Raw genomic sequence first — 115,343 nt, forward strand, 5'->3', positions numbered from 1 at the left:
TGAGCATCAGTTTTTGCAATGGCAATGCCAAAGAAGCAGATGACTTGTGGAATCTATGTATCAAAGAGGGACATAAACCAATATTGTGCAAAGGGAAAAGCGTCTTTTCTTTCAGAAAGGAAAACCTTCCAATCAATATGGATCAAAATGCCATCCAAAGCTACAGGAAAATACTCATGGAGGATCAGGTCAAAAATTTGGATAAAATATCCAAAGACTTGAGACTTGGATATCCTGCCGGAAAGAAAGTGAATATTGGCAATTATCATAGTATCACAAATAATTTCCCCGAGAATTATGGAGTCGGCATACATGGGCTTTCTGACAATGAAACACCAGCACGACATGCCCAAGCCAAGCAACTCAAAGCATACTTGCTGTTTTTTGACCAGATTTTGGCTACTTACTTTAAACATCTGGTCAATGTAAAGGAGCAACTTTCCATATCAAATGATTTTTCCAACAGTTACTTTATCCAAGCTGTAACCGATATCAAAGGAATCCATGAGCTGGTAGAAGATTATGATAGTTTTGATTGGCAGGAGTTGGTATCAAAGTTTGATGATCAAAACCTCAGAAACTCAAAAATCAAGGATCATTTGATTGCCAGATTTTCTGAAAATTTCGGGAATTATGCTTTTTTGATGAAAAGCATTTATGGTAAGGCATCAGAAGAGATTGTACATAACAACAAACGCTCATTTCTCGGAAATTACGACCTGATGAGCAGTACCAGGGCTACCGCTTTCAATTATTACAAACAATCCATCGGAAATATTTGGAACTGCACCAATGTTTCAGGCTTGGAAAACAGGATAGCCGGCCTGTTGGGGATCAAGTTGTCTGATTCCAAAGCGTACAAAAGAGAAACCATTTCGGAGAAATTTGTAGAACTCTACAAAGTAAACGATGACCAATATAGGTGGAGGATCAGGGATGCGAGCAATCAGATCATCCTTACGGCTACCGAAAACTACGATACTTACCACGCCGCGGAAAAAGAAATGTATCAGAGTATCTACAAGATAATCAACTCCAATAGACAGGAAATCAAGTTGATCAAAAATCCAAACATCAAAAGAAAGACCGTCAATGTCATCGAGATCGTAAAATCGGATTCAGGAAAATTTTCCTTCAATATCATCAATCCAAACATCAAACCTTTCAGTAACCCTAAGAGAATCATCGCTAGACAATTTAAATATTACGATACCATTGGTGAGGTTAGGGATGCGGTTTTGGACAGCATAGAATTCTTTATCGAGGAATTTTGTGATGAAGGAATTCACCTGTTAGAACATATCCTGATGCTTCCCCATGGACAAGAGCAGAAAGATGAAAGCTACTATTTACCCATCTGTGCCGACGACTGCGGGCAGGGATGCAATGCTGATCCATATACATTCCGGATCAGCATAGTACTTCCCGGCTATACCCAAAGGTTTTCGGATATCAATTTCCGGAATTTTGCAGAAGATCTGATTCGCAAAGAGATCCCAGCCCACATATTGGCAAAAATCTGCTGGGTGGGGCACAGAAAAAACACCGTCAAAAAGAAAGACAATGATTTGCTTCAATTTGAAGAAAAACTCAGGAATTTCCTGATAGACAAAGCCGCGGGAAAACAAGATTCCATTCCTGAATTGATAAATGCAATCCAAAACCTGAATAATATCTATCCAAAAGGACAATTGCATGATTGTGATACCCAAGATGTCAATGGAAAAATTATTCTAGGAAGAACAAATATTTAAAATTTTAACTACCAGGTCATGAAACTTCTCAACATTACTTCAGACTATAAATCTTTTGCAGATAACCAGCTATTGACTGCTGCCCAACTCAATCTGCTCATTCATTATCTGGATAATCAGGATAGGTTATCAAGACTTGCTTTGACCGGTGCCGGAATCATCTGTGGGTTGGAATTAACCCAAACCAAATCCACTTTGACTATTGGTCAAGGAACAGCCTTGACCACAGATGGAGATCTCATCAAGCTAAAAAACAAAAATGCAAGCCCAAATAACTCGCCTATTTCTATTTCTGCAAAGACTTTTTCTTCCTATATCCCCTTCAGCAACCATAAGGTTATGTACCCACATTTTCTCCAATCTGAGGAAGAATATATCCCGATTCTGGAATTGCTGAATACCGAGGAAGCCAAAAATTTCACAGAAGCAAAGTCACTTGAAGGTATCCAAATAAACGATTTTGTCGTGGTTTTGTATTTGGAAAACTATACCAAACCTTACGATGTCTGCAATGGATCAGACTGTGACAGCCAAGGGATTCCCGAGATTTCCAACCTTCGCTATTTTTTGATCCGTCGTGAATATGTGGAGAAAGTCATCGTTCCCAAGGACAGTATTTACAGACAGTTTCAAAAAATCAAACAGCTAGACACCGAAGACTTGAAAGTTGACAGGGTTCTTGCAGCTTCCCTTATAGCTGGAAACTCGGTTGATCTTGAAAAATACAATACCACTGTTTCGGACTTTAGAAACGAGTTCAATTTAAACTGCAGGCTTCTTTTTGGTATTTTGGAGAAAGACTTAAACTTTACCTTGCCCACAGCTCTCAGAAATCAAAATGTTTTTGTGCCAAAACACCAGCCCAATGCACAGTACAATTATGATTTCCTTCTTGATTTGGTGGCTACATTCAATGAAATCAGGAAATCAACTTCCCAAATTGATGCAATCTGTAACCATGATCTCCATGCATTTCCCAAACACATCATGTTAGGAACAATCAATGATCCTACATTTAGACATGGATTTTACAAATCATCCGCTTTGGCAAACGACAGTCAAGTTCGTGCAAAAATAACATCCCTATTGAGGAGGTTTGAAACCATTCTCAATGCTTACACAACCAATTATGGAATAGAGGTACAAATCAGACCTTCAGTGGTTTGCGGTAGCTTGGGAAAAAAAGCCATTCCCAGTTATTATGGAAACAATAAAGCTGTATTTACAAATTGGAAATTTGGGTTGGATTATTTGGGACAATCGAAGTTGAATACAGAGGATAGTCTCAGGAGGGATTTGAGCTGCAAGGATTTCTTTCGGATAGAAGGAGTCTATGACAAAAATTGGGCTACTGCATTGGATACTGTATTGAAGAAAAGAAAAGCTTATGGACTCAATTTTGATGTAATTTGTCTGGGGACAGAGATGTCATTGGAGGAAATAAAATTGGAAAATTACCCTGCATTTTTCAATGACCTTCAAACGCATCTTACTGCTTGGAAAGCACAGCAATCTTGTCTGTTTGAGACAGCCATCACATTTTTGAGTGGGTTTAGTACAAAGGAAAATGGCGGCCACAACCATATCAAGGACTATTTTGTGAAGGATTTTGGCATTTTGGATGTCTATGCAGCACCTTCTGCCAAAACAGTCTTTGGGATCATGGAAAGTGCTTCGAAACCTGCCGAAGAAGTGAAAACAGAACGGATAGCAACAGAAACAAAGGTATCTGAGCCAATCTATTATAACTATAGCACAAGGAAAATTGACCAAATAGAAGAAGTCCAATACTATAAAGAGCCCATCAAACACTACCCGATCACCAATGGGGCAGAGGATATCGGACTTGCATTTCTTGATTTCAATACTATAGAAGCCAAATACTCTTACAATGATTACTTGGCATATTTCGATAAAGGCATTATCAAAGCCATTCCGGATTTGGTCAATTGGGAAAGTACTGATAAAAAAATGAGGGTCACCTACCCTACCCAATTGATTGCCGCAATCAGGGCTTTGCTAAATCAAGTCCCATCGGACTTAGATAATATCAATGATGCACAGCTAAAATCTTACGATTCAGCATTGAATAACCTATGTCAACTGGTCAACACAGCTTTCAATTTCATCAATGATACGATCAATGATCCCAAAAATAAATACGAAAAACAAGATTTCGAAGACCATTATTTGGCAATCTTGAACAGGCTAAAGGATAATTGCTGTGCTGGGGATTTCCTGCGGGTAATCTTTCAGGAAACCCTGATCAGAAAAGCCAATATTCTCAAAGAGACAATGTTTGGGAATTTTGTCAATAGACATCCTGGAATGGTGCATATGGCTGGCGTTCCAAATGGAGGGACTTTTTTGATCGTTTACAATGGAAGAAACAATAAAGTGATAGCAGATTTTGCATTACCGTATATGTGTTGTTCCAAAAATGCACCTATAGCATTTATGATAACCCCTCCTGTAGAAGAAGAGGAAGAAGTTGTATTTGATATTGCTCCCGAAATTTGTAAAAATGCCAGGGAGGAATTAAATGTCCCATTTGAAATCAGTCCAGAGGGCGTAAAGGTAGCATTGACCAGAAAAATCGAGGGGTTGGCGATCAAGAGAAATATCCTCCATATCGATCCAAGTTTCTCGGAATTTGACACATTGATCCAATTCCAGGCCAATGGGGTTTTGTTGGAAAAATCCACTACTATCCGACAGAAGCATGCCTTGAGTCTTTCCCACGAATTTGATAGTGAAAACGGAGTACATCAGGTAAATTCCAATATAAAAACACGAGAATTCCAATGGTATATAGACGGAAAGGAATTTGAAGGAGAAAGTTCGGATTTGTTGACCATCAAAAATTCCTTCAAAAATGAAATAATCGTTTCCCTTTCTGTAAAAACTCCATGTGGTGAAGATAAGGCCCAAATCTCCATTAACCCGAATGTTGAAGAAGAACCCGTAAGTTTCAGCATAGAGCCTACACATTGCAAGGATGAAAAAGTAGCGGATTCGGTTCCCTTTGAACTCAGTCCAAAAGAAGCCAGTATCAAACTGGCCAAATCATACCCAGGATTAAGTATCAAAGACCATCAACTTGTTATTTCTTCTGCTTTTGGCATATATGATGAGCCAATTGAATTTATCATCAATGGTGAAATCTCAGGACAGAAGATCATAATCCGAAAAAATGAAGTTTTGGAACTGAATCACAAGTATGATCAAGAGAATTCCCTTCATATCATTACCTCAAACATTTCCTCCAAGGAGTTTGAGTGGTATCTGAACGAACGAAAAATCACCTCAAAAACCTCCGATGAATTGCTGCTTTCAGATATCAAGGAAGGTAGCAATATGGTGGTTTTATCTCTCCAAACCCCATGTGGAAAAATCACCGGAGAAATTGAATTTGAACACAAAGGCAGGGAAGAAAGTGACTGTGCTTCAAAATCCTTGGAGAGTCTCAAGGAATCGAAAGCCAAAATTGCAAAATTGTTAAGTAGGAGTAAAATCGCTGATGAAATCCAAAATGACCTTGGTTTTTTCCAGCAAGTGGTAAATGCATTTGAGGAAGATCCTGATAGTTTTATTTCCGGACAGAAGCTTGGTGAGCTGGATATGGTCAGATATACTTTTGAAGGACTCTTCTCCAAAATACTGGGGTCTGAAAACCAAGAGGATATCAACTTGCTCATTGAGGTTTACCGAATTTGCCTGGAGATGCTATACGCAATGATAATCTGTATAGACGGGAGGGTTTTCGAAGAACTTCCTTGGATTCTTTCATCCTTGTTCGGAACTATAGAGAGACATATAAGAGACCCTAGATTTATTAAAAACTTACAGGGATTTGAGGGACTATTGGATGAATTGATCGCATACAGGATAAAAAATGGGGCGAATGAAAAAGAGGATATCATCATCATTCATTTCATGAATATAATGAGCATCCTTAAACAACAAAGATGAAAGAACAATTGGTCATAGTAGAGAAATTAGCCATTGACATGCACATCAAATCTGCGAAATCTTCAAAACAGATATTGAAGGACTCAGAGCGTTTTGTACATGAATATGTCTTGCCTATGCTGGAAAAAATCCTGTTGGCTTACAAGTTTAAGGAGACCGTGAGACTGGATTATTCAGAATTGGAAATCAATTTGGATAGGTTTAAAATAGACAAAACCAATAGTCAATTCTACCAATCAGAATTGGAATCCATCTTGAAGAAAAAGCTGGACCAACTTATCCTACCCCAGACCAAACCCAATGGAAACAGAAAAGCAAGAGAAAAGACTTTTGGGGAAATTCTGGTGTATTTTCTTTCAAATGGATTGATGCCATGGTTTACTCCCAAAGGATATGTATTGGAAAAAGAATTCAGAAAATTCATTTCAAAACCAAATGGCAACAAAGACCTTGTTCTATTACTTGCAAATATAAAGAAGCTAATCTCAAAGGATTCCATTGCTTTCAAAAGGCTCATCTATCAATTTGATGATGAGCTGTTAATGGACTTATTGACTTTTGACGGAGGTTTCCCAGGGGAAAGCAGCGATCAAAAAGCAGTGATGAATATGCTCAGAGCTGCCAATCCTAAAATCAGAAGCCTGATTTTTTCGCTATTGTTTTACAAAATCTGGTTTGAAAAGGTTAAAAAGACAACGATCATCTTACCATTTTTTGAACATTTCATTTCCTTGGACCAAAAGGAAAGACAAAAACTTTTTCATACGCTGAAATTTCTGGCTAGAGATTCCCCAGTTCAAAATTCATTTGGATATCAGAACACATTGGAAATATCCGATTTGGAACTCTTCCATATCATCATGCATCATCCAACTGGAAAAATTGTTCCAAAGGAGGTCAATGATAGGTTAACTGAAAGGAAAATCCAAAAAAAATTGGATGCCGAAAATAGAAAAGATGAAAAAAGAGAAACACCTGAAGTTCTATTTGTAAACAATGGAGGACTGGTATTAATCCATACTTTTCTGTTGGATTTTTTCAGGAAAATAAATGCAATAGACCAAACAAATAAAATCCAGAAAGGAAACTATGACTTGGCTGTACATGCTCTAAGCTATATTTCCTCAGGTAAAACAGGGGGAATGGAAAGCGATTTTTTGCTCGAAAAATACCTGTGTGGAATCCCCATAAACTATCCTGTAGACAGGCACTTTCAGCTTGATGAAACGATCATCAATGAATCCGATGCCATGCTGGATGCAGCCATTTCGCATTGGAAAAAACTGAAATCAACTTCAGCAAATGGACTTCGGGAGATGTTCTTTTGGAGAGAAGGCAAGCTGGAAACCAAAAATTCAAGATTGACTGTCAACCGATTGGCACAGGATATTCTACTTGATTCTATTCCCTGGAATATTTCTATCATCAAGTTCCCATGGATGAAGAGTGTCCTGTTCGTAAACTGGTAATCCATATTATATGATCTAACAAGCATGTCTGAAGTTGCTACACATATCGAAAAGCCAAAAAGCAAATCTGGATCAAACCAGAATAAGACTTCCGAAACGAAGGCTATTGATAGTGAAGTGCCTGTTTGGGCTGAGAATAATTTCAGCTTTGATCAATCGCCGATCACAGACAAAGATCAAAATCCGTTTTTTAGGAACGAGTTTCTGACCACTAGTCAAAACACAAATGCCAAATCAGCCGAAAGTCCAACTAAAGCCTCAACAGATACGCCAGAACTAGATCTCCCTGAAGCTTCCGTCCCTTCCATAGAACTTTTTAGTGGAGAAGAACCACTTCAATCAGAGGTAGGTGAAGTTTCGAATGAGATGGAAAGCAACTATCCAAGTTCTCCACAAGAAGATCCTGCATTTATTTCCATGCGAAGTGCCAGTGAACAGGTAGCTGAAAACCAAACTCAGCATGAAGATCCGGAGATAGAATCTCAAAGGGCACAAAGTGCAGCTCCAATTGCAAGCAATGAAAGCTTGGGGGCAGCGCAATCCAGTCAGGTGGAAGCCATGGCCGCCCAAGAACCGGAGGAATTTGATGCCGTGGGATTCAAATCTGCACTGATGGCGCAGATTGAACAGATGCAGTTACCTGCAAATGCAGAGCAAGCCACGAAGTTTGACAAGCACAACAACCTCTCTGAAATACAACAGAATGCCACTTCCCAAGTAAACCAAGAACAAGAACAATCTGCCGGTCCTATAGCAGCAGCAAGTGAAGCGGAACCAGATGTAGAAGCCGTCGTGGAGCGTGAGATAGAAGAAATCCCAGAACCTAACATCGGTGAAGTCCCTGCAAGTATCTCTGCTGACAGGGCAATGCCTAATCCTAGACCTGATAGCCAGGTGAGTAGCCCGCTACAGGAAAATGTCCAGGAAGTTGAGCAACAAATGGAGAGCAACAACATTAGCAATGAGCAATTAGCCAATGCCAATGAACCGAGCTTTACACAGGCACTCAGTTCCACGGAAACAGCCAGAGAACATGCGAATGCCGCTCCTGACCAGTTTAGAATCGGTGAGCAATCCACGCTGAACGCCAATGCCAATGAAGCCGAAAACCTCAGCCAGAGCCAATTGGAGGAAATGCATGGGGATAGAAACGCTTCTTTCGACCAACTTGCACTTACCCAAGAACAAACAGGCTCGAACGATTCAGCAGAAAGGAGCAGGATTGCCGCTGACATCGATGCTATTTATGAACGAACCAAGACAAAAGTAGACGAGATCCTCGGTGCGTTGGAAGAAAAAGTAACACAGATGTTTACAGCTGCGGCGACTAAGGCTAAGCAACTTTTTGAGCAATATGTGGATAGGAAAATGAGGGCATATAAAGCAGAGAGGTATAGTGGAGCTGATGGGGCATTGAGATGGGGCTATGACAAACTTGCGGGGATGCCAGATGAAATCAATGACTTTTTCACTGAAGGCAGACAAGTTTATATAGAATATATCGAGAAAGCACTTGACCCGATCGCCGAGACAGTTGCCAATGAACTAAACCTTGCAAAAACAACCATTCAGGAAGGTCGAAATGAAGTGGCACAATATGTAGCCGAGTTGCCGGAAAACCTCCAGAGCATCGGGACCGAAGCAGCAGAAGCTATCCAAACCCAGTTTGATAGTTTGGATGACAGTGTCAATGAAAAACAAAGTGCCTTGGTAGACAGCCTTGCAGCCCAATACATGGAAAGCTTGCAGGAGGTAGATGCCCGAATTGAAGAAATGCAAGCAGAAAACCGGGGCTTGATAGATATGGCATTGGATGCAGTTGGAGAAGTCATTGGCGTCATCATCGCACTCAAGGATATGTTCTTAAACTTGCTGAGTGCCATTGCAGATGTGGTCAATACCATCATCGAAGATCCGATAGGATTCCTGAAAAACCTATTCAGCGGAATCGCATTGGGCTTGGAGAATTTTGGTAAAAATATCCTTACCCATCTCCAAGCTGGATTGATAGGTTGGCTCACTGGTGCTTTGGGAAATGTCGGCATACAACTCCCAGAAGATATATTCTCTCTGAAAGGGATTTTCTCTCTCGTCAGCCAAATCCTTGGTTTCACTTGGGAAAGGGTCAGGGCCATTGGGGTCAAAGTAATCGGGGAACCGGTGATGAAAGCCTTTGAAACAGGTTTTGAAATTATCATGATTCTGAAAAATGAAGGACTGGCAGGACTCTGGGAATACATTAAGGAGCAGTTTAATGACCTCAAGGAACTGGTCATCGAAGGTATCAAAACCATGATTCGGGACACCATCATCAATGCAGGCATCAAATGGCTTATGGGATTGCTTTCCCCTGTTGGGGCATTTATCAAAGCTGCTATGGCAATCATAGATGTGGTCACATTCTTTGTCCAGAAAGCTGCACAGATTATCGAATTGGTCAGTGCGTTTGTAGAAAGTGTCAGGGCCGTGGCATCGGGAAGTATCACAGCAGTTGCCAATGCGATTGAAGGGGCTTTGGCAAGAGCTGTTCCTTTGGTGATAGGATTCTTGGCAAACCTTCTGGGAATCGGAGGCTTGGCAGATAAGGTAATCGCCATCATGACCAAAATCCAAGAACGGGTAGCCAAAGCGATCACCAAACTCTGGATGAAGATCAAGGAGTTGGGTAAAAAGTTCTTGGCAAAAATTGGTATTGGTGGGGAAAAAGAATCCAAAAATGATCCTGAGAAGCAGAAGAAAATAGATGCAGGGCTAATTTATTTGAAAGAAGAGGAAAAAAGACAAGATAAAGATGGCAATGCAAAACTTACATTGGAACAAGCCCAAGATGTAGCAAAAAACACCAAAAAGCAGCATCCGGTATTTAAATCAATTACTCCAAGACAAGAAGGAGACAATTGGAAATATGATTGGAAGGGAAGTGGAGGGACAGCAACAGGTACAAAAGTAGAAGGTGCCAAAGAAGAAACGAAAGTATCATATCCAAGTCCACAAAAATCTGTAGCTGATCCACTCACTAGTAATAGAAAAAAAGGTTCAAAGCCAAAGGTGATTCCAGGGTGGAAACATGCCCAAGTTTTAAATAAAACAGGAAATCAATTTTGGAGAAGAGGGCACATGGTCAGTGAAGAGTTTGGAGGTGTTGGAGAAGAAAAAAATATTTCAATCATCCCTCAAACAACAAACTCGTTAATGTCATCGGGTCCTGAAGATTTTGCCAAAAAGAAAACCGAAGAAGGAAAAACATTAAGATATGAAACTACCTGGAAAAATCATCCTGATGATGTAAGTCCCTTAAAACATGACATTACAAACTTTGGGCAGGAAATATCTGTAAATATCACAATAAAAGAAAATAATAAAACTGAGAATTTTCCATTTCCAAATCTCTCAAAACCTTCCAAAAGTGTTAAAAATGTTAAAATAAATTTAAACGATTCCGGAGAACCGATATTTGTCACTCAATTTAATATGACTCATTCTTTTGCCAGAGAAGTTCTGGCAGAAAAAGGAAAGAATGGGAATTTCAAAAGTTTCAAGAATCTTAAAAGTAGGATGAAAAAGGTATATAAAGACAGGGATACTAACACATATGATAATAACATCAATAATATAGAAAATGCAATGAAGCAAAATAAAACTTTAAGTATCAAAGGTTAACGAGACCTCAATCCTTAACACTATCCCAAAACTTCATCTTCCCTATCTGTCCCAGTAAATATTCCTTCAGCTCATCACCTTCTATCACATAAATCTCTCCAGGCAATCCAAGGATAAATCTCGCAATGCCCGGTAGCTGGGGGATGTCTCCTTCAAAATAATATTGATGCCTATTTTTGCTGTAGATAAATGGCTTGGCATCCGGATATTCTTCCATCATCAATTGGTAAGCCCGCTTACTCATTCTCAAATGGATATGGAATTTATTCTTTCCTGTAAATCCAAACAATCCCTGTTCTAGGGGTTGGTGTAAGTCTTCAGATTCAAAAGCAGTGCTCGTCAACTGCACATCCCCTATCCGTTCTATTTTGAATACCTTCATCATCTGGCTTTCCACCTCAAACGCATGGATTGAATCAAAATTTTTGCTGAAAGAAACTGGCTCTACCAGACGATCCATAACAGAATCACTGCTTGGTGCATAATAATCTTTCAAAATGACTTGGTTCTTACTTTTGATGGCATCTACCAAAAGATCAACAAACCTACCCAAATTGGCATTGAAGAGCTGGTTGACACTCTGTTGGAAATCTGATCTCAGCGTAATCTTTTGGAGTATGGAATCTTTGAGCAGGTTTTTCTTCGACTGCTTATTGATCAAGCTGGCTACAAAATTTATCTCCTCCTCGGAAAATGTCCCAAAATTGTATTCAGTGGGGTTCTCTACCCTATCAATGATTCTAAATTTGGAATGCTTTTTTTCAATCTGAAACCCCAAAGCCTCCAACAGTTTGAAATATCTATAGACCGTCCGGGTATCAGTACCCAATGTCTCTGCAAGTTTGTGTACAGGTTTGCCGATATTGCTCCTGAGCAAATTGATTAACTTAAATATTCTCAGGATTTTCTGCTGTTCTATTTGGGATGATTGTGCCATGGCTCTATTTTGAAGCCAAAAGATAGTTTTAAAAATCTAAATTCCCATAAGTCCCACTTTCTAATTGAATTCTTACTTTTTGAAAATAATCAGGAAATGGTAAAAAGGTTGTACAATGTACGATGTACCAAGATTTTCCAGATAAAACAATTACCCAATCAACCCATAACTCAATCGGCCATTCCCCTAATTACTCAATCAATTCCCCAATCACCTTCCTTTTCTTCCTGTTGCGAAAACTCGATTGACATTGAATCCTATCCTGAACTCCTCTCCAATTCTTCCATTTCCAGCTGCAAGGAGATATTGTTCATTGAGTGCTTGTGATGTCACAAAGTACATTTGGAATACATGGCCTCCGGCTTCTACATCAATTCCTACACCCAAATTATTCCTAAGATCATTGTTGAGGTTTGGAATGTACTGCAGGGTAAGAGAAGACTTTCCTGTGATTTTGTATTTTCCACTGAAACCCAATGCCAAGTACAAATTCTGATCACCTTCTATAAAGTATATTGGGTTGGGATCATTGAAATATGCCATCATCGGAGAGACCTGAATACTTAATTTATCACTGAATTTTCTGGCAAACATTATTTGGGCAGCATAGCTTGTCCTTTCATAGAAATTGGGATTTTCATTTTGGAGAAAAGTATAATCCGAAGAATTGACTCCAGCCCCTCCCATCAAAGAAAGTGAAAATGGCATTTGGTTATCTTGCGTTTGTTTTAATAAATGATATCTCCCATAAAGGTTATAGAACTTATCTCTACTTGAACGGGATGTAGCCAATGAAAATTTATCGCTCAATGCATATTCAAAACTAAACTGAATATTAGCTCCATTGTCCAGACCAAAGAGGTTTTGAACCCCACCATCTAATGGACCAAATGTATGCATAATGGCAAAATGGAGTGTGTTTTTGTCCAACGGCTCCACAGTGAGCAGGTTGATATGCCTTGGGGCATGAAAGATCAAGTCTACTTCTTGGCTTTCTGTAGCCAGTTTTCTTTCCAGTTGCGCCATTGCTGGTTGGGAAAGAAAAAAGATGAACAGTATAAATCTGAATTTCATAGCTTATTTTTTTAGATTGCTGGAGATGGAGATTGTCTGTTCTTCTGCCAACTCATAAAACACAACTTTTGGGATATCGATATTGTAGTCAGAAAGCAAGATTTTAAAAGTTGCCTCCAGTTTTAGCTCATTTGGTGAAACTGCCGTTAATTTTCCAGGCACAGTGATTTCCTTTTCTTTCCCATGTATTTTAAATGTACCTATCGCAGTAACAGCTTTACTTTCACCTGTTTTTATAGCCACATTTTCTTTGATTTTACCGACAAACTCAGCAAATGGATATTTCTTTGTTTCAAGGTAATTTTCCCTCATATGTCGATCTCTCAACCCTATTCCTGTTTTTAGGGTGTTTAGATCAATAAAAAAATCAAGGACATTTTCCTCCAAATCTATCAAGCCGTTGAGATTTGATGATTTTCCCGTAAATTCATTTAAGGGAGCTTTTGACAAGAATTCCGCTTTTCCACTTTCAGTCTTATACACTTGCGCAAAAGCATCCCTTGGGACTACCGTTATGAGGAGGAGAAAGAATAATATGGCTGGATTTTTCATTACCCTCTGTTTATCGTAAGTATATCTCCAGACCTGCTGTTGCTAAATGAAGCCAATGGCTGTGTTGCAGGTCCTTGAACCACTGCTCCAGTTGTTGTAAATCTGGATCCATGGCATGAACATACAAATTGACTATTGTTCAATGACCAATTTCTATCGCAATTCGAGTGAGTGCATACAGATGTCAATGAATTGAATCCGTTGCCTGTATTGACAACAAGCATTTGAGCAGCGATAATCAATAGCCAACCACCTGTATTATTCAAATTGGTTACAATTGAAAGATCGATGGCAACTGTGTTGTTGTTGACTGTGATTCCTGCAGCATTGTCACCGGGTTGGTTCGGTGTGTTACCGCTCGGGTTGGTGTCGTCATCATTTGCACATGAAGTAAAAAATCCAACACCAAATAGCGACATCACTGCCAATGAACCTGACTTTTTCAGAAAATTTCTTCTTTCTTTTGTCAGCTGACCAATCTTGTATGTGATTATGTTTTCCATGACCACATTTACGAGGTAAAAGTTTGCAGTGGATTATAGCATTATCAAAAAATTCTGTGGCTCGTTGACTTTGGAATTCACAAAAGAATCAAAAATGTTTTTTGTTCAAAATTTCACTCAAGATGACTGCATCCCGAACTGATTGTGGATTGGAAAGCATTTTTTGGTACCTGTTGTTCTTTCCTGATCTCCTTTTGGTTGTTCTAGATTCACTTACCTTTAATCCTGTCAGTGAAGAGTTGATACTTACCTGCTCATCCAAAGTCTTCAATTTAGGGACTTGACTGCTTGAAATAGAGCCTGAGTAATCACCGTAAGCATCATTTACAGGTTGGTTTTTCCTCAATTTATCTGAACTTGTTTCATATTTTTCAGGCTCTGGACTTACCAATGGCTTTGACCATTGCCGATCTTCCACTACGGTTCCTTGGCCCGAGTGCTCCAGATCCCTTTCTCTTTCCTTTTGCCCTCCCCTGATTTCCTTCAACAAATCCTCAAAAGAAACTGGCCTTTGGTTGGGATCCTGATCTGGCTCTTGTTCAGGTATATAGACATCATCGTTCTTTTTCCCTTTCTTTACAGCTGTGTAGATAAAGTAAATGATTATTGCTACTACATATAGAATATTTCCTATGCCATCCATGATTTTTCTTTTTGATGATTCTAATATAGTTATAAATTTGTTTCTTGTTCACAAATAATCCGAATAAAGCATGCTACTAAGTAAGCTAGAGATAAAAGGCTTCAAAAGTTTTGGAGACAGGATGGTCATCCATTTCGACAAAGGCATCACTGGGGTCGTCGGCCCCAATGGTTGTGGAAAGTCCAATGTGGTAGATGCTATTCGCTGGGTATTGGGTGAACAAAAGTCAAGGATGCTCCGCTCCGACAAGATGGAGAATGTCATCTTCAATGGTACCAAAAACCGCAAACCAACCAACTTGGCGGAGGTTTCACTGACATTTGAAAATACCAAAAACCTACTTCCTACCGAGTATACGCATGTAACCATCACTAGAAGATATTACAGAAGTGGTGAAAGTGAGTACCTATTGAATGGGATTGCCTGTAGGCTCAAAGATATCACCAACCTCTTCATGGATACGGGGATCAATTCCAACAGCTATGCGATCATTGAATTGAAAATGATCGAGGAATTATTGAATGACAAGAATAATTCAAGAAGGGACCTATTCGAAGAAGCGGCAGGAATCTCCAAGTTTAAAGCAAGGAAAAAAGAAACACTCCGGAAATTGGAAGATACCGATGGTGATCTGGACCGAGTGGAAGATGTACTTTTTGAAATAGAAAAAAATCTCAAAAGCTTAGAGAAGCAGGCGAAACAGACATCCAAATATTTTGAAATCAAGCAGGAGTACAAAGAAGCGAGTATCAACTTGGCCAAAAAATCTGTCGCCAAACACAGTGATTCCCTGATCGAACTCAACAAAAAGATAGAAGGTGAGAGTGACAACAAAGTCATGATCAATGCCAAAGTCAGCGAAAAAGAAGCGTTCTTGGAGTTTAGCAAAGCTGATTTGCTTCAAAAAGAGAAATTGCTCGCTTCCCGCCAAAAGACACTGAATGACCATGTGAACAAAATCAGACAATTTGAATCCGACAAAAAAATCAAGAATGAAAGATTGAGGTTTTTGGAAGATCGGGCGCAAAAGTTAAGAGAGCAAATAGACACTGACCGGAAGTCAAATGATCGGGCGGGATTCAGTATCAGGTCATTGGAACAGGAATTGGAAAGTGCGAATAAATTGCTTTCCGAACGGGAGGTGACAGTGGAAGAACTGCGTAATGCGTACGAAACCCAAAAAAACGCACAGACCGACATACAGGAAAGACAAAAAGAAATCAGTAGGGAGTTTACGCTGAAAAAAGACTCTGTCTACCAGCTTTCCAAGGATCAAGAGATCAAGCAGATCCAGCTGTCTACTTTGAAGCAGGAACTCGAAAAAACCGCTTCCGATGACAATAGCCAAGAGGCAAATCTGGCAGATTTCGAAGATAAAATCCAACTTCTGAAGGAGGATTTGGACAAAAAATCTTCGGATTTGGCACAGATCAAAGCAAAAGAAGAAGAACAAAACCAAAAGATAGAAGACCATAATAAGGTCATAGAGATGATCCGGGAGGAAGTCACCCAAACTTCCCGAAAACTGGATGCAAAGCAGAATGAATTCAATTTGACAAAATCACTTGTTGAGAATCTGGAGGGATTTCCCGAAGCAATCAAGTTTCTGAAAAAGAACTCAAATTGGGGCAAAGACACTCCCCTCCTTTCGGATATCCTGACCACCGATGAAAGATACAGGGTGACAATAGAAAACTACCTGGAAGGCTACATGAACTATTATGTGGTGGACACGGAAGACCAAGCTATCATGGCTGTCAATCTTCTCAGTGATGCCGCCCGTGGCAAGGCCAATTTCTTTGTTTTGGAGCATTTTGATAGATTCCAGGCTTCCCAAAACAAGCTTTTCCCCAATGCCATCGCTGCGACTGAGATCATCGAATTTGATGAGAAATATGCCAAATTGATCAGTTTTATTCTTGATGATGTATATATCGTCAAAGGAGAATACCATGATTTCCCAGTAGACCAGCATTCAATTTTCATCACTGAAAGTGGTAAGTTTACCAAGAGGAAATTCAGCATTTCAGGTGGATCGGTTGGGCTTTTTGAAGGGAAAAGAATCGGCCGGGCAAAAAACCTGGAAAAGCTCGAAAAGGAAATCAAGGAACTCAACAAGAAAGTCAGCTCGACAAGGTCAAATCTTGACAAGAAAATCAGTGATCTGCTCAAACTGAAAGAAATCAGCTACAAATCAAAAATAGAAAGCCTGCAGCTTGAGATCAATGAAATCAACCAGGAGTATGTTTCCATAAGAACCAAAAAAGAGCAACTCAGCGAGATGCTTTCCTCCAATGCAAACAAGAAGGAGGATATTCTCGAAAGAATCGAGGAACTCCAAGACAGTCTTTCCCAAATCATTCCGCAGTTGGAAAATGAAAAGGCAAAGTTTGAATATTTGGAAACCGAACTGGAGACATTGACTGAACAGCTTCAAACAGAAACCGACAGTCTTTCCCAAAAATCTGCGACATTCAACCAAGAGAATATCCAATACCACCAGCATCTCAACCGGGTGACGAGTCTGGAACAGGAAATTGAATTCAAAAGGAGTGCATTCGAAGGCAGTAAGGAAAGAATAGAAAAATCACAGATTGAACACAGTTCAATAGATCAGGAAATCAGGTCCTTACTTGATAACAACGAGGTCAAGGATGATGAATTGATAGAACTATATACAGAAAAAGAAAGCATAGAAAAAGGTGTAAATGAAGCGGAAAAGGAATACTATGCAGCAAGGGGAGAAATAGATACGGCGGACAAGCAGATCCGGGAATTGCAGAAAAGCAAGGAAAGCATGGATACTATTATCCAGGAACTTCAAAATGCACTCAACGAAGTCAAACTTAAACTCAATGGCATGAAGGAACGGTTGAGTGTGGAGTTTGAGATAGATCTGGATAGCCTGATGGAGGAAAACCCTGAAGTGGATGAAGCATATATGGATTTAGATGATTCTGAAATCCGTCAGATAGTGCAGAAATGTAAAGACAAGCTTGAAAAAATAGGTCCTATCAATCCTATGGCAATGGAAGCCTATGATGAAATCAAAGAACGACATACTTTCATCACAGCTCAGAAAGAGGATTTGGAAAAGGCAAAAAACTCTCTGATGGAGACCATCAAAGAAATCGACCAAGTTGCCAAGGATACTTTCTTGGATGCTTTTGCTAAAATCAAAGAGAACTTTGTCAAGGTATTCAGGTCTCTCTTTACAGATGAAGATGATTGTGATCTAAAGCTTGTAGATCCAGATAATCCATTGGAGAGTCCAATCGAAATCATGGCTAAACCAAAAGGAAAAAGACCTTTGACCATCAACCAACTTTCCGGTGGCGAGAAAACCCTGACAGCTACTTCGCTCCTATTTTCAATCTACCTGTTGAAGCCTGCGCCTTTCTGTATTTTTGATGAAGTTGACGCACCTTTGGATGACGCCAATATAGATAAGTTCAACAATATCATCCAGACATTCTCCAAAGAATCCCAATTCATCATCGTGACCCACAATAAGCGCACGATGGCGAGTACAGACATCATTTATGGGATCACAATGATTGAAGCTGGTGTTTCCCGGGTTGTACCGGTAGATTTGCGGGAGTTGGTTTGATAAATTGGGTTGAGGGATTTCAGGGCTACGTCCCTCTGGTATTTGTTTGATGATGTTTTTTCTACGAAGAAGATAGGGCTACGCCTCTATTTTGCGAACCTGCGGTTGGAAATTGTCCATTGGCAATTTTCGTACTCTATAGATTTATGCTTAGGGCGTGGTTCAGCTACCTGCTTTTCATTTGCTTAATTTAAATCGGGATTTGGATATAATAGCAAAGATTTCAGGGCTACACACCTCTGGTACTTGTTTGATGATGCTTTTTCTACGAAGAAGATAGGGTTACGCCCCTATTTTGCTGACCTGCGGTTGGAAATTGTCCATTGGCAATTTTCGTATTCCATAGATTTATGCTTTAAGGGGCGTAGCCCTGCGATCTTGATTTTTGTTCAGGTGGATTTGTGGGGAAATTGAAGATTTCAGGGTGAAGGTTCCTAATTGGAATCGTATCCCATGATATCAATTGAATTTCTCTAGTCTGCAGTTTTTCTCCATTAAATATTATAGATGAAAAAGAAAAATGTCCCCATTTCCTACAATCCCTTTTCAAACATCTGCTCGGACAATCTTTTTATTTAAAATTTTTAGTTGTATTTTAGAATGCAAAAATTGAATAATATCATTCACTATTCAATAAATTTAATATTTGAACCATACCCATATTAGAGAGAACTATGAAGAAAAGTATCAACATTGCCTTAATTTTAATGATTTTGGGATTTGGATGTTCCCAAAAATCTGAGCCGAAAGACCCCACGGTAATCGTAGCGGGTAAAATAGAAAATGAGGATTCAAAAGAGGTCAGACTCTATTTGGATCAGGAAATTGCCACAACCGAAATGGATGATGAAGGTAATTTCAGCTTGAGTTTTGAAGGAGAAGAATCTGCTGGATACATGCTGATAGCAGGCAGAAACCGTTTTGAACTTTTTATCAGCCCAGGGGACAGTATCTATGTCACTGTGGATGCAAAAGAAGTGCCTGACACTTATAAAGTACAGGGAGATCACGAGATAGAAAACCAATATCTTTTTGAAAAATCACAGACCAATTCGAAAAGTGGTTTGAACAACCTTATGGTATTGATGGCCAATCCAAAAGATGAATATTTCATCAAGAAAGACAGTCTTTTTGCGCTTTCAAAAGTGAAATTTGAAGAATTGAAAAGAACAGAAGGTATTGATGCTGGATTTGTGGCAAGAGAAGATGCGTATTATACCTATGAGCCACTCATTTTCGATTCACAGTACCCAATGTACCATGCCCATCTGACAAAAGTACCTCAAGACTCTATAGACTTCCCTACCGAAGATATAGATGCCAAAATGGCTAAAGTCCCATTGGATCAAAAAGAACTTTTGAATGTGCGTTCATATACTTCTATAGTCGATAGGGTTGTAGGCAAGCTTTCGAGTGAGTTGATAAAAAATGACAGCTCACTGAAAGCAAGTGAAAACGCTTATGAAAAAGCCAGGATGATCGCTATGGATTCCTTATTGAAAGACCCGAGTGTGAAAGACCATTTCCTGTATAATTCCATCAAGTCCAATATGGAGTACCGAGGCCCTTCCCATGTAAAAGACTCATATGACAAATTTATGGCAGAAAACCAATCTCCAAAATATGCCAAGAAGCTGAATGAAATCAAAGACAAATGGGAGCCAATTTCTCCGGGAAAAGAAGTTCCAGACTTTTCCTTTGTCAACATTGAAGGGGAAGAAGTTAAATTGAGTGATCTAAAAGGTCAACTTGTATACATCGATATATGGGCTACTTGGTGTGGGCCGTGTATAGCAGAGCATCCGCATTGGGACAAAATGAAGGAAGAATACAAAGACAAAAAAGTTGCATTCCTGACTGTTTCAATAGATGACAACAAAGAACCATGGGAAAAGATGGTCAAAGCCAAAAACATGGAAGGCTTACAATGGTTTGCAGAAAACGCTTGGAAGTCTGATTTGGCCCAGCACTTTATGGTAAATGCTATCCCAAGATTTTTGCTTTTGGATGAAGAAGGCAAAGTGATAGACCCTTCTGCTGATAGACCTTCCGGAAAAATCAGGGAAACTTTGGAAAAATACCTTTAAATATTATGAAAATCTAGCTTTTATAGTGTAGGATTTCTTTCTTTTACCATTAAAAAGGGGAATAGGTTTAGAAAACTTATTCCCCTTTTATAATAAAAATAATTTTAAGTCAATGTATGTTTTATTAAGATTTTAGTAGTAGATTTTCGGTAAAATTCTAGGCTTAATTGTATGAAAAAAAATCTATTGCTTCTATTCTTAATCTTACTTACAAATCAGTTGTTTAGTCAAGAAACCATTAAATTCAAAAAAGGATATGTTGGGATCAGTTTAGGCACGTCAGTTTACATGGGAAGTGAATACAGGGTTGTAGAGACAGTATTAAATACCCCCAGGTATGGAAATAGCACAGCCCATTACCGCCCTGCTTTAAGTATAAAGTCTGGTACATTTGGACTTAATCTTAATTTGGTAGATGCAGGATATGATATTTGGAAAGGAATTGGACTCAATCTGAGATGGCAAGGGGGAGCTTATGTGATTTCAAAATACAATGAAAATTTGTTAATAAACTACGGTAGCATCATGATTGGACCAATGTACTCAATCTATCTAAATGAAGAATTGACCATTGACTTGAAAAGTAGGTTTGGACGTTCCTATTTTGGATCGTCACATGAAGTAGATTATGGTTCTGGTAATGGTAAATTCAAGACTGAATTCAATTATTATAATCCTTCTGTAGATGCTGGAATAAGCCTCAGGTATAATTTTGCCAAGAAATGGACAATGATCAATAATCTTGAGTATCAATATTTTTATTCTGGTATGAGAGAGAGTTTAGATAGGATCAATGTGTCCACAGGTATTGGGTTTAGATTTTAATCCCAATTGCTTCTTTTTGTCAAGTACAAGTTAAACATTATCTTGGAGCTTAATTCCCAATATTTATATGCGTGAAGCACTTGACAGCAGTGTCTTGAATTTTGATCAGGATTCCCTTTTATTTCTAAATATATCACTTGCCATCATCATGTTTGGTGTGGCATTGGATCTCAAGATTTCAGATTTCACGGCAATTGGCAAAGAACCCAAGTCTTTCATAGCTGGTATCCTCAGCCAATTCCTCATTTTGCCATTTTTGACATGGGTATTTATTCTCCTTGTAAAACCTCCCCCATCAGTCGCTTTGGGGATGTTTTTGGTAGCAGCATGTCCCGGTGGAAATGTATCCAACTTCATTAGCCATCTTGCCCATGGCAATGCCGCTTTGTCAGTCAGTCTCACAGCATTTTCCACTTTGTTTTCAATATTCCTTACCCCTTTTAATTTCACCCTTTGGGCAGGTCTGTACGAACCTTCTGCCATGATAATGAGGGAAATCAGTCTGGAATACTTTGATATTTTCCAAACTGTAGCCCTCATACTTGGAATTCCTTTGATTTTGGGGATTTTGATCAACAACAGATTCCCCTCTTGGAGTCAAAAGGCAACAAAAATACTCAAACCAGTAAGTATTTTCATTTTTGCAGGATTTGTAGGCATTGCATTTTTGGGCAACTACCTGCTGTTTATCCGTTTTATCGGGCTGATATTTCTTTGGGTGCTCGGACATAATTTCATGGCATTGTTTTCGGGGTTTTCTTTGGCAAAACTATTCCGTCTCAACCTCCCTGATACAAAGACGCTGACCATTGAAACTGGAATCCAAAACTCTGGTTTGGGCTTGGTTTTGATATTCACATATTTTGATGGCTTGGGAGGAATGGCTATCATTGCTGCTTGGTGGGGTATTTGGCATATCATTTCTGGGATGAGTATTGCTTTTCTTTGGAAAAAAACCACTTAATTTACCTTTTCTCAAGACCTATTACCACAGTATGAAAAGAATTGTCAATGAAACCCTTCGGATAATTGTAAAAATTGCGCTGAATCTTTTCTTCAAAAAAATCATAGTAGAAGGAAAACAAAACATACCTAAAAACAAAGCTATCCTGATCGTCAGCAACCATCAGAATGCCCTGATTGATCCACTTCTCATTGCCACACATTCAGGATTGAAACCATATTTTTTGACTAGGGCATCTATTTTTGGGAAATCATTTATTGCCAAGCTTTTGGATTATATCCAAATGATCCCGATATACAGAGTGAGGGATGGCGTTAGGAATATGGAAAAGAACCAGGAGACTTTTGATAAAAGCATCAATGTGCTTTTGGATAAAGGATCTATGTTGATTTTTGGGGAAGGGAGTCATAGTACTTTGAGAAATCTCAGACCAATGAAAAAAGGGTTTTCAAGAATAGCATTCCAAGCGCTTGAAAGAAACCCTGAACTGGATCTGGTGATATTGCCTGCAGCCATCAATTACAGCAACCATAACCACTCAGGTTCCATGGTAAGGGTCAGCTATGGAAATGCCATCGATCCAAAAAGCTATATGCCAAACCATGATGCATTGATTAAAGCTACGGCAGCTGAACTGGAGCCAATGATAGTGCAAATCCCCGAGACAGACTACAATGAAAAATTGCAGGAATTGATAGACCATCAGGTTGATTTGACTTCTCCCAAAGCAGTAAATGATTTTTTGGACCATGGCCCCCATACTGATACATCGGCTAAAATACCTTACCTACGCAATAAACTGATGAAATTATTCCATCTGCCTTTGTATTGGATTTGGCTGTGGATGTCTCCCAAGGTAAAAGATGAGGCATTTATTGCTACATTCAAATTTGTAATCGGCTTGGTTGGACTTCCGGTTTGGTACTTGACGGTTTATCTGCTTTTCAATTCAATCGGCGAAAAATCATGGGCTATCACCTTTCCTATTCTGGCTTTCATCTTTCTTTTCACCAATAAAAATGGGCAACAGTAGCACTAGAAGATGGGAAATACTTTTAATAATTGAGATTACTTGCCCGTTGCGGCAGATGAGATTCAAGATGCGAGAAAGTCCTGAGCTATAAGACTGAAAATAAGTGTAATGCCACAGAGTCACCTCGACGGAAGGAGAGGTCTCGTCCCGTCTATGGACAAGGAAGCCAGTGAATGAAAAAGTATCAAGTAATTTCATGACATGATAGTGCTGTGGGATATGAGTCTAAAGACAAGTTCTCTTCTTAACCTTTCAACTCGCTACACTTGTACACCCTGGCGTAGCAGCCAAGTCAAGCAACTTTAAAACTTTCGAACATTTTAACCTTTTAACATAATCCTCTACTCCTAAGTATATTTTTTTATCTTTGTACTAATCGTATAAACCCAAATTCATATTAAAATGGAACAAGATTTTCTCCCACTTTTGGGGACAGACTACATCGAATTATATGTAGGCAATGCAAAACAATCTGCACTTTATTATCAGTATGCTTTCGGTTATGAACTGATAGCCTATGCTGGGCCCGAGACTGGTATCAAGGACAGAGCATCATACGTGTTGAAACAAGATAAGATCAGACTGGTCTTGACTTCAGCCCTACACCAAGACCACCCGATATCCGAACATGTCAAAAAGCATGGAGATGGTGTCAAAGTACTGGCCCTTTGGGTTGATGATGCAGAAAAATCATGGAAAGAAACAACCTCTAGAGGAGCAGAATCCTATGATGAACCCAAAGTATTTTCTGATGAACATGGTGAAGTGAAAACCGCATCCATCAGAACTTATGGCGAAACGATCCATACTTTTGTAGAGAGAAAGAATTATAAAGGCATATTTCTTCCAGGGTACAAACCAAGAAAAAGCCAATATTCCCCTACTTCCATTGGATTAAAGTATGTAGATCATTGTGTTGGCAATGTAGGTTGGGGTGAGATGAACAAGTGGGTTGAGTTCTACGAAAATGTAATGGGATTCAAACTATTGATCACCTTTGACGATAAAGATATTTCCACTGAATATTCAGCATTGATGTCAAAAGTGGTTTCCAATGGCAACGGTTATATCAAATTCCCAATCAACGAGCCTGCAGAAGGAAAGAAAAAATCACAGATTGAGGAATATTTGGACTTCTATAATGGACCAGGGGTTCAGCATATGGCGATCGCCACTGATGACATTGTACATACAGTTTCGGAGCTGAGAAAAAGAGGCGTTGAGTTTCTGGAAGTTCCTTCTTCGTACTATGATGACTTGCTCGATAGAGTCGGTGAGATTGATGAAGATTTGCAACCGTTGAAAGACCTAAATATCCTAGTCGACAGGGATGATGAAGGCTATCTGCTTCAAATATTCACCAAACCGATCCAGGATAGGCCTACCCTGTTTTTTGAAATCATTCAGAGAAAAGGCGCCAAATCCTTCGGAAAGGGAAATTTCAAAGCGCTGTTTGAAGCCATCGAAAGAGAACAAGAATTGCGAGGCAATTTATAATGCAAAATGCTCCGGGGGTGATAAACTCCCGGAGTCTTTTTGAGCACAAAGTATAATGTACGAAGTACTAAGCTTTTTGATCTTTACTGAATGTAGAAAAGTCTTGTCAGACAGAAAACACTTGTATCTAGTGTCTTGCATCTTTGCCACGTCCTCATTTTACATGGCTTTTTTCATTTTCTCACCATCAGGTCACCTCGATCCTGAATACATTCGGGAGAGAGGTGACTTGGTGGTCATTTCGAACGTAGAGAGAAATCTCGAACTGAAATCAAGACATCCTTTTCATGTTTCACTTACTTGTCTATAGACGGGACGAGACCTCTCCTGCCGTCGAGGTGACGTAGACGTAGAAAGCTCTCGCTTCTCGGCTGTCGCTTCTTTATCTCGTCTCTTGCTTCTCATATCTCACATCTCTGTCTTGAATCTTGTGTCTTGCTTCTTGTATCTTATATCTCATTTCCCAAGTTAATTTCAACCAAATCTTTTACATTCCTGCTTTAATTTATAAATTTAAAATTCATTCAAACTTTTTCTAAAAATGACAAATACAGATCCAATGATCATTGCCAAAGCAGAAGCTTGGCTACAGAGTAATATTGATGAAAAAAGCAAGTCCGAGATTAAGGCATTGCTTGCTTCACCAGACCAAACAGAATTGATTGACTCCTTCTACCGTGACCTGGAGTTTGGCACGGGAGGATTAAGGGGGATTATGGGCGTTGGTTCCAATAGAATGAATATCTATACCATCGGTATGGCTACCCAAGGCTTGGCTAATTACCTTTTGAAGTGTTTCCCGGGAGAAGAGATTTCTGTAGCAGTCACCCACGATTGTAGAATCAACAACACACTTTTTGCTGACACCACTGCAAATGTTTTCACAGCAAATGGTATCAAAGTAAAATACTATAGGGAAATGAGACCTACCCCAATGCTTTCATTTGCCATCAGGCATTTTGGTTGCAAAAGCGGTGTGATGGTAACTGCCTCCCACAATCCAAAGGAATACAACGGATACAAAGCATATTGGGAAGATGGTGGACAGGTAGTCGCACCACACGATGTGAATATCATTACTGAAGTCCAAAAAATCACTTCGGTAGATGATGTCAATTGGAACAAAAATGATGCTTTGATCGAGTATATAGAAACTGATTTTGATTTTGTTTATCTCAATGAGGTTAAGAAAATGAGCCTTTCTCCCAATGAAATCATGTTAGAGAAAGACATGCCTATCGTATTTTCCCCAATCCATGGAGCATCTGGAAAAACTGTTCCTGCCGCATTGAAAATCTATGGTTTTGAAAACATACATATCGTCAAAGAACAGGCAGAACCTGATGGTACTTTCCCAACTGTGATCTATCCCAATCCGGAAGAAAAAGAAGCACTCAACATGGCGATTGAATTGGGTAAGAAAGTAAATGCGGAATTAGTCTTGGCTTGTGATCCTGATGGTGATCGATATGCGGCGTGTGTCCCTGATGGAAAAGGTGGCTTCGAGTTGCTCAATGGAAACCAAGGTGGATCTTTGATCACTTATTATCTATTGAGTAAATGGAGAGAATATGGCCAGCTCACAGGCGATCAGTTTATGGTCAATACCATCGTTACAACCGAGTTGATTAATGAAATTTGTGCAGGGTTCAACGTGACTTGTTACAATGTCCTAACTGGATTCAAAAACATCGCTGCCATCATCAAAGAGTTGGAAGGCAAAAAACAATTTATTGCCGGAGGTGAGGAAAGCTATGGCTACATGGTTGGTGATTTTGTAAGGGACAAGGATGCAAATTCCGCTGCAGCGATCTTTGCCGAATTGGTTGCTTACTACAAAACCAAAGGACAGTCTGTCCAGGATGTATTGGCAGAAATCTATATGGAATATGGGTTCTACAAAGAGCACCTGATTTCTGTTACCAAAAAAGGAAAAGATGGCGCTGAACAGATACAGGCATTGATGGCTGGGTATAGAAATAATAAGCCTAGTGAAATCAACGGTATCAAAGTAGTCAAAATCATCGATGTAAAAGAGAGCAAGGTATATGATTTGATCAACAATTCTGAATCTGCATTGCACATGGATAAATCCAATGTCATCCAGTTCTACCTGGAAGATGGCAGTAAGATATCGGCAAGACCATCCGGAACAGAGCCAAAGATCAAATATTACTTCTCTGTCAACGAAAAGCTTCCTAACCGTGAAGCCTACCGTGCAGTAGAGGAATCATTGGACAAAAAGATTCAGGGTCTGATGACTTATTTTGGTTAACAGATAATTTACTTAACGTCTTAGTGTTGAATTGGCGACAATTATGTATGTACCATCGACACTAAGGCGTCTTTTTCATTTAGGAAATTGAACAATTAAAACAATCCCACTTTTAAGCCTCATCATCTTCCAAAATCTCCCTCAATTCCACCCTTACAGCTTGGGAATAGGGTTTGACACCTTTTCCGACTTTTTCGGCAATGTAATAGGTAATTTGTGCTCCAAACAGAAAAATCACGACCGAATAGTATACCCAAATCAACAATACTACAAGTGAACCTGCTGTACCGTATGCTGATCCCAGGTTTGAATTCCCCATATAAATTCCAATCAGATATTTTCCCAAAGCAAAAAGCAGCATGGTGACGAATGCTCCCGTCCACGTGTCTTTCCAACGTACGTTTGCATCTGGGAGGATTTTGTACATCAATGCAAATACTGCAACCAAAATCCCCTGCGCTATAATCAAATGGCCAATTGAAGCCAATACCACTGCAATGGATTCTAAAAACTCACTGAAATAACTGAATACCACGATAATTATTGCATCCAAAACCAAAGATACCAAAAGAATAAACCCAATCGATGCAACCATTGAAAAGCTCAAAAGCCGATTGATCACAAATTTCAACAATCCCTTCTCCGGTTTGGCTTTGATGTGCCAAATGTGATTGATGGCATTTTGCAGACTGACGAATACAGTGGTCGCACTGAATGCCAATATTCCAAATGCCAGAAAATTCGAGAGAACCCCTTCTGTCTGCACTGAAAAATTCCCCATGATATCAGCCAATGTATCTGCGCTTTCCTTTCCTGCCAAACTTTCGACCTGAAGGATGATTTCTTCCTTGATTTCTGACTCTTGATAGAAGGCAGTTCCAATATTCAGGATGATTATCAATAAAGCCGGCATACTGAAAATCGTATAAAACGCAGTGCTCGCCGCAAAACTCATGGAATCACTCTTTCCAAAATCCTTGACACTATCGATTATTATTTGAAAAAAAGTGAGCTTTTTTATTCTCTTAATCATAGTTTCTGACAGTTAATATAAAATCATTCGGACTCCCACAAATCACTTAATGCATATGGACTTTTCGATCCTGTGAAAAAAGTCCCATCAATAAACCTATATTGATCCTTTATTTGCAATAATTGTTCCAAGTCTTCTTGATCAAATACTATTTCTGCTGCTTCTAGATTTTGGATTATCCTGTCTTGGTTTACAGATTTTGGAATCACAGCAATCTCCCTGTTTACAGAAAATGCCAATAAAATAGCTGCGGCACTGACACCATATTTGGAAGCCATGGATTTGATCTGTTTGTCTTCAAACAAGTTTGGTTCATCAGCTTTCTTAATTGAATTTGACCTGTCTCCCGATCCCAATGGAGCATAAGCCGTCATCAGTATACCATTTGACTTGCAGAAGCCAACAAGTTTTTCCTGTCTAAGATAGGGATGCATTTCCACCTGATTCATTTCTGGACCATCTCCACCCACTGCAATAATCTCTTTCAATTTGGCAATATTAAAGTTCGACATACCAATGTGCTTCACCAAGCCTTCTGCCTTTATTGCCTGCATGCCTCTCCATGTTTGACTCAATGGTACATCGGAGTATGTAAAATATTCCTCTCTATTTTCTGCAAACCCAACCCCTTTTTTGAAACTTATCGGCCAATGTACCAAGTATAAATCAAGGTAATCCAACTTCAAGTCTGAAAGGCTTTTCAGCAAACCTTTTTTTACATCTTCCTTCCTATGACAATCATTCCATAGTTTTGATGTGATAAAAAGTTCTTCCCTCGTGACCATTCCATCTGCAAAAGCCTTCCTGAATGCCTCGCCCACCTCATTTTCATTGTGGTAGATAGCCGCACAATCTATATGTCTATAACCTGCTTCAATAGCCCATAATATGGCCTGGTAGACCTCTCCTGGCTTGGATTTCCATGTTCCCAAACCTAAAATCGGCATTTTGTCACCATTATTGAAAGTCAATGTCTTCATAATAAATTTAGATCAAATTGTGTAATACTCCTGTAATTTACGAAATCTTTGGGGGGAAAGCATGTGTACTAATCTTTAAATTTTTCCAAATATTTCTTAAAATTATTCATTACAAACAAATGGGCTTTTGCTTGGGTGTTTATATATAAAAACCACGGCAGCCTTGGTACAAACTCATGTATGGCAGAAATCATGAATTTACCTCCCAACACTTCCCTAAACTCCAACCAGCCATAATCAAAGCGCTTTACGAGCCAGCCTCCAGTAATGTAAAACAATTGACGCTTGACATCACTTCTATCCGGAATCCAGGTCAACTGCAACATTGGTTTATTGAATGATAACAAATGGAACCCTATATCACCTTTTTCGTTTGCTTTTGCCTTGATCAATAACCTAAAGAAAAAAGGAAGCCAAACTTTGTACCTGTTTGCAACCCAAAGTGCACTGTGGTGTCGGGTATTTGGAAGTCTTTGGATACTCCGTACAGTATTTCTTATTTCCGATTTATCATTAAACTTTGGCAGAGATGGCCATTCCAAATTGGGGTCAATAGCCAGCAAAACACTCTCTTTATAGCTTAAGTATTGGATTTCTTCTATATCGAATTCCAAATCAGGATCTACGGTCAAAGTATGTTTTAGACTCTCAACGAGTGGATATACCAGTTTTTTTGGGCTTTTCCCAAAGAAGCTCACCCATAATTTTGAAAAACCTACAGAGAATATAGGAACAGAGAACACAAACCTTTTTTTGTTCATCACTTCTGCGGCTTGTTCCAACATACTCTTGTAAGTCAGCATTTCAGGATTGCCAATTTCAAAGATCTTACCATATACCTGCTCATTGCCTACACAAATATCTATTATTTTTAAAGCATCTATCAGAGAGATAGCTTGGGTATTGGACAGGGTCCACTTAGGACATACCAAAATGGGCAATCTTTTGACCAAATTGAGAATCATTTGAAACGAGGAACCTCTTGGGCCAACTATGATTCCAGCGCGCAAAGCAGTAACAGGAATGCCTCGTTGTCCGAGTGTCTGCTCTACCTCCAATCTACTCTTGAGGTGTATGGACATTTCGATCTCTTCAACTTCTTTGGGCAAAATCCCTCCCAAATAGATAATCTGCTTGATACCATTTGCTTTTGCGGCCCTAGAAAAATTGTCTGCAAGCAGTAAGTCAGTATCCTCAAAGTTTCCCTGGTTCAATCTCGTCGAGGCACTCATAGAGTGAATCAGATATATTGCATAGTCTACACCTTTCAGGGCTTCAACCGTAGAAGTAATTGAATATAATTCTACACTTCGCCATTCTACTTCTGGATCGGGGTTGGATATGACCTCTCTTCTGCTGAGGGCTATGATACGATACTTATCCTTGTACTGGTTGATAAACCAGCGGCCGACATATCCACCTGCTCCAGCTATCGCAATAGTCTTTCTCAATTAATGGGGATCTTGTGAGGTTAGCAATAATGCTTCAACTGCTTTTCTTCCCGAAGTCATGGCTGCATTGACTGAACCATTCAACAAATAGTCCCCAGCCAAAAATATATGGTCGAAAATTCTAGAGTTTGTGAATGGCAAATCCGCTTTCATATCTTCTACATCGGGAAGCGCTTCATTGATCTGGTAAGTTTTGATATGCTTAAAATGCTTCGCCGCTATACCCGACAGCGCTTCCAGTTCAATACGTACCAATTGGTCCAAGCTCTCTTGATTTTCTACACCTTTCACCACAGAAACAGAGAGTAAAGCTTTACCGTTTATACTGTAAGTTTTACTTACATCTGTCGCAAATACAATATTGTTTATCAAAAACTTATCTTCTGTCACCAAACCAATCAAAGGTTGTGCAAGAAATGATTTTTCAAGTGAAAAATACAAATTATAAACCGACCTATATGACTTCAATTGCCCTTGCATTTGGGGTAATAACCTATCAGGTCTACATGCAATAATGATTTTATCAGCCTGAAGAATTTCCCCGTTTTTCAAAATTACCTGATGATCCTCAATTTTCTCCACTTGCGTATTCAGGCGAAGATCAGTCTTGTGTAACTTTGACCTCAACTGCTCTGGGATCATCTTCATTCCTCCTTCTGGGATTGCAGCAAAGCCTTCACCAAACATTTTGAAAACAAACTGGAACATTCTCGATGAGGTATTCAAGTCATTCTCCAAAAAAACACCACTGAAAAATGGCTTGAAAAATTGTCCTATTATCTTTTCCGAAAAGCCATATTGCTTTAGAAAGTCCATTGTTGACATGTCATTGGATTCGAAAATATCATCAATGGTCTTTTTATTCAATTCTTTGTTGAGTTTGAAGATTTTCAACTTATCTACCAAAGTACCTACAGGAGAAAAAGCCATACCGAATATAGCGGAAGGGTTTCTTCCGGGATCATGAATGGTAAAAGCCCCGCCTGGTTTCAAAATAATCGCACCAGAATCAAATTTTCTGAGTTTTAATGCTTCATAATCCAGGTATCTCCTAGCCTCAGGATATGCTGTAAGAAGAACCTGAAAGCCTCTATCCAATAAGAAACCATCTACTTCGTCGGTAGCTATTCTTCCTCCAACCCTATCTCCTGCCTCCAGTATAACTGGACTGATCCCTGATCGCTCAAGTTCATATGCTGCGATTAGTCCAGATACTCCTGCTCCAATTACAATGACTTTCATACGTTATTTAGTGCTGTTGTTTAACAAGTAGACCAATTTAAAGCCAAATTGTTTTCCTAAATCAAGAATTTCGCTGTTTAGCATGATTTTAATATTGGTAGAATCCACATTTGAGAATAATTGGATTTCAAAATTCTGACCAATATCGTTTTTGCTTAAAACAATGGGAATCTACATATTCTCACATTGATCAAAGAAGAAAATCTATCCCAGTCAGGGAAATGGTAAACCCTTCAAGGGTTTACCACTTTAAAATTGTTAAAATCTATTCCACTGCTATCCCTGTAAAAAAGCTTTGATCCCAATTTTAAAGCCACTATTTTCATAATCATAAGATGAGATATTGCCAATGAAAATTAAGCTGATTACAATCGCCATACTAACTATGTGCTCCACCACTGTGATAGCGCAAAACAGGTATTTTCCTCCCAAAGGGGATTGGGAAAAGAAGCAACCTTCCGAATTGAAAGCCAATCCTCTCAGACTTAAAGAAGCTGTCGATTTTGCCATTGACAGCGAAAGCAATGCCGACAAAAACCTCAAACTGGCACATTATCAAAGTGCATTCGGCAGGGAGCCTTTTGGTTACCCAATTGGTCCCATGAAAAACAGAGGGTCTGCCACTGGATTGGTCATCTACAAGGGATATGTCATTGTCGAATGGGGAGATCCACTGCGAGTTGACCTTACGTTCAGTGTTGCAAAAAGCATTCTCTCCACTACGGTCGGTTTGGCAGTAGATCAAGGTTTGATAAATAGTGAAAAAGACTTGGTCTATCCATACATGGCACCAATCATTCCTTATATTCCCCACAGAATGCAGATGAACAAAGCTGACCATGTAGATACCGAAGACGTTATTGATCTGTTTTCCACAGAACACAATAAAAAAATCACATGGGAACACCTCCTAAGACAAACTTCCGATTGGGAAGGGACGCTTTGGGGGAAACCTGATTGGGCAGATCGACCTCAGGGAAATTCATCTGCTTGGTTGGATAGGGATAGAGATGAACCCGGCACAGTCTATAAGTACAATGACACCAGGGTCAATGTGCTGGCTTTGGCAGCAATGAACGTATGGAGAAAACCACTTCCTGTAATTCTCAAAGAACTGGTAATGGATAAAATCGGGGCTTCTTCGACCTGGAGATGGACTGGCTATGAAAATTCCTTTGTACTCATCGATGGACAAATCATGCAAGCCGTCAGCGGTGGATCCCACTGGGGAGGTGGGATGTTTATTTCAGCCTATGACCAAGCGAGATTTGGCTATTTGACTATGAACAAGGGAAATTGGGATGGTGAACAAATCATTTCTGAATCATGGATCAGCAAATCCCTTAGCCCTACCCCTGCTCAGACCAATTATGGGTTTATGAATTATTTCCTCAACACAGATAAAAAAGAAATCCCATCTGCCCCAGAATCAGCCTTCTTCCACCTCGGTGCCGGTACCAATATGATCTATGTAGATCCCGAAAATGACCTTGTCATCGTCACAAGATGGATCGAAAACAGCAAGAAAGCAGAATTGGTTAAGATGGTGTTGGAAGCTATCGGGAAATGAATTGATGCTATTAATCTATATTATTTTGAAATGATTAATGAAATTAATTACATATTGGAAGATTGGAAAAACTTGCTCCGATTCTCGGGGTTGAAAGATTTTCGTTTTTGGGATACATTTTATTTTCATTTACTTTGTTAAGTTGAATTCCAAAATTTTAAAAGTTTTTACTTTAATTCCACCTTCAACAAGGTGCCAATTTCTTATTTTACACTATTATCATTTAGCAACCATGCAAGAAACCTGGATATTCAAACTTGAACCAGATGAAAATTCCAAAGATGTCCAAGTCAAGAGAGTTTTGGAAAAAGAACAAAAGGATCTTGGGATTTTTCTTTCTTACTATTTCAAAAAGGAAGGTGCTGTCACAGAGAATGTCAGATTGAAAGGTAATGTGCTTTTTATTGATGGATTGAATGGCAAGTTCACTCTGGATTTTGATTTGGTTCATTTCAATGCCTGTCTGAACATCCATGATACCAATCGGGAAGAGATGCAGATCAACTTTGAAATATCAAATGATATGACCGAAATCAAATTGGTTGGTCCATATTTCCCCGAAAGAGGAATGGATGAAATATGAAATACATACAGGGAAGGCTTAAGAAGATGTGGACAAACTTTTCCAAAGTTTTGAACTTTGGAAAAGTTAGCCCTTCAGACGCTATTTAGTCACATTTTCAATTCCCAATTCAACAAATCATCAATCCGCAATCATCAATCAAGAATTGCTTTCGGGATCGAGGTGACGTAGTTGTAGAAAGCACACTCAAATCTCACATCACCATGTCTCAAATCTTGACTCCTGTCAGTTTGTTTCTCGCATCTCGCTTCTAGTCTCTCAAAAATCACCCCCTTCTGATTTCCAGGTTCAGATCAGAAAATTCTTTTTGCTCTATAAATGGTTGACTCCTTAATCTCCTGCCAGTAGCTGCGTATATCGCATTTGCAATGGCACCTCCGGTGGGTGGCAATGCCGGTTCTCCCAATCCAGTTGGATCATAGCCACTGTCAACATAATGTAATTCGACTTCAGGAATTTCCTTCATCCTGATCAATCTATAAGAATCAAAGTTCTTTTGCTTGGGAAGCCCATTTTCAAAAGTCAAATTTCCAAACATTGCATGGCCCATACCATCCACGATTCCTCCCCTCACTTGGTGGTTTGCACCTGTAGGATTGACCACAATACCACAATCAGTACTTGCTATGATCTTTTTTAAGATTGGTTGGTTATTTTCCATTTCGATATTGGCAACTTGGGCTACATAAGACCTGTGGGAAAAATAAACAGAGAATCCCTGCTTCACATTGCTATCTTTTCCCCAATTGGATTTTTCAGCTACATCTTTGATCACTCCAATCATTCTATCCACATCATAGTTAACTGACCCTACCGGCGAGTTCTTTGCTTTCTGCAAAAGGTCTAACCTAAACTGCACTGGGTCTTTTTGAACTTCCATAGCGACCTCATCCAAAAATGATTGTTCTGCATAAGCCAAGAAATTCGTAATCGGAGCTCTCCATGCGTTGGTGGTAATGGAGGATTCATAATTGACATTTTCAATCAATACATTCTCCACTGCACCCGATGGGAAATTATCCTGTCTTACGGAATTCCCTGCATTCATGCCTACTCCCCTAAGCTTATAGCCAACCATATTCCCCTCTTCATCCAAAGCTGCGGAGAACCTATACCTCACTGCTGGCCTATATGCACCCCCTGTCATATCATCTTCCCTACTCCATGTCACTTTCACTGGAGCATTCATCCTTTTGGAAATTTCCACTGCTTCCAATACGTAATCAGCCCTGAGTCTCCTGCCGAACCCACCCCCTAGCCTGGTGATTTCTACACTGATATTTTCCTTTGGAATTCCAAGCAGATTTGCCGTTTGGACCCTGGCTGCATCAGGTGTTTGTGTTGGTCCTATCAACTCAACCTGGCCCTCTTTTACATCTGCGAAAAAATTCATCGGCTCCATCGGTGAATGGGACAAAAACGGGCATTGATATTCACTGGTGACGATTTTTGAGGCATTTTTAAAAGCGGAAACAACATCGCCATCTTCACGCATAACCCTTGCACCCTTGCTATCCAATAGCTCTTTGAAGAGCTGGTCATGGTCTAGGGTACTTTCTACTTTTCCATCAGCCTCATAGGCGATGTTCAGTATTTTTTTTGCTTTCATCAGTGGCCAAGTAGACGAGCCTACTAAAGCTACGCTATTATTAAAGACGATGATATCTTGAATTCCGGCAACTTTACGGGCTTCTGAATCATCTACAGATTTAATTTTCATCCCAAATGGAGGTCTTTGCACCATCGCATGCAACATTCCTTCCCTGTAAAAATCCAAACCATAGAGAGGCCTACCTGTGAACATATCCTGATTGTCCACGTTTTTGATAGGTGTTCCTATGATTTTGAAATCTTTGGGATCTTTGAACAATACTTCTTCGGGAGCTTCAAGTTGCGCAGCTACAAGCACTACTTCACCATAACTCAATTTTTCACCACTGTCTTTGTGATAAATCATTCCTTTTTCTGTCGTCAACGTATTTCTGTCAACTCCTAAGCGTGTGGCAGCAGCTGTCACAAGAAGATGTCTTGCGGTAGCTCCAGCTTTCCTCAACCTTTCCCAAGAATGTGGCATGGCGCCGGAACCACCGGTCAATTGCCTTTCATATTTTTCCGTATCTAATGGAGCCTGCAGTACCCTTACCCTTTCCCAATCAGCATCCAACTCCTCGGCGACTACCATTGGAAATGAGGTCTTGATATTTTGTCCCAATTCTGGATTTGGGGAATATATGACAACATCACCATCGGGAGTAATGGATATAAAGCTGTTGAAGTCAGTTGCCTTGGCTAGGATTTCCTCATTGCTGAGAACCTGGATTTTTGGAGAATCACAGCCTGACCAATAGAATCCTATAAACAATCCACCCGTAGCAGTGGCTGCCAATTTGAGAAAGTCCCTTCTGTTTGTTTTGATTGTATCTCCCATGATTATTTGGATTTTGAAGCTAATGCCACGGCTTCACGGATTTTATGATAAGTACCACATCTACAAAGATTTCTATTCATTGCTTCATCGATTTCCTCCAATGAAGGCTTGGGGGTTTTCTTCAAAAATGAAGCTGCATTCATGATTTGTCCTGCTTGACAATACCCACATTGGGCTACATCTACTTCGTTCCATGCTTTTTGAACTGGATGGTCTCCATTTTCGGAAAGTCCTTCTATTGTAGTGATTTTATCATTTTCTATGCTGGAAATAGGCAAAACACAGGAAAAAGTAGCTTCTCCATTGATATGGACTGTGCAAGCACCACATTGGGCTATTCCACAGGAATATTTGGTGCCTACAAGCCCTAGATGGTCTCTCAGCACCCAGAGCAGCGGAGTATCTTCTTCAACGTCTACTTCATAATTCTTCCCATTGATTCGAAGGTTGTAATTTGCCATAGCTTGATGCGGTTAGTTTTGCCATTGAATTTAAGAAATTTATAGGTTTTATCTATATCAGTCTCCGCCTTAGTTCCATGAAATTTGATGAACCGCATAAATAAAATTTAAATGGAATTGATGGAACGCGGGTGACACTGATAAAGCTGATGGTCACTGATTTTTTTGATAGTGAAGGTTTAAATACTTGTTACGTCATTCTTGACCATACTTTGTACATGATACTTAGTACTCGAAAATCTGCGGAATCTGGGAGCTATTTCAAAATGAAATCCAATTGGAATTGATGGAACGCTGATGACACTGATAGAGCTGATGGTCACTGATTTTTTGATAGTGAAGGTTTAAATATTTGCTACGTCATTCTTGACCATACTTTGTACATGATACCTTGTACTCGAAAATCTGCGGAATCTGGGAGCTATTTCAAAATGAAATCCAAGTTGGAGTTGATGGAACGCTGATGACACCGATATAGCTGATCGTCACTGATTTTTGACCAAATCAACAAAGACCTAAAACCTGCTACTAAACTCTTGGTACTTCATACATCATACTTTGTACTTAAAATATCTACGGAATCTGCACGCTATCCAAAAGAAAAACCAGAATCATTAAGGGTAAAAATAAGATCTTGGCTTATATTTAATATTTCGAATCAATCAACATAACAATCAAACCTATTATGAAAAAAATAAATGCTGCTATTGTCGGTACTGGATTCATTGGCCCGGCACATTTGGAAGCCCTTAGAAGATTGCCAAATATTGAAGTTGTTGCACTTTGTGAAGTCAATATCGATTTAGCAAGAGAAAAAGCAGCAATTCTTGGTATTCCGAATGCCTACACCTTTGAGGAAATGCTTCAAAATCCAGACATCGATGTTGTGCATATTTGTACCCCAAATTTCCTGCATTATTCACAATCCAAAGCTGCTTTACTAGCTGGCAAACATGTTGTATGTGAAAAACCTTTGGCAACCAAGATCGAGGAAGCTGAAGAATTGGTTGCTTTGGCAAAAGAAAAAGGGCTTGTAAACGCCGTTCATTTCAACCTTCGCTATTATCCTATGGTAAGACAGATGAAGACCTTGAGGGAAAGTGGAGAGTTGGGTGATATTTACAGCATCATGGGGTCTTATCTCCAAGATTGGTTGTTTCTGCAAACAGATTACAACTGGAGATTGGAACCTGACAAATCAGGTGATTCCAGGGCTATCGCAGATATAGGTTCCCATTTATTGGATTTGACTGAATATGTGACAGGATTGAAAATCACGGAAGTGATGGCAGATTTTTCGACTGTCCACAAGACTAGATTGAAGCCTTTGAAGGCTATTGAAACATATTCTGGCAAGATATTAAGCCCATCAGATTATGAAGAAGTCCCTATCAATACAGAAGACCATGCTACGGTAATGCTGAGGTTTGATAACGGAAATAAGGGCTCTGTCACTGTGTCCCAAGTGAATGCAGGTAGAAAAAACCGTTTGAATATAGAAATTGCAGGAAGCAAGTCCAATTTTGAATGGTGTTCAGAAAAACCCAATGAAATGTGGATTGGAAAAAGGGAAACAGCAAATCAACAACTGATGAAAGATCCTGCCTTGTTTTCGATGGAAGCAGCTAGGCTGATCAGTTTTCCTGGTGGACACAATGAGGGCTTCCCGGACACGTCCAAGCAGATGTTTAAGGAAGTCTATGCTGCTGTTAGGGAAGGAAAGCAACCTTCTGCCCCATCATTCCCTACTTTTGAAGATGGGCTTAGGGAGTTGCTGATCTGCGAGCGAATCATCGAAAGCCATAGAAAACAGGCTTGGGTGAAGATCTAATTGATATGAGGGTGGGTATGGAATATTATTTTATATCCACTCTATTGTACCTGCATTTATCAGGAAATCGCTTTTTCCAAAAATCTTCGAAGGTTGTCCAATTTGGTGGATTGGTCTGTGGGGACACAGTCCAATGGTGATAAAATTCAAACCCTCGAAGGGATTGAATTTCGAAATTGTTAAAAGTTATTTCCTACTGCAAGTATGGATTGGGAAGAGAAAGTTTAGGGTTGGTGAATTTTTGACTGAGTTCAGCGATAATGTTGGCTGTAAAATAATCTCTTGCAATAAACACCAAAACAAACTAACTTTCAATAGTTTAAAAAAACTCGTATTAACTCAAATAAAAACATGAAACAATCAATCTTTAAGAAATTCGGCTTGTTGGCATTATTGTTCACTACGGTAAGCCTTTTTGCATCTGCCCAAGATGAAAAGCCAAGTCCGGCAAAAACTGCCGAAGGGGAAATCAATGGTGCAAAGATCACTATCAATTACAGCAGTCCTGCTGTAAAAGGAAGAACTATTTGGGGTGAACTGGTTCCGCTTGGACAAATATGGAGAGCAGGAGCAAATGATGCAACGACTATTGAGTTTAGCAAAGATGTAAAAGTCCAGGGGAAAGAATTGGCTGCTGGAAAATACAGTTTTTTCATAATTCCAGGAGAAATGGAGTCCACGTTTATATTCAACAAGGTAGCAAAGCAGTGGGGAGCTTATTCCTATGACCAAGCTGAAGATGCCTTAAGGGTAAGTGTTCCTTCTGGCCAAAGCTCAACTTTGGAAGAAAGATTGGTCTATGAAATCACAGATTCTGGATTTGAAGTTCGTTGGGAATACGGCAGAGCTGCAGCAAGAATTGAATAAAAGTTAAGAACTGAATTATTTAACTCCGCTTTCTGACTTGTTTTTCAAGCTCGGAAAGCGGATTTTTTTATCTTTGCCGTAAAATTAGAAGATTTTGAGCTTTGATCCATTTACAATAGACCTACCCGTACGGGAAATTATTCCGCAGGTCCAACAAGAATTGATTACCAACAATACCCTCATCGTCCATGCGCCTCCAGGAGCTGGAAAGAGTACACTTTTACCTCTTGCCCTATTGGATCAACCCTTTTTGAAGGGGAAAAAGATACTGATGCTGGAGCCAAGAAGGTTGGCGACCAAATCTATTGCCCAGAGAATGTCGGAATTGATTGGTGAGAAAGTTGGTCAAAAAATAGGCTATAGGATTAGATTCGAAAGTCAAGTCTCCGAAAATACCCGACTAGAAGTATTGACTGAGGGAATTCTAACAAGAATGCTCCATTCTGACAATGCGTTGGAGGATGTTGGCTTGGTTATTTTTGATGAATTTCATGAAAGAAATATCCATGCCGATGTGGCGATGGCACTCTGTAGGGAAGCCCAGCAATTATTACGGCCAGACCTGAGGATAATGGTCATGTCTGCCACTTTGGACATGCCACAGCTTTCCACTTTGCTCAATGCCCCTGTTATATCCAGTGAAGGAAAGATGTTTCCTGTTGACATCCATTACAGCGGAGATATTGACCCCTGGTTAATGCCAGAAATGGTTGCGAAAAATGTCATCGATGCGAGTAAAAAAGATTCGGGTGACATTCTTGTATTTTTGCCCGGCCAAGGTGAAATAAAGAAAACAGAAGCAATCCTGCGAAAACAGCTCAAAGATTTCTCTATCCATCCACTTTATGGACAACTCTCCCCAACAGCCCAATATCAAGCCATCATGCCCAATAAATCCGGCAAAAGAAAGGTGGTGCTATCTACTTCTATTGCCGAGACAAGTTTGACGATTGAGGGAATCACCATAGTGATAGATTCCGGATATGGAAGGACATCGAAATTTGACCCAAAGTCAGGATTGAGCAGGCTTGAGACAATCCGGATTGCCAAAGACTCAGCAGATCAACGGGCTGGGCGTGCCGGAAGGCTCCAACCTGGGACTTGCTACAGGTTATGGTCTAAAGCTACACATGGCAATCTTGCTGATTTTAGAACTCCGGAGATATTGGAGGCAGATTTGGCATTTTTGGTATTGGATATGTTGGAATGGGGAATCAAGGACATCAGGGAACTTACTTGGCTCACTCCTCCTCCATCCGGTACATTGGCACAGGCATTTGATATTTTGAACCAATTGAATGCCATCGAAAATGGCAAAATCACTCCACATGGCAAAAAAATCCATGCGATTCCTGCACATCCAAGGATAGCACACATGTTGGTAATTGCAGAAAATGAAGACAAAATATCCTTGGCAACCGATATCGCTGGTTTGTTGGAGGAAAGGGATCCTTTGGCTCCCGATACCGGAGTGGACATCAACCTCAGAATAGAAGCTTTGAGAAGGGCAAGAAAAGAAGGATTGTCGGTCAAAGGACTCAATAAAATCGAGAAAATAGCATCCAATTACCGAAGGCTATTCAAAGCGGATGTAGACAATTCAATGGTTGATTCATACGAAACTGGATCTTTGATCGCTTTGGCATATCCAGAAAGGATAGCCTATGCAAGACCGGGGAACAATGCACAGTTTCAGTTGGCAAATGGAAAAATAGCCATGATTGGCCATAAAGATGACTTGGCACACGATCCTTGGTTGGCTATTTCCCATATAGATGCGAGAGATGGTATGGGAAAAGTGTTTTTGGCATCTCCACTCAATCCAAAAGACCTTGCGCCGTTTGTCAAAGAAAAAAGGAAAGTTCTTTGGGATAGTAAAAAGGGAGGTTTGATTGCTAGCTTGGATCTCAGTATAGGCAGCATCGTCCTTCGCTCCACCCCTATCAAAGATCTCTCCGAGGATGATCTGATGGAAGCATTGTCCCATGCACTCCATCAGGAAGGCAACAAACTTCTGGACTTTTCGGATAAAGTAATGGAACTCCAAGCCCGGATGCAGAGCATCAGAAAATGGAGACCCACAGAAAAATGGCCAGATTGGTCTACTGAAGCAATAATATCCAACCACAAAAGTATACTGGGACCCTATTTAGCCGAAGTCCGTAAACCTGAGGATTTCAAAAAACTGGATTTGGTTTCTATTTTATACCATTCACTCAGCTTTGAGCAACAAAATCTATTCAACGATCTAGTTCCCCAAAAAATAGAAGTCCCCAGTGGAAGCCACATCAAAATCGAATATTCAGCACATGGGGAAGCCCCTGTTTTGGCTGTGAGGTTACAGGAAGTTTTTGGTTGGTTGGAAACCCCAAAAGTCAACGACAAGCAAATAAATCTTCGTCTACACCTGTTGTCTCCAGGTTTCAAACCTGTACAGGTAACTGAAGATTTGAGAAGTTTTTGGAACAACACCTATTTCGAGGTAAAAAAGGAACTCAAAAGACGTTATCCAAAACACTCCTGGCCTGAAAACCCTTTGGAGGCAAGTGCAGTGAGAGGAGTAAAGAAAAAATAGAATATGAATAATTGCTTGACAGTAGATCTTTCATTTAGGAATCCATAAAACACTGGTGTTTGTTTGAAGCCTGGCAAGAAGACGTATAAACACTGACTTCCTACAAGTCCTCTAGGTATCCCAGTAAGTTCAAAAAAGTAGCCAGGGTAAATGGAGTGACCATCATTTCCTCCAGTTTACCCAAATATGCTTTTTTTGTGTTTTCATATTCAGATTCGTTATAAAGTTTACAGAGTGTAATAGCTCTGGCAGACCTGTAGGTAAAGTTCTGGGTAGTCAATTCCTGATCGGGATTTTTATTGAATAAATTTTCAAGATTTTGAGGGATGGAATAAAAATCCAACCACTCAAAGCCTTCTTCAATAAAAAAAACTTCCATTTTCTTAAAAATCTCATTTATCTCAAAATCATCTTCAAGAAAATATCTTTTGGACATCTTCTGGTTGATCTGGTCCAAGGTCGCTATATGGGTTACACTTCTTTCTTTGAAGTCTCCCAAAGATGGCAAAAATTCATTGATTATTTTTTCAACAGCATCAAACCTGATTCCTAACTGATATTCTATGTAATTTGCATCCGGATTTTGTACATGGTGGAAAAAGATCAATTGTTTACCTTCAGCAAATAATTTGGTATAATGAAGCGTATCAGGATCTAAAACAAACCCATACTCTTCAAAAAAACCTTCGTGAAGTGATATCATCTGATTGGTTTCCATATACTTATTTTAACTTCCTTTTTTAAGATAAGTTTCTCATTCTTCAGAAAACAGATTTTTTATTTCTTGGAAGATTGTTTCTACTTCATCTTTTTTCATCAGGTAATCATCACTCTCCTTTGATACATTATTCTCAAAATGGTTCCAATGTTTTTCTGCTTTTTTGAGGACTCTTGGTGTCAGGTCAAACTCTACATAATCTAAATAGTGTTTAGCCAAATTTGAAGATTTGAAGTTCCCAAAAAGGTAAACCCTGAATAAATCCACAAACTTATTGCTCAAGTCAAAACCTTCAAGTGCTTGGACAAACTGTCCGTTTTTATTTTTATTGCCACTGTCATGAATCACTTCCAAAAGTGGATCAAGGGCTTTTTGATTGTTTTCGATTTTCCCCAATGCCCTGGCTGCCAAGTAAGCATTGTCAAGATCATCTCCTTTGATGATTTCTATCAACTGGTCAACCACCTCTTCGGTACCTATCTCAGCTAACTTGTCTGCATAATCATAAGCCTCGTTTTCGGACTTATCGCACATTTTTTCCAGGAGATATGGTATTTTATTATCCATGCTTTTATACTTTAGTGTTTCACAAATATAAGACCATTCTAAAGTCTTTATTAATATATTTTACGATGAGAACAGTTGGGTTTGATAATAGATTGATTTTCAATTTTATCCCTTTTATGAAATCCAAAGGAGCTATTTGCGAATATAATGATAAAAAGCACCAACTTGATTTTTTGCTGGCCAATTCAGTATTGGTAAAAATCCGATTGCCATTGGATATGGATTATGATAAAATCAAAGAAACTCCCATACATGCAGAATTCAGAAATTATGTCTTGGTCATGATTCGATCGGGAATTGCATCGGTAGGGATTTTTGAAAATTTTGAATGCCATCAACACAAAGTTTTCCGTGCATATATGACAAGAAAAAAGCAGGGGAAAAGCCAAATCAAACACCTGAAAACCAAAGGAAAGTCAAGGGCAGGTTCAAGGGTCAGGTTACAGGAAACATTGGAATTCTTTGAAGAGATCAATCAGCGTTTGCAGGAACATTTCGAAGAATTTAGGATTGACAAAATAGGCATCAGTTGTTCTGATACCCTTATCCCGTATTTTTATGGAGGTAAAATCAAAACACCATTTGACAAGCAGGACCCCAGGATCTTCAAGATCCCAAAGCATATCCAAAATCCAACTTTTGAGGAATTGACTGCTACCAATAAATTCTTGCTCCAATCAGAAATCAGGATTTCTGAAAGTGGAGCCCCTTACTATAGTGAATTTTTGGAAAAAACAGCACCTTCCGATGAGCCACAGGATGATCTCAATGATGACTGGTAGAGAATATGGAATAGTTATTGAGCCAAATCAAGAACTTATATTTAAAGCTCAAAAACATTAATTTGTAACAACCTCTTTAATTTTAGAATGAATCCAAAACACATCTTTTTATCACTTATTTTTATGGGTGTTTTTTTAGGTAACAATGCTTTTGGGCAGCGCTATGGAACCGCTGCTGGTTTGAGGTTAGGCTCAAATGATTTTGGCAGGACTGTTGGGATCACAGCCCAGCAAAGAATCTTGAAACACGCTACAATAGAAGGTATTATCCAGTCGGATTTCAGTAGAAATACCACGATGCATCTCTTGTTGGAAAAACACAAACCGATTATTTCCAAAAGGTTCAATTATTACTTTGGATTAGGCTACTCCCTTGGCTGGGAAGAAAGCCGCGTGAAAAACCCAGCTACAATGGAGATCATTACCACCTATGGCAACAATACCAATGGAGTGGATTTGATAGCAGGTTTAGAAATGACTGTGCTGAACACCACTATTTCACTTGACTACAAGCCTAATTTCAACATGTCAGGAAGGGAAGAGTTTTATAGGGGGCAAGTTGGGATTTCTGCGAGAACAGTCCTAGTAAAGAGTAAAGTTCAAGACAAGAAGAGAAGGAAAAAAGCACGTGAGAAGCGTCGTAAAAACCGAACGCCAATTTTTGAGGGAGTTAGGGAAAAGTTTAAAAGAAATTAAATTTTACGAAGGTATAATAATTTTAGAACTAACCCTTCTCTGTCAAGTTAATGCATGAGGCTCGCAACCTGACAGGTTTTCAGCTCTGAATGTATTTTTAATGATTTTTTGATCAATAAATCTGTCAGGTTTAGCATCTTTTTAAATTTGACAAAGTAGGACTAAATAAAATCCTTAAATTTATTTTTGAATTATTATAGTACGTAAAACATACTCCATATGAAAACCTTATTTGCTCTATTACTTTTTGGTATATTTTCTAATGCTTTTGGACAAGAAATTATAAGAAGTGAAATTGATCCTTCCGAATTGTTCCCAAAACATACAAGTTCTTTTTCAAAACCAGAAAAAGATATTTTAGAAGCGTCTTTTTTAAAAAACCAAACAACATATGAATTCGAGATAATTTATAATGGAGATGTTATTTATCGAGATGGAATAAAGAAGCAGTCAGAAGGAAATCTTTCTGATGCTTTAAATACGATGTCAAGATTAGATTACAATATCAATTTTCCCTACGAAACTTTTGATCCTGCCCATGTTTTAGAAATGATCGAATCAAGAATCTTAGAAATTAAAAAAATTGGTGAATTTAAGTATTTAACCACAAAAAAATTTAGACTAGTAGAAAAGAACATTAATGGAGATTATAATATTTATGAAATGTTAAAAGATAAGGTAGAAATAAAATTGTATAGAATTGAAATCCAGAAATAGAATGCTGTTATTGAAGTTTGTCAAGTTCATATATCCCACCTAATTCATAAATCCTATGAAAAAATTATATTACTTACCTATATTGGTTTTGCTTTGGGGTTCTGTATTTGCCCAAGAAAAATCGGTTCTACAGCAACTTGACGAAATTGCGATTATAGACCAAAAAGTCATGATGCCCATGCGTGATGGGGTACGTTTGGCCACTGATATTTATCGTCCAAAGGGTGACGATCCAGTCCCCATAATTTTTTCTAGAACCCCCTATAACTTCAATTCCTATAGGGATGGTGAACTCACTACCAGAACACTACAAAGTGCCTTGGAAGCAGTTCAGAAAGGATATGCATTTGTAGTCCAAAATGAAAGGGGAAGATTCTTTTCCGAAGGGGAATGGGATATCCTTGGCACACCACTGACAGATGGTTATGATGCATTCGATTGGATGGCAGAACAACCCTGGAGCAATGGGAAAATTGGAACGATCGGCTGTTCTTCTACTGCCGAATGGCAAATGGCCGTAGCGGCTATGGATCACCCGGCACATGCTGCATTGATACCCCAAGGCTATGGTGCCGGGGTAGGAAGAATCGGAGACTATTATGAACAAGGAAACTGGTATCGTGGCGGTGCTGGTCAGATGCTTTTCACCACTTGGCTTTATAGCACCCAACATGACCCTATGGCACCGAGATTGCCTGAAGGTATAGAACAGGAAGATCTGTTGAGATTGCAGAAATTCTATGACATGGCGCCTAGATACCCAAGGGTAGATTGGAAAGAAGGATTGAGCCATTTGCCAATCCAGGATATAATCAAAAATGTGAATGGCCCAAAAGGCATTTACGAAGAAATGATCACCCGTAAACCGAATGACCCAAAATGGTATGAAGGTGGTCTTTTTCATGATGATATGGAATTTGAAAAGCCAAGTTTCTGGTTTGTTTCCTGGTATGATGTCGCAACAAGCCCCAATTTGGCGATGTACAACCATATCAGGGATAATGCAAAAGATCCGAAAATCAGAGAAAACCAATACTTGGTGATTGCCCCTACCCTACATTGTGCCTATACCAGAGCTACAGATAATACCATCGTTGGGGAAAGATCTGTGGGAGATGCCAGATTGAATTACAATGAACTGACCTATGCATGGTTTGACTTTTGGTTGAAGGATGAAAAGAACAGTATCAAGGAAGAAATGCCGAAAGTCCAGTATTTCACCATGGGCTCCAATAAGTGGCAATCTTCAGACACCTGGCCTCCAAAAGAAGCCCAGATGACGACTTTCTATCTCGATAGCAAAGGGAAAGCAAACTCAAGATTGGGAGATGGGACGCTTTCCAAAAAGAAACCAAGCAAAGACAATCCTGACACATTCAGATACGACCCGATGAATCCCGTAAATTCTTACGGAGGCAATGTCTGCTGTACCGGAAATGCCATCCAAGGTGGTTCTTGGGATCAACAGGAAATGGAATTGAGGGAAGATATCCTAGTCTATACATCCGATGTTCTCGAAGAAGGTGTCGAGATCAGCGGGTTTATAGAATCCAAACTATACCTTTCCACCGATGTCAAAGACACGGATTTGACGATCAAGCTGATCGATGTATATCCTGATGGAAGTGCTTACAACTTGGATGAAACCATACAGAGAGTCCGATACAGGGAAGGATATGAAAAGGAAGTATTTATGGAGAAAGGCAAAGTTTACGAAGTAAATATGACACCAATGTCCACGTCCAACTATTTTGACAAAGGACACAGGATCAGGATAGAAGTATCTTCTTCCAACTTCCCGAGGTTTGACAGGAATATGAATACCGGTGGCAATACCTACGATGAAACAGAGGGAATCATAGCCACGAATAATATCCACCATTCCAGCAAATATCCCAGCAGTATCACCTTACCGATCATGAAGAAGAAATGAAAAGGGATTTGACCCTACCATCTTCGTTGCAAAATCATATCAACGGGCGTAGCCCTGAATTCTTTGGTTAAAAAATCCTATAAGAATTTAGAAAACAGGGCTACGCCCCTTAAACCCCATAAATCGAACATCTTTCTCTACGAAGAACTAAGGGCTCTGCCCCTTATATCAAATCAAAGACAAATACCAATAGAGGAATCAGAACGGAAGTTTTTTTCACAGACCTGAACAACTTCAAAAAGAAATAATACCATCATTCCCAAGAAGGGGCGTTAGCCCTGTCTTCTTCGTAGCAAATTCCTACCCTCCAGCCCACGAGGGGCGTAGCCCTGAATTCTTTGGTTAAAAAATCCTATAAGAATTTAGAAACAGGACTACGCCCCTTAACCCCCATAAATCGAACTTCTTTTTCTACGAAGAATTAAGGGCTCTAACCCTCCTAAAAAAAATCACTGAGTTTGAAAATCATCAATGAACACCTCTAAATCATAAAGCTACACACAGAGGCATTGGCCTTGCCAACTTCGTAGAGAAATGGGATTCCCCCGATAAAAACTACTTATAATTTTTGAAAAACTCTTTCTCGTGGATTTCTGAATATTTCACGATCTCTCTATACCATTTTGACCTTAAAATTTCTTTTTCTGATTCATGAATATAAAAATCTGGGATATCCAGTTCCGATGCTTTTCGCTGAAGATCAAACAGAAAAATGGAAGCAGCTACGGAAATATTGAAGCTCTCGGTAAAACCATCCATTGGGATATGTACCAAGCCATCAGCCTGTGAAATCATCTCTTCACTCACACCCTCGTGTTCATTCCCAAATACCAAGGCGATTTTTTCATCTACCTTCAGGTCATGTATCGAGATGCTTTCTGCCCTGGGACTGGTTGCGTAGATTTTAAAGCCATTGCGCTTCAGGTCTGAGACACAACAAGTCACTGCATTTCCTCCATAATTACTATATCTATGGATATCTACCCACTGGGCTGCCCCTCTGGTCACATACGGATTGACTTTGTACTCTTGGCTCTTCTCGATGATATATACATCCTGGATACCAAAGCAATCAGCCGTCCTAAGAACGGCTGAAGCATTATGTGGCTTATAGATATCTTCCAAGACAACTGTGAAATATCGGGTTCTTTTGGAAAGAATTTCTTCCATCAAAGCCAATTTATGTGGTGTGATATAACCACTCAGATAGGTTAGAAATTCTTTTTCAATTGCATCCATATTCGATTTCAGTTCAAGGACTGATGGCTAAAACAATCCCAATTGATCCTCATCCTCTTTATTGATCTTCAGATCAATGGTGGAACCGACTTCCAATGATTCATCAGTATCATCCGAATCGGCATCTTCACCTGTGTTTTCCTGGTTGTCGACCTGAGGTTCAGCTTCTTTTTTTGGTTGGATCAATTCCATTTCCAGGATTTGGTGTGAGGAGAATTTATTCCCTACCGACTTCCATCCTTTCACATCGATCAACATGTCCAAATCATATTCATTCTCTTCCTGCTCTTTGCCTTTCTGGATTTTCGCTTTTACTTGAGGCTGCTTTTCAGTGGAAACGATCTTCAGATAGGATTGCTTATGATCAGAAATAAAGCTGAATTTCTTATTGATGGTGGATGTTTCTACCAAGAACCTCTTGACAAAGTAAGTCTTGGAAATTCCATCATAATAAATTGCGGAAACCACTTTTTGGGAATCGAATTTTTCGATCAGAAGTACATTTTGCGCTTCATAGCGATTAGTCAGTTCAAAGGTTGTCAATTCATATTCCCCATTTTTATAGAATACGATGATTTTATCCTCACCCAAGAAATTGCCGATCAAAACTCCCCTTTGGTCCGTATTCAACCTACCTACAGATCTATCGAAATAGATGTTGAGACCGCCTAAGGTGGATACCCCTTCCATTTTGAGTTGGATCTTCCTGATTGGATACCTTGTCATGATATTTCCACCTGCACCTCTTCCCTTGATCTCAATTGAACTAAAGTCAAAATCAAATACTTTGACCCTGGCTTTTGCACCTTGGGTAAGGTAGACCGTCACAATCTCGGCTTCCCCATTTGGATTGGCTGTGAAATATAGGACCTTTGATCCTTTTGTCCCTTTGGTAAGTTCATATTCTCTATCCCTGGTGACTGCCAATACTTGGAATCTTTTGACCATTGCCCTACCGGTAGTACCATCCAAATAGATCAGATTATAGGTCATTCTCTCATCCCCTTTTCGGAACACAGCCACATGGAGGATGTCTTTTCCTACAAATCCTTTTTCCTGAATCCTACTGACGATGCATTTGCCATCTTTTCTGAATACGATGATATCATCCAAATCAGAACAATCACAGACAAATTCGTCCTTCTTCAAACCATACCCCACAAATCCATCCACTCTATTCACATACAGTTTGGCATTGTTGGCAGCGACTACATTTGCTTCGATCTGGTCAAAAGTCCTGATTTCAGTCTTTCTCTCTCTTCCTTTCCCATATTTTACCAACAAGTTTTCATAGTATTTGATGGCATAAGCTGTAAGGTGCTTCAGGTTGTAGTTTACCTCCTTCAGCTCCTCTTCCAATTTACGCATCAATTCATCAGCCTTGAATGCATCGAATTTGGAGATTCTCTTGATTTTGATCTCAGTCAGCCTAATGATATCCTCGGTCGTGATTTCTCTGTAAAAATCAGGCTTAAATGGCTCCAATCCTTTATCGATTGTTGCGATCACAGCATCCCAAGTTTCACATTCCTCAATATCCCTATATATTCTGTTCTCGATAAAGATTTTCTCCAATGAAGAGAAAAGCAATTTCTCCATCAACTCAGCTTTCCTGATCTCCAACTCCCTTTTGAGGAGTTCTTTGGTCTGCTTGGTATTGTATTGGAGAATGTCATTGACAGAAAGAAATACAGGCTTGTCTTGGATAATCACACAGGCATTTGGCGAGATGCTGACTTCACAATCAGTGAATGCATACAAAGCATCAATGGTCATATCCGGAGACTGACCAGGTGCCAATTGGATTTGTATCTCTACATCTTTGGCAGTATTATCTACGACTTTCTTGATTTTGATCTTCCCTTTATCATTGGCTTTGATAATGGATTCGATCAATGAATTTGTTGTAGTACCAAATGGTATATCTTTGATTAAAAGCGTTTTATTCTCACCTTCTTCAATCCTTGCTCGAACCTTTACACGACCACCTCTTTGTCCTTCATTGTATTCTGAAAAATCAGCCAAACCACCTGTTGGGAAATCCGGTAAGAGATATGGGCGCTCTCCTTGTAGTATCTGAATCGACCCATTGATCAATTCAATAAAGTTATGGGGTAAGATTTTGGTGGAAAGTCCCACAGCAATACCTTCCACTCCCTGTGCCAGCAAAAGCGGGAATTTTACAGGCAGTGTCACTGGTTCTTTTTTCCTGCCATCGTAGGACAATTGCCATTCTGTCGTCTGCGGATTGAAGACTACTTCCAAAGCAAATTTGGATAGCCTGGCTTCTATGTATCGGGAAGCAGCTGCACCATCACCAGTCCTGATATCGCCCCAGTTTCCTTGGGTCTCTATCAATAATTCCTTTTGGCCCAAATTGACGATGGCATCCCCTATGGATTGGTCACCATGGGGGTGATATTGCATTGATTGACCAATGATGTTGGCAACCTTATTGAATCGGCCATCATCCATCTCTTTCATGGAATGGAGAATCCTGCGCTGTACAGGCTTCAGTCCATCTTCAATTGCAGGTACCGCTCTTTCTAAGATTACATAGGAAGCATAATCCAAAAACCAATCTTTGTACATTCCTGTCACTGGGATCGATTCATGTAGACTGCCTTCTTTGTCCTCCGGTTTATCGTTGATTTGATCACTCATTACTTAATATTTTGAATTACTTGTCTACTGCTTTACCTTATGCCGCCTCTTCCTCGTTTTCCTTTTGGTCTTTTTCAGGATCATTGTGGACAATATCCTTTTCAATCTTCAAATTGTCAATGATAAATGTCTGTCTATCTGGAGTATTTTTGCCCATGTAGAAACCCAATAGGTCTGCTATTTTGGTTTCCTTGTTCAGGATGATCGGCTCCAATCGGATATCCTCCCCTATAAATGTCCCGAATTCACCCGGTGAAATCTCTCCCAAACCTTTGAATCTTGTGATTTCAGCTGTCTTTCCAAGTTTGTGGATTGCCCTCTGGCGCTCTTCATCGGTATAGCAGTAGATCGTTTCCTTCTTATTCCTCACCCTGAATAGCGGTGTATCCAAGATGTACAAATGCCCATTTTTCACCAGATCAGGGAAAAATTGAAGAAAGTAGGTCATGATCAGCAAGCGAATATGCATGCCATCCACATCGGCATCAGTTGCGATGACAATCTTTCTATATCTTAGATTCTCTATTCCATCTTCTATGTTGAGGGCATGCTGAAGGAGGTTGAATTCTTCATTTTCATAAACCACTTTTTTGGTCATTCCAAAGCAATTCAAAGGCTTCCCTCGCAATGAAAACACTGCCTGTGTCTGTACATCCCTTGACTTTGTGATTGATCCAGAAGCTGAATCCCCTTCTGTGAGAAAAAGCATGGTGTTGTTTTTCTTTTCTTCATCACCCTTTGCATCATCATAATGCACCCTACAATCCCTCAGTTTTTTGTTGTGCAGGTTTGCTTTCTTTGCCCTTTCATTTGCAAGCTTCTTGATACCCGAGATTTCTTTTCGCTCTCTCTCAGATTGTAAGATCCGCTTGAGCAAAGCATCTGCAACCGCCGGATTCTTATGTAGATAATTATCCAGTTCCGTTTTCAGGAAATCATTGACAAATGTCCTCAATGTAGGGCCATCTCCACCAATAGTCTGGGAACCCAATTTTGTCTTGGTCTGGGATTCAAACACAGGCTCCTGTACTCTCACCGCAATGGCTGCTACGACACTTTGTCGGATATCGGAAGCATCATAATCTTTTTTGTAAAATTCCCTCACGGTCTTTACAATGGCTTCCCTAAAAGCAGCCAAGTGAGTCCCTCCTTGTGTCGTAAACTGTCCATTGACAAAAGAATAATATTCTTCCCCATACTGGTTGCTATGCGTGATGGCTACCTCAATATCATTCCCTTTTAAGTGGATGATCGGATATCGGGCGCTTTCTTCGTCTACTTTTCTGCTCAATAAATCAAAAAGACCTTTTTCGGAGAAATATTTTTTTCCATTGAAATTTATATTCAAACCTGCATTCAAGAATGCATAATTCCAAATCTGGTTTTCCAAATACTCCGGAATAAAATGGTAGTTTTTGAAAACCCCTGCATCAGGGGTGAAGATGATTTTGGTTCCATTCCTATCTGATGATTTCTCAATCTTCCTGTCTTCTTTAAGAATCCCTTTTTCAAACTCCGCAATTTTCGTCTCTCCATCCCTGTAGGATTGTACTTTGAAATAATCAGAGAGTGCATTGACGGCTTTTGTACCGACTCCATTCAATCCCACGGATTTTTGGAAGGCACCTGAATCGTATTTCCCACCGGTATTGATCTTGGAAACACAGTCGATGACTTTTCCCAAAGGAATTCCCCTTCCATAATCCCGCACTTCCACTTTATGCTCAGAGATCTTGATGTCTATGGTCCGGCCATATCCCATCATGTGTTCATCGATACTGTTGTCGAGAACCTCCTTGACCAATACATAGATCCCATCATCATGTGCACTACCATCACCAAGCTTTCCGATATACATCCCCGGTCTCAGCCTGATGTGCTCTCTCCAATCAAGCGATTTTATACTGTCTTCGGTATATTGAACGTTTTCTGCCATTTGATATAGTTATACTAAGATTATTGGATATTATAATAATGAGTTGGATTGTACGGATTTGAACTTCTGAACCAAAATCCAGAACAGTCCTCCTATCCAGATCACCAACAAGACTGGTATCAGATAGAAAAAGAAGCTGAATTGATTTGAACTTATTTCATTTTGGTTGTTGATGCTATGAACAAACAATGCCATGATCATCAGTGAAATATTGATGATGCCCCCAAAGCTGTAAATCCAAGCTATCATGACATCAGTCAAATATTCCCCCTTGGGAAAAATCCTTTTGAGGCTAACTGTACTTCCGTTTTCGATCATTTTCCCTGGAACAATCATGATCACATTCAAAATTATAAACAAGATAATTCCAGAATAAAAGAATGTTTCTTTTGGGACACTTTTCAGAAATCCACCATTTTCATCCAATTGATACGCTACTATTTCCGATAATGAGGCATAGATATATAAGAATGAGAAGGTAAATATCAGAACTGATATAAAATGAAATACTTTTCCAAAACGGTAATACATAATGATGATAGTTTTAAGGCGCTAATATAAAGATTTATGCTTAGCAAAATCGAATCGTTTTTTTCCTTTATTGAGATTTTATAAGTAGTTTTCATGAAGAATTAACCCAATAACCTGAAAGTAAGATGAATCTGAGTCCCGTTATAATTGCCATCCCAATATATTTTATTTTGATGGGAATTGAGTTGCTTGTGTTGAGATTTCAAAAAAATCCGAGCTACCGAATGAATGATGCCATTACCAATATCAATCTCGGAGTAGTTTCCCAGGTTTCGGGGGTTTTTATCAAAGTACTTTCTATCGGAGTATATTCCTTCCTTTATGAACGTTTTGCATTCTTTGAGGTTCCAAACAATATTTGGACATTTTTCCTTCTATTCTTCCTCTATGATTTTTGCTATTATTGGGCACATAGAAAATCACATGAAATCAACCTTTTTTGGGGAGGACATGTGGTCCACCACTCCAGTGAAGAATACAATCTTTCGGTAGCCCTGAGGCAAAGTTCGACGCAGACGGTTTGGACATTCTTCTTCTATCTACCGTTGGCATTCCTTGGCTTTGATCCTGTATTCTTGGTTTTGGTTTCGGGTTTGAACTTACTCTATCAGTTTTGGATCCATACAGAAGTGATTGGCAAAATGGGTTTTCTGGAAAAGTTCATGAATACCCCCTCGCATCACCGCGTACATCATGGCAGAAACCCAAAATACATTGACAAGAACCATGGTGGTACCTTCATCATTTTCGACAAATGGTTTGGTACATTTCAGGAAGAAGAAGAAAAACCAACTTATGGCATTACAGTACCTGTAAATAGTTGGAATCCTGTCTGGGTCAATTTGGCACACTATGCGAATATGAAAGAAGAAATGAAGCAAATCCCAAATTGGCTTGATAAAATCAGGTATTTGTTCAACAAACCAGGTTGGCTGCCTGAATACCTCGGAGGATACCGTGCTGTGAAGGATGTGGACGAAAATTACCGGAAATTTGACACAACAGTACCCAAAGCACTGAATTTCTATGTTTTTTATCAATACGCAATTTTGATGGGCTTGACTGCTTATTTTTTATTCAATTTGGAAAACTTTGATTGGATGATGAAAGTTGGGCTTTCTACTTTGATCATATGGAGTACGGTAAGTTTTTCAGGTGTTTTTGAACAAAGTCGCTGGTACCATATACAGGAAATAGTCAGGATAGCTTTGTTTATTGTGACCGCTTGGTTTATCGCCTTGGATTTCTTACCTCAAAATATAATCGGCATTGTGCTTTCTATGTATGGATTCTCCTCTTACTTTTGGCTTTGGAAAAATAAAACTGTAGTCAAAAACTTCCAAAAATCCATTCACAATAATCAGCAACATGCGTAACATACAATCCTTTCTTCTTATTGCTTTTGTTTTTAGTGTAATTTCATGTTCGGGAAAATTGGAAGTTGGCGATATAGACCTGGTAAATTGGAAGAAAGACAGGTATGGATGCAATGGATTGAGAATCCAGCAACTTGAAGAATTCCAAAAGATCAAGAATGATTTTTTGGGTGCCAACAACCAGGAATTGATCAAAACTTTTGGAAGACCCGATCGGGTGATGCTTGTTGACAAAAGCCAGAGTTTCTTCTTTTACTTTTTGGAGCCAAGTGATAATTGTGATGCACATGATGCATCAAAACAGCCATTAAAAGTAATGTTTCGGCTCAATGCCATCAATAAAGTCAGTGAAGTTACAATCAGTAGATTGGAGCCATAAAAAATTAAAGCCTTTGAAAATCATTTTCAAAGGCTTTTTTATTTCGTTGAAATAAATCTTTTAAATATAGGGTAAATAAATCCTGTTCAGATTTTAGTCAATTTTTACTCTTCCATAAAACACAACGCCGCAGCACCCAAGGTGCCTGCATTGTTTTCTAATGTAGCTTTTGTCAATTTCAAGTCATCAACATAGTATTTGGTCAAAAACTGTCTGACTGTTTTGTCCAAAGCTGGCATCATAAATTCCAAGCCTGCTGAAATCCCACCACCAAAATAAACTTCGGTCACATCCAAAATCCGGATTGTCGAAACGATTGCTTCGCCCAAAACCCTTGCGACTTCTTCAAAAACCATCAAAGAAACCTGATTGCCTTTTTTGGCAGTATCTACGAGTAGGTGTGTACCCAATTCCTGTCCTACCAGTTCCCCGGCCAAATCTGGATATGCACGGATCATTCTGTCCATGATGCGCAATATCCCATCCCTGCCAATGATTCGTTCCAACCCTTCATTTCCCCTGGATAGCATGTGCCCCATTTCCATGGCATTTCCCCTAGAGCCCTTGAAGACTTCTCCATCCATGATCACAGCACTGCCAATACCTGTCCCCATAGTGATAAACAGGAAATTGTCCGATGGATTGGAAGTCCCATATCTATACTCGCCCAATGCAGCAGCTGCGGCATCATTTTCCAAGTAAAATTTGACATCGGGATATTTATCCAAAAGTCCCTGCTTCAAATTGAAACCATTCAATGCGGGGATTGCAGGGATTTCCAGCGTGGTAGTCCTATCTTTGGAAATTAGGCCCGGTAGCCCGATCCCTACTTTCTTGACTTCAGGATACTTTTTGAGATATTTCCCGACACCTTCTATAAAGCATGGATTGAACCCCCTTGGATCATCTCTATAAGGTGTGGTATCCTCTTTGTCAAAAGAGACTATTTCACCTTTCTTGTTGACTAGGCCGATTTTCAAATGTGTACCTCCTACGTCCACACCTAAAAAATGCTCATCTGTATTATTCATAGTTATTCTTCAATAGGTTTAGAGGCCTAAAATAGCAAAGACTTAGCTTTACTTCCTAAAATCTTTGCCAAAGTCTTGAAATATTTCGAAAACTGCCGGGCATACCAGTGTATTTTGAAGGGTTAAATTCAAAATTCCGTGCATATTTTTCCGATTGGTATGGGGATATTCCCTACATGCCTTTGGCCTTTCTTGATATACAAAACAAGTATTGTCTGCATTTAGAAAAGGACAGGGGGAACTTTTCAAAACATAATCCCCATCATCATCCCTAAACAAATAAGTATCGATAAACTCTGAAGATTTCATCCTAAAAAGCTTTGCCAGACGATCGATATCAGTCTGGATAAAAATAGGGCTGGTTGTTTTGCAGCAGTTGGCACATGAAAGACAATCGATTTTTTCAAATTTCAGATCATGGGACTTCTCAAACATCTGGTCAAGATTTTTAGATTTGATGTTTTTCAAGCGGTCCTTTGTCTTTTTGTTATTGCTATATTCCGCCTTACTCTTCTTTGTAAAATTTTCTAAATCCATTTCGAATATTTACTTAATAAAAATATCGATCTCGAATATTTAATAGCTATATAATTTTGAATTGTCAAATTATTGCTCTAAATTATACCTTATTAGACTTTAAATATAATGAAAATGCACCCAAACGAACTGTTCTTTTACTACAACCCATCCCATAATGTTGACAAACAAGTGAGGGCATTTGCGCGTGCAGTGGCAAATCACGTCAATGAGATCAACATGGACAAAGAAAAGATTACCAGCACGGGATGGAGGAATATTCTTGACAAACTGGCATTGAGACCGAAGGATCTGCTCAATAGGGCACATCCAGATTACCAAACTCACATTGCAGGAAAGAATTGGGATGATGAAAGTTGGCTGCAGATATTGATCCGCTATCCGCATTTGATCAAAGCGCCAATAGCCATCATGAAAAACAAAGCAGTGCTTTGTACTTCTCCCAATCAAATCCTCAAACTGAGCTAGACGATTTCAATTCCATTATCAAGAATCTTGATAAGTTTGGCTTTATACAATTGACCTATTGACTGCTTAAAGTGCTTTTTACTCATTCCCAACAACTCTTTGATAGACTCTGGGGATGATTTATCATGAAGGGGCAAAAATTTCTTTACTTTTAAAACAGAAAGGATTTTTTCAGCCCCTTCTTCGTATTTTTCCCTACCGACTGGTTCCAGTCTCAGATCAAGCTTGCCATCTTCCCTCCTCTTTTTGACAAATGCACGGACAACATCACCCAATCCTATGGGTACAAAAACTTCATTCTTATAGATCAAACCTTCAAAAGCATTCTCTATCAAAGCCTTAAATCCCAAATCAGTTTCGGCAAAAATCAATGCTTCCACCTCTTGGCCTTCTTCAAATCCCCGCGTTTCAACTTCCAGAAAATCTTCATATTTGCTCACTCCTATCAACCTGTCGGTTTTGAAATCCATACAGACCCTTACCAAATACTTCTCCCCCTCTTCCATGTCCACATGCATTTCCGACTTCGGTACAAATAGATCCTTGGGCAATCCCCAGTCCATAAATGCCCCAAAACGGGTGATTTCTTTTGCCTCCATCACGGCAAATTCATCCAACAAAGCGACTGGTCGATTGGTCACCGCCACAGGCCTATCTTCACTATCTGTATATACAAAAACCTCAACCTCTTGTCCTTCTTTGAATTCTTCTTTTAGGTAACTTTTTGGCAGTAAAACTTCCTCACCATCATGAAGTGCCAAATAAGCTCCATTTGCTGTAAACCTGTTGATCAACAGACTATTGATTTTCCCCAATTCTTTCATGCCCCAAAGGTAATTAAATTACTTGAAGTAGAAATTGGAAAACGAGGTGAATCAATTTAGATTTGAGAATCGAAAAAGAACATATAAACCCATATTATACATGAAAAATATCGCAGTAATCGGCTCAGGAACAATGGGAAATGGCATAGCGCATGTTTTCGCACAGTTCGGATACCAAGTCTCCATGATCGATATCAACCAAAATGCTTTGGAAAAAGCATTGGCAACCATTGGTAAAAACTTGGACAGACAAGTTTCCAAAGGCTTGCTCACCGAATCTGAAAAATCGAAAGCCCTTTCCAATATCAAGACTTTCACAAAGATGGAAGATGGTGTGAAAAATGCAGATTTGGTTGTGGAAGCGGCTACTGAAAACGTGACTATCAAATTGGACATATTCAGGGAGTTGGACAAGCTATGTCCTGAACACACTCTCTTGGCTTCCAATACATCTTCTATATCCATCACCAAAATCGGAGCTGTGACCTCAAGGCCTGACAAGGTTATTGGGATGCATTTTATGAATCCAGTACCTGTCATGAAATTGATCGAAGTCATCAGAGGATATGCTACTTCGGATGAAGTTACTGACAAGATCATGGATTTGTCAAGGAAGTTGGATAAAGTACCTGTTGAAGTAAATGATTATCCGGGATTTGTGGCAAACAGGATATTGATGCCAATGATCAATGAAGCGATCTATACACTCTATGAGCGTGTGGCAGGTGTAGAAGAAATAGACACTGTAATGAAGTTAGGCATGGCACATCCAATGGGTCCCTTGCAATTGGCCGACTTTATAGGACTGGATGTCTGTCTTTCCATTTTGAGAGTGCTTCACGAAGGCTTTGGAAATCCAAAATATGCGCCATGCCCCCTACTTGTAAATATGGTAGAAGCTGGCTTCAAAGGTGCTAAGACGGGTGAAGGGTTTTACAAATACACTGCGGGAAGCAAAGATGTGGTGGTATCTTCCCAATTTAAAAAATAATCACTTTATAGCATTCAAACTTTTGAAAGGGGTTTATCAAACAACCTCTTTCACTTTTCAACAAAGAACATGCACATAGCAGTATCAGGCAATATCGGTAGCGGAAAAACTACCCTCACAGAAAGACTCTCCAAACATTATGGCTGGAAAGCTGAATTTGAAGCAGTTGAAAACAATCCGTATCTATCAGATTTTTATGAAGATATGAAACGTTGGTCATTCCATTTGCAGGTTTATTTTCTGAATAGCCGATTCAACCAGATCAATGCTATCCAACAAAGTGAAACATCCATCATCCAGGACCGGACAATCTATGAAGATGCCTACATTTTTGCTGCAAACCTCTACAAATCAGACCTTATCAGCCAGAGGGATTATGATAATTATCTCAATCTGTTCCACTCGATGATCAATTTTGTGAAAGCACCTGACTTGCTGATCTATCTGAAGGCGGATATTCCCAAGCTCGTAGGTCAGATCGAAAAAAGAGGAAGGGATTATGAAAATGCGATCCGTATTGATTATCTCAAAAACCTAAACACCCACTATGAGGATTGGATAGCTGGTTATGACAAGGGGAAACTCTTGATTGTAGATGTCAACAATATGGATTTTGTCGCTAACCAAGAGGATTTTTCATCCATAGTAGGTATGGTGGATAGGGAAATCCACGGACTGTTTTCCTAACATATTGGGATGAAAATAAATCAACAAGCCTGCTTAGGTTAAAAAAAGTTATCGGTGATTGGTTATCAGTCGATCAGTTAATGGTTGAATGATTTTTGGTTGGATCTATGATTTGATTTTCAGACCATAAGTCAGTTCGGACCCAAACCAATCAACTATTTGACTATTCAACTGATAACTTTCCCAACTTCTGTCAAACCAGTTTCCTGAACAACCAGTTTTTGATGGCTTGATAGGTTTCTTCCTTTGGATTCAACAATAAATCATCGATTTTTTTCAAGCTTCCCCCAGTCATGATGTTTTCGTAAACAGGTATCCGGATCAATTTATAACCATGTAACCTGGTCAACAAATCATATTGTGCATCATTGTATGCATTGAGTTTCCAACCTGAAGAACCATTTCCCGACAGATCCCCCGGTTCTTCGGATTTACCGAAAACCTTGCTGGCAATAGGAGGCCCAAACCATACCCGCTCTTGCAATCCCGACTTCAGACAATCTTTTTCAAAAGTCCTGCAAAGCCGCTTATAGCTATCCGACCAAGCAAAAGAAAAAGTATCATAAAGTTCTGATTTTAAAGTAGATAGTCTATACCTATTAAAGTGGACAGGATCATCATAAATAAACAAAAACCTGTTGATCTTGAAGTCAAATTTAAGCCTTTCGAGCAATGGAAATTGATGGACATTGCCACCAAGGATTTCAAAAACCTCTGCAAGCAAAGTCTCTCCTTTTCCTTTTAAATACTCATTATTGACATTTATATAAAATTCTTCTTCGATCTGAAAATCAGAATCCCGTAAAATTTGAATCAGGTGATCTACTTTTATTTGGTGCAATTGATTTAGTATTTAGATTAGCTTTTACACACAGCTGATACGGATGCGTATGATTTTGACTCCAGCAGCAAAGCTAGCAAAACCCTTTTATTCATTCGTCTCCAAGCTATCACTTGGCGCCATTCTTTCCTTTAAGTTTCCTTTGGAGCCTGGAAAAGTGGTCCTGGTCGAAATGTCATATCCAATCCAACACATTGCCAATAAAAACAACACTGCCATTATCAGAAAGATGAGCTTATTCTTGTTCATATTTTACAGTATCCTAACAGCTATTTGAATTATTCAGTTTTCGATTGTGCAAAAATAATACATTCAGGATGGATTAAAAATCCATTGTAAAAAGGTTTAAGGTATCATGGGATTTGGTGAAAAATAAAATTTATCAATTTGTGAAAAAATGGCTAACTTTCGTTTTATTGCTTTGGTAAAAGCAAATATTGTCTCACCATCCTAAAACCAATCTGACATTCAAACTGTTTTGGGTGTTTAAATTCACGTTTCTATTATGTACCAGTTAGTAAATCCCCAATCAATATTTCAGTATTTCGGTGATGATGACAAAGAAATGTTGAGGGAAATGATCCAGATAATATTAGATACCAATTTACATGATTTAAAAGGTTTGGACCAATATTATGCTGAAAGGGATTTTGATTCGATAAAAAAGAAATGCCATAAAGCCAAACCGAGCATGAGCTATATTGGAGCCATAGACACCCGGAAACTGCTTGAATCAATAGAGAAGGATTTGGAAAACTCCTATCCTACTTTCGAAAAGCTAAAATTGGATATTGAAATTATAGAAAAGGAACTGCATACTTTCCTTGAAGGGCTTTAGGTTCCTTTAGTAATTCAACCATCCATAAATTTTTTCATTTTTTCTTCTTCTGAATCATTATTTTTAAGAAAAAATACTGAACATATGAGGAAACTGTCACTAATTGTATTCGTTTTATTCAATTTTGCTCTTTTTGGCTTTTCGCAAGAAGAATTGACTGTAGAAAAGATTATGAAAGACCCCCAGTGGATGGGGAATTTCCCATCAAATGTAAGGTGGGATGATCAGGGGAAATCCATTCTTTTCAATTACAATCCGGAAGGCAACCCTTCTGATTCTTTGTACAAAATAGCAGTCAACAAGTCTGATAAAATAGAAAAAGTAACATTGGCAGAACAACGCCAATTTATCCCAAGTTTTGCAAACAGCAATAAAGACCAAACAAAAAAAGTGTTTGTAAAAGATGGTGAAATAATCCTCTACGAAGTAGCTACAGGTAAAAAAACAACACTTTTGCATTTGGGAGATAGAATTGGCACTCCAAAATTTCTTGCCAATGAAAATCGAATTTCTTTTGAGTCCAATGACAATCTATATGTCATGGATGTGCAGACTGGTAAAATCAACAGGATAACCAATATCAAATCAGGAAGCAAACCATCAGAAAAAGAAGGTCCAAAAAGCAATGATAGGGACGATTGGCTAAAAGAAGATAACCTTGAACTGCTTCAAGTGATCAAGGAAAGGGAAGATAAGAAAGAATTGTCAAAAGCATACAGAGAAGCTACTGCCGAAAAAGAGGCATTTGCTTACTATTTGGGAGACAAATCAGCTACATCCCTCCAATTGAGTCCTGATGAAAGATATGCCACATTCAACCTAATCACCAGAGCTGATGGGAAACGAACCGTAGTCCCAGATTATACCCACGCTTCGGGCTACACGACAGACATCAATACCAGATCAAAAGTGGGCGATGAACCGATGAAAGTTGAGTTGGCACTTTATGACATCGAAAATGAAAAGGTGACTATCATTGAAGTCAACCAATTGACTGGTATTCAAGATTTGCCCGATTACACCAAAGATTATCCTGACAAAACTTGGGAAGAAAAGGACAGAGCAGTGACTGTTTCATCCCCTATTTTTTCCAATGATGGAAAATATGCTATTGTAAACATCAGGTCTGCTGACAATAAAGATAGATGGATCGCACAGTTGGATTTAAAAACAGCTGAATTGAAAGTACTCGATAGGCAAAGGGACGAAGCCTGGATTGCCGGTCCTGGTATTGGATATGCATTTGGGGGAGGTACTTTGGGCTGGTTGCCGGACAACAGGCACATCTATTTCCAATCAGAAGAAAGTGGCTATTCGCATTTGTATATCTTGGATATCACTACAGGAAAGAAAAAAGCGCTTACGAGTGGTCGGTATGAGGTGTTCAGCCCATTTATTTCCAAGGATCAGAAATCTTGGTATTTGACCACATCAGAAATCCATCCTGGAGAAAGACATTTCTACAAGATGCCGCTCATGGGTGGAAAAATGGAGAAATTGACCAGCATGACAGGGAATAATGATGTCAGTCTTTCCCCCGATGAAAAACACATTGCAATCCTGTATTCATACAGTAACAAGCCATGGGAATTGTATCTAAAACCAAATAATGCGAAAGAGGATGCAAAACAGCTAACTTCAGGCCAATCAGAAGAATTTAAATCCTATAATTGGAGAGAGCCGGAGTTGGTGAACTTCACGGCGCAAGATGGAGCTTCAGTACCAGCAAGGTTGTATAAACCAAGCGCAGAAAAAAGCAACGGAGCGGCTGTAATATTTGTCCATGGTGCGGGCTACCTGCAGAATGTCCACAAATGGTGGTCAAGCTATTTTAGGGAATATATGTTCCATAACCTTTTGACAGATTTGGGATATACAGTGTTGGATATTGACTATAGAGGATCCGCCGGCTATGGAAGAGACTGGAGAACGGGAATATACAGACACATGGGAGGTAAAGACCTTTCGGACCAAGTTGATGGTGCAAAATATTTGGCAGACAATCATGGCGTAGATCCTGAAAGAGTCGGCATCTATGGCGGAAGCTATGGTGGTTTCATTACCTTGATGGCACTTTTCAACGCTCCAGAAAGTTTCAAATCTGGCGCTGCTTTGCGCTCAGTTACAGATTGGGCTCATTACAACCACGGCTATACTTCCAACATCTTGAACGAACCATTCAATGATCCCATTGCATACAAACGCTCCTCTCCTATTTATTTCGCAGAGGGATTGAAAGGCAACTTATTGATCGCACATGGCATGATCGATACCAATGTACATTTTCAGGATGTAGTAAGGCTTGCACAGAGATTGATCGAGTTGGAAAAAGACAATTGGGAAATGGCAGTGTATCCAGTAGAAGACCATGGTTTTGTAGAGCCTAGCAGCTGGACAGATGAGTACAAGCGTATTTTGAAATTATTCAACAACACATTACTGAAATAATATGAAAACCAAATCATTTTTCGGGTTAGCGCTGATTACTTTTTTTTGTTTATCAGCCTGTAAAAATGTACCGACCAAAGAAGTTCAAACTGGCCTGATTGCGGAGAAAGCAATGATAGTTTCCGCAAGGAAAGAAGCTTCTGAAATAGGAATTTCCATACTTCAAAAAGGTGGAAATGCATTCGATGCAATGGTTGCGACGGAGCTTTCTCTAGCCATCGCATTTCCGTTTGCAGGGAATTTGGGAGGTGGTGGCTTTATGGTTTATCGACAGAATGATGGAAGTATTGGCTCGATAGACTACAGGGAAAAAGCTCCTTTGGCAGCTACCAGAGATATGTATTTGGATGAAAAAGGTGAAGTTATTCCAGGTCTTAGTACAACGGGAGCACTTGCTGTGGGTGTTCCCGGTACTGTTGCCGGAGTTTTGGAAGTGCATAGGAAATTTGGTTCCTTGCCTCTGGAAGAAATCTTGGAGCCTGTGATAGCTTTTGCAGAAAAAGGAGCCATAGTGACCGAAAAGCAAGCCTCTGGACTTCGGTACAGCAGAAGCATCATAGCAGAAGTCAGTGGGGAGAACTCCCTTTTCGCTCAAGAATTCAATGCCAATGACACCATCAAATATCCTGCTTTGGCTGAAACCTTGAGAAGAATTGCCAAAAATGGAAGGGATGAATTTTACAAAGGGGAAACAGCCCAAAGGTTGGTCAACTTCCTTCAGGAAAAAGGTGGTATCATGACTTTGGAAGATCTTGCCTCTTACGAAGCGCAATGGAGAGAACCAATCGTATTCGAATACAGAGGACATCGGATCATATCCATGGCACCGCCAAGTAGCGGAGGAGTTACCATTGCCCAGATTTTCGGGATGATTGAAGGCTTTGACTTAAAGTCAATGAGTCACAATTCCCCGGAATATATCCAAGTGTTGGTAGAGGCAGAACGCAGGGCTTATGCAGATAGAAGTTACTATCTGGGGGATCCGGATTTTGTGGAAGTTCCGTTGGCCCAGATGATGGATAAATCCTACCTAAGAGATCGTATGTCAACTTTCACAAAAGACAAAGCAACGCTTTCTTCAGATGTTTCCCAAGGGAACATCCAATTTCAAGAAAGTGAGGAGACCACACATTATTCTATCATGGATCAATTTGGAAATTCGCTTGCGATTACCACCACACTGAATGGTGCATTTGGATCCAAGCTTTTCTGTGATGATTTGGGTTTCTTCTTGAACAATGAGATGGATGATTTCTCCGCAAAAGCCGGCGTACCAAATATGTTTGGGCTAATCGGTGCAGAAGCAAACCAGATAGAACCAGGAAAGAGAATGCTCAGCTGTATGTCTCCGACTTTGGTAGAAAAAGAAGGAGAAATATTGATGATAGTAGGAACTCCCGGAGGATCGACGATCATGACCTCAGTAGTCCAAACTATACTGAATGTCCTCGAATTTGACATGAGCATGCAAGAGGCTGTCAATGCAGCAAGATTCCATCACCAGTGGTTGCCGGATGAAATTAGGTTTGAAAAGGATGTTTTCACAGCAGAAACCTTGGAGGCTTTAAAATCGAAAGGATACCTGATCAATGAATCTCCATCACCAATTATTGGAAAAGTAGATGCTATTTTGGTATTGAAAAACGGAAAACTGGAAGGAGGCGCCGATCCAAGAGGTGACGACACAGCGGTGGGGTACTAAGCACAAAGTTTTTTTTACCGCAGAGGACGCAAGGGTACGCAAAGAATTGTTTTCTTGGAATGGAACCAATCACATATTCCCCCTTTGCTCCTCCTTGCGAACCTTAGAGGGAGTTCTTTTTTTTTACCGCAGAGGACGCAAGGGTACGCAAAGAATTATTTTTTGGACTGGAACCAATCAAATATTTTCCCTTTGCGCCCCCTTGCGAACCTTGGCGGCAGTTGTTTTTTTACCGAAGAGGACGCAAGGGTACACAAAGGATTCTTTTCTTGGACTAGAACCAATTCCATATTTTCTCTTTGCACCTCCTTGCGAACCTTGGCGGCAGTTGTTTTTTTACCGCAGGGGATGCGAGGGTACACAAAGGGTTGTTTTCTTGGATTGGAACCAATCACATATTCCCCCTTTGTATTACTTCTCGATCTTGGTGGTAAAACCCTACTACTGCTCTTTAATGAATTTGAGAATATCGGCGAGTACTTTTTCATTGAAACTTTCTTCAATAGAGCCATATTCGTTTGTAGAGCCAGTCTTTGCTGTTTGGAATAGATGGTTCAGATCATCATATACTTTTAGCGAAAGCAAACCAGGCTTGTTCTCAAACAATTCTATCAATCTATTTCCATTTTGGCTTGCTACAACCTGTAAATCCTTAGTACCAAATCCAGCAAATACTGGGATATCAATTTCTTTAATATAGTTTTCAGGATTCATTTTCAGGAAATAAATTAAAGATGGAGTCAACTGGCTTTCGTAGGTTTTTTGGGCATTGTTGATTGCATTGGACCATTGACCTTCCGGAACATTCATTTCTTTCAGTGAAGCTTCAAAAATTGGCTTTAAAGCGGCTTTCCATTCTTCATCTGAATTGCTGTCGATGACAGCTTGATAAATTTTTCTGTTTTTATTGGTTTCGGCTTTTACCATTACCTTAGATGCTCCTGCGACTCTTACTAATTCTTCTGTTTGCTTAGTCATCAAATCCTTAATGGGAACTACAGGACCAGCCAAAGAAATCAAAAAGGCTAAATCATGACCTTCCGAACCAAGGATCCAAGAAATCAAACCGCCTTCACTGTGTCCGATAACTCCGATTTTCCCCAGATCAACAGCAGGATGGTTTTTCAAAAATCCAATTCCTGAAACTACATCATTTTTCAAATCTTCTATATTTGCAGCAGAATAATCCCCAGTAGATTCCCCTACTCCCCTTTCATCGTATCTCAATACAATCACACCGTTTTTGGTCAAGTAATCTGCCATTACCCAAAATGGTTTGTGTCCCAATATTTCATGATCTCTATTATGGGGTCCAGAACCTGTCACCAAGACAACTGCTGGAAATTTCCCTTCCCCTTTTGGCTTTGTCAAAGTACCCCTCAGCTCAATGTCATCAGATGAATTCTCAAAATCAACTTCCAGTATATCATAATCAAATGGTCCGACCGGTGTTTGCGGTCTTTTTAGTCCTGATTCTTTCAATTCTTCTTTACTTACCCTTATGAAATCCAAGGGGAATTTCATTCCTCCTTGGGAAAAACTGCCTTTAATAACACCCCCTTCCAACACTCCTTCATAAGAAGCATTTCCCATACTCATTTCAAAGCTGACCATAAGTTGGTTGGCAAGGACTTTTTTCATTGGAATACCCATCGCTCCCTGATTTGGGCTGTCCATTTTTCCAGTCCATTCACCATCCACTTCTTCAAAGTGTGTCACCAATGGAATTGTCTGCCCCATTACTCTCAACTCCCCTTTCCAGCTACCTGCAATATCTTGCGAAAAACTATTGAAATTGATCAAAACCAGCAATCCCAAAACGTAAAGTAAAGATTTCATAATGGTGTATATTTATTTCTTCGAATATAATATAAAAACTAAGGTGATAATGGATATTTACTTTTCTTTTTAGTTGCTTGAATACTACTTACTTCCACCTTTGTGGATAATTATTCCCCATTTAATTCTTGAAATGGGCAAATACAAATAGCCTTTTGAAAAAGTTCTACTAATTTTACTTTATGGATAAAGAAATTTTGATGGATTTGGTGACCAAAAAGATGCCTTTTGGAAAATACAAAGGAAGATTGCTCTGTGACATCCCTGAACATTATTTGGTGTGGATGCATGGAAAGGGTTTTCCGGAAGGAAAATTGGGAATGTGGCTACATACACTTTATGAAATTAGATTGAATGGATTGGAGGATATTCTTTACCAACTCAAAAAAATAGCAAAATAAAAGTCTGATCATTTCTGATCAGACTTTTGGATAAATATTGATTTTTTCAGGCAATTACCTTACGATAATCGGGTCCGGATTTCCATCAGGATCACCAATTACAAAACCATCAGTACTTGGATTGCCCCACATCAAAACTCCAGCGGCATGCGGAGCCGCCATAGAAGTGCCACTTATGGATCTATAACCACTGCTGATCCAGGTAGAGTTGATTCCAACCCCTGGAGCACAATAGTCAATTGGCGGATTCCCAAAGTTGGAGAATGAAGCCCAAGTATCTGAACTATTCATAGCTGATATAGTGTAAATATTCGCACCGTTTGCCCTTGCTGGAGAATAATTGTTTGCATTCGCACCTGAATTTCCTGCTGCAATTACAAACTTAATGCCCCGGTTAGAAGCCGAAATCACTGCATTATCCAGTGCTGTAGACACTCCGCCACCCAAACTCATGTTTGCAACATCCCCAACACTTGCATTTGCTGCAACGAAGTCAACTCCGGCAATTACACCAGCGTTGGAACCTGAACCTCTGGAATCCAAAACCTTGATCGGAACCACAATTGCACCAGCAGCTACTCCTACTACTCCAATACTGTTGTCGATTGCTGCAATTGTACCAGCCACGTGCGTACCATGACCATTTCCATCATCAAAACCTGTATCTTTCCCCTTTGTGAATGCCGAAAAACCAATTGTCTGATCAACATTCAGGTCTGGGTGATTCAACTGAATACCGGTATCGATAACCCAGGCTTTTTTCGAGCCAGTGTAAGTTTGACCACCACCAACTCTGGTGATACCATATGGAATTGTTTGGGAAGGTGAAGTATTTCCACCGCCGCCGCCAGGCCTACCCTGACCAATTGTTACAATTTGGTCTGGTTCGATATATGCAACTTGAGGATCTTTTGACAATGAGGACAATTCTGAGTCAGTCAATTTTACAGAAAAACCATCAATCGCGGAGCCATATGACATTTCCAACTTATTGATAGAGATTCTATGTTTCGATAAAATACTTTCCGCATTTTTCTTCGCAAGAGCATTGACATCAGCATACGAACCATCTTTTCTGAAATTGATGCTGCTTGGATTCAGAACTACAATATAGCTACCAGGAATAATTTTCCCTCTATCTTCTAGAGATGCCAATTCCAAATCGTTATCAAAATTTGGCTCCTCTGTTGTCTCCTGACAAGATGTAGCAACTAAACCAAAGAAAAATGCTGCAATCAGCGCATTCTTACCATTAAATTTGTACCAGTTTTTTCTCATAATATATAGGGGTTTATGTTTGTTAATTTTCCAATTTAAATATTCCATTTACAAAAACAAACAATATTCGCCAACACAACATTAGTACATAATACTGTTTAGACACATTAAAACAGAATATAATACTTTTCATATAGTTAATGATAAAATTTAAATAATTTTCTTTTTTCGGATGAATTATGTCGGGAATCTAGTCGGTAAAAATAAAAATTCAATTTTATGCAACTTTGTTTCATTTGATTAGTGTTTGTATGAATTAACACTTAATTTTGCATTTTACTTCGATTTCCATTGCATCACTCAAAGTACCATTTATACCTTATTTTAATCCTGGTCCTATTTGTTGTCCAACATACAAATGGGCAAAAAATGGATTTCAAACTCACCGGGAAGATTGTTGACGAATCTGGAGAGGGATTGATGGCATCTGTTTTTATCCATGAATTGGGAAAAGGAACAGCCGCCGATATTGATGGGAATTTTGAAATCAATAAGCTAAGGCCTGGAAATTACCACCTTCATGTTACACATTTAGGTTACAAGTCCCTAAGCCAGACTTTGACTATCCAAGATGCTGATGTGGAATTTTCCACTACAATGATTGCATCTGCCATCCAATTGGAAAGTCTCACAATAGAAGCCAATCCATTCAAAAATGGGCCTTTGGAACAATCACAGACTATTTTGGTGATAGATAGGGATTACATTGAAAAAAACAATGCAGGGACATTTGCAAACACACTGGAAAAACTCCCGGGAATCAGCACCATCAATACTGGTGTAGGCATATCAAAGCCTGTAATCAGGGGAATGAGTTTCAACAGGATTATGATCAATGACAGGGGGATCAAGCAGGAAGGACAGCAATGGGGAGCAGATCATGGTTTGGAGATTGATCCTTTTGATGTAGACAGGGTAGAAATCATCAAAGGCCCCGCATCCTTGATGTATGGTTCTGATGGAATGGCGGGTGTGATCAATATATCCCCTCCAGCATTCAAGCAGGATGGTGAGATTGAAGCAACAGTCACCAGTATGTACCGAAACAACAACGACATGTTCTCCAATTCAGCTTCCATTGCGGGAAATGAAGGGGATTTCGTATTTGGTGGAAGATTTACCATGCAGGATTTTGCAGATTATAGAATTCCTGCCGAGAGTTTTAACTATGCAGGTTTTGTCCTTCCTATATATGAAAATAGACTAAAAAACACAGCTGGATCAGAAAGGCATTTTTCAGTAATGGGGGGAGTCAAAAAGCAATGGGGCTATTCTACTTTGACAGTGAGCAGGTTTCAACAAAAAGCTGGGATCTTTGTCGGTGCAGTTGGTGTCCCCCGCTCCTATAATCTGAGACCCGATGGGGATTCAAGGAATATTGACATCCCAAGGCAGGAAAGTTCCCATATGAAGGTAATCTGGAATAATAGTATCATGTTGGATGACAAATGGCTGGAATTGGATTTGGGATATCAAAAAAACATCAGGGAAGAGTATTCTTTCCCTCATTCACAAGAAGTTGCTCCCGACAATCCTTTTGGAAACCTGGCGCTTTCATTGGATTTGGATGTATTTACAGCCAATGCCAGGATAAGCCAGCAAAAAAGCGATAAAGGACAAGCCATTTTAGGATTTAACACACAGTTTTCCAGAAACAGACACAGTGGGTTTGAATTTTTACTACCAAGTTATGAGTCATTACAGGGTGGAATCTTTTATTTTAGGGAAATCAAGTTCCGATCAAACCTGATCTTCAACACAGGGGCAAGAATTGATGGTGCCTATCATGATATTCAAGAACACCTGCAACCTATCTATAGAAATTCCCGCCCAACTGGAGAAATGGACCAAAGAAATCCTGACATCCAGAAATCATTTATCAATTGGAGTGCTTCATCTGGGCTGTCATGGGTTTTTCAAAACTACTTTAACTTAAAATTCAACCTTGGATCAGCATATCGAATTCCCACACCGATAGAACTGTCTTCCAACGGAATCCACCATGGGAATTTCAGACATGAAGTAGGCAATGCCAACCTTGGAAGTGAAAGGAGCTATCAAGCAGATCTGAATTTTGCTTACTCAAACAGAAAAGTCTCCATTAATCTCAGTCCATTTATCGGGTATTTTGATGACTTTATTTACCTCGCTCCGTCTGGGAGATTCTCTCCATTACCTGGAGCAAGTGATCTATGGGAGTATCGACAAAACAATGCAATATTTGCAGGAAGTGAATTGAGTGCCGACTTCAATATAATTAAAAACATAGGTTTTAACATCGGAGTTGAGTATGTGGACAGCCATAATCTCAATACTGGTTTACCACTTCCTTTGACTCCTCCGTTCAGTACTTTTGCATCGATAGATTATCGCTTACCACTAGAATCAAAAATACTTGACAAAATGAGGTTGTTTCTGGAAGGTAAACTTGCATCTGACCAAAACAGGGTTGATAGAAATGAAAGGCAAACTGCAGGATACAAACTTCTGGGAGCAGGAATAAGCTGGAACACGATCCTGTACAAACAGAAAATCCAATTCCAGATTTCAGGACAAAACCTAACAAATGAGTTCTATTTGAACCACCTAAGCAGATATAGACTTTTGAACCTTCCAGAGCAAGGTAGGAACATAACTGTGAATGTGAAAATCCCCATTTCAATAAGATAATTGCCGTATACTTTTTATTGCAACCTAATTGCATTATATTTGCAACATAATTGCACGTATAATTATAACATAAATATCACAATGAAAAAATTATCTATTTTATTATCAATCGGATTATTGGCATTGAATTTCTCATGTACAGATGATCAGGATCCAAGTGTAACAGATCGAGATGCTCCTGTGATTGGGTTTGCAGAAGGTAGGGATAGTTTCAGACCTATGGAAAACGAAGTACGTGCTGCAACTACAGACCATATGCACGTCAGATTCAGTGTTACAGACGAATCAGGTATTTCAGAGGTACTTGTAGATATCCACAGTACTTTTGATGGCCATACACATGGAAGGATTTCCAATACTTTTAGCCCTTTGAGTGTAAAAGATATCTATAGTCCAAATGCTGAAAACGCTGCTTTCAGATTTCCAGAAGGAGCAACCAGCCTGAATGTAGACAATACTTCTACAGATATATACTGGGGAGGATCAACTTCTAGAGTCGATGGAAATGTATTGGCAGGACCTTATGATATCATCATATCGGCAATCGATATTCACAGTAACAAAACAGGATATGATGATGGCAGTAACTATCTGGCAACATTTTTCATAGAAAGGGCTTATGCGCCAGTTACTGAAGTGACCAACTTACATGATGGAGAGATTGAAGGTGAAGCGGGTGCTCCACTTGCAGTAGAAGGATCTATCAGCAAGGGCAATCATGAGTTAAGTTCTGAAATCAAGTTCGTTTGGGTAAGATTGGTAGAGGAAGACGATCATCATGGTCATAGCCATGGAAGAATTAAAGATGGGGAGTTTTTCGAAAAAATGTGGGGAGAATCTAATTGGAGAGGTAATGATTATAAAGGTGAGGCATTGCCAAACAATACCTCTTTGAACTTGTCTGAACTCCTATCGGGAGAAAATGAAATCATCCTACCAAGTGGAGAAGACCATCTTGAACTGATTATTTGGGTTGAAGATATTAATGGAAACGTAACTCAAAAGACTTACGAAGTTCACATAGATTAATTTAAATTATGATTTATATTTAGAGGGAAATCTGACCGATTTTCCTCTTTTTTGTTTCAAAAAAAATTCAAACTATATTATCATGAACACAATCTTCAAATCTACAAGCACCCTATTCATCTTCGTAGCAGTCCTTTTTGCCTGTAACACAAAATCCAGCAAGGAACATCATCATGCCGAAGTAGAAGATGAAAACCTGATTGAGGCTAACAAAATCCACCAGGCCTCACTTGATATCAGGGAAGAATTATTGGAAGTTGAAAAGCAGCTCAAAGAAGCAAATATCGATTATACGGAACTGAAAGATGAGTTGAAAATCTGGGACAAAGACATCATCGAAGTACCAGGGTTTGAGCATTCGCATGATGATGAACATCAGCGTAAATATCATGTACACAATCCTATGAAAGAATTTTCCAATGAAGAGCATAAAGCCTACCAGGAAGTGATGCATAGTGAAATTGTAGATCTTTCCGATAGGCTGAAGAGAAGATTGGTTCCAGAAGTGATGGAAGAAAGCAATTCTTAAGGGGGATATCCTTAAATCTTGCATTTGGAAGTTGAAAAACTTAATTATCCGCAATTCTACCCGATTCACTTGTATTGATGATTTTTTAGGTAGGATTGCGGATTTTACTCAATAAACAGGCAAACAAACTGAAATGCCCTCTCTGTTGAAGGCCTCTATGGCATTTTCGTTTCCACCAATATTTCCGGCGGAAAGGATCACTTCATAATCGGGACCACTCTCTGCCAAATGTACTTTTACATGGCCGTCAAAACTTTTGAACTGCTCAAAGGTAAGGGAATTGCCATTTGACAACAATCCCAACACGGTGGTACTTTTAAGATCTCTGATATCTACGGGGTTCAACATATAGGCAATAGGTGAATCTGGATTGTCATAGCTTCCAAAATGCAAATGCGCTGGAAAATAGTAAGCTTCAGATTCCTTAGCTCCTTCCAATTGCACTGTCAACTCAAGTTGGCCGCTGGTCAACTCCCGAACAAGCAATTTGCCTTCATATGCATAATCCGAACTTTGATAGAGATTGTATTCTATGGAATTGTTGGTATATTCTTCATCTTTGTCATCAGTACAGGCAAAAAAGAAAGGAGATAACAACAACAAAAGGACTAACTTTTTCATGGTGATTCTGTTTGTAACTCAATAACGGAATTAAATTCAAAATAGTTAATTCATATCCTAAATTTATAGAATTAAAATCAAATATGGAGGATAAGAGATTCATTCCGGCAAATAAATATTTTCAAGCAAAAGGCTGGAAACCTTTTCCATTTCAATTGGAAACTTGGAAAGACTATTTGGATGGAAAATCGGGTTTGCTCAATGCACCCACCGGTAGCGGAAAGACCTTTGCACTTTGGATGCCTGTACTTTTGGAATACATCAACAAAAATCCGAACTCTTGGCAAAAACCAAAAAAGAATGGATTGCAGATCATTTGGGTAAGTCCTTTGAGGGCGTTGGCTCAGGATATATCCTTTGCCATGCAGGAAGTCTGCAATCAGATGGGGCTGCCATGGAGGGTAGAGGTCCGAAATGGGGACACCAATAGCAAGCAAAAGCAGGCACAAAAGAGAAACCCACCGGAATGTCTCGTGACGACGCCAGAGACCTTACACATTCTCCTTGCGCAGAAGGAGAATTCAAAATTTTTCAAAGATTTACAATGTATCATCATTGATGAATGGCACGAATTGCTGGGAAACAAACGTGGAGTGCAGGTTCAGTTGGCATTGGGGTATCTTAGGAGTATGATACCAAATCCCCTGAAAGTTTGGGGAATCTCCGCGACAATTGGCAACCTTCAAGAAGCCTGTGAAGTCCTATTGGGAAAAAAGTCCCAAATCCATATTGTCAAAGCAGAGATTGATAAAGAAATTGATATCCAGACCATCTATCCGGAAGAGCTTGAAAAATATCCCTGGTCGGGTCATTTGGGAATCAAATTGTTAGACAAAGTGATTCCAATCATTGAGGAAAAAAGCTCAGTACTGTTATTTACCAATACGAGGGCACAGACGGAGATTTGGTACCAAAAGATTATGGAGATGCGACCTGATTGGGCTGGTTGGGTAGCTATCCACCACGGGTCATTGGATCAATCAGTACGTACTTGGGTAGAAGAATCACTTCATTTGGGTAAATTGAAGTTGGTCGTGTGTACTTCCAGCTTGGATCTTGGGGTTGATTTCAGACCAGTCGAAGCAGTTATCCAAATTGGCAGTCCCAAAGGGATTGCCAGGTTTGTGCAGAGAGCTGGACGTGCAGGCCATCGTCCAGGAATTGCAAGCCAAATATATTTTGTTCCGACCAATTCTCTGGAACTGGTCGAAGCTGCTGCCTTGAGGCAATCAATCAAATCGGGTGAAATGGAGAGCATCCCATGCCCTACTATGACTTATGATGTCCTGATCCAATTTTTGGTGACTTTGGCTGTGGGTGAAGGTTTTTTTCCCAAAAAGATTTTTGAGCTCCTCAAAGACACTTACAGTTTCTCGATGATCACAGAGAAGGAGTTCCAATGGACGCTGGCTTTCATTACCCAAGGAGGCGAGAGTTTGCAAAGCTATGAGGAGTTTTCCAAAGTAGAGATTATGGAGAATGGGCTTTTCAAAGTCAATGATAGGCGGACTGCCATGCGTCATAGGCTGTCGATGGGTACGATCGTATCTGACCCCATGCTGAAGGTAAAACTAAGGAATGGGGCGTTTTTGGGGATGATTGAAGAATATTTCATAGCCAAATTAAAGCCCGGAGATAGATTCCACTTTTCGGGAAGAAGCTTGGAGTTTCTCAAAATCAAAGACCAAACCGCACAAGTACAAATCGCCAAAAAGAAAAGCAACAATATACCCTCCTACATGGGAGGAAGGATTTCATTGACATCAAAACTTGCAGGGAAAATCAGGACTATATTGGAAGATGCTTCCAAAGGTATCTGGGCAACTGAGGAAATAAAATTTATAGCTCCCTTGCTCGCTTTGCAACAGCAGTTATCTATGATACCTGACAACCAAACGCTTCTGATTGAAAAAAACATTTCCAGGGAAGGGCATCACGTATTTTTCTTCCCGTTTGAAGGAAGGGTCGTTCACGAAATCCTTGGGGCATTGATAGCCTATAGGATCAGTTTCAGCTATCCTATTACCTTTAGCATTGCCATGAATGATTATGGATTTGAATTGCTTTCTGATAGTCCCATACCCATTGAAGATATATTGGAAGAAGATCTATTTACCGAAAAGGGCCTGCTTGAAGATATCCTCGCCTGCATCAATGAAAGCGAAATGGCAAAGAGGAAATTTCGGGACATTGCCACTATTTCCGGCTTGGTTTTCCAGGGTTTTCCGGGAAAGCCCATGAAATTCAAGCATCTCCAATCCAGTTCATCTATTTTGTATGGGGTTTTTGAGGAATATGATACTGAAAACCTTTTGCTGAAGCAAGCCCAAAGGGAGGTTTTGGATATGCAAATGGAGAAAAACAAGATCCTAGAAGTGATCCGTACGATCAACTCACAAAAACTGGTTATTATGAAACCTGGGCAATTCACCCCTTTTTCGTTCCCTATTATGGTGGACAGATTGAGAGCCACATTAACATCTGAAAATCTGGAAGATAGAATAGCAAAGATGAAAGCCAATTTAATTAACTAAAATATCCAAAACATATCTTGTAGATTCGGCACAATGAATTAATTTTAAGCATTGTATTCACTGCGCCCAATATAATGTCAAAATTCGACCTATCCTATATTTACCTGATTTGCTGTTCTGTTATTTTTTTTGGCATGTTGCAGGTTACTCCTGCCTTATCATTTCAACAAGAACTGCACAGGATCAAGGCGGATAGTCTTTTTAAAATCTACCAAACTACCTTCGAAGATGAAGATAGGCTCTTGATCCTCTCGGAACTGGTGCAGGAAATCCACTACTCCGACTCTGCTGTCAAGTATTACAACGAGGCAATCGAACTTGCCAAACTAGTCAAAAACAAAGAATTGGAAGCCCAAAACATCAATAGACTTGGTGTTTATTACAGAAATATGAACCTCCAAGAAGAGGCATTGAGTATGTATGAGCAGGCATTGGAAATCAGTCTAAAATCTGGTGAAAAAGTACAGATTGGACATTCTTACAACAACATCGGCCAGATGTATTATTACAAAGATTATTTTGATGAAGCTTTGGATTACTATGAACAGGCTGAAAAAATATTCCTTGAAATCAACGACGAAAATGGCTTAGGCTACAACTACACCGGTATGAGCTTGGTCTTAGGTAGCCTTGGTAGATATCGTGAAGCATTGGAAAAAATAAATAAAGCCATAGCGCTCAGGGAATCCATGGGACAGATCAGACAAGTCATGGTTTCCAAGTTCAACAAGGCAGACCTGTTGCTTGATTTGGGGAATTTTGAAGAGGCAGAAAATGACATTATCAAACTCTATGAATATGGAATCAACAACGATAAAACCAGGGCAATCAATGCGCTGGAGAAGTTGGTGGAGCTAAAAGTAAAGACCGGTGACCATAAAGCTGCAATCCAATATGCAGAAATAGCCCAACAAATCCATGAAGAAAAGCCCCTCTCAGAATCCATGATCGAAATCTATCAGATGATGAATCAGATATATTTCAATCTTGGTGACTTGGAGAAATCTCAGGAATACCAAACTTTACTCCAAGCAGAGAGGAATATTATCAAATCGGAAAAAACAAAGGTTCATCTTGCAGGGATAACCATCAAAAAGCAAAAAGATGAGATAGAATTTTTAAACAGGCAAAAGGAACTCATAGAACAGAATGAGCAATTCAAACTCTTTATCACTTATGGGCTAGTATTGTTGCTGATGGTTATTTCTGTAGCTTATTTCACTGTTTATCGAGCGCTTCAGCGGGAAAAAATCAACCTTGCAAAACTCTCAGAACAGAATAAAAAAATAGAAACCCAATCTGCAGATCTGGAAAAACTCAACAGGATGAAGGATAAAATATTCTCAATCCTTGCCCATGACCTCAAAGGGCCTCTAAACTCCCTGAGTGGTTTGGTCAAATTGATCCAAGAAGATAATTTGACCAAGGATGAGTTTATATCCTACATTCCCATCCTGGCTGAAAACCTTGGCAACAACAATATTCTGCTCGAAAACCTCTTGGTCTGGTCCAGAAGCCAAATGAATGGCCTGGAAGTCCACAATTCCAAATTGGATATTCAGAATTTGGTACAAAAAAGCATTGAATTCCTATTTCATTCGGGTTACTATAAGGGCCAGGTGATGGTCAATGATGTCGATAAAAACACCTATGCCTTGGCAGATAAAAACATGATTGATATTGTGTTGAGAAATTTATTGTCCAATTCTTTGAAATTCACAAGGCAAAACGAGCATATCACCATCAGTTCCTATGAACAAAATGGCCACATAGTGATGAAAGTCAGTGATCAAGGTGTAGGAATCAAACAAAAAAACATCAATAGATTATTCAGCACCGAATTTTTCAGTACCCCTGGAACCCATCAAGAGAAAGGTACAGGTATAGGATTGATCTTGACCAAAGAACTTATCGAAATCAACCAAGGGGAAATTTGGGTGGAAAGCGAATATGGATCAGGTTCCGATTTTTACTTTACTATCCGGAAAGCCTAATTTGCCCTCCAAAAAAATGGGGTAAATACAACCAAAATCGTAAACAATTCCAACCTTCCCAAAAGCATCAAAAAACACAGAAAGATTTTGGCAGATGGGCTGAGGAAGGCAAAATTATCCATGGGTCCTACCTGGCCAATCGCCGGTCCCACATTTCCCAAACTCGTGGCAACTGCCCCAAAGGATGTCAAAATATCATACCCCATCAAAGTCATCACGATAGATCCCAAAACAAATATCATCAGGTAAATCAACAGAAAATTCATGATATGGGTAATGATTTTTCCTGTTACCCGATCACCATTGATTTTTAGGGGCACAACAGCTCTGGGGTGTACGATCCGTTTGAATTCCAGCCAAGTATTCTTCACAAAAGTCAAATGCCGGACAAACTTGATCCCTCCAGCTGTAGATCCCGCAGAACCTCCCAAAAACAACATCATGAAGAACAAAAGTGTTAATCCTTGGTGGTAAGATGTATAATCCGCTGTAACATAGCCAGTGGTAGTAATTAAAGAGACTATTTGGAATAACCCATCCCTGAACGACCTTTCGAACCCCTGCCCACTATAATAATATATCGGCGCAAAAAATAAGACCGCCAAAACCACCACAACAAAGAGATAGGTCTTGAACTCATCAGATTTCCAGACTCTTCGGAATTTCCCTATCAATCCAAAATAGATAATGGTAAAGTTGGTCCCGGCCAAAAACATAAATACGATCGCAACATATTGTATGAAGGCACTGTCATAAAATGCCATACTGGAATTTTTGGTTGAAAATCCACCGGTAGCCATTGTTGTCAATGCGTGGTTGATGGCATCAAAGATTGTCATCCCTCCCAAATAGTATAAGAGCCCTGCCAATACTGTCAAACCCAGATAGACAAACCAGAGCCTTTTGGCTGTTTCCCTGATCCGCGGATGTAATTTGTCGGAAGTAGGCCCGGGAGACTCTGCTACAAACAATTCAATCCCTCCTATCCCCAACAATGGCAAAATCGCAACAGTCAAAACAATGATCCCCAATCCCCCAATCCATTGTGTCATACTCCGCCAGAATAGAATCCCTGCCGGCATAGCTTCAATATCATTCAAAATCGATGCACCGGTAGTAGTCAAGCCGGAAACTGTTTCAAAAATTGCATCAGGAATATTTCCTATGGCTCCGCTCAGGATATATGGAAGCATTCCAAAGATTGACATAAACAGCCAACTCAGCGAAACAATCAAATACCCTTCTCTTTTCCGGATATTTTGGTCCTGTTTGGAAAAGGAAAAATACAGGGAGGCACCTACTACAAAAGATATAAATGCAGATCCAATCAAGGCTATCTCATCCTGGCTTTCATAATAAAAAGAAAAGGCAACCCCAGGAAGCATCAGCAATGCCAACAGCATCAATAAAGCTCCCATGATCTTACCTATGGCTTTGTAATGGATCATTTTAATGGAATAATTTTTCTAAAGGGTTTTTGGCCGCCGGCAATGCAAATACGATCGCTTTGTCATCTATCTGCATGACAAATTCCCCATCTGGAATAAATACCTGGTCACCGCGGATTACGCCAGCCACCATCGCACTTTCGGGAAAATGCAAATCCTTCAATGCTTTCCTTGTCAATCTATTGTTTTTGGTGATCACGTATTGGACAAACTCCGCATCAACCCCATATATTCCCGATACAGCTTCTACATTTCCTTTTCTCAAAAACCTAGTGATTTGGTTGGCTGCCACAAGTTTTTTATTGATCAGGGAATCTACGCCAATGCTGTGTGATATGTGGATATATTCCCGGGTATCCACATGGGCAATCGTCTTGTATACCCCATGATTCTTTGCCGTAAGACTGGTAATAATGTTCGTCTCGGAAGATTCAGTTACAGAAATAAAGGCTTCCATTTGTTCCAATCCTTCCTCAACCAAAAGATCAATATTCTTATAGTCTCCATTGATAACCAAAGTGTTATCCAATCTCTCCGAAAGCCATTTACAACGCTCTTTGTCTTTGTGTACAAGAGTCACCCTATAAAAATTTTCCAGCTTCAAGGCTGTGGCATAAGCCATATCATCCCCTCCGATAATCATCACATTTTTGATGGTCACCTCTTTCTGGCCAAGCAATTCCAAGATAGATTCTACCGCCTGTTTGTTCGAAATAAAGAATACATGATCATTGTTTCTAATGATCGTGCTGCCTCTGGGAATGATGGTCATCTGATCCCTTACTATCGCAATGATCTTGATGTCGTTAAAAATCGGGTTGTTGCTCATCTCAGAAATAGCTTTGTTTACCAAACTGCTATACTGATCCAATGTAATTCCCACAACATTCAATTTTCCCTCTTCAAATTCAAATACATCTGTGAAAGAGGAATTTTTGAGCATTCTTTTGATCTCTTTGCTACAGAGCATTGTCGGGGAAATGATATTATCAATTCCTATATTCTTAAAATACACTTCGTGATCTGGATCCAGATAATCATGGTTTCTTACCCTTGCAATCACCCTGGTAGCCCCAAGCTGTTTGGCTAGAGCTGCTGTAACGATATTGGATTTTTCAGAAGTGGTCACTGCCATCACCATATGGGCATCATTGACCCCGGCATTTTTCAGAACTTCCAGGGAAGTCGAATCACCCACGATCGTCAATACATCCAAGTGGGAGGACACATTGTCAAGAACATCCTTGTCAGTATCTATCATGACAATGTCCTTGTTATCAAAACTCAATTGCTTGGCAAGATGGTAACCCATATCCCCTGCCCCAGCAATGACTATTTTCATTCCCATAAAGGTGAAATATCATTTGATTTGGCTGCAAATGTAATGACTTAGAATGAATTAATTAGGGGAATTGGATTGTAAGATTGGAAAAACTTTTCCCATATTCATCGAATCCAGCAATATTTGGCTAAAGCCAATCGATCTATACCTAATCCTATCTTGGATGGGCTGAAACCTCATCCCAACTCATGATACAATTGCCTTTTTGTAATAGATGATGCACTTTCCCAATTCATTGAATCGCATCCTGCTTTTGAATTGCCTCCTGCTTTAGCTGGAGGGAAGAAAATGAATAAGCATGCAATCATGGCTTTAGCCGAAAGCTTATTTACAAAATGAACTAATATACCTATCTACTGACTTGTTTCCCAACCTCCTTGCTGCATTCCAATCTTCACAAGCCTTGGTATTGTTTTTTGCTTGATAGTAGCTTGTTCCCCTATTGGTCAAAACATCGGAATTGTCGGGACTAAGTCTCAGGGCATAAGTATAATCAGCAATTGCCTTATCAAACTGCTTGGTCTTCAAATGGCAATTGCCCCTATTAAAATGGTATGCCCAGACGATCGGAAAATCCTCTCCATTGATTTTGCTGTAATCAATAGCCGCAGAATAGGCTTTGATAGCTGCTTCATATTGTCTTCTTTCTTGGTAAATATTCCCGAGGTAATAGGACAATTCATCATCTTCCTCAAAAATTTCCAGAGCAGTATTCAGCGCCTCAATAAGCTTATCGGTCTTTTGGGGAACGTTTCTGATGGCATTATAATAGTTGACATATGCTGGATGAAATGTAGGGTCTTTCTCCATCACAGGTTCCAATATTTTTGCGGCACTTTCATAATTCCCTTTTGAAATCATATCTAAGGCTGTTTCCACAATGACAATCGAGTTATTCCTTTCTTCCGGATCGACATCATAGATCTCCTGTGCATGGGTGGCAAAGACCTGAAAAAACAATACACAAACAAAAACAAATAGATACTTCATAAAACCATTTAATTTATAAACTAAAACTACTGGATAAATTCGCTAATCCAAAAGTTTTTTTCCTTCTTCTTCCGGTAATTCTTCTATTTCCTTCAACTTCCTTTGGATCACTCTGGTTCTCGTTCCCACCAAAGTATCCAAATCGGTACTTGCTTCGGTGATTTTCTTTTGGGCTTTGCTGATCAGATCTCCGAACTTTGAGAATTCCGCTTTCACTGCCCCAAGGACTTTCCAGACCTCACTGCTTCTTTGCTGTATTGCCAAGGTCTTGAAACCCATCTGCAAACTATTCAACATCGCAGCCAAGGTGGTTGGGCCTACCAATATTATCTTGTATTCCCGTTGCAATAGTTGTGCTAGATCCCCATCTCTGATGATCTCGGCATAAAGGCTTTCCATCGGGAGAAAAAGAATGGCAAAATCCGTGGTATATGGAGGAATGATGTATTTGTTGCTGATATCTTGGGCAGCTTTCCGGACAGCCTTAAAAAGCTCGATTTTAGCAGCATCTATCAAAGCCTTCTCTCCCAATTCATATGAATCCAAGAGCCTGTAATAGGATTCTTGGGGAAATTTGGCATCAATTGGCAAATATATTGGTCCATCATCTGAATTGCCTGGCATTTTGATGGCGTATTCCACCCGCTCAGCGCTTCCTTTCTTCAATTGTACATTGAATTCATATTGATCTGGTGCCAATACATTCTCCAAAATCGCCTGCAATTGATATTCTCCCAATACACCTCGGGTTTTTACATTGTTCAGTACCCGCTTCAAGTCCCCTACTCCAGTAGCTAGCGTCTGCATTTCACCCAGGCCTTTTTGCACCGCCAGAAGTTGCTTGGTTACAATTTCAAATGATTGCCCCAGTCTTGTTTCCAATGTTTTTTGCAGTTTCTCATCTACTGTCTCACGCATTTTTTCCAACCTCTCTTCGGTAGACTGCAGCATCCGTTCTTGTCTTTGGATCAATTCCTGAAACTTCTCCCGTTGAAGTTCATTGAATTCCTTTACATTTTCCCTAAATAGCTTCCCAAAATCCCTCAAAACTTCTGATTGCTCCTTGGAATTAGCCCTCAAAGAATCGAAGACCAGCCCAAACTGGTGCATCAATCCTTGGCTGATCTCTTCCCTATTTGCCTGCATTTGCTTATTGAGTTCACTTTTGAGTTCTAGAAACTCAGTCTTTCTCTCTTGGTCTCCCCCACTTTTTTGACTTAGTTTATAAACCAGATATAACAGTAGAAATGTTTGTACAATCAGGACGATATAAATTGGATTTTCTATTGGCATTGCTTAAATTTTTTGGAATCGAAAAGTAATCTATATTCGATTGAATGCCTAGAAATGAAAAATATTCTGCGACAACCTTTGTCTGGATTTCTCCAATAACAACAATTCTGGCTGACTTGAATTGGCTACAGAAGCGGCTGTTTTACAATTAATGACAAATAGTTTTTGGAATTTTTGAAAGGGTATTGACTAGAATATATAAATTACACCCTGATTTTCTAGAAAATAAAAAAAGGATTCTCCGTGTTTTACCTTTGTTTACTTAATCGGTAAAATTGTAGGAAATCAAATTAGCCCAATTCAATATTGATCCAAATGCAGAAAACAATACTCTATTTTACTTGTCTATCAATGATCTTCTTTTCTTGTCAAAAGCCTGAAAAGCAAGATTCCGTTTCATCTGTACAGCTTACCCTGGAAGAAGCCAACAGACTTGCAAAAATGCCCCTTCATTGCCTGCAAGTAGAATATCCCAATAAACTCAACCAAACACTGGCATCAGAAGATTACCTCAAAGGGCCAAAAGAACTGCATCCTGCATTTTACGGTTGTTTTGACTGGCATTCAAGCGTACATGGCCATTGGATGTTAGTCAGTCTACTAAGGCAGTTTCCAGATTTGGACAATAAGGATGAAATCAAGAAAATCCTACTGGAAAACATCAGTTACCAAAATATATTGGCAGAAGTAAATTACTTTTTCCAACCGCAAAATTCCAGTTTCGAAAGAACATATGGCTGGGCTTGGGTATTGAAACTTGCAGAAGAACTTTATCTCTGGGATGACCCATTGGCAAAAAAACTGGAACAAAACCTACAGCCATTGACTGATTTGATGGTGAAAAAATATATCGATTTTCTCCCCAAGTTAAATTATCCCATTCGAGTTGGCGAGCATAGCAATATCGCATTTGGATTGTCTTTGGCATATGATTATGCAGAAACCCTCAATGAAAAAGAATTGTCAGGGATGATCCGCCAACGTGCCAAAGACTGGTTTATGGATGATCAAAACTGCCCCTTGGATTGGGAACCCAGTGGGTATGATTTTCTGTCCCCATGCTTTCAGGAATTGGACGTTATGAGAAAAGTATTGGAAAAGGAAGAGTTCGACAATTGGATAACCAAGTTCATGCCTGAGCTCAAAAACAGGGATTTCCAATTGGCACCTGGTGAAGTGAGTGACAGGACAGATGGAAAGTTAGTCCACTTGGACGGGCTGAATTTTAGTAGGGCATGGTGCATTTATGGTCTTGCCAAAGCATATCCCCACCAATATGGGCACTTGAATGCGATAGCGGATGCCCATATCAGGTATTCCCTACCCTCTATTGTAGATGACAACTATGAAGGTACGCATTGGTTGGGCAGTTTTGCAGTCTATGCCTTGCAGCAGGGTGCAAGATGAGTTGGAAAAAATACATAGGGCCAGGGCCATTGGTGGCAGCGGCTTTCATTGGTCCGGGAACTGTCACCGTTTGCACACTTGCTGGGGTCAATTTTGGTTTCGACCTGTTGTGGGCATTGGCGCTTTCTATCATAGCAACTATTGTATTGCAGGAAATGGCTGCCAGAATTGGCTTGATAACACAAAAAGGACTTGCATCCGTAATTTCAGAGACTCTTCAAATCGGTCTCATCAGATATTTTTCGATCTTTTTGGTGATGTTCGCAATTGTGATAGGAAATGCTGCCTATGAAGCTGGAAATATATCCGGAGGCGCTTTGGGGGCAGAATTGATTGTCAATTTCCCAGACTTGAATATCGGTCAATTCCAGGTTAGGATACTCAATTTCCTGATCGGAACAGTGGCTTTTTTGCTTCTGATGCTGGGTAGTTTCAAAACCATCAGCAAGTATCTGACAATATTGGTAATCCTGATGAGTCTTGCCTTTATCACAAATGCAATTATTTTAAGCCCAAAGTGGGGTGAATTGATGGCAGGTTTTATACCCGAAATCAATGCCAGCAATATTCTTACAATCGTTGCATTGATCGGAACAACGGTAGTTCCCTACAATCTGTTCCTTCACTCCTCCCTGGTAAGCCAAAAATGGAAGGAATTGTCTGACCTCAAATATATTCGTTTTGACACCATCATTTCGGTAGTTTTAGGTGGAACCGTATCGATGGCGATCGTTATCACTGCCGCTTCTGGAGAGGCACTGGATGTGAATTCCGCAGCTGATTTGGCTTTGGGTTTGGAAGGCTTGTTAGGTAACTATGCAAAATACTTTATGGCATTTGGGCTGTTTGCTGCCGGGGTAACATCCGCTATTACAGCTCCGTTGGCTGGTGCTTTGGTCGTATCAGGATGCTTTGGATGGTCTACGGATATCAAAAGCAGATCCATGCGATTTAGCATCATTTTCATTCTGGGGTTGGGGCTTGTGTTTTCTTCTTTGGGTATCAAACCCGTCCAGTTGATCACCTGGGCACAGGTCGCAAATGGGATCTTGCTCCCACTACTCAGTGTATACATCCTATGGATTGTCAATAAAAAATCAGTCATGAAAAGTCACGTGAATTCCTCCAGATTAAATATCATAGGCGGATTGATTTGGTTGATCACCTTGATTTTGGGATCATGGAGCGTCTATAAGGTTGTTTTTTAGATTTGTGGAAAAGTTTATTGGTTAATTGAGTTGATTAAGTTACTTGGTGAAACAGTAAGTTAAATTACTTATATATCCACTTTCTTACCTTTAGCAAGTTTAGATATTCTTTGATACTTAATTGTTGAGAAGCTAAAAAATGATTAGCTTAATATCATGAAAAAAGAATATAAACCATCGGGATACAATTCAGTATCACCCTATTTCATTGTAGATGATGCTGATGGGTTTGTTGCATTGATGAAGTCAATATTTGACGCCAAGCAGCTTCGGGAATATCGAACCTCAGAGGGTAAGATTATGCATTCAGAATTGCAAATCGATGACTCTGTAATAATGCTTGGAAATGCTTCTGAGAAATATCCAGCTGTCACTACCGTCATGCATGTGTATGTACCAGACGTAGACCAAACTTTCCAAAAAGCAATAGACTCGGGTTGCGAAATTATAGAGCAACCAAAAGTCAACGAGGAAGATCCTGACAAACGGGCCACTTTTAAGGATTTTGCAGGAAACTTATGGTCCATTGGAACACAAATGGGTTAGTATAATTATGAAAGAGGAAATTCAAGCGTTCAATAATAGCCAGCAAGAACAAGACCGCATTATATGTGATTTTTTAGCAAACAAAATCATTGAATTTTTACCAGAGGCAGAAAATAAAATATGGCACCGTCACCCCGTGTGGTTTTTGGATGGAAACCCTGTAACAGGCTACAGCAAACAAAAAAAAGGGATAAGATTGATGTTTTGGAGTGGGATGGGCTTTGATGAAGAACTTCTAAAACCTGGAACAGGAAAATTCAAAGATGCTTCTATTTTCTATAATTCCATCGAAGAAGTCAATGAAAATGACCTGAAAAGGTGGGTGAGTAAAGCGAGGGAAATCCAGTGGGATTACAAAAACCTGATCAAAAGAAAAGGGAAACTTGAAAAACTAAAATAAAGATAAATGAATCCAATTTCGAACAAATACATTGCCTTTTTGAGGGGGATCAATGTTGGCGGACACCATAAAGTCCCCATGAAAGACTTAGCACTTTATATGGAACAACTGGGCTTTACCAACGTCATAACTATCCTGAATTCCGGAAACATCATTTTTGACAGCAATGAAAATAATATAAAAGTAATTGAAGATCAATTGGAAAAACAACTTCAGTTAAAGTTTGGCTTTCCAATACCCACAATTGTCCAAAGTGCTGAAAACTTGCTCAAGCTATATCAAGAGGCACCCTTCAAACAGCATGTCCCAACCAAAGACACCCGATTCTATATTACATTTGTAAAAGATAACCCATCAACTCAAATTGAGCTGCCTTGGGTCAGCCAAGACAGTTCATTTCAAGTACTTACTTACAAAAACAAAATAGTTTCCAGTATTTTGGATGTATCTAAGATGAGTTCACCAAAAGGTATGGAAATATTGGAAAAGTCCTTCGGAAAGAATATTACCACACGAAATCTTAATACAATCGAAAAATTGGTCGCAAAATTTAAATAACCGCTATCTTCAAAGTCCTTCTAAATATGTAAAAGAATTGTACAGGCAGTTAAAAACCTTTACATGGATATTTTTCCGTTGATATATTAATTGGGTGTTCCCCAAACAATTTCATTAGATTGGATATTGTAATTCATATCATACATTTCTAAAGCTATTGAAATGTCTTGAACCAATCCAAACAACCACACCAACAAGCAGATGAAACCAATCAAAAAAGAAGACATTAGCCAAGAGGTATTTGACATTTATGATGAATATGTCCACAGCAAAATTGATAGAAGACAGTTTGTAGAACGGCTTTCCCTGTACACTGCCGGAGGAGTCACACTTTCCGCCTTGATGGGTTATTTGATGCCTAATTATGTCCAAGCCAAGCGCTTTGATATGGATGACAAACGATTCATTGCCAAGTATATCAAATATGATTCACCAAAAGGTGCTGGAGAGATGAAAGCCCTTTTGACCAGACCAGCTGGCATGACTGGCAAACTCCCTGGAATCGTCGTAGTCCATGAAAACAGGGGGCTCAATCCATATATCGAAGATGTGGCACATCAGTGTGCACTAGATGGATTTATTGCTATTGCACCGGATGCATTGACGCCTTTTGGAGGATATCCAGGGACGGATGATGAAGGCAGGACCATGCAAGCCAAAAGAAACAGGGATGACATGTTGGAAGATTTTATAGCGGCATTCGAAACACTTAAAAACCATCCTGACTGCAATGGAAAGATCGGAGTAGTTGGATTCTGTTTTGGTGGGTGGATCTCCAACATGATGGCTGTACGTATTCCAGAACTCAAAGCTGCCGTTCCATATTATGGAGGCCAGGCAAGTGAAGAGGATGTTCCCAAGATCAATGCGCCTTTACAGCTCCATTTTGCGGAATTGGATACAAGGGTAAATGCCGGATGGGAAGCATATAAAAACACTTTGGACGAACATGGAAAAGAATATGAAGTCCATTTCTATGAAGATCTAAACCATGGATTCCACAACCACTCTACCCCAAGATACGATGAAGCCGGAGCCAAATTGGCATGGGAAAGAACGGTGAGGTTTTTTAGGGAAAAACTGGTTTAATATTAATGATTAGAAGATCAATAATTGTAAGGTTTTAAGAGCTTGTCCGCCGTGGTGGATTGTAAAGTTGGAGGCAATTCAAGAGAAACTTCTAATTCAAAAAGAGAGAATTAGATCTATTTCAGGGGGATTCATTGAATTGGAATGGTGCTTTGGTCCATCCTATTAGAACAGAATAAAAAGAGAGCCTGACCGATTGGTCAGGCTCTTTTTTACAAAACTAAAAATGACTATCCGCTTTCTTGCCAGTAGCGTTTAAAACATTCCCAACAACTGTTATCTCCAATTTGTTGACCGTAGGCTGTTGACACTCGTGCGCTCCACCACGGCGGACAGGCGTGGCGGAGTTGACGATTGTCAGCAACATTATACCTTGCTTATTTCGTTACTGGCAAAATAGCGGATAATTATATAACTAAATATCATTCGACTTCCTTCAACAACTCCTCGACCGCTTTTTCCAATTGCTGGTCAATCCCTTTGTCAATCTTACCAGGCATGTTTTTCACCTGAAACTGAGGTTTGGTTTCATTGTTTTCCATCCACTCACCAGCTTTGTTCTTAGCTGAAACAGGAACTATCCCCCAACGAGTCCCGTCAGGAAGTGCTTCCCAACCAGCAAATGAACAGGTTCCGGGAGTAGGCATTCCTACTGTTTTTCCTATCTTCAAATCTGTGTATCCGCAGGCAAAGCAATGACCATCCGAATAGTTTGCCTCATTGAACATTGCCAAGGTAGGTTTGGTCCATCTGAATGTGGGCTCATAACCCAAGTCCCTATCCTCTGTCGCATAGGTAATGAATTTGTCTCCAGTAAAAAACATGGCCAAATCCGCCACCAAATCTCCCCCACCATTGAAACGGGTATCTACCACCACTCCTTCTTTGTCATGATACTTGCCCATCATTTCTTCATAGGTAGTTCTATACGGTCCGTCTGACATTCCCGGTATATGGACATAACCCAGCTTGCCATTTGATAATTTCTCAACCTCCTCCTGATTTTTCTTCACCCACCTGGTATATAAGAGTCGTGATTCCTCTCCCATAGAGATTGGCTTGACAGTAATTTGTTGTCTCGAATTATCCGAAGGGTTCACAATCTCCAAAAGCGTAAATTTATCTGCCTTTCTATTGAAATATTGCGCTACATCTTTATCTATCGCGATGGTTTCACCGTCAATTTTCTCGATAATCATTCCCGCTTTCACATTCAGGTTGGACTTATCCAAAGGAGAGCCTTTGATGATTTCGGCAATTTTTATTCCTTCACCCTCATGCGAATAGTCCATAAATATGCCCAGTGAAGCAGTCGCATCCGCCTGAGGAACGCTTCTGCTATACCTGGCTCCAGCGTGTGACACATTCAACTCACCCACCAATTCAGAAACCATCTCGGCAAACTCATACCCATTTCCAATATGGGGAAGGTATTTTTCGTATGATACCACCAATGTATCCCAATCTACACCGTGCATATCAGGTGTGTAGAATGCTCCTTTTGTACGGATTTTGATGTGTTCAAATGAATACGCCCTTTCAGCCTCGGTATCCATGTTCATCTCACCGGCAATTTTGATCGCTTCTTTTTTGGTACCATTGCTTGTGATTTTGGAAATACTGCCACCGCTCAGCAAATAGAGATTTTTCATTTCCTTATCCCATTCAAGGCTTCCACTGGCTCCATCCAATTTCAGCTCCATTTTGGTTTCCTTGGTTCTGAGATCGGTGCTCCATAGATTCATCCCTTTTTCAAATCTTGCCAAGTAATAAAGTTTTTCGCTATCCTTATCCAATACCGCATCTCCCAGTGACGAGGAATGAATCGTCAATTTTGCCTTTCTTTCTCGGATATCTTCCCAGTCGATTTTGATATCCTCTACTTTTTTGTCGTCCTTCTTGTCTTCTTTCTTTTCGTCCTTTTTATCAGATTCCCCCTTATTGGATTTCTCTATCTCTTTCATCAGGTCAAAGTCGTCCTTGCTCAAATTGAATTTTTCGAAAGCTTCTTTCGTAAAAAACATGGTATAAACATCATGCTGTGAGCCACCACTTGTTGCAAAGCTTTTCAGACCATCCCTGTTAGAAAACCAAAGCATTTGTTTTCCTCCATTGACAAATTTTGGATTTCTATCTCCATAGCCACTTTGTGTAAGATTTTCCATTTGTTTTTTACCAGTAGCATCCAACAATACAATTTCACCATTTGCCATGGTTGGGCTGTATTCAGCCAAAAGCCACTTGCTGTCAGGACTCCATGTAAAATACTGGTCTCCATCCCTCATGTGCATCAGCTTGTCCTCTCCCATCAAAGTCACAGTCTCCTTACTTGCCAAATCCATTACCCTCAGTTTTTTTCTGGCTTCTATGTAAGCCAATTTTTTCCCGTCGGGAGAGATCAGTGGTTGATAATTGTCAAACTCGTTGTTTATCAACACCTCTTCTGTAAGCAATGTACTTGCAAAGAAAAATGGTTCCTCTTTTTCCCTTGGTCTTTTCACACGGAAGATCGACCATTTTCCCTCTCTCTCACTGGCGTACACAATCGATTTTCCATCTGGGGAGAATTGGACAAAGCGCTCCTGTTCCGGTGTTTTGGTGACCCTTTTGGTCAATGATCCATCTACGGAAGTCACAAAGACCTCACCTCTGGCAATAAACGCTATCTCCTTGCCATCAGGAGAAATAGACATTTCCCTGACACCACCGTTGATGGCAATGAAACTATCAGTATTGGAGATCGCCTGGGTTTTTATTTCTACATTCACTTTCTGTGGTGTACCGCCTTCCTTCAAAAGATACAGCTCTCCATCATAGGAAAAGCACATCTGACCATTTGCAGCAATTGATAAAAACCTAATCGGAAAATCTTCCAAACTTGTCAATGCAGACTTTTGGGAAGGGTTTTCCAAATTCATCTTGAACACATTATAAGTCCCTTTTTCTTCGGAAAGGTAATAGATATCTTTCTCTCCCGGACCAAATACTGGGTTTCTATCCTCGCCACCAAAAGTCGTCAACATCTTGTGGGTATTGCTTTCTACATCAAAAACCCAAATATCTCTAGTGATAGCAGATTGATGTTTTTTCCTCCATTCATTCTCCCCTCCTTTTTTGTCATGGTAGATCATTTTCTTGCCATCGGCACTAACTTGTACGTATTCCGCCGGGATGGTCCAGATTTGATCTACTCTCCCACCTTTGACAGGAACTTTATATAGCTCAGGTTGTGACCCCGTTGGGTATTGTCGGTGCTCTGCAAGATCTTGTCTCACCCCTCCGAAAATCACAGATTCTCCATCGGAAGAGAAACTGTAGGGTATTTCATCGTTTGAATGGTATGTCAACCTGCTTGCCGCTCCACCATCCGCATCCATAATAAATACATCAAAATTCCCATATCTATCAGATGCAAAAGCGATTTTTTGGCTATCCTTGCTCCAAACAGGCATAAAATCATGTGCTTCATGAAAAGTCAATTGGCTTGCTTTTCCACCACTGACAGGAATGGTGAACAAATCCCCTTTGTAGGTAAAGGCTATTTTGCTGCCATCAGGTGAAATAGATGGGTAGCGAAGCCATTTTGGAGCTTCTTGGGCCATTGATAACCCAAATACTCCTGTAAGTAAAATACTTAAGTAAATTTTTCTCAACTTCATATTTAATATTTTGGATGTTGAAGCTAAAATAAGCAAAAAGTGGTTCACAAAAACATCTTTTATACCAAAGGAAACCTTTTGATTCAGCCACCTGATTCAAGTTTTCTGTTTAAAAATCAGACTTCACCTCAAAATGCAAACGCTCCTTTGATTTTGGATGGGTGAAAGCCAAATATTCTGCATGAAGGTGAAGCCTACTGCTCCTTTTTCCATACAAATCATCGCCCAAAATCGGTGCGTTCAATCCGCTTGGATGCGCCGCATGCATTCTGAGTTGATGGGTCCTTCCGGTTATCGGATAAAACTGAATTCGGGTCAATCCCTCGGATGTGCCCAAAACCTTATACCTCGTTTGGGAGGGTTTTCCATATTTGTAGCATACCAACTGATGTGGCCTGTTATCCAAATCAACCCTGATCGGTAAGTCGATCATACCTTCCTTTTCCTTCACCTCTCCATCCAATAAGGCTACGTATCTCTTTTCAACAGTTCTTTTGACAAATTGGGACTGGAGTTCTTGATGTGTAAATTTATCCTTGGCAATTAGAATAATTCCTGAAGTACTCTGATCGAGCCTATGAACCAAAATTGCATTTGAATGTAGGTCAACAATTCTTTTTTGAACAGAATCACTTACATTTTTTCCCGGAACAGATAAGAATTCAGAGGGTTTGTTCACCACCATCAAAACATCATCTTCAAAAATCACTTCAAGTTCTTTTCCTTCGGCAGGGTTATTCAACAATGGGTTTTCCTCTACATCAAGCCCCTGCAACATATGTCCCAATATGGGTTCACACTTGCTTCGACAGGCTGGATAATATTCTCCATGTCGTCTTATTTCTGATTTTGGAGATTGCCCCCACCAAAATTCTGCCATCGCGATGGGCTTCAATCCATTCAAATATGCATAATGCAATAACTTCGGGGCAGCACATTCCCCAGATCCGGCAGGAATGGGAATTTGCAACTCAAGTGTAAATATCTCCCGCAAACTCTTCCATTCCCGATTGGCGTTGAGAAATTTATAATTGTCAAAAAGTTGCTGTTGCAGCGTATTGGATCTTTCTTTCCTTTCCAATTTGAGCTGATCAAGGCGGATTTCGTAGATCTCCAGGTTGGATTTCAGCGACTGTAGTTTACCTTCCCATTCTTTTACAAACTGGTTGTAGAAATATTTATTTCTGAGGCTTTCATCTACTTGTTCTGCGAGGAGTTTGTCATACTCTGCTGCACTCAAAATAGCAGACAGTTCCTTTTTCTTTTGCTTCCTCTGTCTTCTTGCTTCATTGACGGCTTCTTTCCTCTCCTCTATCTCCAGCTGAGCTTGCTTGCTCATTTCCATCCATTGATTTCTCAGTGTAATATATCTCTGATCCGATTCTATGTCCTCGATCTCCCGGTTGATTTTATTGATGACCTTTTCGCCAGTTTTGAAAAAACCGTCTTCTGTGAGCATGTCGAAAACCGGTGGGACAAAAAAACGATGGTCATTGCTGTCTGCAAGCTTTCCCGAAAAGCCTGCCAAAAACCCCAATTCCAAATCAGCATTTTGGACTACCAATACACCAAACATCTTTCCGATTGCCAAACCTTTTTCCCCTGGATCCAAGCCGAAATTATGTACCCAATCAGATTGGTCCGCTATATATTCTCTCAACTGCATGGCAGCCTGAATAGCCAAAGGATGGGGTTGATAGTAAAATGGAAAAGTAAATTCTTCGGGAATTTCCAGTCCTTCAATTGATTGTTGAAATGGAATAAATCGGTCTACCACTACGATGATTGCTACAAATTGAGGTCAAAAGTAAAAAGATTATTTGATAATTTTCTCAAGAACCCAATTTGCCCTGGCAGCTGTTTCCCCTGTACTGATGGCTTTTTCTTTTCCCAAAATGCTATTGACTACATTTTCGATCAAATTGTATTGAATATGTTTTGGCATCTCAAATTCGAAATGTTGCATGCCCACTTGATCTGTAAACAATTCGAATTCCCCTTTTCCAAAAGTCTCAAACTTGATATGCCCCTTACTCCCATAAATGATGGTTTGGTCAATCTTTGAACATTCGGCAGTAGTAAAGCACCAATTCCCTGAGCCTATGACACCTGATTCAAACTTGAAAACACCAGAAACCAAGTCCTCTGCTTCATACATGTCCGCTTGATTTGTCGAAAATCCACTGGCATCTATAATAGGCCCCAATAAAAAATCCATCAAGTCCATTTGATGTGATGCCAAATCATAAAAGTAACCACCTCCCGCTATCTCTGGATTGACCCTCCAATTCTCCTCGGTATTTGCTATGATATGAGAGTCAAGTTCCTGCTTGATGTCTATATGGACTGTCCTTATAGCTCCTATGACACCACCTTGGATCAACTCTTTGATCTTCACAAAATGGGGAAGCGCTCTCCGATAGTATGCCACATAAAGAGATGTCTCAGTCTCTCTGCAAGCAGTTATCATTTCCAAGCATTCTTGGTAAGACCTTGCCATAGGTTTCTCTACATAAACTGGTTTTCCCGTTTTTGCTACCAACCTAGCCAATGTCCCATGTGCGTTTGGAGGGGTTGCAATGTAGATCGCATTGACTTCGGGATCATTGATAAGGCTGTTGGCATCTGTGTACCACTTGGATACCTGATGCCTTGCTGCATAATCTTTTACTTTGGCTTCGTCTCTCCTCATCACAGCTACCAATTTGCTGTTGGGAACCAATTTCATAGCCGGTGCCGATTTGACTTCGCATACATTCCCAACCCCAATTATCCCCCAGCAAACTTCTTTTAGCTTTGATTTGTCCATAGCGATAAAATTACGGTTTACATATCAAAACACCGCTGGTTCTTTCCAATTTCAATGAAATATTTGAACCTAATACATTAAACTGAGTATATTTAGATACAACAATTTTAAAATCATGTTACATTCTGAAGAACTTCAAAAAAACCCAAAACTTTATATTTTTCTACCGCTGTATTACACACTTTGGATGGACAGTGTTTTGACGCCTACTGAGATTTCCGAAATGCAAAAACTGATCGACAGACAACTGTGGCTTTCAAAACCAGAAAAAATGTGGCTGTTGGATAAGTTAGACCCTAGCAAAGGACCTGACCCGAAAGAACTGAAAAGTTGGAAGAAAAAAATCAAATCAATAGAACTCAATCACCTACACGGATTATCACATATTGGGGCAGCGTTGGTAAAACAACAGGATGAAGACATCATCATAGAGGAGTCAATTCATCGTGATTTGCAAGAGGCGGAGGAAGCTCTTGGCCTCTTAAGCAGGGAAGCCGGTTACACTTTTAAGTCAGGGCATCAGACTATTACCACCGAGCACAATGAAGACCGGAGCTTCAATACCCAAAAAATGACCGAAGTACTGGATGGAGACCAAGCAAACCTGATCAAAAAAGTAAAAGCTGTAATCTCAGACCCAACATTTGCCTACAGGGAATTTGACAATTTGCCTGATCAACGGGAACAGGTACTTCAATGGTGTCAAGACTTAGCCAAACAAGGATTCGGCGCATGGGCATTTCCTGAATATGCCAAAGGAAAAAATGACATGAAGGGATATTTTACCATCATGGAAACATTGAGTTACCATGATTTGAGCCTGGTTATCAAATTTGGCGTTCAGTTCGGTCTTTGGGGAATGAGTGTCTATTTTTTGGGGAGCGAAAAACATCATCAAAAATACCTCAAAGACATCGGAAGCCTCAAACTCCCCGGTTGCTTTGCCATGACCGAAACAGGCCATGGATCCAACGTGAGGGGCTTGGAGACTACAGCTACCTATGACCATACACAAAAAACCTTTACTATCCACACCCCAAATCCAGATGCAAGAAAAGAATATATAGGGAACGCAGCAGTACATGGACAAAAGGCAACAGTTTTTGCCAAGCTGATAATAGATGGAGAAGATTATGGCGTCAATGCTTTTGTAGTTCCACTAAGGTCAGAAGATGGGAAATTGGTAGAAGGTGTCCGCATTGAGGACTGTGGAAGAAAAATGGGATTGAATGGAGTAGACAATGGTGTCATCTATTTTGACAATGTCATCATCCCCAAGGAAGACATGTTGGATAAATTCGCTGCTGTAAACGGGCAAGGAGAATTTGAGAGTCCCATCAACTCAGACAACAGAAGATTCTTTACCATGCTTGGAACATTGGTGGGCGGAAGAATCGGAATCCCGAGGTCTGCACTCTCTGCAAGCAAGACTGGGCTGACCATTGCTATCAGGCATGCCGAAAAAAGAAAGCAATTTGGTCCAGAAGGTGGTGAGGAAGTTCCAATTCTGAATTACAGACTTCATCAAAGGAGATTGATGCCACCACTGGCCACTTCGTATGCTCTGCATTTTGCATTGCGGTATCTTACCCAGCGGTTTTTGGACAGAAAAGAAGAAGAGGCACAAGAAATAGAAGCTTTGGCAGCTGGATTGAAGGCTTATTCCACTTGGTTTACGACAGCTACATTACAGGAATGCAGGGAAGCCTGTGGTGGAAAAGGCTATCTATCCGAAAACAGGATTGATGACCTCAAAAACGATACTGACGTCTATACTACCTTCGAAGGAGACAATGTGGTCTTGATGCAGTTGGTTGCCAAAAACAGACTGACTGAGTTCAAGCAGGAATTTGGTAACATGAACATGTTTACCATCTTCAATTTCATCACTGCCCAGGCAAAAACCTCAATTGTAGAGAAAAATCCAATTACAGTCCGCAATACAGATTCTGCCCACCTCTTGGATTTTGGATTCCATCTCAATGCCTTTGTATACCGTGAAAAGGCAATCCTCAGCAGTGCGGCCCAACGTCTGAAAAAACACATCGACGAAGGCATGGATTCCTTTGATGCCACCAATGTTGCCCAACACCACCTACAAAATGTAGCGCAGGCATATATCGAAAGGGTTGTGCTGGAGCAATTTCAAAAAGCAGTCGAAGAGACTACAGATGAGGGCTGCAAATCTGCGCTGAAACAACTTTGTCAGCTGTACGCACTTTTCACTTTGGAAAAAAACAGGGGATGGTATCTAGAGCAGGGATATATGGAAGGAGTCAAGACGAAAGCCATCAGAAAAGAAGTCAATCAGCTTTGTTGGGAGGTCAGGAAAAATGCCATGGCACTCACCAATGCATTTGATATCCCGGAAAATTGTATCGCCGCACCCATTGCAATGAAAGATTGAGTTTTGTTGACTACCTATAGCATTCCACCTTATAAATTCATAACTGAAGTAGCTGAAATTCATAATAAATAGTTATAGATTTGAATAAGTTTTAAAACACAAACATTCCATATGCGACAATTTCTATCTAATGTCACCAACTTGAAAGCGCATTTTAAAGTAATTTGCTTCCTTTCATTCTTTATCGTTTTTGTTGGAATCCAACAATCGTCATTAGCACAAGGGCTATATACTGCCCGAGGGTATTGGGAAGAATCTAACAAGGAGACTTATAAAACAATTAAACACAAGCAAAATGTAGGTGATCCGGTTTCTGACGAAGAGATGTCGTATTTATTGGATTTTGAGGATTACCTCAACAATTATTATCAAAAACTATCAGAAGGGGAAAAGGAACTCTTCCATAAAATGAAGCCACAATGGGACAGAGAGATATTCCAACCTATCCGAAAACAAGACCGTGATGATGATTTTGAATGGAGAGGAAGAGACAGGGCAATCAATATCGCTTACGGTATATATTATGGTGCAAGCTTGGTTTCATTATTCGAGATTGACAATGCCGCAGTGGTTGGAATTCCGCTTATCACTGGTGGTTTATGGGCTATGGGGCCTGTCATCAACCCTCAAAAATATGAAGGAATAGACAGGTCAGTCGTCCGAGCTGGAAATACAGGGAAATTTCTTGGGTTGATCTATGGGGGATCATTGGGCTTGGCTGTAGGTGGAAACGGTAGGAATGAAGGAAAAACCGCATTCGTCATGTCTACTTTAGGTAGTATAGCTTTGGGTGAAGTAGCATTTCAAATGCAAAAGAAGAAAAGGTATTCAGAAGGCCACATTGAAATCATGCGCCACCATGGCATATTGGGTTCTTATGTCGGTCTTTCTACAATTGCGGCAGCCGATGGAGATAATGGCAGGGTGTATGGTTTAGCCTCATTGGTGGGAGGTGCGACAGGGCTTGCATTGGGAAACATCACTTCCAAAAGCTACGCTTTTACCAAAGGTGACGGCAGGTACGTAACCAACATGAGTTCCATTGGTGTAGGGATAGGTTTCGCAATCGCCGGACAAATAGCAATCGACAATGATGGCAGTAGTGCACTCTTTTTAATTCCTGCGGGATTGAGTATAGCAGGTACTACAATCGCCCAAAGAGCCACAAGAGGTGTAAATCTTACAAACAAACAGGGAAGTACGATCAATTATGCGTCTGGAGGTGCTGCATTGCTCGGTCTGGGGATTGCTGCTATTGCAGAATCAAGCTCCACTGTGGTATGGATTGGCTTGCCTTCAGGTTTGGCTTTGGTCACACAGGAGATCTTGTTTTCCAAGTATAAAAACGAAAATCTGAATTTTAATCTTTCTGGTAAAAATAATGATGGGTCTGTCAATTACACTTTCAAAATCCATCCTGAAAATTACTTTGTCAACCAACAACTGCAGGCTAAAGCGACGGCATTGAGTTCCTATTCACAACTTTCAGCACCGATTGTAAACTTTAAGCTGAGTTTCTAAAATTTCTAAAAAGACAAACAACCAATACCCAATTGAATAAAACAAAAAGGTGAAAGAAGCTATTTCTTTCACCTTTTTGTTTGTCCAATTTTCCTTATCCAGAATACTTCCCAATGCAATAATTGGGGCTCTAACTTTGATATTGAAAATTAAGACTAGCTCTATTTTATTTAGAGAATTGTCTACTTGGATTATGCAAGTGGAGCTCATCTAGAACCCCAAGTGCATAATCAGGTCTAAGCTAGGTTTAAGGGAAAGCTGGATCCTGAACCAAAGTAGGCTGTCCGTCCTTAAATGATCGCTCTATTGCTTCCAAAGGAACCGGAAAGAATTCATGTACCCCTTTTTGGAATTGGGCTGAAGACAAGTAAGACCTTTTGTTCTTCTCCACACTCAGGTATTGCGTCATCACATTTTCGGCAATGCCCCATCTCTGCAAATCAAAGAACCTATGTCCCTCCATCGCAAACTCCAATCTGGTTTCCATCCTAACGGCCTTTCTGGCAACATCCTGATCAACCCAAGATGAATTGTAGGTATTGATGACATAATTGGCAGCTGGCTCACCTTCGACGATTGTAAAATCGTTTCTATCGGTACCTTGTATAGCACGGGGAACAAAGCCATCCGGATTGGCCGCCCTGGTACGGATCATGTTAACCAACTCACGAGCCCTTTCTAGATTTCCCAATTCCACTTCTACCTCTGCCAACCAGAGAATAACCATTCCCAAGCGCATTATCCTATAATTATTGGCGGACAACCTTGGATTTGGTCCGATGCCAAAGAAGGCGGGTTCGGCGATATGTTTTTTGGGAGAGTATGGCCCTGCATAAGCCTGATCCCTGATAAAATCCCTATTGTGGATTTTATACCCTTTGAACAATATCCCCCTCCTACCCACAGTATGGTCAAGACGTGGATCCAGTGGATTTTGGTATGGTGTGAATGGGGCATTTAAGCCAACTCCTTCATCACTTGTAACATCTTCATTGTTGAAAGTATCCAAAAGAGGCAATCCATTTGCATCCGTTCGGAAGGCATTGACCAGGTTTTGCGATGGTTGGTAGAACCCACAACATCCCCAAGGATCTGTATAGGGATAATTCAGCGTTGTTCCTTCATTTGCCGCTTGTGTAGTTGCCGAAGAGATAGAATATTGGATTTCGAATATTGACTCTTCATTGTTTCTTCTACCTACCAAAAAGTTTTCCTCAAAAGTAGGCACCAGTGAAAACCCACCCAACAAAATGATGTCTTCCAACAATGGTTTGGCCTCATTCAGTTTTCCTATATTGGCGGCACCAGACTGGGGATCCCATCCCTGAAACATTTTTGCTTTTGCCAAAAACGCCATTGCTGCCCATTTGGTTGGTCTTCCAGGTTCTGTCTGTGTTTCAGGCAACACATTCATCGCCGCTTCAAAATCAGCTTCAATATCCGGCCATATTTCCTTGTCATTTGGAACTTTGGAACTATCCAAATCTTCCAATACAAAGACTTCATCATCAATATAAGGTGCTCTTCTCCACATTTTTCTTGCCTCCAAATGGTAGAACCCTCGTAAAAACCTCGCCTCTGCAATAATCTGTGCCCTTCTGGCATCAGTAACCTCTTCTACTTGTTTGAGCGTGTTTATAGCATCGTTGGATCGAGCGATGCCCTTATAGATCGCTCTCCATTTATTCCTAACATGGAGATTTGTAGCTTGATAGTCAAATGTTTCCAAAAATGATTGTTCTGGTTGATCTCCCGCATCAGTTCCTTTGTAGGCATCATCAGAAACCACACCACCAAAAACCCAATTCTCAATAGTCCCATTCCATCCGGATTGATTTTCCAAACCAAAGCCATCAAGCATAGAATACGCCCCCAACAAAATGCCCTCGACACCAGCAGGATTAGTCAATCTGATTGTACTAAACTGTCCCAAGGGTTCAGTCTCCAGGAAATCCTTGCTACAGGAAAATGTAATTGCTCCAATCAATATGCTGGCTACAACTATGTTTCTATATATATTTTTCATTGTTTTCAGTGTTTTAGGTTAGAAAGTCACATTTACACCAAGAATCAAGTTCCTGGAAACTGGCATAAAACCACCGTCAAAGCCCAGTGTATTATTTACATCAGTTTGGATCTCTGGATTAGTCCCCGAATATTTGGTAATCGTGAATAGATTTTGTCCCTGAAAATATACAGAAGCTCTACCCATGCCCATCTTTGCCAACCTATCAGAAGGAAGGTTGTAGGTCAATTGCAGATTTCTCAACCTAAAGAAAGAACCATCTTCTATAAAATAGGTAGAAGGGCGACTGCTGACTTGGTCATTTGAATCCATAATAGGTACTGTTCCACTCGTGTTAGTCGGAGTCCAAGCATCATACAATGCCCTCTTGGATTTATTACCCTGGAAGGTGTTGAAATCTGTCCAATACCTCATGTAATTGAAGATATCGTTCCCTACCGAACCGTTTCCAAACAAAGTCAGATCCCAATTCTTATACCCGATATTGACATTGATCCCGTAAATAAAATCAGGATGTGGGTTACCAATGATTGTTCTATCGGCATCGGTAATAATCCCATCACCATTGACGTCATCTACCTTAAATTTTCCGACAGCATTGTAATTTCCGTATGGGGGATGGGCAGAAACCTCTTCCTCAGTCTGGAAAATCCCCAGGTTTCTATATCCAAAAAATGATGAGATTGGAAAACCTTGCTGTGTCACGGTCACAGCTGGAACCCTAGTAGATGCGCCAAACAAGACATTATCCTCATTGTCCGTCAGTCTGTCTACATTGTTTCTATACATGGAATAGTTGGCAGAGACATCTAACCTGAGATCTCCTCCCATAAATGTTTCCCTGTAACCCAAATTCAAATCAATCCCTTTGTTGGTCATCTGTCCAATATTGACAAATGGCGCAATGGCATCTCCGTGACCATAACTGACTGGAACCTGAAACAACATATCAGTGGTCACCCTATTCCAAAGATCAAGTTCAAAGAAATACCTTCCATCCAAAAATTCTACATCCAAACCAATGTTGTTGGAAGTAGTTGTCTCCCACTTCGCATTCGGATTTCCAAATCGTGCCGCATCAAATCCCAACAGTGGAGTGGATGAAGAGCCATCAATTGGATATCCTGAGTTAAAGATGTTTGTTCGGTAGGTAGTATAGGCATTGTAATCACCAATCAGCTGATTTCCAGTCATTCCCCAACCATAACGAAGTTTCATATCAGAGACAAAAGGAAGTGAAGTTTTCATAAACTCCTCATCTGAAATCCTCCATCCCAAACTAAATGCTGGGAAAGTTGCATTTCTTGACGCTTGGGAAAACCGTGAAGAAGCATCATTCCTTAGTATAAACTGAACTAAATACTTTCCATCGTAATTGTAATTGATCTGGCCAAATTGCGAATAAAGCCTATAATCATTAATGACTCTCCCAAAATTGGTTGCTGTGTTGGGGTCACCCAAATCAAGATATCCGATTACTGGAACGATCTCAAATGCATAGCGCTGTCTTTGTCCACCAAATATCTCCCCATATTCCTTGATCGCCTCAATACCCAACAAGACATCAAAATTGTGCACTTCATTGAATGTCCTAGAATAGTTGACGGTGTTTGACCAAACCCACTGATAGGTATAGTCATGCTCGGATATAGAACTATTGACAAAATTACCTTCTACATATTCAGGTTGTGGTCTTCCTATAAACCTTCCCCTACGGGTATTGCCATCAATACCAAAGCTGGTTTTAACTTCAAGGTTTTCTATGATTTCATAGGAGGCATAGACATTTCCAAATGCCCTCAATGAAAGGTTTCTATTGTCAGCCGCACGGGAAAGTATCGCGACAGGGTTGAAATTATTCCCCAGATTTTCCCCTCTACTACCTGCAAAATTGCCCATGATATCATATACCGGTATCAAAGGGTGTTGTAAGGAAGAACTAAATACTGCATTTTGTTCGGCATTGTTCCCGGCGACACCATTCCCAAATCCACCTCTCCTATTTCCCACAGTCACCGAAAGGTTTTCACCAATCGTCAATTTGTTCTTTAGTGCCTTAAACTCCGTGTTTGCCCGTACCGAATACCTATCATAACCTATGTCCCTGACAATCCCCTCTTGGTTGAAGTAGTTGACTGAAAGTGCATACCTGCCATTCTCGGTCCCACCAGTCGCCGTAACTTGGTAACTCTGAATTGGTGCTGTCTGCGTCACCTCATTCCACCAATTGGTGTCTGCTGCCCTGGTAATTGGATAAATATTGCCTGGCTCAAGAGCATACAGGGATGGATGTACCCCCGGATCCCCTTCCATCCCCCTGCTTGGATAGACATAGTCTGGTATGGTAACCTGGCCATCTGCCCCCCAACTGTACTGACCATGGGTCGGGGTTCTTCCGTGGAGCGAATTCGAGAGGTAAAGATATCTACCCAGTTCTTCGGCGTTCAAAGGATCTGGACTTCTATCTGCCTTTTGGCTACCATAGTATGCATCAAATGAGATGGTTGGCTTCCCTACTTTGCCTCTCTTTGTGGTGATGACTACTACTCCATTGGCCGCCCTGGATCCATAAATTGATGCCGCAGAAGCATCCTTCAATATTTGGATAGATTCTATATCATTTGGATTGAGGTTCCCCTGGTTTTGTGTAGGGACGCCATCGATGACATAAAGAGGGTCGTTGTTGTTGATCGTACCAAAGCCACGGATCCTGACAGTTGCCCCACCACCAGGTGTGGCATCATTGATGATGGTCACACCCGCGGCACGGCCTTGAAGCTGCTGGGCAAATGTGGTCGCAGGCATGGCCAACAAATCCTCCGAACTTACTGATGTCACTGCGCCAGTAATGTCCTTTCTGGATTGGGAGCCATACCCCGTGACGACAACTTCTTCAAGTCCACTGATAGATTGCTCTAGTTTTACATCGATAGTTGTTTTGTTTCCTACAGGAATTTCCTGATTCGAGAAACCAATAAATGAAAAAACCAATATGGAATTCCCATCAACGGCATTGATCTCGTATTCACCATCGATATTGGTTATTGTACCGATTGATGTCCCTTTTACCATTACTGTGGCTCCAGGCAAAGGGTCACCAAAGTCATCTGTTACAATCCCTTTGATCTCTCTTTGCTGAGCCAATAGGGTGGTTCCTGACAAGATCAGGAACAATAAAAACACAATCGTTTTTTTGCAAATGTTTAACATACGCTAGTTGTTTTGGGTTATAAAATAAAGTAAAATCATATTTGGCATATAGCACCAAAATCATATCATAAAATGCTTTTAAACTTAACTTCTCAATTTTTAATGAACCAATAAAGAATATAAACATCAAAAACATACTGTTTAAATTTTTTAGATTTATGTACATCCCTCTAAAAAAACCTTGACTTCTTAAGATATTTATATTTTTCATTGTAAATTATAATTTAAATTAAAAAAAATACAAACTTTTAAAACATAGTTAATTTTAATACATATCAATTAATCAAATATATATTTTTTTTAAATATATACTAAACTATTTTAATTTTTTCAAATATCTAAATGCTAAAACAAAGCAACTGTACCGATGGCTATCAAATAAATCCAAATTAGATGCTATCACAACAAAATCTCCCTGCACCAAAACATCTGATTCTAAAAAACAACAATAGAAATGGCGGCATTGTCAGACACTGAAAAACTATCAATTATGTGGGAAAAAAAGTGTACTGGGGCTTATAACCTGAGTTCGATTGTTATCACAAAGTCAAAATCAATAAAAATATCCAGTTACAAGGCAAATTTTTGAGGGATAGCCTAAGCTATCGCTCAAAAATTTAACGCAGTAAATGGGTGTTTTTATTGACTGAGCCGACTATTCAATTTTAACGGGCAATCTACTTCACTTTTTCAATCCGCAATATCCCAATATTACTTCATAAAAAAGTGCGCACCTTCTTTTCGTAGTTCTCACCATTTAAAACCGTTTTGACAAAGTGAGAATAGTCGAACTCAGGTTAATAGAAAAAACTATCACCCAACCCCAATCAAATTGGAAAATTCAGAATCAATCAAGCTGATTGACAGTTAAATTGCCAATAAACGATACAAAAAAGTTGAATCTTGTGGGCATTATTTTATAGTAGGCTTTATTGTATATGTATATACGCTACTTTGCCACAAGCCAAACAAAGTTTCTCCAACAGCGGATTTTCAGTACTGTTGACTGTCGTCCGTTGACACTCGTGCGCCGTGGCGTAGTAGACGATTATCCGCAACATGATGGTTTCCTTACTTCATTACTGGCAAAGTAGCAGATAATCACATTATTGTAATACAATTCCAAAAATTTCGGAGAACTGCAAGGAAAATCGCTTTTAAAAATTTCGGAACGAGGGATTCCCATTTTAGATTGATCCTTTTGGTCTGTGGGGACACAGACCAAGGTGCGATCAGAGATTTTGTACTAAAAGCGATTTCCCTGGGAGAACTGCTTTGACCAACTTGGTCCACTAAAAAAAATTGAGGACAAATATATAACCCCCACTACATGATTCAAACAACTATTCTACTTCAGTATTTTGGAGCATCATTGATGTGGTGTTTCGAACACAACAGTGCTCACATTTTTTTGAATTGGGATTTATCTTGAGTGCCTTTCGCAATGCTTCATCAGCATTGTTGAATGGTCCCAAATAATCTCTGTCAATCGGATCTGGAATAACTGGACAATCTCTTTCATGAACATAATATGCTCCATCTGGACTGTCAATCGAACTAAGATAAAAGAATTTCATTTGTTATGTTTATTAACCAGACCAAAAATACTAGGTCATTAGCTTAAAAAAAATACCTACTTGTAGGTATTTTTAGAGCCTAAAATAATTTTAATTATATTTATTCTTTGATTTAAAACATTTACAAAAATTAGTTTTCCCCTTTTCTCAGTTCAATAACTGTAATTTCAGGCCAAATACCTACCCTTCCAGAAAAAGCGTGAAAGCCAAAACCTCTGTTCACGTACAAGTACCTTCCTGCTTCTTCCACCAAGCCTGCCCAATTCGGATACCGGTACTGAACAGGGCTCCATTTGAGTATAGGTGTCTCGATACCAAACTGCATCCCATGGGTATGTCCCGAGAGGGTTAGGTGGATCTTATTGGAATTGTTTTTCACTTCCCTATCCCAATGAGAAGGATCATGGGAAAGTAAGATTTTGAAATCTCCTCTATCAGTCCCATCCATTGCTTTTTTCAAATCCCCCTTAGATTGGAACCCTACTCCCCAATTTTCAACCCCAACCAAAGTTATCTCCTGACCATCTTTTTTGATCTTGACGTGTTCGTCCAACAGAAGTCTATATCCCAATCGGTTGTGTTGTTTCTTGAGTTTTTCAAAATTCGCAAGCTTATCCTCTGGATTGTCCCAACTTAAATAATCTCCATAATCATGGTTTCCTATAATAGAAAACTGGCCATATGGAGCCTTGATTTCACTGAAAATATCAAGCATGGGTTCGATTTCTTCTGCATGGTGATTCACCAAATCACCCGTAAAGACAAACAAATCAGACTTTTGGGCTATCGCCAAGTCAACACCTTTTTTGACCGCTTTGTAATCTTTAAAACTTCCAGCGTGTATGTCTGAAATCTGGGTAATCGTAAAACCATCGAAAGCATCCGGCAAATCCTCAAAATAAATAACCTCTTTATGTACTTTGAAGTTGTATTTACCTTTTGTAACCCCATAGACAAAACTGCTAAATGGAATCAGAGAAACGCTTAAAGCAAGTACACTCAGCCATTTTGTACGTGCAGGAAAGATAACCCCATCTCTCCCATTAGCAATGAATGAAAAACCAGCCTGAAGATTTCTTACAATGTCTTCACCGAAAAGAAACACTACACAAACCAACTGCGTAACGACCAGTGTCAAAAAGACATTCAATACCTGCTGATGATCGGAATTGATTTCACCTGCTTTGAAAATACTATAAAAAGTAAAAATGACCCAAAAGGATATCCCTGTGAAAACAATCCAGTAAATAGAAAAAGCAAAGTGCCTTGCTTTAACTGACTCCAGATCTACCAAAAGTGTCTTCAATGATTGGAAAACATACCAATTGAGAAAAGTGGAAAATAAGAATACGGCAATTAGGAAAATTAAACCTCCGATTTGATTCATGTATTTGACTTGATTTACTATGCTTTATACAGGAATCAAATCGGAATGGTTCGGGATTTAAGGATTAATCTTTTGAAACCTTCTTGATCGTTACTTTTGACTCTAATCTTGACTTTGCCAAACCACCATAGGTTCCATAGATTGGCAAGGTATTCAGAGGATGGTGACTACAGGCTATCGGAATGTAAAATTGGTCTGCAAGCAATCCCAAACTGGGATCCAAACCAAGCCATCCAGCTCCCGGTAAAAATACCTCAGTCCAAGCGTGCAACTCATGTCCGACTGACAATTCCGGATTAAATGCATAGCCACTCACAAATCTAGCTGCCATACCAATTTTTCGAAGCATTTGCATCAATAGCCAAGACAAATCCCTACAAGAACCCTCATGCATATTGAACATCTCCTTGACACTCATCAAGCCTTCCTCTTCCCTAATGATATGCTTCCAGTTTTTGTGCACATCGGAAACAAGTTGCGCCAAAAAAGAAATATGGTCTCTGGACACATCTTTCGCTTTGTTTACGTGGCCCAAAAGTTCAGCATGATCGTCATCCAGTTGACAGAATGGTTGTAACGCTTGCACTAGATTTGAAGGATACTCAAAATGATCAAAGGGATAGTTTAAACCATTTTGGAGTATAAATCCATAAGGGTTGTAAGGCGATATCTCAATTTTCAAATTGGAGTGAACAAAAAGTTTATCAGTGAAACCATCAAACCAAATTTGGTAGTAGGGATTCCCATCCGCATTGATTCTTTCATTTCGTCCCAATGGTGGAGGATTTATCTCCAAACCAAAACCCAAAATTTTGATATAACTTCTCTGAAGGGGGATTATCAGTAAATCATGGGGATTGAGAATGACTTTTTGGTCATAAGAATATTTCGATACATGATCTACTTGCAGGATCATACTACAACTGGGGATTCAGATACGTCCTTATCAAAAGCTTTTTGGAGAACATCCGCGGGTAGCTCTTTGATCGCTTCCCTCAGTCTACCATTCCAAAATGCTGAGATGTGTTCGAGTTCTTGTTGGCTGAACCTCTTTTCGATGATATTATAGCTATCATTTTCCAATACGACTGTATCTATCGGAAAATCCACATCGTTGGCAGATATCCTGGTGGCATCAAAAGAGAGAAAGGCACATTTCAGCGCATAGTCCAATGGCTCGTCATAAGTCAATGAGCGCCTCAATACGGGATTGCCACCCCCAGAATTTCCGATGATCACAAACGGTGTCCCTTTTCTGATCTCTATCCAATTTCCTTGTGGATAAAGCAAATACAACTTTGGCGATTTATCTTCTTCCAATTGGCCACCGATAATCGAAAACAGATTGAAGGACAGACCAGCTGCTTCAAGGTGTTCCTTGTCTTCTTTTGCGACACGTTTGATCTGGTCGCCAAATTCATTTACTGCTTTATAGAGCTTGTTGAACTTATCATCCCGCTCTTCTATGATTTCGGAAAAATAGGTGATCGCCTTGTCCCTGACTGAGCGTAAACCCGAAGTCATGATAAAGAAAGAGTGCTTTTTCTTGTTTACAGTGTATACTTTTTTTGAAGTTGTCGTTTCGCTTCCAGAAGTAATCCTGGTATCAGAGAGCCCTACAATTCCATATTTTGTTTTAATACCTAAGCAAAACGTCATTATTGTTCGTTAAATTGAGCTACAAAGTTATGTTTTATTTGGAAGAAGTTTCCGTCTATTTCATTTGAAATTTTATTGATCTTCCTTTGGAGTTCGTCCAGGTATTCATGCAATCCTGAATTGATGACATCGGAAACATCTGCAAATTCCAACTTGGACCTTAATTCGCCCATGGATTTCTCTGCACTATTCCTGTAGCCTGTCCCTCCTTCTCCCGATATTTTTTGGAGACATTTTTCTGCTTCTACCAAACAGTAGAACATAGACCTCGGAAAGTATTTGTTGAGTACCAAAAACTCTACCACATTGGAGGAATCTATAGTTCCATAGATCCTTCTATAGGTATTGAATGCAGTCACGGATTTCAACAGGGCTGTCCAGTGCAGGAAATCCAAAGGAGTCCCAATCATCGTTGGGGATGGCAAAATGATGTGGTATTTGACATCTAGTATCCTGCTTGTTTTGTCAGCCCGTTCCAAATACATTCCCAGCTGTCTGAAATGCCAACCTTCTGTCCTTGCCACTGTACTTTCAGCAAGTCCATATAGCAAAAGAACCTGGTTTTTGACGGATTCAAAAAACTCCCTCAAATCTTCTCCTTTCCATTCCTTTTTGCTGGATTTCTTTTTGACAAAATGATACAGTTCATTGAGTTTTTCCCAGGTTTCTTTGGTGAGATTCTCCCTGATTATCCGGGCATTTTCCCTTGCAAAAGTTATTGATGAAATAATGGAATTGAGATTATCTACATCAAAAGTCAGAAAATGAATGACATTTTTCCGATCAAACTTCATCCCTTTCGATTTGAAATGTTCGTGGTCTCCTGTTGCCAAGACCAATGGTTCCCATTGTTCGTTCATATCCGGTGGCAGGTCCATGGATAGGTTGATATTGACATCTATGAATCGGGCATAATTTTCGGCTCTTTCCAGGTACCTTCCCAACCAATATATTGAATTCGCTACTCTACTTAACATATTTCATTATTTATATAAAACCCATGTATCCTTACTTCCCCCACCTTGGGAACTGTTGACTACCAGTGAACCTTTTTTGAGCGCTACCCTGGTGAGTGCACCGGGGATCACCTCGATCTCTTCACCATACAAAATATATGGTCTAAGATCCACATGTCGACCTTCCAGTCCTTCCTCAGTCAACGTCGGGACTGTGGATAAAGAAAGGGTTGGCTGGGCTATATAATTGGTCGGGTTGCCTTTGATCAATTCCCTGAACTTCTCATGCTCGGCAGCATCAGCTTTTGGTCCGATCAACATCCCGTAACCTCCTGCTGCATTGGTTTCCTTGACAACCAGATTTTCTATGTTTTCTAGCACAAACTTTCTGTCCTCTTCCTCCCTACAGAGATAAGTAGGCACATTTTTCAATATCGGCTCTTCATCCAAATAATATTTGATGATTCTCGGTACATAGGCGTATACTGCCTTGTCATCCGCCACACCAGTACCCGGTGCATTTGCAAATGCTATGTTCCCTGCTTTGTAAGCTTCAAAAATCCCCGGAACACCCAACATGGATTCTGGGTTGAATGCCAATGGATCCATAAACGTATCATCAATCCTTCTGTACAGCACATCGATCTGCTGCAGCCCTTTGGTAGTCTGCATATAGACTTTATTGTTTTTAGTCACCAAATCCACACCGGAAACCAACTCCACTCCCATTTGTAACGCCAAATAGGAATGCTCAAAATAAGCTGAATTATAAATCCCGGGGGTCAATACTCCTACTACAGGCTTTTCTTTGTTGGATAGGTACTGCAGCATTTTCAAAAGCTTCGCAGGATAATCCGATACTGGCATAACTCCCAGGGAATTGAAAAGCTCTGGATAAGCCCTCTTGATAATCTCCCTGCTCTCCAACATGTATGAAACCCCGGAAGGACATCTCAAATTATCCTCCAAAATATAATATTCCCCATTTCTATCCCTGACTAAGTCTGTTCCTGTGATATGACACCAGATGCCTTTGGGGGGCGTCAATCCTATGCAGGGTTTAAGGTAATCCTTGCTGTTCAAAATCAAATCTTCGGGAACAATCCCATCCTTGAGTATTTTCCTGTCATTGTAAATATCCTGAAGAAATAGATTCAAGGCATGGATGCGCTGCTTCAAACCTGATTCCAACAATTGCCATTCTGAATTTGGGATTATCCTCGGTACAATATCCAAGTGTAAAATCTTCTCAGTGCCTTGATTGTCATGGTATACATTAAAAGTCATTCCCATGGCAATCTGTGTCTTGTTTGCAGAAAACTGCAATTGGGACATTTTCTTTGCACTTGTCTTATTGACCAAACTCAAAAATGAATTGTAGTGCGGGCGACACTCGCAGCCTGAATCAAACATCTCATCAAAATTACCATTGACTTGGTAAGTATGTGTTTCCATAAAATTTTGTTTAATAGGTTAAAAATCTGACTTATAATTTAAGTATAATATGTTATTAATGCAAAAATTATGCTTTTCAAATATAGATTTTTTACGGTCATACTTTTTTATCTCAAAGTTCTAAAAACGCAGAATCTTGACTTTTAATAAGTTAACTTATTAAAATTATTTCAATTGGTTAAATTTTAAACTACTATTTATCAAATTATTAAAAAAAATAAATAATCAAGATATATTTTTAACCACTATTTAAAAAAAAATGTCAAAACATTGAATAATTAGTGGTTAAAAACATACAAACACAAAATTTTGACACTAGTTAAGATCAAAGTATAAGAAATTGAAAATCATATTTTTAAACTTAAGACACCGAAACATCCCTCTAAAAAATTTTCCTATTTTCCATCTAAACTATTCCTATAGAACAGTTACCTTTAATGAAAAAAAATGAAAATACCATTAATAATTGTATTTCTAATTTTTCTAAATGGTCAAGAAGGTTATTTCTGTTCTTGCGGAGGCAAGTATGACTCTAAATATTTTAAAGAACAAATTGAAAGAGCAGATTTTGTTTTTGTTGGAAAACCAATAAAAAATGTTGGAGTTCATTCACAAAGAATCAATCAACTAGATGAGGAAGGGATAGGTTACAATGTGTTGTTTAAGGTTGATTCAGTGATAAAAGGGGAGTTAAAATCTCAAGAAGTTATCATTGACCAATGGAATGACGGAAGTTGCGCTAATACATTTAAAATAGGTGAGAAATATATCGTTTTTGGGATTGATTATAAAATGCATTGGGGTTATGAAGAAACAATTGAGGAAGAAATGAAATTAAAAAAGGAGGGATACGAAGAATTTACTCAATTTGATTACTACACATTAAATGAAGACAAGTATAATATTATAAATACCAACTATTGTTCATCATTTGTAAAAAGAAAATCAATACTGAAATACTTAAAATGAAGCATTACACAGGTATTATCAAATTAGATGCAGTGGTTGTCCAGTGAAAATAGAAAATCAGTATCATTTATAATTTCGGAAGAATATTGATGGATTTCTTTCCGAGTGCCCACCAGAGCAAAGGCAGACCCAACTCGTCCAAGCTGAATGAAGTTAACACCTACTAAGACACAAAGTCAAACACATTACGCTAAGTTCACTTTTTAAATACCTAAAGTAAAATAAGCATAGAGAAATGATTTTTTAACCGATGGCTAAACAAAAAAAGATTGCCAATATGAATCAGCAATCTTTTTAATATCTGTAAAATCTTCTCTTTAACTTATCATCGAACCACTAGCCGTGGGTGAACCAGGCTGGAGCAATCGCAAGCTACCATCCTTGTCTTCTGCCATGAGAATCATTCCTTCAGAATCGATCCCCATCATTTTGCGTGGTGCTAAATTGATCAGCATCGTGACTTGTTGACCTATCAAATCTTCTGGTTTGAAAAACTCAGCGACACCGCTTAATACTGTCCTTTTTCCCAAACCAGTATCCACAGTCAACTTCAACAATTTTTTTGATTTTGGCATCGGTTCCGCAGTCAAAACAGTGACTACCCTCATGTCCAATTTTGAAAAATCATCATAAGTAATGATGTCTTTTTCGGGAGTAACAACAGCATTTTCCAATTCATTTTTCTTCTTGGAGTCCAACAGTTTATTGACTTGTGCTTCTACTACATTGTCTTCGATTTTTTCGAACAACAATGCCGCCGGGTTGATGCTAACGCCGGCTTTCAACAAATCAAACTCACCTGCATTATTCCAGTTCAAACCTGTTAGATTGAACATATTGAAGATTTTCTCCGAGGTAAATGGCAAAAACGGCTCCGCCACAATTGCCAAATTCGAAGCTATATTCAATGCGATATTCAAGATCGTACCCGTACGCTCTTTGTCTTCTTTGATTGTTTTCCAAGGCTCAGTATCTGCCAAGTACTTATTTCCCAAACGGGCAAAATCCATCACATAGGACAATGCTTCCCTAAATCTATATCGCTCAATTGAAGCTGCTATTTTTTCAGGAAAAGCCTTTATGCCCTCCAAGACTTCCTCGTCATAAGGAGATAAGGTTGCCTTTTGTGGAACTACCCCACCAAAGAATTTATGGGTCAAAACTACAGCCCTGTTCACAAAATTGCCATAAACAGCAACCAATTCGGAGTTGTTTCTACTTTGGAAATCCTTCCAGGTGAAATCATTGTCTTTTGTCTCTGGAGCATTAGCTGTCAATACATAGCGCAAGACATCTTGTTTTCCAGGAAATTCTTCCAAATATTCATGCAACCAAACTGCCCAGTTTCTGGAAGTGGAGATTTTTTCACCTTCCAAATTCAAAAACTCATTTGCTGGTACATTTTCCGGAAGGATATATTCCCCATGCGTTTTGAGAATGGCTGGGAAGATGATACAATGGAATACAATATTGTCTTTTCCGATAAAGTGCACCAATTTGGTATCCTTATCTTTCCAATATGGTTCCCAGTCTTTTCCTTTTTCATTTGCCCATTCTTTAGTAGAAGAGATATAGCCAATAGGTGCATCAAACCAAACATAAAGCACTTTCCCATCAGCACCTTCGACTGGGACAGGAATCCCCCAATCCAAATCCCTCGTCATAGACCTAGCCTGCAGTCCATCACCCGCTTCCAGCCATGATCTACACTGGCCCAAGACATTGTTTTTCCAATCATCCTTATGGTCTACCAGAATCCACTTTTGGAGAAACTCGGTATACCTCGCCAAATCCAAAAACCAATGCTTGGTCTCTTTCAATACCGGGGTATTTCCGCTCAATTTTGACTTTGGATTGATCAATTCGGTAGGGCTTAGCGAACTCCCACATTTCTCACATTGATCACCGTAGGCGCCATCATGACCACATTTGGGACAGGTACCTTCTATATACCTATCTGCCAAAAACTGCCCTGCTTCCTCATCGAAATACTGTTCTGTGGATTGCTCCAGAAACTCGCCTTTTTCATAAAGATCCTTAAAAAAATCAGACGCAGTATCATGGTGGATTTGTGCAGAAGTCCTTGAATAATGGTCAAAACTTATCCCAAAGGCATCAAAACTGCCTTTCATCATTTCATGATATCGATCTACGACTTCCTGGGGGCTGATCCCTTCTTTTTTTGCCTTGATGGTAATCGCCACACCATGTTCATCTGACCCACATACATAGGCTACATCCTTTCCCAAGGAACGAAGGTATCTCACATAAATATCAGAGGGAATATAACAACCCGCCATGTGTCCGATATGTAGAGGACCATTGGCGTAGGGCAAAGCAGAAGTTACTGTATATCTTTTAAAATCTTTATTGTTCATATAGCTACAAAGATAGGAAATTTGGAAAGTTTTAAATGTTGGGAAAAGGCTAAATCAAGCCTTTTTGAACTCTTCTCGTGCCTCGTCAGTCAAGATTCCCTGATAGATAATCTGGATAGCCTGATCGAAGATCTCCGAGGTACTTAGTCTCATGTCATCACGCATCTCTTTTGGAAATTGTGACAAAAATTTTGGGTCAATCAAATTTTGGATGGCTGATGCATATACCAACACAATCATTGTCTTATTCATATTGGAAGCCACAAAACCTTTTTCTATGCCTTCCTCAATCAATTTCTGAAACCTCAAATAGGCGGAATCCCTGATATAATCCTGCAATTCCCCCCAAATATCCGGCGCATTATCACGCAAA

Annotated in this window: 85 protein-coding genes (2 of these 85 running past the window's edge); 43 read left to right on the forward strand and 42 right to left on the reverse strand. The window is 39.7% G+C overall.

Going from position 1 to position 115,343, the window contains the following annotated elements:
- The 4 genes in view from ACFSKL_RS15045 to ACFSKL_RS15060 are tightly spaced (at most 24 nt apart) and all read left to right on the forward strand, a layout consistent with a single transcriptional unit that may run on beyond the window.
- Positions 1–1,754: the 3' portion of a YegP family protein gene (locus tag ACFSKL_RS15045; protein ID WP_376887138.1), read on the forward strand. Its footprint begins 895 nt before the window's first position; the window shows 1,754 of its 2,649 coding nt (coding positions 896–2,649); its start codon lies off the left edge, out of view; its stop codon occupies positions 1,752–1,754.
- A gap of 18 nt (positions 1,755–1,772) precedes the next feature.
- On the forward strand, positions 1,773–5,726 hold the full coding sequence (locus ACFSKL_RS15050; protein WP_376887139.1) for a hypothetical protein: 3,954 nt from the start codon (positions 1,773–1,775) through the stop codon (positions 5,724–5,726).
- Entirely contained in the window at positions 5,723–7,195 is a 1,473-nt protein-coding gene (locus ACFSKL_RS15055) for a contractile injection system tape measure protein (RefSeq protein WP_376887140.1), read from the forward strand. Before ACFSKL_RS15050 ends, ACFSKL_RS15055 begins: the two co-directional genes overlap by 4 nt.
- Before the next feature lie 24 nt (positions 7,196–7,219).
- Positions 7,220–10,855 carry a phage tail protein gene (locus ACFSKL_RS15060; protein ID WP_376887141.1) on the forward strand — a complete coding sequence of 1,212 codons (3,636 nt, stop codon included), beginning with the start codon at positions 7,220–7,222 and terminating at the stop codon, positions 10,853–10,855.
- Between the two features lie 7 nt (positions 10,856–10,862).
- On the opposite strand, the gene ACFSKL_RS15065 is transcribed toward ACFSKL_RS15060, so the two are convergent.
- The 5 genes from ACFSKL_RS15065 to ACFSKL_RS15085 form a co-directional block, all read right to left on the reverse strand.
- Entirely contained in the window at positions 10,863–11,792 is a 930-nt protein-coding gene (locus ACFSKL_RS15065) for a helix-turn-helix transcriptional regulator (RefSeq protein WP_376887142.1), read from the reverse strand.
- A 210-nt stretch (positions 11,793–12,002) separates the two neighbouring features.
- Positions 12,003–12,866: a DUF5777 family beta-barrel protein gene (locus ACFSKL_RS15070; RefSeq protein WP_376887143.1), complete on the reverse strand. Its 864-nt coding sequence runs from the start codon at positions 12,864–12,866 to the stop codon at positions 12,003–12,005.
- Positions 12,867–12,869: 3 nt separating this feature from the next.
- Positions 12,870–13,418 carry a YceI family protein gene (locus ACFSKL_RS15075; RefSeq protein WP_376887144.1) on the reverse strand — a complete coding sequence of 183 codons (549 nt, stop codon included), beginning with the start codon at positions 13,416–13,418 and terminating at the stop codon, positions 12,870–12,872.
- Positions 13,418–13,921 (reverse strand): QcrA and Rieske domain-containing protein, encoded by a 504-nt coding sequence (locus ACFSKL_RS15080; protein WP_376887145.1) that lies wholly within the window; start codon positions 13,919–13,921, stop codon positions 13,418–13,420. The genes ACFSKL_RS15075 and ACFSKL_RS15080 overlap by 1 nt, the downstream gene beginning before the upstream one ends.
- Before the next feature lie 88 nt (positions 13,922–14,009).
- Positions 14,010–14,564 carry a hypothetical protein gene (locus ACFSKL_RS15085; protein WP_376887146.1) on the reverse strand — a complete coding sequence of 185 codons (555 nt, stop codon included), beginning with the start codon at positions 14,562–14,564 and terminating at the stop codon, positions 14,010–14,012.
- Between the two features lie 70 nt (positions 14,565–14,634).
- On the opposite strand from ACFSKL_RS15085, the gene smc reads away from it, so the two are divergent.
- From smc to ACFSKL_RS15120, 7 genes are all read left to right on the forward strand, one after another.
- Positions 14,635–18,174 (forward strand): chromosome segregation protein SMC, encoded by a 3,540-nt coding sequence (gene smc / locus ACFSKL_RS15090; RefSeq protein WP_376887147.1) that lies wholly within the window; start codon positions 14,635–14,637, stop codon positions 18,172–18,174.
- Positions 18,175–18,848: 674 nt separating this feature from the next.
- Positions 18,849–20,261, forward strand: a complete 1,413-nt coding sequence (locus tag ACFSKL_RS15095) for a TlpA family protein disulfide reductase (RefSeq protein WP_376887148.1) — start codon at positions 18,849–18,851, stop codon at positions 20,259–20,261.
- 171 nt (positions 20,262–20,432) lie between these two features.
- Positions 20,433–21,086 (forward strand): hypothetical protein, encoded by a 654-nt coding sequence (locus ACFSKL_RS15100; protein ID WP_376887149.1) that lies wholly within the window; start codon positions 20,433–20,435, stop codon positions 21,084–21,086.
- Positions 21,087–21,153: 67 nt separating this feature from the next.
- Entirely contained in the window at positions 21,154–22,050 is an 897-nt protein-coding gene (locus tag ACFSKL_RS15105; RefSeq protein WP_376887150.1) for a bile acid:sodium symporter family protein, read from the forward strand.
- A gap of 31 nt (positions 22,051–22,081) precedes the next feature.
- On the forward strand, positions 22,082–23,083 hold the full coding sequence (locus tag ACFSKL_RS15110) for a 1-acyl-sn-glycerol-3-phosphate acyltransferase (protein WP_376887151.1): 1,002 nt from the start codon (positions 22,082–22,084) through the stop codon (positions 23,081–23,083).
- Between the two features lie 402 nt (positions 23,084–23,485).
- A complete protein-coding gene (gene hppD, locus ACFSKL_RS15115) occupies positions 23,486–24,580 on the forward strand; it encodes a 4-hydroxyphenylpyruvate dioxygenase (RefSeq protein ID WP_376887152.1) in 1,095 nt (364 codons plus the stop codon).
- A 541-nt stretch (positions 24,581–25,121) separates the two neighbouring features.
- A complete protein-coding gene (locus tag ACFSKL_RS15120; protein ID WP_376887153.1) occupies positions 25,122–26,855 on the forward strand; it encodes a phospho-sugar mutase in 1,734 nt (577 codons plus the stop codon).
- A 112-nt stretch (positions 26,856–26,967) separates the two neighbouring features.
- On the opposite strand, the gene ACFSKL_RS15125 is transcribed toward ACFSKL_RS15120, so the two are convergent.
- The 4 genes from ACFSKL_RS15125 to ACFSKL_RS15140 all read right to left on the reverse strand — a co-directional run bounded on the left by ACFSKL_RS15125 (position 26,968) and on the right by ACFSKL_RS15140 (position 31,561).
- Positions 26,968–27,888: a YihY/virulence factor BrkB family protein gene (locus ACFSKL_RS15125; RefSeq protein WP_376887154.1), complete on the reverse strand. Its 921-nt coding sequence runs from the start codon at positions 27,886–27,888 to the stop codon at positions 26,968–26,970.
- Positions 27,889–27,911: 23 nt separating this feature from the next.
- Positions 27,912–28,868 (reverse strand): aldo/keto reductase, encoded by a 957-nt coding sequence (locus tag ACFSKL_RS15130; RefSeq protein WP_376887155.1) that lies wholly within the window; start codon positions 28,866–28,868, stop codon positions 27,912–27,914.
- Positions 28,869–28,936: 68 nt separating this feature from the next.
- Positions 28,937–30,319 (reverse strand): NmrA family NAD(P)-binding protein, encoded by a 1,383-nt coding sequence (locus ACFSKL_RS15135; RefSeq protein WP_376887156.1) that lies wholly within the window; start codon positions 30,317–30,319, stop codon positions 28,937–28,939.
- Positions 30,320–31,561, reverse strand: coding sequence for a protoporphyrinogen/coproporphyrinogen oxidase (locus ACFSKL_RS15140; RefSeq protein WP_376887158.1), 1,242 nt, complete (start codon positions 31,559–31,561; stop codon positions 30,320–30,322).
- 349 nt (positions 31,562–31,910) lie between these two features.
- Between ACFSKL_RS15140 and ACFSKL_RS15145 the strand changes: the two genes are divergently transcribed.
- The gene (locus tag ACFSKL_RS15145; RefSeq protein WP_376887159.1) at positions 31,911–33,131 is read left to right on the forward strand and encodes a serine hydrolase domain-containing protein; all 1,221 of its coding nucleotides are present in this window, start codon (positions 31,911–31,913) and stop codon (positions 33,129–33,131) included.
- A 232-nt stretch (positions 33,132–33,363) separates the two neighbouring features.
- On the forward strand, positions 33,364–33,714 hold the full coding sequence (locus ACFSKL_RS15150) for a hypothetical protein (protein ID WP_376887160.1): 351 nt from the start codon (positions 33,364–33,366) through the stop codon (positions 33,712–33,714).
- A gap of 265 nt (positions 33,715–33,979) precedes the next feature.
- Here the strand turns inward: ACFSKL_RS15150 and ACFSKL_RS15155 are convergent, their stop codons facing one another.
- Together ACFSKL_RS15155 and ACFSKL_RS15160 are read right to left on the reverse strand one after the other, a co-directional pair.
- A complete protein-coding gene (locus tag ACFSKL_RS15155; protein WP_376887161.1) occupies positions 33,980–36,142 on the reverse strand; it encodes a molybdopterin cofactor-binding domain-containing protein in 2,163 nt (720 codons plus the stop codon).
- 2 nt (positions 36,143–36,144) lie between these two features.
- Positions 36,145–36,603: a (2Fe-2S)-binding protein gene (locus ACFSKL_RS15160; RefSeq protein WP_376887163.1), complete on the reverse strand. Its 459-nt coding sequence runs from the start codon at positions 36,601–36,603 to the stop codon at positions 36,145–36,147.
- A gap of 685 nt (positions 36,604–37,288) precedes the next feature.
- Here ACFSKL_RS15160 and ACFSKL_RS15165 point away from each other — a divergent pair.
- From ACFSKL_RS15165 to hrpB, 3 genes are all read left to right on the forward strand, one after another.
- Complete coding sequence (locus ACFSKL_RS15165; RefSeq protein WP_376887164.1) at positions 37,289–38,434, forward strand: Gfo/Idh/MocA family protein; 1,146 nt, start codon at positions 37,289–37,291, stop codon at positions 38,432–38,434.
- Positions 38,435–38,785: 351 nt separating this feature from the next.
- A complete protein-coding gene (locus ACFSKL_RS15170) occupies positions 38,786–39,301 on the forward strand; it encodes a DUF2911 domain-containing protein (RefSeq protein WP_376887165.1) in 516 nt (171 codons plus the stop codon).
- A gap of 94 nt (positions 39,302–39,395) precedes the next feature.
- Positions 39,396–41,876: an ATP-dependent helicase HrpB gene (gene hrpB, locus ACFSKL_RS15175; RefSeq protein ID WP_376887166.1), complete on the forward strand. Its 2,481-nt coding sequence runs from the start codon at positions 39,396–39,398 to the stop codon at positions 41,874–41,876.
- 100 nt (positions 41,877–41,976) lie between these two features.
- Here the strand turns inward: hrpB and ACFSKL_RS15180 are convergent, their stop codons facing one another.
- Both ACFSKL_RS15180 and ACFSKL_RS15185 read right to left on the reverse strand, forming a co-directional pair.
- Positions 41,977–42,594 carry a hypothetical protein gene (locus ACFSKL_RS15180; protein WP_376887167.1) on the reverse strand — a complete coding sequence of 206 codons (618 nt, stop codon included), beginning with the start codon at positions 42,592–42,594 and terminating at the stop codon, positions 41,977–41,979.
- 36 nt (positions 42,595–42,630) lie between these two features.
- Entirely contained in the window at positions 42,631–43,161 is a 531-nt protein-coding gene (locus ACFSKL_RS15185) for a HEAT repeat domain-containing protein (protein ID WP_376887168.1), read from the reverse strand.
- 65 nt (positions 43,162–43,226) lie between these two features.
- Here ACFSKL_RS15185 and ACFSKL_RS15190 point away from each other — a divergent pair, with 65 nt between their 5' ends.
- From ACFSKL_RS15190 to ACFSKL_RS15205, 4 genes are all read left to right on the forward strand, one after another.
- A complete protein-coding gene (locus ACFSKL_RS15190; protein WP_376887169.1) occupies positions 43,227–43,943 on the forward strand; it encodes a hypothetical protein in 717 nt (238 codons plus the stop codon).
- A 123-nt stretch (positions 43,944–44,066) separates the two neighbouring features.
- The gene (locus ACFSKL_RS15195; protein ID WP_376887170.1) at positions 44,067–44,639 is read left to right on the forward strand and encodes a hypothetical protein; all 573 of its coding nucleotides are present in this window, start codon (positions 44,067–44,069) and stop codon (positions 44,637–44,639) included.
- 219 nt (positions 44,640–44,858) lie between these two features.
- Positions 44,859–45,356, forward strand: a complete 498-nt coding sequence (locus ACFSKL_RS15200; RefSeq protein WP_376887172.1) for a hypothetical protein — start codon at positions 44,859–44,861, stop codon at positions 45,354–45,356.
- Positions 45,357–45,411: 55 nt separating this feature from the next.
- On the forward strand, positions 45,412–47,289 hold the full coding sequence (locus ACFSKL_RS15205; protein WP_376887174.1) for a CocE/NonD family hydrolase: 1,878 nt from the start codon (positions 45,412–45,414) through the stop codon (positions 47,287–47,289).
- A gap of 555 nt (positions 47,290–47,844) precedes the next feature.
- On the opposite strand, the gene ACFSKL_RS15210 is transcribed toward ACFSKL_RS15205, so the two are convergent.
- Genes ACFSKL_RS15210 through ACFSKL_RS15225 form a run of 4 tightly spaced genes read right to left on the reverse strand, consistent with a single transcriptional unit; the run spans position 47,845 to position 53,659 of the window.
- Positions 47,845–48,528, reverse strand: coding sequence for a TrmH family RNA methyltransferase (locus tag ACFSKL_RS15210; RefSeq protein WP_376887175.1), 684 nt, complete (start codon positions 48,526–48,528; stop codon positions 47,845–47,847).
- Positions 48,529–48,555: 27 nt separating this feature from the next.
- Positions 48,556–51,192 carry a DNA gyrase/topoisomerase IV subunit A gene (locus ACFSKL_RS15215; protein WP_376887177.1) on the reverse strand — a complete coding sequence of 879 codons (2,637 nt, stop codon included), beginning with the start codon at positions 51,190–51,192 and terminating at the stop codon, positions 48,556–48,558.
- A gap of 37 nt (positions 51,193–51,229) precedes the next feature.
- On the reverse strand, positions 51,230–53,128 hold the full coding sequence (locus ACFSKL_RS15220) for a DNA topoisomerase IV subunit B (protein WP_376887178.1): 1,899 nt from the start codon (positions 53,126–53,128) through the stop codon (positions 51,230–51,232).
- 30 nt (positions 53,129–53,158) lie between these two features.
- Entirely contained in the window at positions 53,159–53,659 is a 501-nt protein-coding gene (locus tag ACFSKL_RS15225) for a DNA topoisomerase IV (RefSeq protein ID WP_376887179.1), read from the reverse strand.
- 125 nt (positions 53,660–53,784) lie between these two features.
- Between ACFSKL_RS15225 and ACFSKL_RS15230 the strand changes: the two genes are divergently transcribed.
- Both ACFSKL_RS15230 and ACFSKL_RS15235 read left to right on the forward strand, forming a co-directional pair.
- Positions 53,785–55,035 carry a sterol desaturase family protein gene (locus ACFSKL_RS15230; RefSeq protein ID WP_376887180.1) on the forward strand — a complete coding sequence of 417 codons (1,251 nt, stop codon included), beginning with the start codon at positions 53,785–53,787 and terminating at the stop codon, positions 55,033–55,035.
- Positions 55,028–55,414: a hypothetical protein gene (locus ACFSKL_RS15235; RefSeq protein ID WP_376887181.1), complete on the forward strand. Its 387-nt coding sequence runs from the start codon at positions 55,028–55,030 to the stop codon at positions 55,412–55,414. Before ACFSKL_RS15230 ends, ACFSKL_RS15235 begins: the two co-directional genes overlap by 8 nt.
- A gap of 104 nt (positions 55,415–55,518) precedes the next feature.
- On the opposite strand, the gene ACFSKL_RS15240 is transcribed toward ACFSKL_RS15235, so the two are convergent.
- The gene (locus tag ACFSKL_RS15240; protein ID WP_376887183.1) at positions 55,519–56,445 is read right to left on the reverse strand and encodes an ROK family protein; all 927 of its coding nucleotides are present in this window, start codon (positions 56,443–56,445) and stop codon (positions 55,519–55,521) included.
- A 48-nt stretch (positions 56,446–56,493) separates the two neighbouring features.
- Complete coding sequence (locus tag ACFSKL_RS15245; RefSeq protein WP_376887184.1) at positions 56,494–56,982, reverse strand: YkgJ family cysteine cluster protein; 489 nt, start codon at positions 56,980–56,982, stop codon at positions 56,494–56,496.
- A 108-nt stretch (positions 56,983–57,090) separates the two neighbouring features.
- Here ACFSKL_RS15245 and ACFSKL_RS15250 point away from each other — a divergent pair, with 108 nt between their 5' ends.
- Positions 57,091–57,450 carry an arsenate reductase family protein gene (locus tag ACFSKL_RS15250; RefSeq protein ID WP_376887186.1) on the forward strand — a complete coding sequence of 120 codons (360 nt, stop codon included), beginning with the start codon at positions 57,091–57,093 and terminating at the stop codon, positions 57,448–57,450.
- Here the strand turns inward: ACFSKL_RS15250 and ACFSKL_RS15255 are convergent.
- On the reverse strand, positions 57,447–58,274 hold the full coding sequence (locus ACFSKL_RS15255; protein ID WP_376887187.1) for a CvfB family protein: 828 nt from the start codon (positions 58,272–58,274) through the stop codon (positions 57,447–57,449). The genes ACFSKL_RS15250 and ACFSKL_RS15255 overlap by 4 nt on opposite strands.
- A gap of 100 nt (positions 58,275–58,374) precedes the next feature.
- Here ACFSKL_RS15255 and ACFSKL_RS15260 point away from each other — a divergent pair, with 100 nt between their 5' ends.
- Together ACFSKL_RS15260 and ACFSKL_RS15265 are read left to right on the forward strand one after the other, a co-directional pair.
- Positions 58,375–59,265 carry a 3-hydroxyacyl-CoA dehydrogenase family protein gene (locus tag ACFSKL_RS15260; protein WP_376887188.1) on the forward strand — a complete coding sequence of 297 codons (891 nt, stop codon included), beginning with the start codon at positions 58,375–58,377 and terminating at the stop codon, positions 59,263–59,265.
- A 69-nt stretch (positions 59,266–59,334) separates the two neighbouring features.
- Positions 59,335–59,952, forward strand: a complete 618-nt coding sequence (locus ACFSKL_RS15265; RefSeq protein ID WP_376887189.1) for a deoxynucleoside kinase — start codon at positions 59,335–59,337, stop codon at positions 59,950–59,952.
- A 193-nt stretch (positions 59,953–60,145) separates the two neighbouring features.
- Here the strand turns inward: ACFSKL_RS15265 and ACFSKL_RS15270 are convergent, their stop codons facing one another.
- Positions 60,146–60,793 carry a DUF7255 family protein gene (locus ACFSKL_RS15270; protein ID WP_376887190.1) on the reverse strand — a complete coding sequence of 216 codons (648 nt, stop codon included), beginning with the start codon at positions 60,791–60,793 and terminating at the stop codon, positions 60,146–60,148.
- Between the two features lie 87 nt (positions 60,794–60,880).
- Positions 60,881–61,042, reverse strand: a complete 162-nt coding sequence (locus tag ACFSKL_RS15275; protein WP_376887191.1) for a hypothetical protein — start codon at positions 61,040–61,042, stop codon at positions 60,881–60,883.
- Positions 61,043–61,298: 256 nt separating this feature from the next.
- On the opposite strand from ACFSKL_RS15275, the gene ACFSKL_RS15280 reads away from it, so the two are divergent.
- The 3 genes from ACFSKL_RS15280 to ggt all read left to right on the forward strand — a co-directional run bounded on the left by ACFSKL_RS15280 (position 61,299) and on the right by ggt (position 65,781).
- Entirely contained in the window at positions 61,299–61,631 is a 333-nt protein-coding gene (locus tag ACFSKL_RS15280; protein WP_376887192.1) for an Hpt domain-containing protein, read from the forward strand.
- An 84-nt stretch (positions 61,632–61,715) separates the two neighbouring features.
- The gene (locus ACFSKL_RS15285; protein WP_376887193.1) at positions 61,716–64,079 is read left to right on the forward strand and encodes a S9 family peptidase; all 2,364 of its coding nucleotides are present in this window, start codon (positions 61,716–61,718) and stop codon (positions 64,077–64,079) included.
- 1 nt (position 64,080) lies between these two features.
- On the forward strand, positions 64,081–65,781 hold the full coding sequence (gene ggt, locus ACFSKL_RS15290; RefSeq protein ID WP_376887194.1) for a gamma-glutamyltransferase: 1,701 nt from the start codon (positions 64,081–64,083) through the stop codon (positions 65,779–65,781).
- Between the two features lie 441 nt (positions 65,782–66,222).
- On the opposite strand, the gene ACFSKL_RS15295 is transcribed toward ggt, so the two are convergent.
- Complete coding sequence (locus tag ACFSKL_RS15295; protein ID WP_376887195.1) at positions 66,223–67,620, reverse strand: alpha/beta hydrolase family protein; 1,398 nt, start codon at positions 67,618–67,620, stop codon at positions 66,223–66,225.
- 182 nt (positions 67,621–67,802) lie between these two features.
- Here ACFSKL_RS15295 and ACFSKL_RS15300 point away from each other — a divergent pair, with 182 nt between their 5' ends.
- The gene (locus ACFSKL_RS15300) at positions 67,803–68,021 is read left to right on the forward strand and encodes a DUF3820 family protein (protein ID WP_376887196.1); all 219 of its coding nucleotides are present in this window, start codon (positions 67,803–67,805) and stop codon (positions 68,019–68,021) included.
- A 54-nt stretch (positions 68,022–68,075) separates the two neighbouring features.
- Here ACFSKL_RS15300 and ACFSKL_RS15305 read toward each other — a convergent pair whose 3' ends face one another.
- Positions 68,076–69,299 carry a S8 family peptidase gene (locus tag ACFSKL_RS15305; protein ID WP_376887197.1) on the reverse strand — a complete coding sequence of 408 codons (1,224 nt, stop codon included), beginning with the start codon at positions 69,297–69,299 and terminating at the stop codon, positions 68,076–68,078.
- Positions 69,300–69,668: 369 nt separating this feature from the next.
- Here ACFSKL_RS15305 and ACFSKL_RS15310 point away from each other — a divergent pair, with 369 nt between their 5' ends.
- The 3 genes from ACFSKL_RS15310 to ACFSKL_RS15320 all read left to right on the forward strand — a co-directional run bounded on the left by ACFSKL_RS15310 (position 69,669) and on the right by ACFSKL_RS15320 (position 73,527).
- Entirely contained in the window at positions 69,669–71,969 is a 2,301-nt protein-coding gene (locus ACFSKL_RS15310; protein ID WP_376887198.1) for a TonB-dependent receptor, read from the forward strand.
- 81 nt (positions 71,970–72,050) lie between these two features.
- Positions 72,051–72,998 carry a DUF4625 domain-containing protein gene (locus ACFSKL_RS15315; RefSeq protein WP_376887199.1) on the forward strand — a complete coding sequence of 316 codons (948 nt, stop codon included), beginning with the start codon at positions 72,051–72,053 and terminating at the stop codon, positions 72,996–72,998.
- An 82-nt stretch (positions 72,999–73,080) separates the two neighbouring features.
- Positions 73,081–73,527: a hypothetical protein gene (locus tag ACFSKL_RS15320; protein WP_376887200.1), complete on the forward strand. Its 447-nt coding sequence runs from the start codon at positions 73,081–73,083 to the stop codon at positions 73,525–73,527.
- Positions 73,528–73,635: 108 nt separating this feature from the next.
- On the opposite strand, the gene ACFSKL_RS15325 is transcribed toward ACFSKL_RS15320, so the two are convergent.
- Positions 73,636–74,148, reverse strand: coding sequence for a hypothetical protein (locus ACFSKL_RS15325; protein ID WP_376887201.1), 513 nt, complete (start codon positions 74,146–74,148; stop codon positions 73,636–73,638).
- Between the two features lie 83 nt (positions 74,149–74,231).
- Between ACFSKL_RS15325 and ACFSKL_RS15330 the strand changes: the two genes are divergently transcribed.
- Entirely contained in the window at positions 74,232–76,682 is a 2,451-nt protein-coding gene (locus ACFSKL_RS15330) for a ligase-associated DNA damage response DEXH box helicase (RefSeq protein WP_376887202.1), read from the forward strand.
- Positions 76,683–76,756: 74 nt separating this feature from the next.
- Entirely contained in the window at positions 76,757–78,676 is a 1,920-nt protein-coding gene (locus ACFSKL_RS15335; RefSeq protein WP_376887203.1) for a tetratricopeptide repeat protein, read from the forward strand.
- Here ACFSKL_RS15335 and ACFSKL_RS15340 read toward each other — a convergent pair.
- From ACFSKL_RS15340 to ACFSKL_RS15355, 4 genes are all read right to left on the reverse strand, one after another.
- Positions 78,673–80,124, reverse strand: a complete 1,452-nt coding sequence (locus ACFSKL_RS15340; protein WP_376887204.1) for a TrkH family potassium uptake protein — start codon at positions 80,122–80,124, stop codon at positions 78,673–78,675. The two genes, ACFSKL_RS15335 and ACFSKL_RS15340, sit on opposite strands and share 4 nt — an antisense overlap.
- Position 80,125: 1 nt before the next feature.
- Positions 80,126–81,472, reverse strand: a complete 1,347-nt coding sequence (trkA, locus tag ACFSKL_RS15345) for a Trk system potassium transporter TrkA (protein ID WP_376887205.1) — start codon at positions 81,470–81,472, stop codon at positions 80,126–80,128.
- A 318-nt stretch (positions 81,473–81,790) separates the two neighbouring features.
- Entirely contained in the window at positions 81,791–82,456 is a 666-nt protein-coding gene (locus ACFSKL_RS15350; RefSeq protein WP_376887206.1) for a tetratricopeptide repeat protein, read from the reverse strand.
- Positions 82,457–82,498: 42 nt separating this feature from the next.
- Positions 82,499–83,749: a DNA recombination protein RmuC gene (locus ACFSKL_RS15355; RefSeq protein ID WP_376887207.1), complete on the reverse strand. Its 1,251-nt coding sequence runs from the start codon at positions 83,747–83,749 to the stop codon at positions 82,499–82,501.
- 315 nt (positions 83,750–84,064) lie between these two features.
- Here ACFSKL_RS15355 and ACFSKL_RS15360 point away from each other — a divergent pair, with 315 nt between their 5' ends.
- The 6 genes from ACFSKL_RS15360 (at position 84,065) to ACFSKL_RS15385 (ending at position 88,957) form a co-directional block, all read left to right on the forward strand.
- Complete coding sequence (locus ACFSKL_RS15360) at positions 84,065–85,156, forward strand: DUF2891 domain-containing protein (protein WP_376887208.1); 1,092 nt, start codon at positions 84,065–84,067, stop codon at positions 85,154–85,156.
- Positions 85,153–86,364, forward strand: a complete 1,212-nt coding sequence (locus ACFSKL_RS15365; protein WP_376887209.1) for an Nramp family divalent metal transporter — start codon at positions 85,153–85,155, stop codon at positions 86,362–86,364. The genes ACFSKL_RS15360 and ACFSKL_RS15365 overlap by 4 nt, the downstream gene beginning before the upstream one ends.
- A gap of 156 nt (positions 86,365–86,520) precedes the next feature.
- Positions 86,521–86,910 (forward strand): VOC family protein, encoded by a 390-nt coding sequence (locus ACFSKL_RS15370; protein ID WP_376887210.1) that lies wholly within the window; start codon positions 86,521–86,523, stop codon positions 86,908–86,910.
- A 7-nt stretch (positions 86,911–86,917) separates the two neighbouring features.
- Positions 86,918–87,310, forward strand: coding sequence for a DUF1801 domain-containing protein (locus ACFSKL_RS15375; RefSeq protein WP_376887211.1), 393 nt, complete (start codon positions 86,918–86,920; stop codon positions 87,308–87,310).
- A gap of 6 nt (positions 87,311–87,316) precedes the next feature.
- Positions 87,317–87,868: a DUF1697 domain-containing protein gene (locus ACFSKL_RS15380; RefSeq protein WP_376887212.1), complete on the forward strand. Its 552-nt coding sequence runs from the start codon at positions 87,317–87,319 to the stop codon at positions 87,866–87,868.
- A 201-nt stretch (positions 87,869–88,069) separates the two neighbouring features.
- On the forward strand, positions 88,070–88,957 hold the full coding sequence (locus tag ACFSKL_RS15385; RefSeq protein ID WP_376887213.1) for a dienelactone hydrolase family protein: 888 nt from the start codon (positions 88,070–88,072) through the stop codon (positions 88,955–88,957).
- A 422-nt stretch (positions 88,958–89,379) separates the two neighbouring features.
- Here ACFSKL_RS15385 and ACFSKL_RS15390 read toward each other — a convergent pair whose 3' ends face one another.
- The 3 genes from ACFSKL_RS15390 to ACFSKL_RS15400 form a co-directional block, all read right to left on the reverse strand.
- A complete protein-coding gene (locus ACFSKL_RS15390) occupies positions 89,380–92,616 on the reverse strand; it encodes a S41 family peptidase (RefSeq protein WP_376887214.1) in 3,237 nt (1,078 codons plus the stop codon).
- 109 nt (positions 92,617–92,725) lie between these two features.
- Positions 92,726–94,393, reverse strand: coding sequence for an RluA family pseudouridine synthase (locus ACFSKL_RS15395; RefSeq protein ID WP_376887215.1), 1,668 nt, complete (start codon positions 94,391–94,393; stop codon positions 92,726–92,728).
- Positions 94,394–94,432: 39 nt separating this feature from the next.
- A complete protein-coding gene (locus tag ACFSKL_RS15400; RefSeq protein ID WP_376887216.1) occupies positions 94,433–95,425 on the reverse strand; it encodes a Gfo/Idh/MocA family protein in 993 nt (330 codons plus the stop codon).
- Positions 95,426–95,540: 115 nt separating this feature from the next.
- Here ACFSKL_RS15400 and ACFSKL_RS15405 point away from each other — a divergent pair, with 115 nt between their 5' ends.
- Together ACFSKL_RS15405 and ACFSKL_RS15410 are read left to right on the forward strand one after the other, a co-directional pair.
- Positions 95,541–97,832, forward strand: a complete 2,292-nt coding sequence (locus ACFSKL_RS15405; RefSeq protein ID WP_376887217.1) for an acyl-CoA dehydrogenase family protein — start codon at positions 95,541–95,543, stop codon at positions 97,830–97,832.
- A 111-nt stretch (positions 97,833–97,943) separates the two neighbouring features.
- Positions 97,944–99,353, forward strand: coding sequence for a hypothetical protein (locus ACFSKL_RS15410; protein ID WP_376887218.1), 1,410 nt, complete (start codon positions 97,944–97,946; stop codon positions 99,351–99,353).
- Between the two features lie 247 nt (positions 99,354–99,600).
- Here ACFSKL_RS15410 and ACFSKL_RS15415 read toward each other — a convergent pair whose 3' ends face one another.
- The 8 genes from ACFSKL_RS15415 to ACFSKL_RS15450 all read right to left on the reverse strand — a co-directional run bounded on the left by ACFSKL_RS15415 (position 99,601) and on the right by ACFSKL_RS15450 (position 111,623).
- Positions 99,601–101,379: a RagB/SusD family nutrient uptake outer membrane protein gene (locus tag ACFSKL_RS15415; protein ID WP_376887219.1), complete on the reverse strand. Its 1,779-nt coding sequence runs from the start codon at positions 101,377–101,379 to the stop codon at positions 99,601–99,603.
- Between the two features lie 18 nt (positions 101,380–101,397).
- Entirely contained in the window at positions 101,398–104,589 is a 3,192-nt protein-coding gene (locus tag ACFSKL_RS15420) for a SusC/RagA family TonB-linked outer membrane protein (RefSeq protein ID WP_376887220.1), read from the reverse strand.
- A 1,343-nt stretch (positions 104,590–105,932) separates the two neighbouring features.
- On the reverse strand, positions 105,933–106,166 hold the full coding sequence (locus ACFSKL_RS15425; RefSeq protein WP_376887221.1) for a hypothetical protein: 234 nt from the start codon (positions 106,164–106,166) through the stop codon (positions 105,933–105,935).
- A 130-nt stretch (positions 106,167–106,296) separates the two neighbouring features.
- Complete coding sequence (locus ACFSKL_RS15430) at positions 106,297–107,553, reverse strand: metallophosphoesterase (protein WP_376887222.1); 1,257 nt, start codon at positions 107,551–107,553, stop codon at positions 106,297–106,299.
- A gap of 64 nt (positions 107,554–107,617) precedes the next feature.
- The gene (locus ACFSKL_RS15435) at positions 107,618–108,469 is read right to left on the reverse strand and encodes a transglutaminase family protein (RefSeq protein ID WP_376887223.1); all 852 of its coding nucleotides are present in this window, start codon (positions 108,467–108,469) and stop codon (positions 107,618–107,620) included.
- Positions 108,466–109,212: a proteasome-type protease gene (locus ACFSKL_RS15440; protein WP_376887224.1), complete on the reverse strand. Its 747-nt coding sequence runs from the start codon at positions 109,210–109,212 to the stop codon at positions 108,466–108,468. The genes ACFSKL_RS15435 and ACFSKL_RS15440 overlap by 4 nt, the downstream gene beginning before the upstream one ends.
- Positions 109,212–110,189 (reverse strand): alpha-E domain-containing protein, encoded by a 978-nt coding sequence (locus ACFSKL_RS15445; RefSeq protein ID WP_376887225.1) that lies wholly within the window; start codon positions 110,187–110,189, stop codon positions 109,212–109,214. The genes ACFSKL_RS15440 and ACFSKL_RS15445 overlap by 1 nt, the downstream gene beginning before the upstream one ends.
- Before the next feature lie 6 nt (positions 110,190–110,195).
- Positions 110,196–111,623, reverse strand: a complete 1,428-nt coding sequence (locus ACFSKL_RS15450) for a circularly permuted type 2 ATP-grasp protein (RefSeq protein WP_376887226.1) — start codon at positions 111,621–111,623, stop codon at positions 110,196–110,198.
- Between the two features lie 447 nt (positions 111,624–112,070).
- On the opposite strand from ACFSKL_RS15450, the gene ACFSKL_RS15455 reads away from it, so the two are divergent.
- Positions 112,071–112,592 carry a hypothetical protein gene (locus ACFSKL_RS15455; RefSeq protein WP_376887227.1) on the forward strand — a complete coding sequence of 174 codons (522 nt, stop codon included), beginning with the start codon at positions 112,071–112,073 and terminating at the stop codon, positions 112,590–112,592.
- 317 nt (positions 112,593–112,909) lie between these two features.
- Here the strand turns inward: ACFSKL_RS15455 and metG are convergent, their stop codons facing one another.
- Both metG and ACFSKL_RS15465 read right to left on the reverse strand, forming a co-directional pair.
- On the reverse strand, positions 112,910–114,970 hold the full coding sequence (gene metG / locus ACFSKL_RS15460; protein ID WP_376887228.1) for a methionine--tRNA ligase: 2,061 nt from the start codon (positions 114,968–114,970) through the stop codon (positions 112,910–112,912).
- Between the two features lie 54 nt (positions 114,971–115,024).
- A protein-coding gene (locus ACFSKL_RS15465) for a TetR/AcrR family transcriptional regulator (protein ID WP_376887229.1) crosses the window boundary here: on the reverse strand, positions 115,025–115,343 show its 3' portion. Its footprint extends 314 nt past the window's final position; the window shows 319 of its 633 coding nt (coding positions 315–633); its start codon lies off the right edge, out of view — the gene reads right to left on this strand; its stop codon occupies positions 115,025–115,027.

The organism is Belliella marina (assembly GCF_042682445.1).
GTDB classification, from domain to species: Bacteria; Bacteroidota; Bacteroidia; order Cytophagales; family Cyclobacteriaceae; genus Belliella; species Belliella marina.

Excerpts from the sequence above, each read along its gene's own strand:
- ACFSKL_RS15050 (WP_376887139.1), top strand. The coding sequence starts at position 1,773 with ATGAAACTTCTCAACATTACTTCAGACTATAAATCTTTTGCAGATAAC.
- ACFSKL_RS15055 (WP_376887140.1), top strand. The coding sequence starts at position 5,723 with ATGAAAGAACAATTGGTCATAGTAGAGAAATTAGCCATTGACATGCAC.
- ACFSKL_RS15060 (WP_376887141.1), top strand. The coding sequence starts at position 7,220 with ATGTCTGAAGTTGCTACACATATCGAAAAGCCAAAAAGCAAATCTGGA.
- ACFSKL_RS15065 (WP_376887142.1), bottom strand. The coding sequence starts at position 11,792 with ATGGCACAATCATCCCAAATAGAACAGCAGAAAATCCTGAGAATATTT.
- ACFSKL_RS15070 (WP_376887143.1), bottom strand. The coding sequence starts at position 12,866 with ATGAAATTCAGATTTATACTGTTCATCTTTTTTCTTTCCCAACCAGCA.
- ACFSKL_RS15075 (WP_376887144.1), bottom strand. The coding sequence starts at position 13,418 with ATGAAAAATCCAGCCATATTATTCTTTCTCCTCCTCATAACGGTAGTC.
- ACFSKL_RS15080 (WP_376887145.1), bottom strand. The coding sequence starts at position 13,921 with ATGGAAAACATAATCACATACAAGATTGGTCAGCTGACAAAAGAAAGA.
- ACFSKL_RS15085 (WP_376887146.1), bottom strand. The coding sequence starts at position 14,564 with ATGGATGGCATAGGAAATATTCTATATGTAGTAGCAATAATCATTTAC.
- smc (WP_376887147.1), top strand. The coding sequence starts at position 14,635 with ATGCTACTAAGTAAGCTAGAGATAAAAGGCTTCAAAAGTTTTGGAGAC.
- ACFSKL_RS15095 (WP_376887148.1), top strand. The coding sequence starts at position 18,849 with ATGAAGAAAAGTATCAACATTGCCTTAATTTTAATGATTTTGGGATTT.
- ACFSKL_RS15100 (WP_376887149.1), top strand. The coding sequence starts at position 20,433 with ATGAAAAAAAATCTATTGCTTCTATTCTTAATCTTACTTACAAATCAG.
- ACFSKL_RS15105 (WP_376887150.1), top strand. The coding sequence starts at position 21,154 with ATGCGTGAAGCACTTGACAGCAGTGTCTTGAATTTTGATCAGGATTCC.
- ACFSKL_RS15110 (WP_376887151.1), top strand. The coding sequence starts at position 22,082 with ATGAAAAGAATTGTCAATGAAACCCTTCGGATAATTGTAAAAATTGCG.
- hppD (WP_376887152.1), top strand. The coding sequence starts at position 23,486 with ATGGAACAAGATTTTCTCCCACTTTTGGGGACAGACTACATCGAATTA.
- ACFSKL_RS15120 (WP_376887153.1), top strand. The coding sequence starts at position 25,122 with ATGACAAATACAGATCCAATGATCATTGCCAAAGCAGAAGCTTGGCTA.
- ACFSKL_RS15125 (WP_376887154.1), bottom strand. The coding sequence starts at position 27,888 with ATGATTAAGAGAATAAAAAAGCTCACTTTTTTTCAAATAATAATCGAT.
- ACFSKL_RS15130 (WP_376887155.1), bottom strand. The coding sequence starts at position 28,868 with ATGAAGACATTGACTTTCAATAATGGTGACAAAATGCCGATTTTAGGT.
- ACFSKL_RS15140 (WP_376887158.1), bottom strand. The coding sequence starts at position 31,561 with ATGAAAGTCATTGTAATTGGAGCAGGAGTATCTGGACTAATCGCAGCA.
- ACFSKL_RS15145 (WP_376887159.1), top strand. The coding sequence starts at position 31,911 with ATGAAAATTAAGCTGATTACAATCGCCATACTAACTATGTGCTCCACC.
- ACFSKL_RS15150 (WP_376887160.1), top strand. The coding sequence starts at position 33,364 with ATGCAAGAAACCTGGATATTCAAACTTGAACCAGATGAAAATTCCAAA.
- ACFSKL_RS15155 (WP_376887161.1), bottom strand. The coding sequence starts at position 36,142 with ATGGGAGATACAATCAAAACAAACAGAAGGGACTTTCTCAAATTGGCA.
- ACFSKL_RS15160 (WP_376887163.1), bottom strand. The coding sequence starts at position 36,603 with ATGGCAAATTACAACCTTCGAATCAATGGGAAGAATTATGAAGTAGAC.
- ACFSKL_RS15165 (WP_376887164.1), top strand. The coding sequence starts at position 37,289 with ATGAAAAAAATAAATGCTGCTATTGTCGGTACTGGATTCATTGGCCCG.
- ACFSKL_RS15170 (WP_376887165.1), top strand. The coding sequence starts at position 38,786 with ATGAAACAATCAATCTTTAAGAAATTCGGCTTGTTGGCATTATTGTTC.
- ACFSKL_RS15180 (WP_376887167.1), bottom strand. The coding sequence starts at position 42,594 with ATGGAAACCAATCAGATGATATCACTTCACGAAGGTTTTTTTGAAGAG.
- ACFSKL_RS15185 (WP_376887168.1), bottom strand. The coding sequence starts at position 43,161 with ATGGATAATAAAATACCATATCTCCTGGAAAAAATGTGCGATAAGTCC.
- ACFSKL_RS15190 (WP_376887169.1), top strand. The coding sequence starts at position 43,227 with ATGAGAACAGTTGGGTTTGATAATAGATTGATTTTCAATTTTATCCCT.
- ACFSKL_RS15195 (WP_376887170.1), top strand. The coding sequence starts at position 44,067 with ATGGGTGTTTTTTTAGGTAACAATGCTTTTGGGCAGCGCTATGGAACC.
- ACFSKL_RS15200 (WP_376887172.1), top strand. The coding sequence starts at position 44,859 with ATGAAAACCTTATTTGCTCTATTACTTTTTGGTATATTTTCTAATGCT.
- ACFSKL_RS15205 (WP_376887174.1), top strand. The coding sequence starts at position 45,412 with ATGAAAAAATTATATTACTTACCTATATTGGTTTTGCTTTGGGGTTCT.
- ACFSKL_RS15210 (WP_376887175.1), bottom strand. The coding sequence starts at position 48,528 with ATGGATGCAATTGAAAAAGAATTTCTAACCTATCTGAGTGGTTATATC.
- ACFSKL_RS15215 (WP_376887177.1), bottom strand. The coding sequence starts at position 51,192 with ATGAGTGATCAAATCAACGATAAACCGGAGGACAAAGAAGGCAGTCTA.
- ACFSKL_RS15220 (WP_376887178.1), bottom strand. The coding sequence starts at position 53,128 with ATGGCAGAAAACGTTCAATATACCGAAGACAGTATAAAATCGCTTGAT.
- ACFSKL_RS15225 (WP_376887179.1), bottom strand. The coding sequence starts at position 53,659 with ATGTATTACCGTTTTGGAAAAGTATTTCATTTTATATCAGTTCTGATA.
- ACFSKL_RS15230 (WP_376887180.1), top strand. The coding sequence starts at position 53,785 with ATGAATCTGAGTCCCGTTATAATTGCCATCCCAATATATTTTATTTTG.
- ACFSKL_RS15235 (WP_376887181.1), top strand. The coding sequence starts at position 55,028 with ATGCGTAACATACAATCCTTTCTTCTTATTGCTTTTGTTTTTAGTGTA.
- ACFSKL_RS15240 (WP_376887183.1), bottom strand. The coding sequence starts at position 56,445 with ATGAATAATACAGATGAGCATTTTTTAGGTGTGGACGTAGGAGGTACA.
- ACFSKL_RS15245 (WP_376887184.1), bottom strand. The coding sequence starts at position 56,982 with ATGGATTTAGAAAATTTTACAAAGAAGAGTAAGGCGGAATATAGCAAT.
- ACFSKL_RS15250 (WP_376887186.1), top strand. The coding sequence starts at position 57,091 with ATGAAAATGCACCCAAACGAACTGTTCTTTTACTACAACCCATCCCAT.
- ACFSKL_RS15255 (WP_376887187.1), bottom strand. The coding sequence starts at position 58,274 with ATGAAAGAATTGGGGAAAATCAATAGTCTGTTGATCAACAGGTTTACA.
- ACFSKL_RS15260 (WP_376887188.1), top strand. The coding sequence starts at position 58,375 with ATGAAAAATATCGCAGTAATCGGCTCAGGAACAATGGGAAATGGCATA.
- ACFSKL_RS15265 (WP_376887189.1), top strand. The coding sequence starts at position 59,335 with ATGCACATAGCAGTATCAGGCAATATCGGTAGCGGAAAAACTACCCTC.
- ACFSKL_RS15275 (WP_376887191.1), bottom strand. The coding sequence starts at position 61,042 with ATGAACAAGAATAAGCTCATCTTTCTGATAATGGCAGTGTTGTTTTTA.
- ACFSKL_RS15280 (WP_376887192.1), top strand. The coding sequence starts at position 61,299 with ATGTACCAGTTAGTAAATCCCCAATCAATATTTCAGTATTTCGGTGAT.
- ACFSKL_RS15285 (WP_376887193.1), top strand. The coding sequence starts at position 61,716 with ATGAGGAAACTGTCACTAATTGTATTCGTTTTATTCAATTTTGCTCTT.
- ggt (WP_376887194.1), top strand. The coding sequence starts at position 64,081 with ATGAAAACCAAATCATTTTTCGGGTTAGCGCTGATTACTTTTTTTTGT.
- ACFSKL_RS15295 (WP_376887195.1), bottom strand. The coding sequence starts at position 67,620 with ATGAAATCTTTACTTTACGTTTTGGGATTGCTGGTTTTGATCAATTTC.
- ACFSKL_RS15300 (WP_376887196.1), top strand. The coding sequence starts at position 67,803 with ATGGATAAAGAAATTTTGATGGATTTGGTGACCAAAAAGATGCCTTTT.
- ACFSKL_RS15305 (WP_376887197.1), bottom strand. The coding sequence starts at position 69,299 with ATGAGAAAAAACTGGTACAAATTTAATGGTAAGAATGCGCTGATTGCA.
- ACFSKL_RS15310 (WP_376887198.1), top strand. The coding sequence starts at position 69,669 with ATGGATTTCAAACTCACCGGGAAGATTGTTGACGAATCTGGAGAGGGA.
- ACFSKL_RS15315 (WP_376887199.1), top strand. The coding sequence starts at position 72,051 with ATGAAAAAATTATCTATTTTATTATCAATCGGATTATTGGCATTGAAT.
- ACFSKL_RS15320 (WP_376887200.1), top strand. The coding sequence starts at position 73,081 with ATGAACACAATCTTCAAATCTACAAGCACCCTATTCATCTTCGTAGCA.
- ACFSKL_RS15325 (WP_376887201.1), bottom strand. The coding sequence starts at position 74,148 with ATGAAAAAGTTAGTCCTTTTGTTGTTGTTATCTCCTTTCTTTTTTGCC.
- ACFSKL_RS15330 (WP_376887202.1), top strand. The coding sequence starts at position 74,232 with ATGGAGGATAAGAGATTCATTCCGGCAAATAAATATTTTCAAGCAAAA.
- ACFSKL_RS15335 (WP_376887203.1), top strand. The coding sequence starts at position 76,757 with ATGTCAAAATTCGACCTATCCTATATTTACCTGATTTGCTGTTCTGTT.
- ACFSKL_RS15340 (WP_376887204.1), bottom strand. The coding sequence starts at position 80,124 with ATGATCCATTACAAAGCCATAGGTAAGATCATGGGAGCTTTATTGATG.
- trkA (WP_376887205.1), bottom strand. The coding sequence starts at position 81,472 with ATGGGAATGAAAATAGTCATTGCTGGGGCAGGGGATATGGGTTACCAT.
- ACFSKL_RS15350 (WP_376887206.1), bottom strand. The coding sequence starts at position 82,456 with ATGAAGTATCTATTTGTTTTTGTTTGTGTATTGTTTTTTCAGGTCTTT.
- ACFSKL_RS15355 (WP_376887207.1), bottom strand. The coding sequence starts at position 83,749 with ATGCCAATAGAAAATCCAATTTATATCGTCCTGATTGTACAAACATTT.
- ACFSKL_RS15360 (WP_376887208.1), top strand. The coding sequence starts at position 84,065 with ATGCAGAAAACAATACTCTATTTTACTTGTCTATCAATGATCTTCTTT.
- ACFSKL_RS15365 (WP_376887209.1), top strand. The coding sequence starts at position 85,153 with ATGAGTTGGAAAAAATACATAGGGCCAGGGCCATTGGTGGCAGCGGCT.
- ACFSKL_RS15370 (WP_376887210.1), top strand. The coding sequence starts at position 86,521 with ATGAAAAAAGAATATAAACCATCGGGATACAATTCAGTATCACCCTAT.
- ACFSKL_RS15375 (WP_376887211.1), top strand. The coding sequence starts at position 86,918 with ATGAAAGAGGAAATTCAAGCGTTCAATAATAGCCAGCAAGAACAAGAC.
- ACFSKL_RS15380 (WP_376887212.1), top strand. The coding sequence starts at position 87,317 with ATGAATCCAATTTCGAACAAATACATTGCCTTTTTGAGGGGGATCAAT.
- ACFSKL_RS15385 (WP_376887213.1), top strand. The coding sequence starts at position 88,070 with ATGAAACCAATCAAAAAAGAAGACATTAGCCAAGAGGTATTTGACATT.
- ACFSKL_RS15390 (WP_376887214.1), bottom strand. The coding sequence starts at position 92,616 with ATGAAGTTGAGAAAAATTTACTTAAGTATTTTACTTACAGGAGTATTT.
- ACFSKL_RS15400 (WP_376887216.1), bottom strand. The coding sequence starts at position 95,425 with ATGGACAAATCAAAGCTAAAAGAAGTTTGCTGGGGGATAATTGGGGTT.
- ACFSKL_RS15405 (WP_376887217.1), top strand. The coding sequence starts at position 95,541 with ATGTTACATTCTGAAGAACTTCAAAAAAACCCAAAACTTTATATTTTT.
- ACFSKL_RS15410 (WP_376887218.1), top strand. The coding sequence starts at position 97,944 with ATGCGACAATTTCTATCTAATGTCACCAACTTGAAAGCGCATTTTAAA.
- ACFSKL_RS15415 (WP_376887219.1), bottom strand. The coding sequence starts at position 101,379 with ATGAAAAATATATATAGAAACATAGTTGTAGCCAGCATATTGATTGGA.
- ACFSKL_RS15420 (WP_376887220.1), bottom strand. The coding sequence starts at position 104,589 with ATGTTAAACATTTGCAAAAAAACGATTGTGTTTTTATTGTTCCTGATC.
- ACFSKL_RS15425 (WP_376887221.1), bottom strand. The coding sequence starts at position 106,166 with ATGAAATTCTTTTATCTTAGTTCGATTGACAGTCCAGATGGAGCATAT.
- ACFSKL_RS15430 (WP_376887222.1), bottom strand. The coding sequence starts at position 107,553 with ATGAATCAAATCGGAGGTTTAATTTTCCTAATTGCCGTATTCTTATTT.
- ACFSKL_RS15435 (WP_376887223.1), bottom strand. The coding sequence starts at position 108,469 with ATGATCCTGCAAGTAGATCATGTATCGAAATATTCTTATGACCAAAAA.
- ACFSKL_RS15440 (WP_376887224.1), bottom strand. The coding sequence starts at position 109,212 with ATGACGTTTTGCTTAGGTATTAAAACAAAATATGGAATTGTAGGGCTC.
- ACFSKL_RS15445 (WP_376887225.1), bottom strand. The coding sequence starts at position 110,189 with ATGTTAAGTAGAGTAGCGAATTCAATATATTGGTTGGGAAGGTACCTG.
- ACFSKL_RS15450 (WP_376887226.1), bottom strand. The coding sequence starts at position 111,623 with ATGGAAACACATACTTACCAAGTCAATGGTAATTTTGATGAGATGTTT.
- ACFSKL_RS15455 (WP_376887227.1), top strand. The coding sequence starts at position 112,071 with ATGAAAATACCATTAATAATTGTATTTCTAATTTTTCTAAATGGTCAA.
- metG (WP_376887228.1), bottom strand. The coding sequence starts at position 114,970 with ATGAACAATAAAGATTTTAAAAGATATACAGTAACTTCTGCTTTGCCC.